This window comes from Prosthecobacter sp., from assembly GCF_044226605.1.
Taxonomy (GTDB): domain Bacteria; phylum Verrucomicrobiota; class Verrucomicrobiia; order Verrucomicrobiales; family Verrucomicrobiaceae; genus Prosthecobacter.
The window spans coordinates 172,674-288,016 of record NZ_JBGAGS010000002.1 but is presented as its reverse complement, the minus strand read 5'-3'; the positions used below and the strand labels follow the sequence as shown (position 1 = coordinate 288,016).

Sequence of the window (115,343 nt, the reverse complement as noted above, 5' to 3'; positions counted from 1 at the left end):
CCGTGCACGGCGGAGTGATTGTGCTGGGTTTCCCGACGGTGTTGATTGGGGAGGTGGGGAGTGGCGGGGCCGTTTCTCAATCCTCTCCTCCGCCCGTCTTGAGCTCTCTACAGGAGCCTGATTCCGATAGCGGTGCTACTGCCGGGTTGTTCCAATTTGTTGAGAACACGATAGAAAAAATTAAAGGAGCATTTGTAACACCTTTTTCAAATCGTTCTAATGGTGCAAACGCAGACAAGACTAATTCTCAGGAGGCCGAAATAGAACGAAAAAACGCAGAGCACCAAAAACGTGCGGACTTCTCTAAATCAACCTCTCCCCAACAAAAGAAAAAAGATAGCTGCGCGTTAATGTCGGTTCGAAGCGTTCTTGCAGAAGCAACTATCGTTGGGCAAAAATGCCTTGTGAAACCGGCAAATCCGCCATCGGAAGACCAGATGGCAGAGATAGGCACAAAAAGCAAAGCGTATGTGGATTGCAATGGAACTACCGATGAATCTAAAATTTTTGAAGCTGTTGGAATCGAAACTATATCGAAATCAAAACCGTCTTTGGATGATATTGCAAAGGCACTTGACGAAGGAAAAGGTGTAGTTGTTGGTTATGACACTCGTAAAGTATGGGGCGGGCAGGCTGCTAAGAGTCCGAAGCCTTTGGGACACGCCGTCCGTGTTACCGGAGTTATCCGCGATCCAAAATCGGGTAAAATCTCAAGCCTGCTCATTAACGATACAGGGGATGGGACGCCCAAGGCAGTCAGTGCTGCAACCTTTGAGGAGGCATTGAAATGGCCTTACTCACGAATGACCGAAACGAAATACCCTCTCCACCCTCCAATATGAAATCCGTTGCAGAGTTGAATGAGATAGTTGAAGGAAATTCCGTTATTCGAGCGAAAGTAGCGGCGGAACTTCTATCGAGCTGGCCAATACCACATAATCACCCAAATATAGGCAAATCGGTGTTAATTTTTTATCATGCCATGAACTTGCCGCCGCCACATGAATATTATGAAATTTATCCCCCTAATTGGTTAGTTGTTCTAGACGCCGAAAGTGGCAAGCCATTTGAGGTAGAGAAGAAAGATCCTAAATATTATGGAATTAACTCGCCACCCAACAAACCTTTTTCTCGATTTAAGTACAGTCATCCTTTTGAAGGTGCTGAACTGGATCAAAAAATAGAATTTTTCAGTTCGAACTATACTAAAATTTTAAATCTTTGGTTCAATAAGGATAGGAACTATCAAAAGAGTATGCTCAAGGATTTTCAACGTGATTTTAATTGGTTCGTGCCATCCCCTACACATCGCTTTTATAGCCACTTAAATCCAGAATTTGCAAAAGTGTGTGGAATCTAAAAAAGTAGCCTACTGCTGTCACGGTTCTATTCTGCCAGTAAGGATTGAATTTTCGTCTCATTATTACGTCAGGTCATCTGATGGATTGCACACAGGTGAGATGCCAGCCGATTTATCGAGTAAACCGTGAGGAGAGCCGGCGTTTGAGTGCCTATGGCATATTAGTCACCCTTGAAATCGTTTTCTATTTCACATGGCCACCTCCTACCAATGCGGTCCGCTTAACCCGCAGAAAAGCTACTCTCTCATGCCCGCCTCCAGCTGCGGCCCAGTTGGAGTCAATGATCAAGGTGATCCTAACATCCGCAGTCGTGTGGGCGACACACCCGGGCCGTTGGGCGTGAATGACTATGCTGATCCATTGATTCAAATGCTGTTTGGACGCAACTTCGCGCTGCCCAACAAGCTGTCGCGGCCCCTCAAATCATCCAATGTCGTGGCCCAGCAGATGTGCCTGCCGGACGGCTCCACAGAAAGGATGACCGAATTTCTTTGGCTCTCGCAAGCGCAGGAATACGCCCTTTGCATCACCACCGTGTTTGAAGGCGGAAAGTCGATGAATTACAAGGCGCTGGCTGGAAATTTTGATGGCCAAGGGACCTCCTTTGGGCTGATTCAATGGAACTTTGGCAGCAACACGCTGGGGCCTCTGCTCAAAAAAATGAAGGATCAGAATGCCACGGCGTTTGCCGGTTGCTTTGGCACGGACGCCGACTACGCCACGCTCAGTGCCGCCCTTGATTCCGGCAGCAAGACTGATCAGATGAAGTGGGCTGCCAACGTGATCAAAAATCATAAGGCAGCTTGGACGGCAGCCTTTAACGCCATCGGCAGCGTCGAGGACTTCAACAAGATCCAGCGGGAAGAAGCGGCTGCGAAGTATCACCCCGCCGTTGTGAGCTGCATCACCAAGCTGCGGGCCGCTGTCCCCTTTCTACTCTCAAGCATCGAGTTCCGGAGCTATGCCGCACTCTTTGATCTCTGCGTTCAGCAGGGAAGCCTCTCCAAAGCTTGGGATGCGGTGAAGGAGAAACTCGAGAAGGACAAACCCACCACGCAATACGACGTCATCCGCATCGCGGTGACTGAACGCGCCAAAACTGCCTCCAAGGCGTGGGTGTCTGACTGCCTTAGCCGCAGGCTCGGCATCCTTTCGGGGGAAGTCTATGAATCCACAGAGAACGAAGTCACGAAAAAGCGCGTGAACGGGCAGTTCGAACTGATCACCACGTATGGCAAACACATCGTCGCAACACTTTAAGTTGCGGGGGAAACGGGGCCAGCGCAATGGACGACATTTTGATGCCCCCCTCATAGGATAACTTCAGCTGCATGGTTTGGGTTCAAGTGCAACTTAACCAATTTGCCGATCAAGAAGAAGCTAATGCCGTGCCCGCCGAGCATGATCGCCTTTGCCAAACTGGAACATGGGCCCGGCCGATGGTGATGACATCGTGGCCAGTGAGATGGGGCGGTCATCGGTTGACAACGAGAAGGCCGAGTTGAAGGAACTTTTGCACTCCTTCGTGAACGAGGGCCCGGGCTTCAAAGCGTTCCTTGTCGAAATCGAGCCTCCCCTCCGCATCCGGCTTCACCGTGCTCGCCATGGCGTGAGCAATACCCTCCACCGTCTTCGTTCCATCCAGCTGCCCCAGCAGCCACAACCCAAACGAGTCTCGAATGTGTATCGTCTGATGACGAAGCGTGGTGATGCCGCCGCCGAATTGCAGCTGATACAGCGCCCAGGCACTGGCGCGGGGGCGCTCGCTGAGGGTGGTGGCGAAGCAGACGGGCTGCAGGTGGGCTTCGACGGCTCCCATTTCGACGAATTCGCGCAGCACGGCGGCAAGTTTGTCCGCCTCTGGCTCGCCACCCAGGGGGCCGGTGAGGGTGGAGAGCAGTTCCTGGAAGTGAACGCGGCGGGGCCACTGGTGGCCGAGCCACGCCAGCGCGAGCTTCGCGACCGGCGTGTTTGTCTCTCCCTTGAGGCCCGCCTCCCCCTCAAAGGACACCAGGCTGTCATCGAGAAGGTCGGCGTCATCCGCGGCAGGCTTGGCGGAGGATGAGAAATAAAGCTCCCGCATGACCTCCAACGGAGCGGCAGAATGAAGCGCAACATCCTTCCGACAAAGCAGGGTCTGCCTGAACCGTCTGCACTTGATGAAATCGAGATACTGATCCTGCCGGATGGGATCGTCTCCCAGGCTGGCCAGCGTCTGGCGCACCTCTCCAGGGTAGCGCGTAGCAAACATGGACGCGTAGTCGGCATCTCCCAGATACTGCAAACCATGCTGCACTGCCAGGTCGGCAAACTCATGCAGGTAGAAGGGCTGGTTCAGGTCCGCGAGGTCGTCGTGGTAGAAGTGGTTCGGCACATAGTTCAGCACGCGCTCCGCCTCCGCGCGCAGCAGGAGTCCATATTCATCATCCACGCCGTGGCTCTGGGCCAGAAACTTCATAAGCGCCCGCGCCTGCTTGACTTTCGCATCGGGGTCAGGCGCGGTTTCCGTGTGGTAGCGCATCATCTCCCGCGCCATCTGGCGGATATGGCAGCCGGGATAGGCATTGTAGCTGATGAAGGCCACGCCAGAGGGAGAGAGCATTTCCTGGCACAGGTCCAGCAGCCGCACCCGCACCTCCTCCGGCACCCAGGAGAAAAAACCATGGGCCACGATGTAATCCCATTGTCCCATGGACTTGGGATCCAGCGCCATCAAATCCAGCGCCTGATACTCCACATTGGGCAGGCCCATGGCCCCCGCGTGGCGGGTTGCCGTCTCAATGCTGCTGGCCGCCAGATCGATCCCCAAAAAAGTGCTGCCAGGCAGCGTGTAGGCCAGTGGAGTGAGATTTCCTCCGTCACCGCAACCAATTTCCAGATAGCGGCACCTCTCAGCCGGCGCAGACTGCAGGCCGCGCAGAAAAGCAATCGTTTGCAGGTGCCCGGGGTGTGTCTGCGGATATGCGTTACACGGGTAAGGGACGTGATCGTAAGAGGTGCCCATGATTAAAAAGATTACTTGCAGCGCCCACGTCTGCTCTACTAGCATCATGTATGGGTGGTATTTTGCCGTCAACACCCCAATAACTCTTTGCTGAACGACTCCAATGGTCCTGACCGAATCCGATGACGCCTTGAGAAAAATCTGTTTCACCCGCCGCTTACGCATTCCGGGCAAGGTTCATCCTAGAAATAGGTCATGCTGCAGGCTCGGCATCCGGCCGCCGTCTTTTCCTCGTTGAGAGTGTCTTCAATGAAGGAAAAATTTAATTCCCTATTTTAACCCTGCAAAAAAAAGCTACTTGTTGGCGCTTGATTCAGCGCATCCCTCCTATCGCAGCTTCCCACCCCCCTCATGAGCACCCCGACTGCAAAATATCGCCACGCAGCCATCGACACCGTTCTGGGACCGGACGCTCTGCTGCTGAAGTCGATGAGCGGGCGCGAGGAGCTGGGCAGACTTTTTGACTACCATCTCGTTCTCCTGGACCCAAACAAAGACGTGGATGGCGACAAACTCGTGGGCACCAACGTCACGGTCCGCCTTCAGACTGACAAGGGAAAGACCCGCTACTTCAATGGCTACATCGCCTCCCTTTCCTTTCTGGGCTATGAGGAAAATGCAGGCGTCTACCATGCGCAAATGGTGCCCTGGATGTGGATGCTCTCACGCAGCAGCGACTGCCGCATCTTTCAGGACAAGCCGGTGAAGGACATTCTCAAGTCCGTCTTCACCGACTTCGGCTTCACCGATTACGAATTCCAGCTCTCCGCCAGCTACAAGCCGAAGGTGTTTTGCGTCCAGTACAACGAGACCGCACTGAACTTCGTCAGCCGCCTCATGGAGCATGAGGGCATCTACTACTGGTGGAAGCACGAAAACGGCAAGCACACTCTGGTGATGACAGATGACATGTCCAAGCACCAGCCGCACCCGGACCTGCCCAAGATCGAATGGCGTCCGCGCGCCGGCGTGCTGGAAGACGGCTACCTCTATGACCTGCGCGTGCAAAAAACGGTGAGCACCGGTGCGTTCGCCATGAACGACTACAATTTCAAAAAGCCCAAGCAAGACCTTCGCTCAAAGCTGGCCAAGGAGAAAAAGCATGCAGCGGCCAAGTTTGAGCACTTCGAATACCCCGGCATCTACCGCGAAAACGGCGACGGCAATGACCTCGCCAAAGTGAGGCTGGAGGAGGCGCAGTCAGGCTACGAAAGCATCGACGCCCTCTGCACCGCGCGGAGCATGGCCTGCGGCAACAAATTTCAGCTCACCCGCGCCGAAAGAAAAGATCAGGAGCGCGGCTACGTCGTCACCTCCACCGTGCTGACCATCAGTGTGGACAGCTACGGCACGGGCGGCGGCAGTGGCGACAAGTTCGAGTGCCACTTCACCGCCATCCCGGACAATCTGGTGTTCCGCCCTGCGCGTATTTCTCCGAAGCCCCTCATCCGCGGCCCGCAGACCGCCCTGGTGGTCGGGCAGGCCGGAGAAGAAATCCACTGCGATGAACACGGCCGCGTAAAGCTTCACTTTTACTGGGACCGCAGGAGCAAGGCCGATGACAAATCCTCCAAGTGGGTGCGCGTCAGCCACCCATCCGCCGGTGGTGGCTATGGCTTCATGAGCCTGCCCCGCGTGGGCCAGGAAGTGGTGGTGGAGTTTCTCAATGGAGATCCCGATCAGCCCCTGGTCACCGGCCGGGTTTACAACGGCGAAAACAAGCCCCCCTACAATCTTCCGGCAGACAAATCCCGCACCGTGTGGAAATCAAACTCCACCAAAGGCGGCGGCGGCTACAATGAACTGCGCTTCGAGGACGCCAAGGGCAAGGAGCAGATCTTCATGCACGGGCAGAAGGACATGGACGTGCGCATCAAGAACGTGCGCAAAGAATACACCGCTGCCAGCCAGCATTTGATCGTCGGCGCGGACCAGCTCGAAAAAGTGGGCAAAGATCTGCACCAGGAAATCGGCGGCGCACACAAAGAAAAAATCGCCAAAGATCATCACCAGGATGTGGGCGGAAATGATTTGAGCAAGATTGCCAATGCCTGGCAGGTCACCGCCGGGCAGGATGTGCGCATCGAGGCCGGGACGGACACCGAAATCAACACCGGCATGGCCACCTCCATCGTCTCCGGCATGAGCGTGGTGGTGGAGTCCATGAACATCACCTTGAAGGGCGCGGGAGGCTTTATCAGCATTGGCCCGTCGGGTGTCACCATTCAGGGCGCCATGGTCCTTATCAATTCAGGCGGAGCCGCCGGTTCCAAGAAGGCCGTGGCCAAAAAACCGCTCGACCCGCCCAAAAAGGCCGCCATGGCGGACGACTCAAAGGCGGGCAAAGTGGAGAAGTCCAAAGGCATGGGCCACGCCTCCAAACCGGAGACCTGGAAAAAACAAACCGTTCATGACCTCGCGGCCATCAGCGGCGCACCTTTCTACTCCAAGTGAAAGTCCGCCTTCCACCCCAACGAAACAGCCAGCCTGTCGCCATGCTCAGCAAAGCCGGAAAGGAGAAACTAAGCGACCTGCTCTTCACAGGAGAGGACGACGAACCGCAGCGCGAAGTGTTTGCCCTGCTGGACGGTGCCATGGTGCGCCAGCTGCCCGATTTCCTGGACGACGAGGAGGTCGAATACGCCCCCCTCATTCCACCGCCAAATGAGGAGCCGGAGGAGATAACCCGCGCCACCTACCTCGCCCATGTGGAGCGGGACTCTCCCACGGTGGACTGGCTTACGGGTCCAGGCTGGGGCGCCAAGTGGGGTATTTGGATCTCCGCCCCTGCAGGCACAGAACTGGAAGATCTTCTCGGTCATCTGCGCGAGCTCGCACAGGTCAGGCTGCCTGACGGCCGCATTGTCTTCTTCCGCTTCTACGATCCCCGTGTCTGGCGCGCCTTCTTTCCCACCTGCGACCTTCCCCAGCACCAGCACTTGTTCAGCCTGCCTGTCTTCTATGGTTGTGAAAACTCGGATGGAACCGCCCTGCTCACGGACAAAATGATCGATGGCACCCCTCATCGGGACGAGCATGCCCTGGAAACCGCACCCGCCGCTGAAGCCTGAATTCCCGTTTAAACTATGATCGAAATCCGCCTCGACCAGGTCCAGGTTTTTCATGAGAAAGTACGCGCCGCTTATGTGAAGCGTGTGCGCGGTTATCTCCGCAAAAAACGTGCTGAATGGGTCACCCATCTGGATGAGGAAGCCCTGGATGCTCTGATCCGCCGCCAGGTGATAGCCGCCGAAAGCTTCGGCATCATTTCGGAAACCGGCGCCGTTCGCTTCATCGAGGTGGGACTCGCACTCGGGGAGGACTTCTACTCATCAGGCAAGCACCCCGCTGCCGAGCGCATTCTCCTCCATGCAGGTCTGGATGCGGACAAAAAGCTCCAGCAGCTCGAAGAGATCGCCGGCAAACAAGCCCCGCCTCCCGGAAAAAAACCTCAGTAACACATGGCTGGGATCCAGACTTTCGAATTCGACCCCGCACGACTGGAAGGCAGTTTTTCAGACATGCAGCCCGTCAGCGATGCGGTGCAGCGCGCCGAATCCGCCACACCCGGCTGCTGCGGCCGCACCCGCGTCACCATCGCCTGCCGTTCGTTTGAGCGCGGCTATTCTCTGGATCTGCCACTGCATGGACGGAAGCCTAACGAGAGCCCCTTCGAACCACCCCATAATTTTCAATCCGTCGTCATGGCGGCTGAAATTCCTCCGCCGATGCTTCAGCTGCTTTCCAGGCATGATGGAGATGGTGTGGCAGAAGTGGTCATCACCGCCAGTGGTCCTGCGCAGTGCCCGCCGGGCACGCCCAGCCACCTGGTTTTGGAAGGCAGCGGCGGCTGCACCCGCGAAGTGCCGCAGAAAGCCTGGACATGGAGCGCTCCTGCCATCCTGGATGCCGCGCAGATAGAATCTCTGGATGAGAACCTCATCTCGCTGCTGCACCCCTTCAAGATGCCCCATCTGCCAGCGCAGCTGTGGAAACTCTCCCTCCCGCGCTGCCCGGCCTCCCAGATCAAGGCCACCATCGCTACCTTTCCAGACGTGCGCTGGCGCGGCGAGTTGAACATCACCACCCGTCCCAATCTTGAGGCAAACTCGGGCTACGAGATGCGTTTTGAAGGGGATCTGGCATGCAGTTATAACGACAGGCGGTGGCTGCTGCAGGATAAATCCCAGGCCAGGGCCCTCAGCAAATGGATCGACGGTCTCGATGTGCTGGCACGTTCCGCCGCCGCGTTCACGGCCCTGCGGCCCGCCGCACGCCACGCCGGCCTCGACAATCCTCGGCTCACCCGCATGGAGGAGTTTCGGTTTGAGCCCTGGCCTCGCCTCAGCATCGCTTTGGAGGCGCAGCTGTTTGAGCAGGAAGGAAATGGCCTCCTCGGCCATGCGCTGGGCATGAGAGTACAGGCCGCCCCCCTCATCGGTGCCAGCGGTGAGATGAGCCTGCTGGGTCCCTGGCTGGAGCAGATGGACAAAAAGCCCATCATCAGGCCCCTTCTCGCAGCACTCGATGTCATCCGGGCCGAAGAAATCGCCCAGGAGCTCGGACTCTGGCTTGTGGCGGACGGCCAGATCAGCCTGCGCGCCGGCGTGGAAGCCCGGCGCCCTCAGATGCGCACTACCACGGTGGGCCGCGCCAGCGGCAGCGTGCGCCTTGGCCTGGAAGCACGTTCCATTCGGGACTACGACAGCTTCGTCATTCACCAGGGCGGCTCTGCGGACACCACCCTCCAGGCGGGCTTTCATGCCACCTGCAAAGCAGCCGCCGAAGCCCCGCTCAACGATCCCCGTGAACACCCTCCCACGGTCGCTTTTGAGTTCAGCGGCCTCAGCATCTCCCGCCTGGAAAAGCGCAGGCCAGGCTGCGTTTTCCGCCATCACAGCAAAGCGCTTCAAGGAGGCGAAAGCGCGGAGAAATCTCCGGAAGGCTGCATGCTGGTGCCTGCTCGCTCCTGGCCTGCGGATGCCACTCTCGAAGCTCCCGCCGAGGTCCCTTGGTGCGACTGATCCTGAACTCGTGGCAGTGAACTGATGCAACTTCTCCTCCATCCCTCCGACCGCCCCATCTTTCGTCTCTGCGGCGCAGCAGCCCAGTGCCATCTGGAGATCCGCATCAATGATGTGACCATCCTGAGAGATATCAGCGGCCAGGCTCATGAGTTTGACCTCGCCATCAACGAATGGTTGTTCCAGGGAGTCAACCACGTGGACATCCTTCTCAGTGCAGGCAAAAAAGACGCCCCCTTCCCCGCCCGTGCCTCTTTCTCAGCCAGACTGCGTCACAAAGCTGCGCGGGATACGGTGCGAAACATCACAGACATTGGCGAGATCACTTGGAAACCTTCCCCTCCTCATGGGCACGAGCATTCAGACCCCGCGCACACGCATGCAGCCGCCGCTATGATCGAGCCCGAGTCTCCCGAGGTTCCACTGCTGGCCCTCCCAGGGCAGGAGGAGAATCTCCAGTGGGTGGTCCAGGCTCCCCGGGAGCAGCCGGACAAAAGCGTCCGCATCTCTTCCGCGCTCGCCCTGCCCCCGCCATGGCCCGTATGCCCTTGGTCACGCGGCTCTGTTCTCGTTGCCCATGATGGCACTCAGCGCGTCATCACCGGAGAGCTTCGCAAGCTTCACCACACGTTAAAGTTTGGCGGCTGGGAGGAGATATTCAAAATCCGCCGGAACGCCGTGCAGGCCGCCTACTATCTTGGCAGCGATGAACTGGACGCGGCACTTGGTTTCCCCCCTCTTTTGAACCAGCCCACCTGGGAGCTGCAGCCTTTGCCAGAAGGCCCACTGGCCTTGGAGCTCGCAGGAAATGGAAAACTCGCCCGCCTGCTTGATCCCGCCACGGGAGAGACACCGGTCATTCTGCTCAATGAATCCGCAGGCCTCTCCGCCACCATCGATGCATGGTGGATGTTTGGCCAGGAGTGGCTGCTGGTGCGCTGACCTCCCGCGCCTCACGGCTCAGGCGCTGAGGTAGATCCGCCGCGGCATGCGTTCCAGATTGCGCAGAGCTCCTCTGCAGCCACCTTCGGCGGCTTTTTCGAAGTGCCGCAGCGCGCGCAGAATGTCGGCATTCGGCACCCCATAGCCGTTGGCCACGCACACCGCCAGATTGTTCAGCGCGTTGAGATCTGGGTTCCCGGCTTCTTCAGACTCCTGCCAGGCTTGCTGAAAGAGTTTGTAGGCACGGTTCAGGTCAGCGGCCACGGATTGGCCCGTGGCATAGCACAGTCCCAGCAATCCTGCGGCCCCGGGAATGCGCGCCTCCGTGGCCGCTTGCAGGTAGTCGCCTGCCTTTTCGATGCGGTGCAGCGTCTCTCCACGCAAAATCAGCTTCGCCAGGTGAAATTTGGCCTCGGCAAGATCGCTGAGCCGGATGGCATCCTCGAAATTTTGCGCCGCTGAATGCAGGTCGGGCTGCAGGCCCGGCGCTCCGTTCAAATACATTTCCCCCAGAAGCACGAAGCCCCTCACATGGCCGAGTTCCGCGGCACGCACAAACTGGCGCCTCGCAGCGTTCGAATCCGTCTTGCGGTAATGTTCTCCCAGCCGGCAGCAGGCGCGCCCGCTGTCATGCTGCGCTGCCTTTTGCAAAATGCCAAGCACATGGGGCTCCGAGTCAATCGGAGGCACAATTTCGATCGCGAGGTTGAGCAATGTCAGCACGTCAGACCGCTGGCTCGCATTCTCACCACCGCCACTGCATTGATCCTCGAGACGGCAAAGCTCCTCGATGGCCGCGAGCCACTGCCCGCCTTCGATCTGCCGTTTGACCTGGCGCATGCGGTCGGCGACGAGGCCCGAACGCACCTTGGTGGATGCCTGAACCGGCGGCGGCACCACATCCATTCGAAATCCCTGGGGCCGCAACGGCCGCAGCAGCGTGTGCCGGTCGGCCTCAGCATCATAATCATGCGGATAATGCTGCGGAGTGAGCAGCAGGCGGCAGAGCTTTTTCCACTCGGCTTCTTTTTCCCCCAGAAATTCCCACCGCGCCCGGCTGACATGAGAGTCGGCTTCCTCCCAGTCCCTGAATTCCGAACGGGATTCACAATACTGCGCAATCAGCATGCCGAGCGCCTGCATGTCCTGCTTTTTGATCTCCGTATACTCGGTCTCTGAGCGATACTGCATGTCCGTCAGCACATGCTGCCAAATCCCGTCGGCACCTTGGTCGATCAGAACGTTCGAGGGCTTGAGGTTGCCATGCGGCTGGTTGAGCTTCTGCTGATGCAGGAAGCACAGCGCCGTCCACACGTTGTTCACCAGATGAAACAGATCGTCCGAATCCCGCGGGCGCACCTTGCCGTCGATAAGCTGCTGCAGACTGTGCTCGTGCCACTCCCGCACACACCACGCCGTGTCTTCGATAAAGCCGGTCCTTTCCACCGGGACGATGTAGCGCCCCTCCGCCTTGCAGGATGCCTCGTCCTGGCGGCTGAATTCTTCCAGCAAAGCCTCCACCGGATTGATGTCATCCTCTTCTTCCACCTCACCGCGCCGTGTTCGGCGCGTGTGCTGCGTTTCGGTGAGCCAGCTTGTGAGATGAGGCATGTGGCCCACCTGGTCGCCCGAGCGAAATTTCACCACGCAGCGCTGGCCGTCATCCCGCTTCACCATCACAGACACGGCGCTGGGCACCGTCGTATGCAGCCGCCTCTCGGCACGCCCCAGCTTGAGCTGACTCACTGCTTCTTCGTATGAGAGATCCATGACCAGGGTGAAGGGCGAAAGGGGTCAATGATGGCGCAGAACCACTCGGAAGCCAAGGTCTGGTGCTTTGAGCGTGCGGGGTGCACTGGCGGGCGGGCCAGCAGAAAAAATCTGCATTTCGCGAACGGCCTTGCCACCGTCTGCTTCGTCCCTGGTCCATTCGCGTTCCACCTTTCCGGCAGATGAATTGGAAGCAGGCAGCTCTTTGATGGAAGGAAGATCAAACCACTCGCGGGCAGGATCTGCGCAGGCGGCAAGTGTCAGCCAGTCACAGAAGGCCGTGGCTTCCAGATAGCTCATGCCGGTGGCAGGGGCATCTGCCGGCAGCGCCGCAAACGCCTCGCCAAGGTCCTTGTCTTCGAGTCTTATCTGCCGCAGCCACGCCTGAACATGGCGTTTGGTGATGAGCACCGCTCCATCGGCCGCCTGCGCATAGAGAGCCTTAACTGCATCGCCAGAAGCCGAGGTGTCTGCCGCGCTGCTTCCGCCCATGAAGGTGCCCGCCAGCGCCCCTAAAATCAAACCCACGGCTATGCACGAAATCAAAACCATGATGACAGGCCGCAACGGCCCCGCCGTATGAACGGACAGTTCCTTGAGCTGCGCCTGGGTCTTCTCGGCTTCGCTCGCTGCCTTGCGCGCCTTTTCTTCCGCCTCAGCTGCGGCTTTCTTTGCTTTTTCCACCTCGGCGGCGGCGGACTGGCGCGCTTTGTTTACCGCCTCCTCCTGCGCTGTCTGCAATGCTTGCTTTGTCTGCTCCGCTTTCTCCTGCGCTTGCTTCACCCGCGCTTCGGCGGTCTTGGCCTGGTTCAGCGCCTCGCTTGTCTTTTTATTTTCAGCCTCCACCTGCCGGCGCAGCGCTTGCAGCCCTTCCTCGCTCTGCCGGTGCGCGTTCTGTGCGGCATCCCTTTCTTTTTGCAGACTTTGCATCTGTTCCTGCGCCTGCTGAAGGCGTGAGATCAGCTGCTGGCGTTCCGTGTCTCCGCTGGATGCCGCTTCGAGATGCGCCTGCTCAAGCACTTCGAGCCGCTCCTGCATCTGCAACTTCTCTTCCTCGAGGTCCTGGATCTTTTCGTCATACTCGCGCAGCTCGGCCTCGCGATGGTTGAGGCTGATGCGGTATTCTTCTATCTGCTGCCGCGCCTCCACCAGCGCAGACTCCTCCACTTTGCCGCTGGCCTTGGTTTCCAGTTCCTCCACGCGGTGGGCCAGGGTGATGATTTTGACATCCTGCTCCTCCACCTGGTTTTTGAGTCCGTCCGCTTCCTTCTGCAGCCTGCTCTGCTCTTCCAGGCTGAGACCGGCCGCGTTTCCTGTGGTCAGCCCCAGCAGCCGCGCAAGTTCCCGGATGCTTGAAGGTCTCTTCGCAGGGTCTTTGTGCAGACATTGCGCCGTGACCTGCTCCCACAGATCCGGGATCGGATTGGCGGACATCACGCTGCGCTGCCGGCGGCGCTCCATCATGCTGGGCGGCACCACGCTTTCGATCTGGTGCTGCACCACCTTGGCATCTCCCTGATAAAAGGCCGGCTTGCCCGTGAGCATTTCGTAGATCGTCATGCCCACCGCATAGATGTCATCCGAAACCGCTCCTTCCTTCCCGGCAAGCTGCTGGGGAGACATGTAGGCCAGCGTTCCGGCCGCCCCGCCCTCGTCTCCGCCACTGCCGCCACTGCCTCCTCCGGACGAACTGCCGCCCACCCGGTGGCGCTGCGTGCGCGTTGTGAAATCCCGCAGTTTTTGCGTGATGCCGAAATCGGTAAGCAGCAGCCTTTCCCGCGTGTGCCTCAGCTTGGTGTCAAACCACCTCTCAAGCAGCAGGTTGGGCGGCTTGATGTCACAGTGCACGATCCCCACTTCCTCATGCGCGTAGCTGAGTGCGTCGCACAGCTGAAGGATCCACGGCTTGATTTGCTCCACGTCAAACAGCGCCGTTCCGCTCATCTGGTACGGCGCGAGTTTTTCGCGCCATTTGTCCAGGCTCTTGCCACGCACATACTGCATTGAGATCCCCCACCGCCCGTCCTGGTCATGGAAGTCAAAAATGCGCACGATGTTCGGGTGCGTGAGTTCCAGCGCCTGGCTTGCCTCATTCAGCACTTCGCTGCGCACCTGCGGCTCATCCAGGATCGACTCGTTCGGCAGCTTCAGCGCCACGATCCGGTCCATCACCTCATCTCGCACAATGTGAATCACTCCGGATCCGCCTCGCCCGATGATGCTGGAGTTCTCCTTGTTCCATGGATACACCAGTCCCCGGAATCGCCGGAAAAAGTACCCCTCTTCGCGGACATCCGCCCCCATGCTCGGGAAGGTGATCCCGTAGTCGTTGGAAAAATGGAAGTAGGAAGAAACCATCGAGGGCCGGTTTTCGCGTTTTACGAGCAGCTGCTCCGTCATTTAATCCGCAGTGATGAGCTTGCCAGTTCTAAATCGTTTTCCTCCAGAACTTCTCCCATAATTTGCCGATGTCTTGATTTCATCACGTAAGGCGCACTTGACGCAAAGCCCATCATTCCCTTATATGCTCGGTTTTTTTCATGCCTGCCACACTCCAGTCTGTCAACGGTCTTCAGGTAGCCTCCCTTAACGGCCCTTTGGATAGCATTTCGGGGGCAGATTTAGTCACCACTATTCGTACTTCTGCGGACAAGAACCTGCCCTTGATCCTGGATTTCGCCATGGTGCCGCAGATGGATGCCCGCGGTCTGAAGCATTTGCTGGAGCTCAACCAGACTTTCCAGCAGTCGCAACGCCGCCTCGTGCTTGCGTCCATGAACGCCGATGTCTGGCGTCTCATGGAGGAGTCCAGCATCACAGACAAATTTGAAGCCTTCCCCTCTCGTGAGGCAGCCATGATCGCCCTCAAGGGCAAACCTGCTGCAGGCGCTCCTCCCGCGGATGATTTCAGCTCCTTCGACATGGAGAGCGGCGTTGTCCCGGAAGTCGAATCTGCCATCTTCGACCGGGTCCCGCCCAGCAGCACCAGCAGTGCTTCTTTTGATTGGTCCGCTCCCGCCTCCGCTGCTCCTACGCCGGCATCCTGGGCCTCCGGCGGAGACAGTGATGGCTGGGAAAAATACAACAAATCCGCCCCATCCGAAGAGCCTGCGGAAAAAACCCCATCTAAGAACAAACTTTACATCGCCATCGCCGCCGGCGTCGTCGTGCTCGCTCTCGGCATCTTCTGGCTGGTCGGCTTCCTCAAAGTTCCCGAAATTCGTGTAAGCGAAACATCGGTTGAAGTTCAAGAGGGTCAGGAGCTTCCAGAAGTCAGCATTTTGGTGGTCGATGGAGAACTGGATTTTGAGAATATTCGTCTCCCCCAAGGAGTTGAGTTCACCGACTCCGAACAGACTCCCTCCGGGCTGCGCTATTTCCTCGTGGGCCTCCCCAAAGCGGGCGGCAGTTACCCCGTCTCTCTGCATGCGTCCCGCGGCAGCCGGAAATCACTCCCGGTGGAAATCAACATCGAGGTGAAAGAGAAGAAGCTTGAATGGCTCTTCACCCAGCCTCCGATGGAGGAAAACACCCCTATCAACAAGTCCCACTACACCAAGGTCGTCAATGGCGCAGCCTCGCTGCAGCTTCGCTGGGTGGGCGAAGCCTTGAACGGCCTCGAAGTACACGAACTCGAAGGCTCGAGAGATGTGTGGCAGATCACCGGCACGCCTGCCAAAGGCGGCACGTTCCAGGCCGAATTCATCGCCGCCACCAAATCAGGCCGCGAAGAGAAAAAGATTTACACCCTTCAGGTCAAAAAGGCCCCTGTTTTGCAACCGCTGCCTCCGCCGGAGCCTCCTCCCGGCCCCGGCCCCGGGCCCGGCCCTGTACCGACGCCGCCCATTCCTGTTCCCGGGCCCACACCGCCTGGGCCGGTTCCTCCACAACCTTTCCCTCCTCCGCCACCCCCGGAGAAAAACGACGGCATGCGCACTTTCCTCATGGAGCGCATTGAAAAAGCCAACAACCATTTCACCGACTCGGACAAGGCGTTGTTGCGCGAAATTGTCGGCCGCCTCAAAGAGGCGCGCCTCGTGAAGACCGTGGAATTTGGTGTCAACAAAACCACCCTTTCCTCTTCCGAGTCCTCCGAGTTGAAACAAATATTGCGCAAGCCGGACATCGCCAAGCTGCTGGATGACAAGGACTGCCAGATTCTGATCGTGGGATATGCCTCCACCACAGGCAGCCATGCCCGGAACGTGAAGCTCAGCCAGCAGCGCGCCCAGGCCGTCAATGCCCTCCTGCAGGGCGAAATCAAGCGCAGCGCCGATCTCTGCGGCGACTACGGCCCCACCGACATCATTTCCAGCAAGGAAGCCGGCAACCGCGTGGTGGAGATCTACATCGGCACCATCGAGATCAGCAAGACGGAGCAGGTTCTGGCAGACATGTTCAAAAAGGACTTCAACCGTCGTCATGGCGGCGAACGCTAATCTTTAGCACTCCAGCTCCGACTCATGGCCATCCGCAGACCGCCTAATCCTCCGCCAACCACGGGTCTCGTTCCTGGCGAGCAACCCGAGGATGTGCACCCGATTCGGCTGGCGCGCATTTTAGCTGAAAAATGGGCGGACCTTCCGGACTCCACCCGGCAGGTCGTGCTCGAGGAACTGGCAGACGGCGGCATCGTGCCAGAGTCCGCCGCTTCAGATGCTCCGAAGGTGAGTTCACAGCCCAGCGGCGCCCCAGCCTCCAAAACCAGCAAATACGTCAAGCTGGATCCAGAGCGGGAGGATGTGGCGGACCTCAAGATGGCCATCATCAGATCGGAATTAAAAATGCCTCCTGCGGCGCAAAACGATCCGCTCGACCTTGTTGAAGTCTTGGGCCTTCTGGCGGCGCTCACCAAGCACGTGGGCTTCCTCGGAGACATGCTCAACACCGTCTGGGATGCCTGGCAGAACCTCCAGGGAGACAAACGTATCCAGCCCTCCTCCAACATTCGGCGCCCCATTCTCGAGCTTTTGCGTGAGAGCCTCACTCGCCCGGAAAGCGCCTCCGCCCTCGCTGCGGCACTGCGCGATCAAACTTCAGCCACCCGGCTGTTCATTGCCATTCTCAGTGGTCTGGGCCAGGGCAGCCAGGCTTTCTCCACCAGCCTCTCACGTTACCTGGATCCAGACACCGTCGTTCAGGAAGTACGCAAATCCCGCGGCGGCCGCCCACCCTCCCCGGAAGACCTCTGGAACCGCTACCGACAGCTCGGCGACTCTCTCACACCGAACGAAATCGAACACCGCCTGCTGCAGCAGGTGGTGGACGCCGCTGAAACTTTCTACCACGCGGCACAGCGTGGCTGATCCCTCCTCTCAAGCTCCCCACCCATCCCTTTTTCTTTTTCTCTTACCATGTCCTTCCAAGTTCACTGGCACGAAGGCCTTTTCCTGCAGCCCCACCACCTTCAGACTTTGCAAAGGTCCATGCTCCTCAATGTTTGGGGGGAACGGCGTTATTCCATGGCCTTTTCCTACGGCGTCATTGAAGCCAGCCTGGCCCAGGATGATCTCGCGGCCCATCGCGTCAAATTCGACAAGCTTCATGTCGCCATGCCGGACGGCCTCCTTTTCCGCTTTCCGGAAGACGCCGCACTTCCTGCTCTGGACATTCGCAATGCCTTCGAAGGCAACGTCACCGGCATCACCGTCGGTCTATCCCTGCCGCTCTGGCATGCCAGCGGTCGCAATACCATCGACTATCAGGACTCCCGCTCCGGCAAACAGGACATGGTGCTCTACAAGGTCGATGAGCAGGAAATCTGTGATGAAAACACCGGCAAAAACCCTCAGCCGGTTCAAGTGCGCAAACTCAACGGCCTGCTGACGATCTCCACCGACGAAGCTTCCAGACAGGATGTCCAGTTTCTCCCCTTGCTGAAGATTGTGCGCCAGGTGGCGGGCGAGTCCGCCGGCCATCCCCGCTCCGATCCTGCTTTCGTCCCCGCCTCCCTGCTGCTGTGCAGCAGCCCGCCCATCTTCCAGCTCGTGCGCGATCTCACCAGCCAGATTTGCGCCACCCGGGAGCAGCTTGCCACCCAGCTCGCCGCTGCTCAGCTTGACCTGCGCCTGTTGCAGGGCGGGCAGTTTGAGCAGCTCAGCCGCCTGCGTTGCTTGTCACGCTCCGCCGCGCTGCTCCCTTCCTTGATCGATGAATACATCGGCGGCTGCGGCGGTCGGGTGCCCCCTTTCGAGGTTTACCTCGCTCTGCGCGATCTCCTCGCGGAACTCTCCTCCCTTTATCCCGCGCGCGGTCTCGACGATCCCCTGCCTTATGATCATGACTCGCCCTGGCCTCCTTTCGCGGATCTTGATCTTAAGATTCGCAGCTTCCTCGGAGCCATCACCAAGGTTCGTCATCGCAAGATCGACTTCCACTTCGACACCCAGAAGCGCTGGTTTGTGGGAGATCTCCGCCCTGACTTCTTTCAAAATGCCACCGGTTACTATCTTGGCATCGAATGCAGCAGCCTCGACCCCACCTCTCTTGGCCGCCTGGTGGAAGATCCCGATCACTTCAAGCTCATGCCTGCCAGCTTTGGCCCGCGCGCCTTGCGCGGCCTGATCCTTCAGGAGGAGCGAGTGGCCCATGCCGACCTGCCTCAAAAGGCCGGCCGCTTCTTCTTCCGCATCAATGCCTTGGACAGCGACCGCATCTGGGACTTCTTCAAACGCGAGCCTGAAGGCATCGTGAAGTTTGAATCGGCGGACTACACCAAATTCCGCATCGCCCTATACGCCACACTTCCCGCCGGGGAAGGCTGACTCTCTTTCCGCAGGCTCCTCCCACTCTGCAGCCATGATCGCCCTCCAGCTTTACGATCCGCTCCTCCAGTATCTCTGCCAGGTAAACCGCCTGGCACGCGGTGGTGCACAGCTTTCCTACGGCGAGGTCCGTTCCAAAGTGACCTCGTTGCTTGCTGCGATCGACAAGCGCGCCGCCGAAGATCCCCACCTCATGGAGCACGTCCGCCAGCTCAAGACGCCGGTGAACTACTTCATTGATGACATCATCAGCCAGAACAAGCACCTCGCCTTCCGCGAGCGCTGGCAGATGGAGCGCCTTGGCTTTGTCAAAGACGGCCTCGCGGGGGACGACGCCTTCTTCTTGAACCACCTCGACATAGAGCTCAAGCAGACCCCTTCCAAAGCGGTCGCCGAGCGTTTGCTGGTTTATTACGTCTGCATTGGCCTTGGCTTCCAGGGGCGTTACTTCAACGAACTGCCACGTCTGCAGGATTACATGCGCCAGATCACACCTTCCATCCGCCCCTGGCTGGCGGAGGACTCCGAAGAGCGCCTCATGCCGCAGACCTATCAATACACCGACGGCCGCGATTTCATCCGCCCGCCCGAGCTCAAAAAATCCCTTCTCCTTGCCGGCGTCTGCGGTCTCCTTCTGGCCGGTCTTCCCCTGTACGTTCTGCTGGCAAACAACCTCGTGGAACAGCTCGAAACCCAGCAGCACCTGCGGGAGATAAACGAGTCCCATCAAGGCGTGCCATGGAGTCAGTCTCGGCTGAAATAACCCCTGAAACCGACCACTCTCATGCCGAAAAAAACTCGGAAACCCAATGTTCCCAAGCCTCAACGGCCGGAAATGGAAGTGTACACCGCAAGCCAGGGCACCAGCTGGCTTTACGATGCTCTGCCTTCCCCATTGACCTCCATCTTCAGCCTGCTGCTAGCAGGCTCCATCTCCGGCATCGCCTATTTTATCGGAGACAAATATCAGGGAGACGGCACCTACTGGGCCGTCGCTGCCATCAGCGTGATGACGGTCATCGGCCTTGTGATCCTGGGCATTCGTGCGCGCAAAGCCAAAAAAGAACAGCAGGCTCAGGGCGAGGGATTCGAAGAGGCCTTGAGCAATTCTGCTTCAGGCTGGGATGACAATCTCTCCGATCCTGCGGAGATCGCCCGGCAGGATGATTTGCGAAAGAAGTTTCTCAGGGGCATCCAGATCTTTCACGAGCATGGCCGGGATCTCTACTCGCTGCCTTGGTACGTGATCGTCGGGGAGCCTGGCTGCGGCAAGACCGAGGCCATCCGCCGCAGTGAACTGCGCTTCCCCGAATCATTGCACGACACTCTCCAGGGTACCGGCGGTACCTACTCCATGGACTGGTGGTTCACCAATCAGGCCATCATCCTCGACACTGCAGGCGCCATGCTCATGCAGCCCGAGGCTTCAGCGCGCTTCGAGAGCTTTCTCAAGCTCCTCCGGGACAACCGCCCCTCATGCCCCATCAATGGGATGATCCTCACCATCCCCACGGACAGTCTCCTCTCCGATCCGCCTCCGGTCGCTGAGCAGAAGGCTCGCGTCATCGCTGCCCAGCTGGCCATGATTCAAAAGGCGCTTGATGTCCGCTTCCCGATCTATCTCATGATCAGCAAGAGCGACCGCATGCCCGGCTTTCGCGAATTTTTTGACATGGAAGGCCAGTCAAAATACGAACGCCAGATGATGGGCTGGGCCAATCCAGCGCCACTCGGGGAGCCGTTTTCTTCGGAGACTATTTTCCAGGCCATCGACACCATTTCGCGCCGGCTTCAGGGCCGTGCCCTCGCGCTGCTTTCAGACCCCGTGCCTCCCAATCCTGACACCCGGCGTGCGGATGAGGTCGATGCTGTCTACGCTTTCCCCCAGTTCATCCGCACCCTGGCTCCGCGCATCAAGCTTTACCTCGACGTCATTTTCCAGACCGGCTTCTGGGCCGCCAAACCTCCCTTCTTCCGCGGCGTGTTTTTCACCACCGCCGTGCGGGAGGGCGCGCAGCTCGACGCAGAGCTCGCAAAGCTCCTCGGTGTCTCGCTCAATCAGCTGCCGCAGGGCATCTTCGAGCGCAAAAAATCCGCCTTCCTGCGCGACTTCTTCCTCGAAAAAATCTTCCCGGAAAAAGGCCTCGTCACCAAGCTGTTTGACGTCGGCGCTCACCTGCGCAAACGCCTCACCACCTTCTACGGCGCCACGATCGCCATCCTGATCCTGGGTCTGGGTTTCGCGTGGTTGGTGAAAAACCGCATTGAGGACAACCTGAAAGAAGACCAGGCCATGTGGGCCTCCGCCAATGGCACCTGGCAGAACGGCACATTCCTTCGTGTGATCGGCCGCAGTTCTCATCACTCGGACAATCTGCCTGACCGCCCCCGCTGGTACCTCGCCAAACGCGAAGTCTCCTCCAGCTCCAGCAAACAGCCGGCCGATCCCCTTGACGAGCTCGCCCTCATTCATGCCCGGGTGCATCAAAAAATCAGTTTCTCCTGGGTGTTCAAGCCTGTCCCCGAATGGAGCGACTTTTTGGAGCGTCGCCAGCTGGCCTATCTCACACTCTTTGAAGGCGCTGTGATGAAGCCGGTGCTAGACGCCGCACGTGAACGCATCCTCTGGGATGTGGCTCCGGGAAACATGACCACCCCCGAAACCCAGCTCCTGCTCTCTGAAGCTTACAAACGTTTGGTGGAGCTGGAAACCTGGCTGGCCTCTGAAAAGGGCCAGGTCACCCAGGACCAGTGGGAGCACTGGTTCCTCGATCTTCTGCTTTACGTGACAGACCCTGCGCCTCCCGGAGGCATCCCGCTCGATTTCCCTGCGGGCGTCACGATTACAGAAGAACCCGGACCTGCCAGGACCGTGCTCGAGCGTCTGGCCAAAGACCTCGCCAAACGCACCGTCGATGTTTACTCTTCCGAAGTGAAGCTGTCGGTCCGCCAGTGGATGCGTGAACCGGATGACCTGGCGGAATCCGCTCTCGCCAAAGGCGCGGATTTCATCTTTGGCAAAACCCGTGCCGAGGCCGCCTCGAACGACCAAAACCGCCAGGAAGCCGCCGAACGCACCAGGAACGCCATCGAAAATCTGAAGCGTGCTGAAAACCATCTGCTGGAAATGGCCGAGAAACAGCCCCAAGGCCCGCGCAGCATTATTGAAAGCGAAGGTATGAACCCGCTCCTCGAGGCCATGACGGAGTATCGTCGTGTCGCTGACGCAGGCAGTTCACAGGGCATGCAGACGCGCCTCGGCATGGATGTTGTGGAAACCATCGCCAAAACCATCACTCAGGCCATGCAGGGTATGCGTGATCCTCCGGACGGCCTGCAGCATGCGGAAAGCCTTGCCAAAAAAATGCGAATAGCCGGCACCCAGGGCGCTGGCGGTGATGAGACAAACCACGAGAGCATCTGGAATGCCGCCAGCAAACGTTTCACGGCTTACCAGACGGCCTTTGCACCTCTCAACAGCCAGGATGTCGGCGTGTCCTTGGGAAACACTCTTGGAAACCTCGCGCAAAAGCTCCAGGAGGTCACCGAATACGTCAACAGCGCCACCGCTTCTCAGGCCCCCAAGCCCGCCAATCCTCCGGACAAGGCGGCCGATCCCGCCGCTGCCATGCAGGAAAAGATCTGTGCTTACCTGCAAAGATTCCGCGGCACCCCTCTCATCTCCGAAGTGTTCCGCGCTTACGAGCAGGAGCTTCGCACCCGCCTGCACCAGACCCTGCGTTTCCCGCTCACCCTCCGCACGGAAAGCTATGAGACCAAGTTTGCTTTCGAGCAGGCCTGCAAGGAGATGGCCAAAGTGGAGAAGGACATGCAGACTCTCCCTCAGTTCAGCTCGCCTCTCTACCAGTGCCTGGATCGCAGTCCTGTCGAAGATCTCTTCAAAAAACTCGAAATCGTCATGGGAATCAAGGCAGCCCTCTCTGGCGGTCTTTCCATCGAGGTCGATGCCGTCGAACCCGCCAAAACGATCAGCAAGCAAACCGAAACCAACGATCCTGCCGCCCCAGCCGGAACTTTTGCACCCGCCGCCCCGAAGACCAGTCTCACAGAATCCATTCAGGAAGGATTCATCAATATCAAAGTCATCGTTGCAGGCAGCAAAAAAGCCGACGGTCCGCCCAACGGAAACTCCAAGGAAGTCCCCTATGACGGCTTCGGCTCAGTCAGCATCACCCTGACTTTTGCACGTCCTCCGCCCGCTTCCAATTCCACTTCCGAATACTCCAGCTCATCCGGCAACTGGCCCCTCCTGCGAGAGATTGCACGCACGGGCAGGAACCGTTTCGCCATCGGAAGTTCCGGCAAGGTTTTCATTCTCAAGTCCACTCCCAGCCTGCCTGTGGGCCAGTGGCCTGACCACAAAGATTTCATGCCCAAGTAGCTTCACCCCAGCGCCGCCATGTCCACCGCAAGCCTGTCCTTTCTTGCAGAACCAGCCCCCGGAACTTCGCTGGCTCTGTTCGGCAAGCATCCCCTGGTTGCAGACCATTTGGAGGACATCAATCTCGCCTCCTCATCGCTGGTGGCATTCAAGCAGGGGCTCTACATCGAAGGCATCGGTGAATGCCTGAGCCGTCAGGTCTGGTTCAAAGATTTGGGTCAGACCGACTCGATTCCCTACGATCACAATCTTCTGTGCCTCGGTCCCACCGGCCTCCTGGTTGCACGACTTGTCCATTCCGAAGACGCCGTTGGCCGGAAACAATACCCCTTGGTCCTCGCCCTGCACACGGGAGAGCTGTCCTTGCTGCACGAAGTCGGGCTCATGGCCGCCGCTTTCGAAACCACTTTGGAAAAGCTGCGCGTCGCTGCGGACCTCACCGCCTTGCGGCAGACTCTCGCCGATGCAGAACGCCAGTTGAGTGAAATCAGGCAGTCCGCCTCTGCCAAGGCCCCGCCCAATTCATCGGCGCGCGAATCTTGGCTGCAGCACCTGCCTCCGGGTGGAGGCAATCGCGAAGGGATTTTCCGCTGCTGTCACGCCCTGCTTCCGGAAGGCGCAGGCGCAGGACGGGCCAGACTGCCCATCCATTCTTCCGTCTCATGGCCGTCCATCACCCTCTGGGCTTCGTTTCTTCGCCAGCTTTGCGGCTCCAAACCATGCATCAGCTTCCTTTGGCGCCGCGGCCGCCCCTTTGCAGACATCTGGCTTTCTCCTCCTGGCGCGCGGGCTCTCGCCTCCATCTTTGCAGATGAGGCGGCCCAGCCTCTCACCACCCAGGTTCCATTCACAGTTCCGGACAATATTCGCCAGCAGGCACAGTCCGCCCTCGAAAGCTGGTTGAGCCAGGAATCCCTGTTCCCCGCCCCTCAGGCTGTCGAAGGCAGACCCAACCTCTTCAACAAGGTGCGCCAGGAAATCATCGATTGGATCAAATGAATCTTTAGGACTTTTAATTTAAACCATCATGGACATCGAACATCTTCTCTCTCCCATTTCCGCCGAACTGCCTTGCGGCCCGGACGCCGACGACTTTGAAGCACACAAGGGCCTCTATGAGGCCTTCAGTCAGTTGAAGGCCAAACTCGAAGGCGAAATGAAAAATGGCGTGCTTCAGCCACCTAAATGGCCGGAAATCCAGGAGGCAGCCCTCACCCTCGCCTCCAGCACCAAGCACCTCCACCTCGGCGCCATCCTGGCCGAAAGCGGCCTCATGAACGAAGGCTTTTCCGGATTTCGTGATGGCCTGCGTCTCATTCACTTCTGGTGCCGCGATTTCTGGCCTCATCTCTACCCTAGGGAAGTTCGCCACACACTCATCGACAGCTTGTCGAGCCCGCGCTTCATCCTCAAGCCCATGCGAGTGCAGATCGCCAGGGCCGAAGGAGGCAGCTTCAGCTTCGAAGACTACGAAAAAGCGGTCGAGGAGAAGCAGTCGCCGGACAATGACGTCGCCAATCACGGCCGTCTGGTTCTTGGTGTCTTCCAGGCCACCCCTCGCGATCAGCACGTCAACAACCTCGCCATCATCGAGGATGCCCTCACCCACGTGCACGCGATCGAAGAAATTTCATACGAGCTGGGTGGCTCGGCTGAAGCCATGAACCTCGTCAAACTTCGTGAGCTGCTCGGGCGCATGATCGATGCTCTCAAACCGCTGTCTGCCGAACCAGAAGCCGTCAGCGCCGAAGGCGAAAGCAACGCTGTTCAAACCGTCGGCGGCACGTCTGCAGCAGCGGGTCCGAGCTTTGGCAGTGCCATCGCCTCCCGTGCACAGGCAGCCCAGCAGTTGGAGCAGATCGCGCAGTTCTTTGAAAAAAGTGAACCCTCCAGTCCGCTTCCCTACTTGCTGCGCCGAGCATCCCGATGCATCGGCAAAAACTTCATGGATCTCCTCGACGAACTCGCTACGACTAAGGAACATGCTACACAGGTGCTTAGTCCAACCATAGAAGTTCAAGATTCTTAAAATCCGCAAACACTCACCTTGACCGCAGGAAATCCACCTGATAAAACTTCCCCCGGTCTTCGATGCTATAACTAATACTCCTTATGCCCAAGCCATCCGAAAGCAGCACCAAGTTTATCGAACGCAACCGAGCCCCCCGCGTCCACATCGAGTACGAACTGGATGTCAATGGCGCTCAAAAGAAGGTCGAGCTGCCTTTCGTCATGGGCGTCATGTCTGATCTCTCCGGCAAGCAGGATCCTGAAAAACCTCTGCCCCCTGTCAAAGATCGCAAGTTCCTCGACTTCGACATGGACAACTTCAACGATCGCATGAAGGCCATCAAGCCACGCGCCGCCTTCAGCGTTCCGAATGTTCTCTCCGAAGACGGCGGCAACCTTTCGGTGGACATCTCTTTCGAAAGCATGAGCGACTTTTCTCCGGAGGCCATCGCAAAGAAGGTTGAGCCGCTGAGAAAACTTCTGGAGGCTCGCACCGAGCTTTCAAACCTCCTGAGCTACATGGATGGCCGCACCCAGGCCGAAGATCTGCTGGAGAAACTTATCCGCGATGAAGGCCTCATGAAGAGTGTCCTTTCCTCCAAAAAGCCCGAGGAGGCCTGATCACTCTTCCCCTCTCGTATTTCATCCATCCACCCGCCGAACCTTTCCCGACCAATGTCCGCGCAGCAGCAAGCCCCAACCGCCACTCAGGAATCAACCGTCGAAATCAGTGAGTTCGACAAGCTTCTGCAGAAAAGCTTCGCCGCCAAAACTGACGAACGCCTCAGCGCGGTCAAGTCGGCCGTGCAAACCCTCGCTGAAAACGCCCTCTCCGGTTCCACACTGATCCGCGACGATGTTTTGACCTACATCCAGGACGTCATCGCACAGATCGACAAAAAGCTGTCCGCACAGCTCAACAAGATCATGCATCATGCCGACTTCACCAAGCTTGAAGGCTCATGGCGCGGTCTTCACCATCTGGTCTTCAATACGGAAACCAGCACTCAGTTGAAAATCAAGGTGATGAACATCTCCAAGAAGGAAGTTCATCGCACGCTCAAGAGCTATCCCGGGGCCAACTGGGACCAGAGCCCCTTGTTCAAGAAGATCTACGAAGAGGAGTTCGGCACCCCGGGCGGCGAGCCATTCGGCGCCATGATTGGTGACTTTGAATTCGATCACAGCGCTCCAGATGTCGAGTGCCTGCGCGATATCTCTAAAATCGCCGCCACCGCCCACTGCCCGTTCATTTCCGCAGCCGGCCCCAGCCTCCTCAACATGGAAAGCTGGCAGCAGCTCGGTGATAAGCGCGACCTGGCCAAAATCTTCGACACCGCTGAATACGCTGCCTGGCGCAGCCTGCGCGACTCCGAAGACTCTCGTTTCATCGGCCTCGCCCTCCCCCGCTTCCTGTCCCGTCTCCCCTACAGCACCAAAAACAACCCGGTGGACGCCTTTGCCTTCGAAGAAGAGGCCAGCAGCTCAAGCCACGAGAATTTCGTCTGGTCCAACGCCGCGTATACAATGGGCACGAACATCACCCGCGCCTTCAAAAAGAGCGGCTGGTGCGCCCAGATCCGTGGTGTCGAAAGCGGCGGCTTGGTTGAAAACCTCCCTGTCCACACCTTCCCGACAGATGACGGCGGCGTGGACATGAAGTGCCCCACCGAAATTGCCATTACCGACCGTCGTGAGCACGAGCTGGCCCGCCTGGGCTTCATGCCGCTCTCCCATTGGAAGAACACCGACTACGCAGCCTTCATCGGCGCCCAGTCTCTGCAAAAGCCTGCCAAGTTCGACGACAAGGACGCCACCGCCAACGCCAATCTCTCGGCTCGTCTTCCCTACCTCTTCGCCTGCTGCCGTTTCGCACACTTCCTCAAGTGCATTGTCCGCGACAAGATCGGCTCATTCAAGGAGCGTGACGACATGGAGCTCTGGCTCAACAGCTGGATCCAGCAGTATGTCACCGATTCGGGCGCCAGCGACGACATCAAGGCGGAAAAGCCCCTGGCCAAGGCACTGGTCGAAGTGCAGGCAAATCCGGAAGACCCTGGCTACTACCGTGCTCAGTTCTACCTGCGTCCGCACTTCCAGCTGGAAGGCGTGAACGTCAGCCTCCGCCTCGTGGCCCGACTGCCTTCCGAACGCAAGAGCTGATCCCGCCTCAAACCTTTCTCGATCAACGCAATCCAAGCCTAATACAACCTAACATCAAACACCACCACCCCTATGTCATTCGACACCTACCTCCAGCTGGAACCCATCAAAGGCGAGTCCACTGACGAAAAGCACAAGAACTGGATCGAAGTTTTCTCCTTCTCCCACGGCCTCGCCCAGCACGGCTCCGGTGCTGTGAGCGGTGGCTCCTCACGTGTCGCCGGCAAGGTGGACGTGCAGGACTTCACCATCACCAAGCGCATGGATCTCAGCACTCCATACCTCAACAAAAACTGCTGCTCGGGCAAGCACCTGGACAAAGCCGTGGTTGAGATCTGCAAGAGCACCGGCCAGAAGGAGGTGTTCATGAAGTACACCTTCGAAAACGTCGTGATCTCTGCGGTGAACGTCGGTGGCGGCCAGGGGCAGGACTTCCCGGTGGAAACTGTTTCCTTTACCTTCGGCAAGGTGAAGTGGGAGTACAACCATCTCGACAACAAGACGGGCGCCAAGGTGGCCAACATGACCGCCACTCACGACCTCGTCACCAACGTCACGACCTAGTCTTCAGCCAGTCTCATCAGGTTTTCGGCGTGCCCTTAAAGGGGGCACGCCTATTTTTTGCCCGCTCATTCCATCCCCATCCACACTCTCCATGACCGCATCTGAGGAAATTCAGGAAAAGCTCAAAGGCGGTGACCTTGCAGGTGCCGTGTCTGCTTGCAAAGCCGCCATCCGCAAAGCTCCCACGGAGGGTGAGCTGCGGTTCATGCTGTTTCAGCTGCTCTGCCTCAAGGCTGATTGGGAGGCCGCCTCCAACCAGCTGGTGGCTTACTCGGAACTCGTCGGCAGGCAGTCCCCCCTCCCCATCGTTTTCAACAACGTCGTGCAGGCTGAAGTTCGCCGGAAATATGTTTTTCAAGGCGAGGAGGCTCCCACCATCTTCGGCGAGCCCTCCGACTGGCTGCCCTACCTCCTTCAGTCGCTGTCCAGCAGTGCCAAAGGCGACTACTCTGCTGCCATCTCCCTGCGCACCGAAGCCCTGAACCGTGCACCTGCCATTTCCGGCACCATCAATGGTCAGCCCTTCTCCTGGCTCATGGATGGAGACAGCCGCATCAGCGTCATCATCGAGGCGATCATCCAGGGCCAGTATTATTGGATCCCCCAAAACCGCCTCAAGAGCATTCAGATGGAGCCTCCTTCCCAGGCCCGCGATGCAGTATGGAGCGCCGCGACTCTCACCTTGGAAAACGATTCCGAAATCTCCGCGTTCATTCCCGTACGTTATCCAGGATCCCAGACCTGGCAGGATGACAGCCTCCGCCTCGCCCGCCAGACTGGCTGGGACGCTCCGGTCGAAAACTACTACATCGGCAGCGGCCAGCGCGTGTGGATGACTGAAAGCGGTGAATTCCCCATCCTGGAAACTCGCGAAATCACCTTCAATCCCGCCACCTAGCCGCTTCTTCCCCCACCATGCCCGAGGAAGCCGAACATCGCCTGCCCTGCCTGTTTGACAGGTTGATCGACGAAGCCCCGTCTCAGCGTGGAGACCCTTCCAATCGCAGAAAGATTCAGCTCCGTGAGTACAAAAACTCCGTCCTGCGGGATTTGCGCTGGCTCCTCAACTCCCCCAAGCACCTGCAGAGCGGGGAGATTTACGATTATGAACTCGTTTCCCAGTCAGTCCTCAATTACGGCACGCGCGATCTCGCCGGCATGACTTCCACCGCTTTGGACGCCCTTCAGATTGAGACCGAGCTGCGCGACGCCATCCTGCTCTTCGAGCCCCGCATCATCGCGGATTCTTTGCACGTGCGGCTCATTCAGAGCACCGGAGACGAAGCCAAGATCTCCTTTGAAATCAATGGTCAGCTCTGGGCGCATCCTCACGCGGAGCGTGTCGTTTTCCGCACCGAGATGGACCTCGAAACCGGCGCCTGCGACATCCTTTCAGCCTCATGAACCGCACTTTTCTTGAACTCTATGAAATCGAGCTGCGCCACATCCGTGAGCATGCCGGGGAGTTCGCCGCTGCCTATCCCAAGATCGCGGCTCGGCTAGCGCTCGACAAGGAATCTCGTGACACCTGTCAGGATCCCTTCGTGGAGCGCTTGCTGGAGGGTTTCGCCTACCTCGCCGCCCGCGTTCAGCTAAAGCTGGAATCCGAGTTCCCTCGTTTCACTCAAGGAATCTTGGAGACGGTCTACCCGGATTACATGGCGCCATGGCCCTCCGCGGCCGTCGTTCGCTTTGAGCCAAACTACAACGACAAGGCCCTGCTGGCAGGCACCACCGTGCCACGTGGCGCTGTCTTGAATTCTCTGCGCGTCAAGGACGAGGCCACCACCTGCACATTCACCACCGCGCATCCTTTGCAGTTGCTCCCTTTCCTGATCAAAGAAGGAAAAGACGGCGCGGAGTACCACACGCGCAATGTCGGAGAACTTCAGCTCTCCCGTTTTTGTCCTGACGCGCGTGCTGCTCTCCGCCTGCGCCTCGTTCTCCAGGGTCCGGATGACAGCCACCTCGGCCAGGTGGAGTGCGACCGCCTCGTCTTTTACATTCACGGAGAAAACCAGCTCCCTTCCTCGGTCTTGGAGAGCTTGTTTTCTCACGCCCAGGGCGTGCTCATCACCACTCCTTCCTCTCCACGTCACAAGGCCGCCACCTGGCTTCCAAAGACTGCCTTGGAACATGTGGGCTTTGCAGAAGACGAAGCCATTCTTCCCTTCAGCCCGCGTTCTTTCGAAGGCCACCGCATCCTGCGGGAGCACTTCCTGCTTCCCCAGCGCAATCACTTTTTTGCCATCAAGGGCACCCGTGCCGCACTGGAAAAACTCTCCGGGCGGGAGCTTGAAGTCATCATCCCGCTGTCCGAGCGACAGGAGGGTTTGGAGGGTTTCGTCACGGGAGATCTCTTTCAGCTCAACTGCACCCCTGTCGTCAATCTTTTCCGCAAACGCCTGGATCGCATTCCCATCCTTCCCGGCCACACCGAATACCAGGCCATCGCGGAGCGCCTCCGCACTTTGGACTTTGAAATCCACACCATCCTGGAGGTCACGGGCTACGGCCGCACATCCACGGACCAGCAGGCCTTCCACCCCTTCTATCTGCAGCCGGCTCACTCCGCCGCACCCGCCGGTTTCTATGCCGTCAACCGCCTGCCACGCACCCTGTCAGAAAACGAGCGCCAGGCGGGCCCCCGCTCCACGTACGTCGGCAGCGAGGTGTTCCTCAGTCTCGTGGACCCTCAGTCGGCTCCTTTTTCGCCCAAGCTTGAACAGCTCGCGGTCACCGCACTCTGCACCAACCGCCACCTCCCGCTTACCATGCCAAGAGGTTTGGTGGACACGGACTTCATCCCGGAGGACAGCATGCCCGTCAAGAGCATCCGCTGTCTCGTCGGTCCTACCTCTCCCCGCCCTTCCTTTGCCGAAGGAAGGCAGGCCTGGCGCGCGATCAGCCTGCTCTCCTTAAACTACCTGTCCCTCGCAGACAATCAGACGGCCACCGGCGTTCTCGCCCTGCGGGAGATGCTTCGCCTCTACGCCTCCGGCAGCACAGCCATTCAGCGCATGCTTGATGGCATCGTTTCGGTGGAGAGCCGCCCCTCTCTCGCCCGCAGTCCCGGCGGTGGTCCCGTCGTCTTTGTGCGTGGCATGGATGTGGATTTGAATCTCGATGAAGACCGCTTCGCCGGCGCTGGCGTCTTTACTCTGGCCAGCGTCCTGGAGCAGTTCCTGGCACGCTATGTGTCCCTGAACAACTTTACCCGCCTCAAACTTAAAACCGTGCAGCGAAAGGAGGTGCTCACATGGCCGCCACGCCTGGGCAGGATCCCAGTCGTCTGATTGAAGAACTCTTCGCGCAGCCCTGGCGCTACGACTTCTTCCAGACCATTCGCATGCTGGAGTGCCTGCATGCGGACTCTCCCCGTGTGGGTCGCTCCCTCATGCTCCGCGACGATGCGGTGCGCTTCGGCCAGCTCCTCAATCTGGGCTTTGCGCCCAGCACACTTGCGTTGCCTCAGAACGAGGCACGCCCGCGCAAGATCACCGTCGAATTCACTGGCCTGACGGGGCCAAACGGCCCCCTCCCCCTCCGCCTCACCGAATTCATCCGCAATCGCCTCCGCGGTATTCAGGATCCGGATGCTCCCCAGTTCGCCAGCGATGCGAGTTCGGAGCCCGGCTCCCTTGCTCCTAAGGACACCACGCTCGCCGAATTCCTGGACCTCTTCCACCACCGCATGATTGCCCTGTTCTACCGGGCATGGGCGGTCGCGCACAAGACCGTCGACTTCGATCGCGCAGAGGACCGCTCCTTTGCCGAATGGACGGCTAGCCTCTGCGGTCTGGGCGTGCCAGAATTTGACGGGCTGGATTCCATTCCCACTTCCGAAAAACTCCCCTTCACCGGCCATCTTGCCTGCCAGACACGCCATGCCGGCGGACTCAAAGGCATCCTCGCTGAAGTTTTCTCCACCACTGCGGAAGTTTATTCCCTCACCGGCCATTGGCTCACCATTCCAGAAGAGCAGCGCTGTCGCATCGGCGAGTCTCCGCAGACCGGCGTTCTCGGCGGCACCTGCGTGGTCGGTGCCAGGATTTGGGATCGCAATCTCAAGATCACCGTCCATCTCGGGCCCATGTCTTTGGCGCAGTTCGAAAGCTTCCTGCCCCAAGGCGCCAATCATCGGCGTTTGCATGACTGGATCGACTTTTACACCCGGCGTCAGTTCTACTGGAATACCGTCATTATTTTAAAAAAGGAAGAGGTTCCCAAAATTTGTCTTGGTCGTAGTGGACGCCTTGGGTACACTTCGTGGCTAGGCAGTCTTCCGTTCCAAAATCATCCTCATGATTATCAAATACGTGGCGGTGGCCTAGTTCCCTCGGAAAACTCCTGAATACCCTTCCCGCTTCCGCTTCACTCCTTATCTCACCCCGATCTTATGGCTGAAATCCGCCCCGCTGACCTCTTTGGACGTTTAAACCGCCTCGGCTACAAGTGCATGGAAAGTGCCGCCACTTTTTGCAAGCTGCGTGGCAATCCCAAGATCGAGCTCATTCATTTCCTGCATCAGGTCTTCAACGAGCAGGACAGCGACCTTCACCGCATCGTTCAGCATTTCGGCTTGGATGCCTCCAAGCTCAGCAGCCACATGCAGCGCAGTCTCGATCTCCTCCCGCGCGGCGCCAGCAGCATCAGCGGCTTTTCACAGTCCTTGCGCGAGGCCTCCGAGCAGGGCTGGGTTTACGCCTCCCTCATGTACAAGCAGGGAAAGGTCCGCACCGGACACATCGTCGTCGGCATGCTGAAGAGCCCTTCTCTCGCCGGTCACTTCCTCGCCCTCAGCGATGAATTCCGCAAAATCAATGCCGACGTCCTCACCGACGAACTCACGAAAATCATCACCGGCTCTCCCGAGGACGGCATGACGGAAAACGTGGGTGCGGGCGCCACGCCTGGCGAGGCCAGCGGCGCTGTTCAGGAAGAGGGCAAAGGCGGCAGCGCCCTCGCTCAATTCGCAGTCGATCTCACTCAGCGCGCCCGCGATGGCGAGATCGACCCCATTCTCGGCCGCGACGAGGAAATCCGCCAGATCGTGGACATCCTCATGCGCCGCCGTCAGAACAATCCCATCCTCACTGGGGAGGCTGGCGTGGGAAAAACCGCTGTCGTCGAAGGTTTCGCCATGCGGATCGCCAGTGGCGATGTCCCGCCAGCCTTGCGCGAGGTCAGGCTTTGCTCGCTCGATCTCGGTCTGCTCCAGGCCGGCGCCAGCATGAAGGGCGAATTCGAAGAGCGTCTCAAAAAAGTCATCGAAGAGGTCCAGGCCTCTCCCAAGCCCATCATCCTCTTCATCGATGAAGCCCACACGCTCATCGGCGCAGGCGGTCAGGCCGGCCAGAACGATGCTGCCAACCTTCTCAAGCCAGCCCTCGCTCGTGGCACCCTTCGCACCATCGCCGCCACCACCTGGGCCGAGTACAAAAAATACTTCGAAAAAGACCCCGCCCTGACCCGCCGCTTCCAGGTCATCAAGGTCGAGGAGCCTGACGAGGAAAAAGCCGTGCGCATGATCCGTGGCCTTGCTCCGGTTTTGGAAAAACATCACAAGGTGCCCGTGCTCGACTCTGCGCTGGAGGCCGCCGCGCGCCTCTCCGGCCGCTACATCCCCTCCCGTCAGCTTCCGGACAAAGCCGTCAGCCTCATCGACACCGCCTGCGCTCGCGTGGCCATCAGCCAGCATGCCACGCCTGCCGAGGTGGAAGACGCCACCCGCCTCATCGAAGTCCTCAAAACCGAAATCGACATCCTCGACAAGGAAGGCGCCATCGGCCTTGATCACGCCAAGCGCAAAGCCGACGTCTCCGAGCGCATCGCCGCGGAGGAAGAGCGCCTCGCAGGCCTCACCACTCGTTGGGAAGCTGAAAAAGAGCTCGTCAAAAAACTCCTCACCGCGCGCGAGTCTGCACAAAAACTCGAAGCCGAAGGCCGGGACGCACTCCTCGCCACCTGCCTCGAAATCGAAAAAGAACTCTCCACCATGCAGGGAGAGACTCCCCTCGTCTTCCCGCATGTGGACGAGCATGCCGTCGCTGCGGTCATTTCGGACTGGACTGGCATCCCTGCGGGTCGCATGGTCAAAAACGAGATCGAGCAGACCCTGAAGCTCGCGGACATCCTCGAACGCCGCGTCATCGGCCAGCGTCACGCCCTCGACACCATCGCGCGCCGTGTGCAGACCAGCCGCGCACGCCTGGACAATCCCAACCGCCCCATCGGCGTCTTCATGCTCGCAGGCCCCTCCGGCACCGGCAAGACCGAGACCGCCCTCACCCTCGCCGAAACACTCTTTGGCGATGAGAGCAGCCTCATCTCCATCAACATGAGCGAGTTTCAGGAATCCCACACCGTCTCCACCCTCAAAGGCGCGCCTCCCGGCTACGTCGGCTACGGCGAAGGCGGCAAGCTCACTGAGGCCGTCCGCCGGCGCCCTTATTCCGTCGTGCTTCTGGACGAAGTCGAAAAAGCCCACCCAGACGTCCATGAGATCTTCTTCCAGGTCTTCGACAAAGGCTGGATGGAAGACGGCGAAGGTCGTTTCATCGACTTCAAAAACACCCTCATCATCCTCACCAGCAATGCCGCCCAGGATGTCGTCACCAGCCTCTGCAAAGATCCCGAGCTCATGCCAGATGCCGAAGCCCTGGAAAAAGCCATGCGCCTGCCTCTGACGAAAGTGTTTCCCGATGCCCTGCTAAACCGCCTCGTCGTCGTTCCCTACTATCCCATCAGCCAGGAAATGCTGCGCGCCATCATCAAGCTCAACCTCCGTAAGGTGGAGAAGCGCGTGAAGGAAAACCACGGCATACCCTTCACCTATGGAGAGGACGTCATCGATCTCATCGTCCAGCGCTGCACCGAGCTCGAGCGCGGCGCACGCCTCGTGGACGCCATCGTCACCAACCAGCTCCTCCCCGAAATCGGCCGCGAGTTCCTCACCCGCATGATGGAAGGCCGCCCCCTCGAAAAAATCGCCGTCATCGCAAAAGACGGCGAGTTTGCCTTCGAGTTTTGATCTTCTCCCGCTCCGCCTGAAACCTTGCTCCGAAGCGCTTCCTCCACAGCACTGCGGCACAAGCCTTCTCAGAAATCCAACCTCTCAGCCCCACCTGCCATGCTGCCCAGTGATTTTCTCTCTAATGCCATCCGCCCGGCGTTAAACAAGATTGGAAATGGTGGCGCGGACGCCGAGGAGCTTCTTCTCGGAACCGCTATCCAGGAAAGCCAGCTAAGGCACCGTCACCAGATTGGCGGCGGCCCCGCGGTGGGATTGTTTCAGATGGAGCCTGCCACCCACAACGACATCTGGTCAAACTACCTCGCCTATCACAAGGCCCTCGCAGCCCAGGTCACCGGGCTCATGACGAGTCCCACCGCGAACAAGATCACCGAGCTCGCCAATAACGACAAATACGCCGCCGCCATGGCACGCGTCCATTATCTCAGGCGCCATGCTCAGATCCCACACGCCGGCGACATCGCCGCCATGGCCGCATGCTGGAAGAGATACTGGAACACTCACCTCGGCAAGGGCACCGAACGCCAGTACGTCGAAAACTGGAATGCCATGATGGGCATCAGCCACGCTCCTCAGCTTCTCGTCAGTCGTGAAAAGTGCTTTTCTCTGTTAAATCAGCTCATCGCCGCCAAGACCAAGTACGGTCTCGGCTCCAAAGCGCATCCCATCAATGCCGAGCCTTCTAAAATCAAAGCCATCGACTGCAGCGGCCTGGTTCGCTACCTCGTTTACAATGCCAGCAAAGACCATTCCTTCCCGGATGGGAGCTGGACTCAGATGGATTACCTCACCAAGAAAAAATTCCGCAAAGTCGACTACAAGCACAAGGCTTCACTCAATGACAGCTGGCTCCGGATTGCTTTCATCAAAAAGTCAGGCAGTCATCCCGGCCACGTCTGGCTCATTCACAACGGCAAGACCATCGAAAGTCATGGTGGGAAAGGCCCTGACCGCAGGCCTTGGAATGCCTCCGTCCTCGTAAAAGGAGTGTGCTGCTGCTTTGATCTTGGCCCCATGTAAGCCCCCATGTTCTCCCTGTTTACCCATCCCCCTTGCTTCAGCAGGACTGCCCTCCAACATGCAGGCGCCACACTATGAAATTCACGCTTCCAGCATCGGTCTGGCAGGTGCTCCTGCTTTTTCTGGCCTCCGCATTCTCCTCTTCCGCCCAGGACCAGTACCGCATCTTCGCCCCCGCCAAGGATGTCGCCATGCTCGTGGACGTCTCCGTATCCGTGAAGAGCGATCGCGACGGACACGAAGACGCCAAAAAAATCATCCAGTCCATCGTCTCCGGCCGCGGCTTCAAAAATCAAAACCTCAATGACAAATGGGTCATCGAGGCCAATCCCGAAATGATCGGCCTCTTCGGCGCTTACCTGGGCCAGCCCCCGGCAGCAGGCACTGCGGAGCTCCGGCCTCTGCTCGCAGACAACAGCAGCTTCCTCACCATGCGCATCGGCACGGTGCAGACCGTCCTCACCAGCGGCACCGCCCGCAAACTCAAAACCACCGCCGAGCTCGACACCCTCATCGAGTCCACCTACCCCAAGACCGGGGAGATGAACGACAAAAGCACCTGCTTCTGGCTCGCCATGGCCCGCGCCGCAGGCACCCTCTCCCAGCAGTCCAGGCTCGGCTACTACCTCTTCGTCGTTTCAGACGAAGAAGACGACCCCGACTATCGCAAGGAGGGCCCCCCCGGTCACACCGCCAGCGACTACAAAGCCTACACCGAGACCCTCGCCAAAACCTACCCCGAAACCGCCATCCGTGGCGAGATCGCCCGTTACTTCGACTTCATCGGCCCCAACGCCAGGAAGGTCGAAATGTACCGCGCGCGCAGCGACTTCAAACAAATCCTCATCGCCAAGTTCTTTCAGTCCCGCGGTCGCAGCAGCAAAAAAGTTTCCCTCGCATGGTACGCCATGGGCGTCGTCCCACAGCGCGTCCGCGTCCCCCGCGTGCCCACCCCTCCCCCCGTCGTGCTTGAGCAGCCCGGCCCGCAGCTCGCCCACTACGAAGCCCCCAGGCTCCAGCCCGCCATCCAATGGCTCGGCGGCATTGCCGAGGTCAATCACAAGCGATTCGACTACCCAGGCCCCCTCCTGGTGTGGCAGGTCAAAAACGCCGAAGCCAGCGGTTTTGACTCCGACGTAAGGCCCGTCGTCCAGGTGGACAATCAAAGCCGCAGGAACCGCAAGATGATCTCCTCCCGCCACGACCAGCAGACCTGGCCCCTCCCCGCGGATCTCGATCCCGGCGACCACGAAATCATTCTCCGTCATGCATCGCTCGACAGCGAATCAAACATCTCCATCCGCCGCAGTTCCTACTTCTGGCTCTACACCCTCGCCATCATCTCCGTCGCCCTCGCCCTCGGAGTCTTCATCCTCTCCTGGCGCACCCTCCGCCAGTCCCGCCCCGCCCGCGCTGCCCTCTGATCCCCGCGCCCCTTCCGGGCTCCGCGTGATCGAGAAGCCCCCTCCCCGCAACGTGCGCCACCGCAAGTGGGCCGCCACTGCTTGTCCACCGTTACAAGGCAAGCGTCGTTCAAGGAGATCACGCCTTCCATTACCAGTCCCTCATGGATTACATTCACCCCAATCCGGTGCGCGACACCATCGCCAGCATCGCCAACCATTTCACCACCACCCCCGGCACCACCCTCAAGCCGGGCGATGAAATCATGATCTCCGCCATGGGCGCCGTTTCCGTCAGTGCCCGGTGATTCCGCCACCATCGCTCCCCGGGCCAGGAGGTGCGACCCCGACAAAAAACGCATGCTCGGACTGCTGACCTCGGCGCATTATTCATCAGGCCTGCGCGCAGGCGCGGAAAGGGAAGCAGAAGGCAACCAAGGATTTATTTGCAACGGAACGCACGGCTCATCACGATCAATTCCACAAGATCACGCATGCCCAATTTGCGCCTTTCGAACTCTGTGAGGATTTGATCCACCTCACTGCGGTCCGTCGCTTCGACTCGACGGCCACACGAATAGCCGAGAAGCTTTTCGGTCAGAGTGCGGACAAATCGCCCCTTTCGTGCAACCAAGATTTCCTTGAGGCCAATGATGTCTCTAAATGCCTCACCGCTCGGCAGTTCACCGGATGAATCAATCAACGGCCCTTGTTTCCTTGCCACCTGATAGTGCGTGCGCCAGATGCCAATGGGATCAAAATTCTCCAAGGCAAAGCCGAGCGGGTCGATTTTTTGATGGCACTCGTTGCAGGCAGCATCCCTGCGGTGCTTGCCCAGGATCTCGCGTATCGCCGTGGCTCCCCGCACGTCGGGATCAATCGCAGGCACGTTGTCCGGTGGCGGTGCAGGCGGGGTGCCTAGAAGGTTATTCAGCAGCCACACCCCTCGCGTAACTGGGGAGGTCTCCACACCATTCGCGGTCACGGTGAGCACGCTCGCATGTCCCAGCAGCCCTCCACGACGGCGGTCGGACAGATTGACGCGGCGGAACTTATGCGCATCAGCAGGCGTGCTCACCGTTCCCAGGCCGTACAGAGTTGCCAACGGCTGATTCACAAAGGTGTGATCGCTATCCAGAAACTGGACGACGCTGCCGTTTTCATTCAGGAGATGGCGCATAAAAAGCTGCGTTTCACGCTTCATCGCAGCTTGCAGGTCCTGAATGTAATACCGCTCATAGGCTGCGCGGTCAGGGGGGGTGTCACCCAGGCTCCGCAGGTTCAGCCAGGAATCAAGAAACCCTTCCACAAAGGCGTCAGACTTGGGGCTGTTGAGCATGCGCCGCGTCTGGCTGAGCAACACATCGCTTTCCAGCAGTTCATCCGAGTCTGCCAGCTTTCTCAGTTCGGCGTCCGGCAGGCTCGCCCATAGGAAGTAGGAAAGTCGTGCGGCCAGAGCATGCGCCGGCAGCTTTTCACCAACCTGGCCGGGCTCCACTAAATAAAGAAACTCCGGCAGGCAGAGCACCGCCTTGAGGCCGTCTTTCAGGGCTTCCTCAGGCGTGCGGCCTGCATGCCGCCGGCTTTCCACCAGTCCCATCAGCCGCTCCACCACCTCCGCTTTCACGGGATGCCGGCACGCCCGGTCAGCGAAATTCTGCAGCACCGCCCGTGTCCGCTCTGGATCAAAGGCAATGGACCGGTCTCCAAGAACGGCCCGCTGGCTCGGCGGCGGCCATGTCTCGTACAGCGGCCCGCGTACCTGCACCTCATGGATGCGGATGTGCGGCATCTGGCCGTATTGCAGCACGATGCGCCGCGCCTCCGGCATGATGGTGTTGCCTCGCTCCTTTTTGGGCCACATGTCCTGATAGCGCGTGACGATCCGCGTGAAGGCATGGCGGCAGGAGGCCATGCCATTGGGGAAAATGAAGCGCGGCGTCTTTCCCGCATCCAGCCACACCTCCATCGTATACCATTCCGGCTCGCCATCATTGATGAACACCTCGGCAAGTTCTGGCTCCAGCGGTTGCGGGTGAAACAGACGCCCCGCAGTCCAGTCACCCGGCACGATGCCCAGTCGAAACGGCTCCTCGGTCACCCGCTTGAAAATATCCGGATCGTAGGGATGTCGCCGGTGCATCGCCTGCGCTTTCACTTTGATCTCGTAGCGGCCGTCATACGGCACCCCCTTTTCAAAGCCGTGGATGGCGGCATACCCTCCCTCATGATTCTCCGTATCCATGACCTCATAGAGGCAGAGGTAGCGAAAGCCGTACTGCCTCTTATGCTCCACATCCAGTTCCTCTTGCTGCTGAAAGTCACCGTTAAAGACCCACTGCTGCTCCGCAGGCCGCTCATTCATGCCCACTGCCTTTTCAATCAGCTGGTCGGCAGCAGCGACGTGCTGCGCCAGCAGATAGCCGGAGTTTTGCAGCACATCCCCCACATTGTCGAACTGCCCGGCCAGCTGGTCGCTCGGAAACTTCGCCGTTGGGTCAAACCCGCTCATGTCCAGAGCCAGGAGGTCAGACACCGTGTTTCGGTACTCCCGTCGGTTCAGCCGTCGCAGCACGGTCCGGCCGCCCGTACTGCGCAGTCTTCCCCTGGCCTCCGTGACCTCCCGCGTCAGCGCCGTCACAACTGCGATGCGCTCGTCAGCGCTTGGCTGCAGTGCCTTCCTCGGCGGCATGTCACCCAGATTGATCTGATCCACGATGTCCTGCAGCGCCAGAACATCCTCCTCGTTGCTCGCCGGGAGCACAATTTGGTCAAGCCGCCGGTCCCCCTTCTTCTTTTCCGCGCCATGGCAGTCCGTACAGTACTGCTTGAGAAAAGCCCGTGGTTCGCTCGCCCATGCTGAATGCAGGCCTCCTAGGGAACATGTCAGCACGATGGCGATGGCTTTCATTCGGCAGGGCATTGGCTGTTGAAAAAGATTCACCTCACGCAAAACCCGTCAGCGTCCCCTTGCTGGTGCCAAACGCCTCCGCCTCCAGGCCGAAACGCTGCAGCAGCGTCACATACAGGTTGCACAGCGGCTGCTTGTTCAGGCCCAGCATGGAGTACCCACGGTGCTCCCCATGCGCAAAACCACCGCCCCCCAGGATGATCGGCAGGTTGTCGTTTGTGTGCGCATTCGCGTTCGCCATGCCGCTGCCAAAGAGAACCATGGCGTGGTCCAGCAGCGTGCCATCACCATCCCGGATCGACTTCATTTTCCCAAGGAAGCGCGCGAACTGCTCCATCTGGTAAGTTTCCAGTTTTACCAGCCCCTCGATATTTTCAGGCACCTGCCCGTGATGTGAGAGCGCATGGTAGTCCCGCTTCACGCCAAATGCTGCCGCTTCAAATCCACCCGCGATCTCCAGCGTGGCCACGCGCGTTGAATCCGTCTGCAGAGCCAGGGCGATCAGGTCATAAAGCACCGGCAGATCGCCGACGAGTCCCTGGTCGTCCGGCTCCGGCATGGTGGGCTTCGGCTTCTCCACTTCCACCCAGCGCTTCCGCAGTTCGATCTGCTTCTCTACCTCCCGCACCGAGGTAAAGTACTCGTCCAGTTTCTCCACATCCTGCTTGCCCATCTGCCGCTCCAGCGATCTGGCATTGTCTCGCACCACATCCAGGATCGAGCCTTGCAGGGCGAAGTGGTCACGCGTCTGCTCCCGCTCCCGGGCACTGTCAGAAATGAACAGCCGCCGAAACAGCTCCTTCGCTCCCGAAATCGGCGGCACCCGGTTCCCCGCCCGCGTCCAGCACATCATGCAGCCGCCCAGCAGCCCTCCTTCAGAGCCCACCGTCAGCGCCGGAAAGCGCGTCGCACCACCCACCGTTTCCGCTGCGTATTGGTCCAGTGTCATGTTGTGCTCCTCCCGGCTCTTCGCATCAATCGTACGAATGCCGCTCAGGAAGGCGCTCACCGCCCAGTGCCCGCCTTTCAGTCCATGATCCAGGCCGGAGAAAAGTGTGAAATCATTCCGATGCTCCGCCAGGGGGCGCAGCAGCGGCGGCAGATCATAGCCGCGTCCCGTCTTCTTCGGCCAGAAGGCCGGCTGATAAAACCCAAAGGCGTTCCCCACGCACACCAGCCGCATCGGTTGGTCACTTTTCACCCCCGCCCGGCTGCCCACACCACGCCGCCCCATGAAAAAACGATCCGCCACGGAGACCAGCACTGGCAGAGCCACCGTAACACCCGCCCCCGTCAAAAAGAGCCGGCGCGATGGCCGCCGCGAGCCAGAACGCCCGATGTTCACCGCCAGTGCACCTGCGCTTTCATCAGTCATTCTCGCGACTGCCGTCGGCTCGCTCCCAGCCAGCGTCCCCGGCATCACCGCAGCGCCCGTTTTCTTCCAGGCCCGGACGGCCTTTCGCCCCAGCCAGCGCCACTCATCCGCACTCACGAACAGCGCATAAAAGGTGATCATCTGCGCACTGAAAAAAATGAGGTCCTTCATCACCAGTGCGATCACCACATGAAAGCCGATCCCGAGCACAAAGCCGATGGGCCTCAGCTTGCGGATGCAGAACAGCACCGGCGCCTCCAGTTCAAACAGCAGGGACATCCACTGCATCACCGTCCAGGACCATGCCGGCAGCACCCGCAGCAGCCATGCCGCCATGTTCGTCCTGTAAACCCCCTGAACCTGGGTGTGCAGCACGTCACTGTATTTCAGCCAGTCTCCTTTGAATGCCTTGCCCACCCCTGCCGCCAGGTACTGCAGCAGCAGCGTGGCTTGTATCACCCGCAGGCCAAGCACTGATCCTACGAAGCGTCCGGCCGATGCATTCCAAATATAGCCGGGCGTCATCAGGAGGATGCCATACACAGCCACATACAGCTTGTTCAGCGTAAAGGCAGACATCGTGTCTGCACCCTGCACATACACGGCGCTGGCAAACAGCCCCAGGAGTGCAAGCCGCCGCCACTTGTTCAAGATCATCAGCAGGCCCGACAAACCAATGACACCCGCCAGCCCCGCCACTCCCGGCCCCGTGAGCAATTCAAAAGGCGCAGGGTAGCCCATGGGGTTCAGCTCGGACGCCGTCAGGTGAAATCCCGCCTCCGTCAGCCATTCCTCCCACGTGCGGAAACATTGCCCCATCCACGCCAGAAATGTCAGCGTAAACAGAATCTCAAACACCCGTAGCGGCAGCACATCCGCGTCTCCCACCAGAAACTCCCCGCAGTCTCTCAGCTTCGCTTTTGCCTTTGCAGTGAGGTAGCCCGTGCCTGCGGCCTCAGAAATGTCCTTGCCGCAGTGGGGGCATCGGACACCGTCGGCATGAGAAGCAGGGCTTTCCTTCCCTTGCTTTTCCTCCGCCGTGCTCGCCAAGTGTTCTTGTTTCATCATTTTTCCAGGTCGGCGGTTTTGAATCCTGTGCCAGGTCGCTCAGTCGTTTTCGGCGTCCGGCTCGCCGGCGCCGTGACAGCCGGCGTTGACGGTGGCATTCTGTCAGCCACCGCCTTCCCTTGCGTGACGGTAAAGCTCGCGTACGGGCGGAAGGGGGCCGATGGCTTGATGTCCACAGGATCGCGCACCCATTCGCCGCTCGGATTCGCCATTTCAGGCCGGTGGGTCGTCCAGATCGTGTTCCCCATTCTCACCCCCGTCACTTCTCCCTCATTGGGGTGCAGTTTGGCATACTCCTTCGCCACCCACTCCGCCAGCCTCTGTCTCACCATCGGCGCCACCTTCACATGCGAATTTGTGTCCATCAACACCCGGTCTACCCTCTGTCGGAAACCGAACGCTCCCATCGGTGACAGCTCCGCCGTGTCGATCGTTTTCCAGTCGGCCGCGCCCTTCGACTGCACCTGGATCAGAGTTTGATGCCACACAGGCACCCGGCGCGTAAACAGGCCCGCGGCCGTATATTGAAAATTCAGCCTGGAATAGACCCTGACAGGCAGCGGGCCAAGCATCGCTCCAGACACAAAAAAGGGTATCAGCCAGACAACCACGAAGAAGCCTAAACAAGCCAGGCGAAGTTTCATAAAGTTAGCTTTTGATAAATCATTCTGTCACACCATCGGTCCTTTCCACGGAGCCCTTCGCACAGAGCCGTTGTTGCCGCACCTCCGGCCATCCCATCCCAATGCGCCACAGTTTGTCTCAGGCCGGGCGCTCAGAATGTTCTGCGCTGTCCGGCCTGCCTCTTCCTGTTTGCGGCGCGCATGCCCCAAGGCCCGTCAATCGTCTTCAAGGCGGGCCCGCGTCGCGATTTCGTGGTTCATTTTTTCATCGAGCCTGGCCAGTTCGCGATGACGATTTTCGCCGAGCAGCTTGACCAGCTCCTGCTCGGCCAGCACACCCTCCACCTCACTTGATAACGTCAATTCCTTGCCGCTGCCCTCACGCCCTTCGGCTTTGAGATATCTCACAAACATGATCCCTTTCTGGCGCTCCCGTTCCTTGATGATCGAGAGCGCTCTGTTCGCTGCGGCTTCGCCGATCCCCCATCTGGAAAACAATGCACGGTAGTTGGGCTCGCGAACGGCGAAGGCAGCCTCGTCTATTTCACGCTGCATTTCATAAGAGGCGGCGTCTGCCAGTTGCCCCTCGATCCGCTTGCGGTTCTCGGCGGTGGCCGCGGCGACTTCTTCAGGAGTACGAGCACTTGTCGTGAAACTCTCGGATCGGATGGCTGAAGAACCTCCATGGCCACCATTTACCGGTGTTCTTGGCCGGACCAAGTAGAAGCATGCTATCGCAACAAGAGGAATGAGCGCAGGCAGATAACGGGTGTTCATAAGATGTTGGCCTTTTATTTTAATCCTAAATGGCATGAATGCACCTAAAGATAGCATGCATTCATGCCGGTTTGATCAGGAAAGACTACTGGGTAGGTTGCTGGGTGGGTTCTTGGAAGGGTTGCTGCGTGGGCTGCTGCGTGGGCTGCTGCGTGGGCTGCTGCGTGGGCTGCTGCGTGGGCTGCTGTGTGGGCTGCTGTGTGGGCTGCTGCGTCGGCTGTGTGGGCTGCTGCGTCGGCTGTGTGGGCTGCTGCGTCGGCTGCTGCGTCGGCTGCTGCGTCGGCTGCTGCGTCGGCTGCTGCGTCGGCTGCTGTGTGGGCTGCTGTGTGGGCTGCTGTGTGGGCTGCTGTGTGGGCTGCTGTGTGGGCTGCTGTGTGGGCTGCTGCGTCGGCTGCTGCGTCGGCTGCCCCTGCGTCGGCTGCTGCGTCGGCTGGCAGGCAGGGTCGGTGTCTTTATTTTGCCAGGTATCCACCCTGGTCTGCTGCGCTGTAACCTCCCCTTGCTTCGCCTGGGCGGCCGTCCGCTTGGCATCTCTCTGTTTCTTTAAATCCTCCACTTTTTTATCTGCGCCAGGCTGGCTGGAGCCAGACCACGCAACGATGTCGTCGGAAAGGCCGGCGATATCCTTGTAGAGTTGAGCTAGCTCAGCCTTGAGCGCCGTGAGCTTCGCCTGCTCCGCCGCCAATTCGGCTTCGGTTCCGCACCAGGCGTAGACCGTTTGCAACTGTCCTCCTGCGAGGGCAAAGGCTAACAGCAATATTTTGAATAGGAATGACGGGTTGTTCTTCATGATGGTCAGTGTGTATGGGTCGGTTAGTGTTTGTATTTCCTGGTTGCTTTTGGGGGGACTTTGAGTTTCCGGCGGAAACAAGACATGCCTCTATGCCACCACACCGGCGGTGGCTGTCAGCACGGGTGGGGCCATCGGTTTTCTGTCGTTCACTGCTCGTTTGGGACACACGCCTCTCCCTGCTCGTGCAGGCATTGGCGCCCCGACTGATTGGCGTTGAATCGGTTTTATTTTCACAGCGGGACGATTCAGCCGAATTTCATCCCTTTTGTCATGACAGGTAAATCCCTGTAGATTCTCACGGTCTTCCCCTACACAATCGCCTCACCAATACCTCAATACTTAAATTACAATAAAAATAATAAATCCCTGCACCTCTAGCCGTGTACAAACATATCGATAAATCCCTCGCCTAATAAAAAAACAATTCCCACCTACCTTGACACCCGCTGTCGTTTCAATCTAAAACGCGGTGATGAACCAATTGGTGCGCAAGCAAGTTATGGTAGTTCACCCCCTTCCTGTCGTACGCCTCGGCTTAAAATTCATGATCGATTTGGGGTCTGAGATGCAGGTATGCGCTGAAGCATCAACTTTAGCCAGGGCACGAACACTGCTGCCCCGCCACCAGCCGGATCTGGTGGTCGTGGACACCGCAATGGAAGATGACCAGGGGTTCGCTTTCCTCAAAGAGGTAAACAGCGGTTGCACCAGGGGCGTGGTCTTCAGCAGGGCAATGAATACACTCTCCGTGCAGCGTGCGTTTCAATGCGGTGCCAGGGCTGTCATCTCCCACCAGGATTCCCAGGAGGCGGTGCTTTCCGCGCTGCTTGCGGTGGTGGAAGGCCGCAAGCACATCGCTCCCTGCGTAACGGCCACGCTGGCCGGCAATTTCACCATGCCCGGAGTCCAGGAGATCAACGACGCGGAACGCCTGTTGTCGGAACGAGAACTGCAGATCTACTACCTTCTAGGCCGGGGGTGTTCGGTGAAGGAAATCGCAGTGAGGCTGAGTATTTCTGCCAAGACTGTGGAATCCAATGAAGCTCGCATGAAGGAGAAACTGAAGTTGAAAAACAACTCCATACTCCGACATGCAGCCACCTTGTTCGTGAGCAGAAAAGATGAGCAGGCTGATTTCCAATCACCGGCGTCGATGCGTGAACATTTCTCAGCGGTCTAAATTCTCTGCTCCATTCGCAGCTTCATCGGGTGTTCAACTGTCACTCCGCGTCGCTGACTCACTAGTGTAGGCGGCAAAAACGGGATCCGCGGATACGAACCGGCCACATGGGTGACAGGTTGAGCGGGGAGTCAGTGTGACCACGGCATCCTCACCGCTGGCATCGAGCATCTAGTCAGAACCGCGTGCCGCTGCGCGACCAGCGACATTGTTCTTTGCCCGCTTCAACGAAGAACAGGCGTCCAGCCCCCTCACTCCCTCACAAAATCCCGCATCTCATACAGCTTCGGATCTCGCACCGGACTTTTGCGTCCGGCCTTGGCGCGCTTGAGCATCTGTGAAAACAGCGCATCACCCGCCTCCCCTTCGTCCATCCCGCCAAACTGTTCCTCCAGCTTCTCGGGGTCTTCCCCAGCCTCCAGCCGCCGCACCATCTCCCTCAGCTCAGGAGGTGTCTTATCACCCATCATGTCCGTCATCTTGCGCATGAAATGGCCCAGCTGCCGCGGATCAGGATTCTCCTCGTCCATTCCTCCCATGTCCCGCTCCATGTCCTCCATGAAGCTTTCCATCTTCGCCTCATCCACCCCCGCAAACGGATCATCCGCCACGTCCTCCTTCGCCCGGCCAATCACCGCAAAGCTCGACACTCGCCGCTCCATCTTCAGCCCCTCTCCATCCGGACACACTGGCAGCTTGTCCCGGTACGCCAGCGAGCGCGCGAGAAAGGAATACAGCTTGTTGTTGTCCGGACAATAGAACTCGTAGATCGGCATGGTTGAGTGGAATCGTGTGCCACACACTATAAACGCCTCCCGCAATTTTCCAGTTTGGTTCACCCTCCGTAAATCTTTACTTGGCAGAGCACCCATTCCCGCCACTCCATGCCCGGTGCCAGCCCTCTTCACGCCTCCAGACCATTTCCGCGAGCTCACCCACGCAGAGATTTTCCCCGACACCACCCGCCCCCTCGAAGTCGATCTCGGCTGCGGTGACGGCACCTTCATCACCGGCATGGCCGCCCATCACCCGGAGCGCGACTTCCTCGGCGTCGAGCGCATGCTCGGCCGCGTGATCAAAACCGGGCGCAAGATCGAGCGTCAGCACCTCACCAACGCCCGTATCATGCGCCTTGAAAGCGCCTACACCGTCGGCTGGCTCCTCCCCACCGCCAGCGTCTCCCGCCTCCACCTCCTCTGCCCCGACCCCTGGCCCAAGAAAGGCCACGTCTCACGCCGCCTCGTCAATCAGGACGAATTCCTCGACGGTCTCCACCGCATCCTCAAACCCGGCGGCGAATTCCTCCTCAAAACCGACGACCAGCCCTACTTCGAAGACGCCCTCGCCAGCTTCGCCACCCGCGAGCACCAGTTTACCCGCCTCGACTGGCCCTCAGACGCCTTCTTCTACCCCACCACCGACTTCGAGCAAGACTGGCTCAACATGGGACGCTCCATTCATCGTGCGAGATGGCAAAAAACAGAACGTTAAGCTCCCACATGCTCCGCCATTCCTTCCTTTTCCTCCTTCTCTGCCTCAGCACTGCTTTCGCTGAAGACACCCGTACCAAGGTCGCCCTTGCCGGAGACTCCACCGTCACCGACACCGCCGGCTGGGGCGCCGCCTTCGCCAAGCTCCTCGGCCCCAAGGCCGAATGCCTCAACTTTGCCCGCGGCGGCCAGAGCACCAAGAGCTTCCGCGACAGCAAAAACTGGCAAAAGGTCCTCGACTCCAAACCCGCCTACGTCCTCATCCAGTTCGGCCACAACGACATGCCCGGTAAAGGCCCCGCCCGCGAAACTGACCCCGAAACCACCTACCGCGAAAACCTCATCCGTTTCATCGACGAAGCCCGCGCCATCGGTGCCAAGCCCATCATCGTCACCTCCCTGACCCGCCGCGTATTCGATAAAGATAAAATTCGCGGAGAGCTTAAGCCCTACGCTGATGCCGCAACTAAGGTGGCCACCGAAAAACAGGTTCCGCTGGTCGACCTTTTCACGCGCAGCGTGGAACTCCACAACAAGCTCGGCATTGCGGAATCCGACACATTCAATCCCCCCGGCAAAGACGCCAAAACCACCGACCGCACCCACCTCAACCCCCACGGCGCCGAGGTGATTGCAGGCATCATCGCCGAAGAACTGCACAAAACCGCCCCTGATCTTGCGAAGCTTTTGAAGTAGGCGCTTGCTTCAAAGACGTATATGATGCGAACGTGAAGTTTGCACGCCATCCATTGAGATTCAGACACCTCGCAGGGGTGTTGGCTCTGGCGTTGGCTGCGCCAGTCCACGCCCAGACCACGGACAAACCCTGGGCAGAGCGCGAGACCAAGCTGGCGAACGAGTATCTCTCGCTTCTGGTGCAGCAGCCGGAATACGGCCGCGTGCTGGATCTCCTGTGGGCTCTTTACGAGAAGCATGACTCCACCAAGCTCCTCGTGGAGAACGTCTCCCAGCAGGCGCAGAAGTCCAAGTTCGCCTCCGTTAAGATTGTGGAGGCGCACCTGATTCGGCGCAGCGGAAACTTGAAGCTGGCAGCGCAACTGTATGACGAACTGCTGAAAGCCGATGACAAAAATCTGATCCTGCTGAGATCGCGTGCGGAAGTGGCGCGTGAACTGGCCGACCCCGCCACAGCTTTTACGCTGATCAAGAAAGCCGCCCAGCTTGTGCCCGCTGACGATCCGCAGGGACCGCAGATGTGGATCGAGCTCGGTGGCATGGCCATGGCAGGCGGGAAGAACGCCGAGGCGGCGAACGCGTATGAGCGTGCTGCATCTCTGAAACCGCAGGACATTGACCTGGCTCGACAGGTGGCGCAGCTGCTTTTGCAGGCAGGATTTCCTGAACGAGCGGCGAGCTTTTTCTCCCGTCTGGCCGATCAAAAAGATCCGCAGCGCAAACTGGACGCGCTGTATGATCTGGCGCGCATTTACGAACACGCGGACCAGTTTGCGAAGGCGGACAAGGCGCTGCTGGATGGACTGGCCCTGCTGCATTTCCGGGACGGGCGTTATCTCGATTTCTTCCGGCGCCGGGTGCGCCTGCATGAACGCTTCGGCACGCTGGAAGATCTGCGCAAGACACTGGTGGACGCCGCCAAGAACACGCCTCCCTCTGAACAAGCGCTGCTGGACGCGGTGCGTTTCTTTGAGCTTACGGTGGAGCCAGACGAGCAGCTGCACTGGCTGCGCGCGCTGGTGCAGGCCGTGCCGCAGGTGGAAGACTACCGCTGGGAGCTGGTGCGTTCCTTGCTAAACCATGAAGGTGCCGACGAAGCTGCAAAGCTGCTGGATGAGCGGCTCAAAAATGACGGCACCGATCTGCCTGCGATTGTGCTGCTGCGCTGCGAGGCTGATTTGCGCAGCGGCGATGCGACCAGCGCGGCGCAGCGCCTGCTGAAGCTGCTGGAGGTGCAAAACTCAGCCGATGTGGAGAAACAGGCGCTGGTTTTTGCCCAGGCGCGGGCGCTTGATGCCGTGATCGAAAAAATTCTCCGGTCACGCGTGGAGCGTGATCCGCAAAAGGCGGAAGCAGTGTTTGATCTGGCGGCATTTTTCCGGGCACGCCGCGATGTGGTGGCGGAGGACAATCTGCTGAGAAGCTTTGCCAGCGGCGCGACGACACAGGAGGAACGGCAAAAACGCCTCAGTGACGCCTCGACCTTTCTTGCAGCAAGCAACAACCTCGACAGCGCGATCATTCTGGCGCGCGAAGCCGTGAGCAAGCCGGGCGCAGGCCGTGATGCATGGCTGCACCTGGCGGAACTGCTGGCAGAACAGGGAGAGAATGACGAAGCGGCGGAATGGATTGAAAAAGCCTGGCATGCCAGCACCACGGACGACGAACGCGTGGACGCGGATGAACGCCTACTCTCCATCCTGCTCGGTGACACAAAGGCTCCCAGCAAGCCTGCTGCAAACGGCGAATTCAAACTGCCCGATGCATTCACCGGGACCAGCTTTGCCAGCGACGAAAACGAAACTGCCAAACGCGAAAAACTTCCGGAACGCGTTTTGGAGTTCGCTCAAAAAGCCATCGACAACGCCAAAAAAGCCGGTCTTAAACCGGGTGAAGCCCAGGCTGCAAGATTTCGAGGCTGCTGGTGGGCGGTGAGAACGCATCAGTTTGAAGATGCGTATTCGCTGTTGAACGCACTGGAGTTTGACCCGGCCACCCACAAGAAAGCTCCCGTCTCCCTGGTGGTGGAGCAGCTGAAACTGGACCTGGCGCAGGAAGATGAAAATTTTGCGCTGATGCAACGGCAGCTGCAACGGCTTTCTGATCTGGATGCCGCAGGACGCATCCGCTACACACTGCGCCTGGCTGAACTGCTGATGGAGTCAGAAAGGCGCGCGGACTCCGAGACGAGCAGTCCTGGGTGGAAAAGCAACTCGCCGCTCTCCCCACCGGGCATGGCCGCGGCAAAACTGCTGGAGCGGGTGTATCGTGAATTTCCGGATTCGGGCCAGCTGCTTTCGGCGCTGTCGCAGATTTATTTTTTGCAGCGCCGTGCCGATGATGCGCTGGCCCTGTGGAAGCAGGCGGTGAAACGGATTGAAGGACCGGCGGCGATCCCACTGCTGGAGAATTATGCCGACATCCTGCTGCGGCAGCACCGCATCACCGACCATGTGGAGGTGCAGGCGCAGATTCTGGAACGAGAAACAGATGTGAAGCGCAAGCGCGAAGTGCTGCGGCGCTGCATCGACAGGCTGACATTTTCAGACGCGAGCGGTGGGGAACTGGCCCCCACAGTGGCACGTGACCGGCTGAAGCTGCTGGAGCGTGCGCTGCTGGAGCGTGTGCAGCGGCATCCGTTTGATGGATTTTATCATGAAGCTCTGGCGCAGGTCTACGAGCGTGGCGGAGATCATGTGAAGGCCTTCGCGAGCATGAAGCAGGCGTACTACACCGCGCCTGACACGCCGTTCTCACTGGATCAGCTGCGCGATGCGGCGCTGAAGGTGGCTGATTTAAAATCAGCGATTTATTTCCAAAAGCAGATCGCGGCGGCAGCTCCTCCGAAAGAGATCGCGTCTGAATCCCGACGCCTGGTGGAACTGCTGGAGCAGACCTTTCAGATCTCAGAAGCAGACCGTGTAAGGCGGCGGCTGGAAAGCCGGTTTGCCCAGGATGCTGGCGCGCTGGAGGAACTGGCGAAGTACTATCAAAGCTCGGGACAGGATGAGGCGGAACGGCGGGTGTATGAGCAGATGACCCAAGTACGCTCATGGGACGGCCGCGCACGGCTTCGGCTGGCTCTGAAGTGCCTGAGATTTGCGGATGAAGCGGAGGCGGAGAAGCAGCTGCAAGCCGTGCTGAACACGCCAGTCACAACGCGCAACTACGCGCTCAGCGGCATTCGTGCACCGCTGCCGCTGACGGATACGCGGCGCACAGGCGGTGGAGTGACGACGGGAGATCTGGCATCTCTGCTGGATTTTGCGCCGGGACTGGACCGCAAGGAGATGGACACGCTGCGTGCGTTCCTTGGCCAGCCGCGGGCTGAATTTGCCGAACTGCCGGACGACGCCGCCCTAGTCCGACTGCGGGCGATCGAAGAGATGGCAAAGCTGCGCCACACGCGCGGCGGCCCGGCACTGGCGCAATGGATCAAACAATGGAGCACAGACGCGAGCGCGACCGAGGTGGAGAAGCTCTGGGCCTTGTATTATGCCGGTGCCGGCGAGGAATTTCGCGCAGTGCTGACAAAGGTCCTGCCAGACATGAGCCAGCTTGAGACGCAGTTTGCCATGCTATGGCTGACGCTGCACAACGGCGGCATGGAAACAGCTGTGAGCTGGGCGGGAGAGAAGGGCTGGTCCTCCGACGTCGTGAGGGCGCGTGCCAGCCTGCTGCAGGCTTGTGTCTCGATGCTGGTGGACGTGAGCAACTTCCGCTTCCTTCCCAGCAACCTCGCCCACCTGGGCAGCTCACGAGTGCTGCGCAACTCTGCCATCGTGGAGCTGACCAGCAAACTGCGGGACAAACAGCGCTATGATGAGGCACTGGCACTCGGCGCCTGCCTGCCGGTCAACTCCCCGGAGATGGAGGTGGACTACTCACTGTTCCTGGCCCGCATCGCGGAGAGCGCGGAGCGCTGGGATCTGGCGCGGCGGTATCTTGATGTTGCCTCGCGCGGGCCGGTAGTCGCGGAGAACTACCGCACCAGCTATGATCCGTTTCTCCTGAGCCTCTCCTTGCTGAGCCGAATGACGAGTTCGGAACAGCAGCGCGAGGATGCCCTGCGCGATGCCTGGCGCAGGCTGCAGCGAACCCGGCCTTCAGCGATGACTGCCATCCGCAAGGCAACGATCGCCGGACTGGCCGGTGCGGACCAAAAGGGAGGAGACACGCTCGGTGAATTCCTTTCCGGACCGTTCATCGCGCAGCGTGACATGGCGGACTCGAAAGGCAGCCTGCTGCCGCAAGGTTCGTCACGGTATGAGGAGCCGCCGCACCTGCGGAGCCTGTGGGAGGAGACGCGGGAAATCCAGGCGCTGATGGTGCAGCAGGGACTCGGCGGGGTGGTGAACGGCGCCAATGCGGCGCTGTCGCAAAAATATGGGGCCACGATGCTGGGGCCACGTTCCGATTCTGAATTCGGCGAATGGCGGATCAATGACCTGCTTGGGAAGCTGCGTGCCCTGGATTATCCGACGAGGCGGCGGCTTATACGCGAGCATCTGGCGGCCGTAGACCTGCGCACCGAGCACTCGGTGGACACACTCGGCAATCTTGGCAGCCGGCTGGAGAGTGCAGGCTTCATACGGGAGGCGATCGACATTTACAGCATGCTGCCAGACCGTGCGCCGTCGAATCCGGACTATGCGCTTTGGATGCTGCGGGTGTGTGAGACCTCCATGGAGATAGAGCCGGGGCTGAGCTTCGCGCTGAAACTGCTGCAGGCTGAACCGCCGCTGAAGCCCCCGCAACCGGGAGACGACACACTGCGAGAAAAGCATGCACTCTTCCTGGCACGAAGCTTCAATGAGGACGAGCTGCGTCGTCAGGGGTTTCGCGAGCAGTTTTCACAGGTGCTGGAACGCCGCCGCCCGCACGAGGTGTCCTACCTGCGTGAACTCGGGCTGCTGCTGGAGCGCATGCAGAATGATCAGGGAGCGCTTTCCGCCTGGGACCGGCTGCATGCGTGCTATGTGGCCAATGATCAGGCAGGCACCGACATCGACATCGAGGCGAGCCTGCACCGCGGCCAGATTCTGCAGCGGCTGGCACAGCCGCAGGCTGCACTGAAAGTTCTGCGCGAAGTCCCGCTGGCAGACCCGCTGGATCCCACGGGACAGGAGCTGCTGAAGCTGCGCTGCCAGATCGCCACAGCGATTGGGAGCTGGGATGACGTGCGTGATCTGATGACGCTTTGCGTCGAACGAAAATCGCTGCCCTGTGTGGTGGCGCTGGCGACAGGGCTGCGTACGCATGACCGCGCCGCCGAGGCTCTGAATCTTCTGACGCAGGCGGACCGCACCATCAAGGGAGACCATGAGCGCTTCACGCTGCGGCTGGAGCAGCTCAAAGTACTGGCCGCGGAGCCTGACTGGGCGCCGGAACGAGGGCGCGCCCAGATTGCAGCCCTGTTCCGCACGACGACGCGGGATCGCGACACACTCAAGGACATGCATGCCTGGCTCAAAGGACTGGCGTCAGGAAAACAAGCCGCGGGCTGGGCCTCGGTGCTTCGTACGGAAGCACGTGCGGGCACCGACCGGCCGCTCGCGGCGCTGGCACTGAGCGCCTTCAGCAGCAGCCTGCCGCAGGAAGCTCATGCGGACTTTATCGCCGCCTGGCAGAAAGTGGAGGAGAAAGACCGCCTGTGCATTGAGCTGGCTGCCGAAGAGATGCTCCAGGCCGGACGTGCCGCCTGGGCCTGGGACGCCTGCGAGACGGTGGCACACATCCCGACCTTCCGCGAGCAGGGTCGCAAGCTGCCGCTGGCCGTGCGGGTGGCGCATGCGCTGCATGATGAAGCGGCGATAAAAGATCTCTTCAGTGAAACGCTGCGGCTGACATTCCCGGGCGGCGCCCAGACTATCGAGTGGGCAAGGGCATTTGAAGACACAGGCCATGCAGAGCTTGCGCACGAGCTGCTGGATGCCGCGCTGGAACGTCTGGAAGACATGGCGGCACTGCAGCCCGAACTTTTTGCAGCGAAAGCACGGTTCTTCATACGGCAGCAGGACTTTGAAGCGGCGGAGGCTTACCTCATGCGAATGAACTGGGCGATGCCGCCAGAGTCGGCAAAACTCATCTTTGAACTCTACCAAAGCTGGGGCAAACTGGGCATGATCGAAATGGAACTGCCGAAGTTTCACCTGCCGGGTGGTGTGAAGCAGGAGATCCTGTTCCTCACCCGCCAGCCGACCGCCCCAACCACGCCCCCGCCATGAACTCATCCGTGCGAATTCTCCTCTTTCTGGGCACCGGCTTGCTGATGTGCCAGTGCTCCAGTACGGAAGGGGAAAAAAAGGAGGTGGACCGGTCAAGCATGAAACTGGAGCAGCGTGCCATGCTCAAGCCGAATGAGAATCAGCGCAGCTCCTTTGAAAAATACATCACGGATCCCAAACTGGCCAAAGGGAGTGCAGGCATGTATTATCAAAAACAGACGCACCACTCGCAGAGTTTCAGCGGCGCTGGCATGTATGCGGGGCAGAAGCAGTTCAAGACGAATCAGAGTCTGTTCAGCAAAAAGGCCACCGGCTTTGACATGACCTATGCGCTGGGAGACAAGCAGGCGGGAGGGACAAAAGGCAGCTTCAAGACAGATGCATCCCAATTTGGCAGCCAGCAGGCGCGTGAAGGCAGGTCATTCTTCAGCGGGTCGGACCAGAGTTTCAAAACAGGGATGGCTCTGCCTCGTTCGAAGGCTGTCGGCAGGGCACCGAAGATCATTGAAAACTACAATGACCGGGGCGAGGGGAAAAAGAGCGCCTATACGGAAGACGAGGTGCGCAAGCTGCTGAACCGGAACTGAAGAATGCGGCCGCAAGCAGGGGCGGCCGAACCTTTTCATACCGTGCTTGCATGCGGCCATGGCCCTGCCTATGCAACTGCATGCGCATCCTCCACACTGCGGACTGGCACCTCGGCGCGCGACTCGTTGAGCGCGAGCGCCTGCATGAGCATGCGGCTTTTTGCGACTGGCTGATCGAGATGCTGAGAACGGAGCAGATAGATGCGCTGCTGCTGAGCGGGGATGTGTTTGATGCGGCGAATCCGCCACAGGATGCTGTGAGCTTGTATTTCGATTTTCTGAAACGGCTGGCGGATCTACGGTCGGTGAAGGCGGTGATCACGGGCGGGAACCATGATTCGGCCTCCCACCTGAACGCACCCCGGGAACTGCTGAAACGATTTGAGGTGCATGTGTTTGGCCATGGGGGCGAGAATGTGGTGGACCTGGGCGGAGCGGTGGTGGCGGCGGTGCCATTTCTGCGGGAGCGGGATTTGCGGCAGGCGGCTGCGGGTGAGGTGATGGCGGAGGTCCAGGCGCAGGTGCGCTCGGCAATCCGAGGGCACTACGCGATGCAACTTCAGGCGTGCCGTGGCGTGGCAGGAGAGCGCCCGGTGATCGCAATGGGGCACCTGACCGTGCTGGGGTCCACCACTTGTGACAGCGAGAGGGACATCCACATCGGCAATCTGGGTGCGGTGGGTGCGGATGTGTTTGCCGGGTTTGATTACACGGCGCTGGGACATCTGCACCGGCCGCAGAAGGTGGCGGGAACGGAAACGGTGAGATACAGCGGCTCGCCGGTGGCGCTGAGTTTTTCGGAAGCGGGGGACAAGAAGAGCGTGGAGGTGATCGATACGCAGGGGATGAAGATTGAGACGATGCCGTTGCCTGCCAAGCGGGTGCTGACGCGTGTGAATGTGAGCCGTTCCACGCTGGCGGCTGATCTTGAAAAGGTGGCTAATGCCTGCTGGGCGGAGGTAACAGTGAAGCTGGACGCGCCGGAGGCTGACCTGGACCGGCAGGTGCGCGAAGCTGCGGGCGGACGCTTTGAAGTACTGAAGGTGCTGGCGGATCTGCCGCAGAGCCAGACCAGTGCCTGGCAGCACAACGGGCCTGCATTGAACGAGCTGCAGCCAAGGGAGGTGTTTGGCGAACTGCTGAAGGAGAGGCAAATCCAGGGCGAAGAATTGCAGTCGGTCTTTGATGAACTGCTGGCGATGAGAGAACAAAAAGTCACTGCCTGATCCCATGCGACTGCTAGCTGTACGACTTCAAAACCTCAACTCGCTAAGCGGCACGCATGAAGTGCGCTTTGATGAAGCGCCGCTAAGTGCCGCCGGGGTCTTCTTAATTACTGGAGCCACGGGTGCGGGGAAGTCGACGCTGCTGGATGCGATGACGCTGGCGCTGTATGGGCGTGCTGCGCGATATGGGAATGAGCGGGCGGATGAGATGATGAGCCGGCATACGATGGAGTGTTTTGCGGAGGTGGACTTCGAGGCAGGCGGTCAAAAGCTCCGTGCGACCTGGCGGCTGGGAAAGACCAAGGGGGGGAATTTGAAGCCTGTGCAGAGGACGCTGGCCGATGCCACCACGCTCAAAATTCTCGCCGACAAAGGCCGCGAAATGGACCCGATGATCGAATCTCTCACCGGTCTCGATTCGCAGCGGTTTCTGCGATCAGTGCTGCTGGCGCAGGGGCAGTTTGCAGCTTTTTTGAAGGCAAAGCCGAACGAGCGCGCAGAGCTGCTGGAAAAGATCACCGGGACAGAGATTTACAGCGATCTTTCGAAACTGACGTATGAAATTCACAAGTCGAAGGATGAGGCCGCGAGGCTGATGAAGGAGAGGCTGGGTGCGGTGGTGGTGCTGGATGAGGAAGGACGCGGGATGCTGGAGGGTGATCTTTCGAAGGCGCGAGAAAGCGCTGAGCGGCTGCAAGGTGAGAGCCTAAACGCCACTCAACAGCTGCACGCGCAGCGCGAGCATGCCGCCATCGTGACTGAAATGGCGGCGCATACCGCGGCGCACGAGGCGCTGACGAACTCGCAGGCGGAACTCAAGGCGCAAGCTGCCAAAGCAAAGGCGGCAGCTGAAGCGGCGAGGGAGCAGCGCACGAAACGCGAGCCGATATGGGAGCAGGCGGCAGGCATGGCGGCACAGAGCGAGCAGTTTGAAAAGCAACTCGGCGAGAGCCGGGCAATGTATCAAACGTGGGCGAAGGAGCAGAAGGACGCGACCGCCCGACGAGAGGCTGCCGAGAAAGCTCTCAGCACGCATGCGATGGCTGCACAGACTCTGGAAGAGTGGCTCAAGCAGCACGCGGGGGATGCGGAGCTGGGCGAGAAATTGAACCAGCTACGGGTGGCGGTGCGTGAGTGGCGTGAAATGTTTGAGGCACTCGCCGAAGGGCGGAAGCGGCATGCGGAGGCGCTGAGTCTGCAACAAAATCTTGCCAAGTCCGAGACAGCAGCGGCGGCTCTGGCGCAACGCGTTGCCGAAGGCGCCGCCCAAACGAAGAAGGATGGTGCCGAGCTGGAGCGCCTGATAAAAGCGCTCGAAGCCCAGAAAGAGGTGACGCGGCATGCCGAGCGGGTGGCAGGTTTTGACGAGCACCGGCATGACTTGAAGGCCGGAGAGGCATGCCCGCTCTGCGGCGCGCTGGAGCACCCGTTTGGCAACGCGGGCGGTCAGTTTGAGTCGCAGCTGCAGGCGGCGCGCAAACTGCTCAGGGGCCTTGAGCAGCAGTGCGAGAAATTTAATCGTGATCTTGCAGTACTGGAACGTGGACTGGCGAAGACCGAAGCGGAGGTGGTGGCGGAGCAGAAGCGAATCGTTGAGATAAAGAAGCGCCTGGGCGAGCTGGAGGCACCGACCGATGAAGTGCTGGCACAGCGGGAGGCCGCGGAGCAGAAGAAGCGTGAGGCGGTGCAGAAGGCTTTTTCAGCAGTGTCCGTGCGCGAGCCTGCCACGCCTGCCGACGCGGAGCGCGAAACCAGTGCGCTGGAGCAGCGTGCGGCGATGTTTGCAAGGAAGCGTGAGGAAGCGCTGCAAAAGCGCGGAGAACGGCAGAAGATCGAGAGCGACATCCAACTGGCACAGCAGGAGCAGGCAGCGAAGACCAAACGGCTGGACGAACTGAAGACTGAAGGAGTGACACTGCGTGCGAAAGCGGATGCGCTGAAGACTCAGTTGAATGAATTGCTGGGAGGCAAAGCGCTGAGCGAAGACCGCCGGCTGCATGAGGAGCATGTGACGGCAGCAGAGAAGCTGTGGCGTGAGGCAGAGGCAAAACTGAATGCGCTGCAAACACAGATGGCGGCGACACTGGGGAAGCTGGAACAACTGGAAACACGCAGGCAAGCTTTTGCGGGACAGAGTGTGTGCGATGCGGCGGCGCTGAACGAAATGGAGGCGCATGCGAGGCAGGTGAACGATGCCTTTGCGGCGAAGCGCACCGAGCTGGGGTCACTGCAGCAGCAGGTGCGCAATGATGATGAGGCGCGCAAGCGACACGAGTCAGGCGGCGCTGCGCTGCAAGAAGCGGAGGCTGAAGCGCTGCGCTGGGGGCGGCTGAAGGAGCTGATCGGCTCGGCAGATGGCGCGAAGTTTTCTCGCTTCGCGCAATCGCTGACGCTGAGGCAGCTCATCGGGCTGGCGAACGAGCATTTTAAAGTGCTGGCGGAGCGCTATCGACTGATGGCCGCGGAGGGGGATGAACTGGACCTGCGCATTGTGGATCTGTATCAGGCGAATGTGGACCGGCCGATGGAGAGTCTGTCAGGTGGTGAGAGCTTTTTGGCGAGCCTGGCGCTAGCGCTGGGATTGAGCGAGCTGGCAAGCCGGCATCATCCGATCGATTCGCTGTTTATTGACGAGGGATTTGGGACGCTGGATACGGAGACGCTGGAGGTGGCGCTGAGTGCGCTGGAGAATCTGAGATCGCGCGGAAAGACGATCGGGCTGATCTCGCATGTGGAGCTGCTGAAGGAGCGGCTGACGACGCAGGTGCGGGTGGTGAGAGGTGCGGGCGGGACGAGCCGGATCGAGGTGGTGGAGTGAGGTAGGGACAGTGATGAAGGGTTGGGGAAGATTGGAGGGGATGGTGGCTTTTGTTTTCGGTGGGTGTGGCGAAAGGGGTGCTGAAGCACCGCACTCCGGGGACGCTGGCGCGCAGTTCGACGCTACTTCTTTTCGTAGACCACTTTGCCGCCGAGCCAGGTTTTGAGGACCTGGGTTTGGACGAGGTCGTCGATGGGGCAAGTGAGTGGATCGCGATCGAGGAGGATGAGGTCGGCGAGTTTGCCGGATTCGAGGCTGCCGGTATTTTTTTCGGCTTTGAGAAGGAAGGCGTTGTTGATGGTGTAGAGGCGGATGGCTTCTTCGCGAGTGAGGGCGTTTTCAATGTGGACGGGCTGGTCGAGTTTGCGGGCTTTTCGGGTGATGGAGGTCCACATGCCGAGCCAGGGGTTGTAGGGATTGATGCTGCGGAAGGAGCCGATTTTCTGCATGTGATCGCTGCCACCGCCGACGATCACTTTTTGATCGAAGCAGGCGCGGAGCGGCTGGAAGCGGGACATGCGCGGCGCCCCGAAGTGGCCCATGAGGGTGCGGCCGTCCATGTGGAGCCAGATGGGCTGGAGATCGATGCAGACGCCGAGCTTGGCGGCTTTGGCGATGGAGTCAGGATGCATGAAGTTGCAGTGCGTGACGCTGCTGCGGGCGGTGCGGACGCTGCCGGGATTTTGCGCATCGACGGCTTCGTAGGTGTCGATGAGGAGTTGAACGGCGGCATCGCCAACGCTGTGCGCGGTGAACTGCAGGCCTGAGGCGGTGACTTTTTCGACGAGCTGTTTGAGGCGGTCGGGTGTGATTTTTTGCACACCGCGGTATTGAGGATCGCTGATGCCGTAGGCTTCGCTGATGCCCCAGGGTTCGATCATCAATGCGCTGCCGGTGAGCATGCCGCCATCAAGATAGACTTTGGTGCCGATGATCTGGAGCATGGGGTCTTCTTTAGTGAGAGGATGCAGGATGACTTCATCGATGGCTTTTTCACAGGCGGGCCAGAGGCCCATCGGAGGAATGCCGGGGGAGGGGCGCATGCGGACGGTGAGATCATTTTTTGCGAGCATCTTTTGGTAGAGCTCGATCTGTTTGAAGCTGGAGTCGCGGTCCGCGACGGTAGTGAGGCCGACGGAGTTGTAGTCGTGGAAGAGTTCGAGAGTGCGGCGGTAGGTGTCCTCGGCGGTGGGAGATTTCGTGGAGGTGGGCGCCTTGACGTTGTGGCTGAGGCTGCGGAGGAGGCCTGTGGGTTCGCCATTGGCATCGACCTCCATCACGCCTGCGCTGCCGTTGGGAACTTTGTAGTCGCGGGAGTAGCCGCCGAGCTTGAGCGCGAGACTGTTGAGCATGGAGTCGGGGCCTGTGGAGAAGACGACGGGATTGGCGGGCGCGATGCGGTCGAGTTCGGCACGCGTGGGGTAGCGTTTTTCTTCCAAACGTGTGATGAAGATCTGGCGAACGCTGATCAGTTCGCCGGGCTGGGAGGCTTTGACGCGGGTGCTGAGATAGGCGAGCACATCGGCGATGGTTTCCATGGTGGGGATCTCGTGATCAAACTCGATCATGGCCGCGCCGGGATGGACGTGGGAGTCCATGAGGCCGGGGAGGATGGTTTTGCCAGCGAGATCAAGAAGCTGCGTGGACTCGTCTTTCAGTGCGAGGATTTCAGCGTTGGCTCCGACGGCGGTGATGCGACCCTCTGCATTGATGGCGAGGGCTTCGGCAATACGGAAATCTTTGTCTGCGGTGACGACCTTGCCGTGGTGGAGGATGAGAGAAGGTGCGGCGTGAAGGGCGGTTCCGAGGAGAAGGGCCAGGAGAGAGAGTTTCATTGGCATTCTAACGTCGTGAAAAGCCAGTTTGTGCTTCTCTGCACTGAAGGATCGTGCTTGGTTCGAGTCATTGCATGGCGATCTCAAACATTGAAAACAAGGACGGCCAAATCTGGGTCTATGATGAAAACAGCGAATGCGTGGGCCGCATGCCGAACACTCGTGTGGAAGTGGCGGGGTTTACCTCGGACTTTTTTGTGACGGTGGAGGGCGGGTGGATCCGGACCTATGACCAAGAATGTGAGCGGCTGGGAAGCATGAGCGCGATCGGGGTGACTGTACGCAGTGTGTCGGGCGGTAACTTCACGGTTTCGGACAGGGGCGATGTGAGGACGCTGGACCGGAGGTGCATGGAGGCGAGGAAGAGGGGGTGAGGGAGGATGACGGAGGGCTGGGTGTTTGCGGCGATACGGCATCGGAGTGCCGCGCTCTCAGGGAGCTATATACCAGTTGATGGCATTCCTTGTTCCGCAGGAACAAGACTACTTTTTTAGACCCACATGGCCTGGAGGCGTTTGGCACTGACGGGCTGGGCTGTGCCAAGCTCTTGGGCGAAGACTTGGACGCGGTATTCTTCGAGCATCCAGCGGAAGGTTCCGTGCTGGGATTTGGGAATGTGGGAATGCCAGCCTTCGAAGTCGGCGATGAAGTTGTATTTTTCGATGTCCTTGGCGGGATTGGCGAGGCAGCGTTCGTTGCGGATCTGGATGGCTTTTAAATAGCGCGGGAGATGCTGAAGCTGCTCGTGTGTGGTGGTGGCGAGGAGATCGGCGGGGATGAGGCGAGCGACGTCCTGTTCCAGGCCGGGGTAGCGTTTGGGCAGAGCGAGGAGCTTGGTGCGGAGGTCGTGGATCTGCGTGAAGAGGGTCTTCACTTTATGGGTGACGGCGGGCAGGTCACGGCGGACGGTTTCGCAGAGTTTGAAGAAGCGCGCTTCGGTGAGCGGGAAGGTGGGCTGCAGGCGCAGCATGTGGGCAAGGATGTGCTCGTGGGCCTGCTGAGCGAGATTGGATGCAGGAGCGGCTGCGGGTGCATTGAGCGAATTGAGGGCGGCCTGGAAGCTAGCGAGCTGTTGCGGCTTGATGGCGGGGCCGCTGATGCTGCGGAGTTCTTTGGGGAGCCAGACGAGGTCTTTGCTGAGGGTGTTTTCAGCGAGCTTGCGCACAGCGGCGGGTGTCCCACGGGCGGCTTCGGCGGAGGTGCGGAAGAGACGGACGTCAATCTCGCTGTCACGCAGGACGAGGCCGAGGTAGCCGAGGATGGGGGTGCCGTTGAGTTCTTCGACGACGATGGTTTCGGGAAGATCGCCGAAGGACCAGGATTTGAGGGCGAAGCGTTCGACGCGAGGCAGGAGCTTGTCCCAGGCGTCTGAGCGCGGGTCCTGCTTCTGCATGGTGGTGCGGATGGAGTCGAGGTCGCGGCTGGCGGCGATGACGGTGTTCTTTTTGGGATCGAGAACTTCAACGCGTGGCTGCAAATGCGCGGGAAGACTTTGCGGCGGCCAGTCCTCGGCGCGGACGTGGATGCGGTAGTGGCGCGTGATGAAATCGGCAAGGGCGACGAGGAAGTCATCGCGGCCAGGATCGAAGGAGCCAGCGATTTCGCGGGCCTTGGGATCGATGGGCATCAACTGACGGCGAATGACTTTGGGAAGCGCGCGCAGCATGACGTTGGCGAGTTCTTCGCGAATGCCGGGGACCATCCACTGGATCTGGCCGCTGGTGAGATGTCCTGCGAGCTGTGCGGGGACGCGGACGGTGACGCCGTCGGTTTCTGCGCCGGGCTGGTAATTGTAGGTGACGGGCAGCGCCGTGTTGGCGAGCGCGACCTGATCGGGGAACATCTGGAGGTCGGCCTCGAAGTCTTCGCCGGCGGTGAGGTCGTTCTCGGTGGCGCAGAGGAAGTCGGGCTTCTCTTCAATGTGCTCTTTGACGAAGCGGTTGAGGTCGTGAATGGACGAGACGTTTTTAATGCGGGCGTCGTAGAACCGGAAGAGTCGCTCCTCGATGGCGTAAACGCGATTGCTACGCACGCGGGTGAGCATGGTCTCGATCTTCTGGCGCAGCTTGTTGTTGTGAGCGTAGAAGCGCAGGGTGATGGGCACCTCCTGGCTGTCGATGAGAGCGGCGCGGATGAACATCTGCGTGGCTGCGACGGCATCGACCTTGAGGAAGTCGATGTGCTGGCGCTTCACCTCGAGGCCGTGAATAAGCACGCGCTGGGTGACGAGGACGCGACCGGCTTTGAGATTCCAATGAGGCTCGCTGTATTTGAACTGGCAGAGATGAGCACCGAGTTCGGCGATCCAGTTGGGATCAATCTTGGCGAGCGTGCGGGCGAAGAGCTGCGAGGTGTGAACGATTTCTCCGGCGACAATCCAGAGTGGCTGGCGGCCTTTGTCCTGCCCCTGGCCGGGCTTGCCCTTGCCGTTTTTTTCGCGGCGTTCGTAGAGATTGGAACCGGGGAAGACGGAGACTTCACGATTGCCGGCGGCCTTGTAGAGGTTGCGCTCCTCCTTCATGGCGATGTGACCAAGCTGGGCGGCAAGGATGCTGCGGTGGATGGCGTCGTCAGTGGCTGGCGGGGTGGGCTGGCGCAAATCGTCGCTGAAGGAGTCGCAGAGCTGCTTCCACACGTCGCGCCACTCCTGCATGCGGGTGAATGAGAGGAAGCTGCCTTTGCAGAACTTTCTCAGGGCGTTGCGTGAGTTGCCGGTTGGCTCAGGGGAGGCGTTCCAGATTTTGAGGAGGGTGAGGAAGTCGGAGTTGGGTGCGGCGAAGGCTTTGTGGGCGGCGTTGGCGAGTTCGCGTTTTTCTTCCGGGCGCTCGCGTGGATCGGGGATGCTGAGACCGGCGGCGATGATGAGAAGCTCGGGAAGGGCCTTCTCGATGCGAGCCTGGAGAAGCATGCGGCCGAGAGTGGGATCGAGTGGAAGGCGGGCGAGTTCGCGGCCGAGTGGAGTTAGCTCGTGAACTTCGGTAAGAGAGCCGAGTTCGTGGAGGAGATCGTAACCGGCACGGATGGCGGCGCTGACGGGAGGATTGATGAAGGGGAAGTCCTCGATCTCGCCAAGCTTGAAGGCCTTCATGCGGAGGATGACTTCAGCGAGGTTTGCCCGCTGGATCTCCGGCATGGTGAAGCGGTCGCGCTTTTCAAAATCCTCCTGTGAGTAGAGGCGGATGCAGATGCCGTCCTGCACGCGCCCGGCGCGGCCCGCGCGCTGATTGGCGCTGCTCTGGGAGACGGCCTCGACGGGCAGGCGCTTGGTGCGGGTGCGTGGATTGTAGCGGCTGATGCGGGCGAGGCCGGTATCCACCACGTAGCGGATGCGCGGGATGGTGATGGAGGTTTCGGCCACGTTGGTGGCAATGACGACGCGGCGTTTGCGACCGGGCTGGAAGATGCGCTGCTGCTCGGCGGAGGCCATGCGACCAAAGAGGGCGAGGACTTCGAAGCCTGCGCCGAGGCGGCCATCGAGGAGATCGCGAGTATCGCGGATGTCGCGCTCGGTGGGCATGAAGACAAGGACATCGCCGTCGTCGGTTTCAATGAGGGCATTTTCCACGGCGGCGACGGCGCCGTCGATGAAGCCGTAGTCGTCTTCACCGCCGAGGAGGGGGGCGTAGCGGATATCGACAGGGTAGAGGCGGCCAGAGACTTCGATGATGGGAGCACCGCCAAAGGCAGCGGAGAAGGCCTCGGTGTCGATGGTGGCGGAGGTGACGAGGAGCTTGAGGTCTGGGCGTTTTTTGAGGAGGCCGACGAGGTAGCCGAGGAGGAAGTCGATGTTCAGGGAGCGCTCGTGCGCTTCATCGAGAATGAGGACGGAGTAGGCCCGGAGCATGGGGTCGCTCTGGATCTCGGCAAGGAGGATGCCGTCTGTCATGAACTTGATGCGGGTGTCGCGGCTGGTGTCGTCGCTGAAGCGCATCTTGCAGCCGACTTCCCTGCCCCATGGCACGTTCAACTCTTCGGCGACGCGCTTGGACACACTCATGGCAGCGACGCGACGCGGCTGAGTGCAGCCGATTTGGCCGCGCACATCGTGCAAGGCCTCCAGGCACATTTTGGGAAGCTGCGTGGTTTTGCCGGAGCCGGTCTCACCCGCGAGAATGACGACCTGATTTTGACGGATGGCCGCGACGATTTCCTCACGGCGGGCCGTGATGGGGAGGTCTGCGGGATAACTGATCTGCGGCATGGGGGAGGCGACTTTAGGCAGAAACCGAAAATCGCGAACTACGATTGGACCGGCTCTCAAAAATCTTGCCACCTTGCCCGGCGGCGGAGCGGCCCCACTGGCTGCGTTGGTCGCTTGCCTGTTATTTTCAAATAGCAGGCGGCGCTCCCGCCTTGCCACTGAGGCCGCTGCGCTCGCCGGATCAAAATGGCAATCTTTTTGAGAACCGGTCTATCGTTTTGCCATCATCGTTTCCACCGCTGCCACGGCCGTCTGCATGCGCTGCTCCCAAGAGCCGCTGATTTTTACATAGGGGCGATTTGTGGCGATGAGCGCCTGCTCGCAGCGCTCCAGGAACTTGGCGCCGTCATTGGGAAGATAACGCACCACATCGGGCACCCAGGGGACATCGACATCTGTGAGGAGATAGAGGTCGGCGCGGCGTGATTCCGCCAGTGCGGTGACTGCGGGATCTGTTTGGCCAAACATGAACTCAGACCACACGCGGGTGGCGAGGGGATCGGTGTCGGTAAAAAGAAGGCGGTTGGCGTGGGGTGCGAGTGCGTCCTCACTTGCTGCCTGACCGCGCGCGATGTCGGGGAGGTCTGCGGGGTCGAGTTTGCCGTCACGCCATTCGAGCAAGGTGCGGGCGTATTCGGGCACGGCGAGGGTTTGAAAATGCGTGGCGAGATTTTGTGTCAGCGTGGATTTGCCGGTCGATTCGGGGCCGAAGATGCAGACGCGTTTGGCATACCAAGCACGCACCGGCGGGGGAATGAGGTCCCAGTGTTTGTAGGGATCTGCACGCACAGCAGTGCCGCTGACAGGGCGAATGCTGCGGTCTGGGTTTACGGGAATGAAACGACCGCCGAGGACTTCGGCGAGTTTTTGGCCGTAGGGTTCGGAAGCAAAGATCACTTCGGGACGGCAGGGCAGGATGCGCTGCAATGCGGTCTGCCACAGATGCCAGAAGTCGGGGTGCTCGGAAGGATCCTGTGGCAGTTCTTCATCGAGATGCACCACGTTTACGCCGGGGAAAAGCTGGCGCATCCATTCAAAGCGCAGGTGGCCGGGGATGGGTTCACGCTGGAGCGTGCCGACGACGATGGTGAGCTCTTTGACAAAGTGCCGGGCGAAGTCGCCGAGATAGACATGGCCGAAGTGAGGCGGGAGGAACTTGCCGAGCAGCATGCCGGTCTGTGCAGGGTGTGTCATGGCGTGGCGAAGAGTTCTGCATGGCGCAAACATCTGCGCAAGTAATCGGTGGTGATGTTTGGAAACTCGATGCCGCTGCCGACGATGGCCTGCGTGGTGTTGCGCATGTCAAAGCGGACACCGGTGCTTTTGAAAAGATTGAGCGAGCGGTGTGAACTGTGGCCTGCCAGCGTGGAGACAGCGTTTGATGGCTGGCTGGTATGAAGCGCGGCGAATTCAGCCTGCGTCACCGGTTTTGGACTGGCAATGTGAAAGATGCCCTCGGCATTGCGGTGGATGAGATGGGCCATGACGCGTGCTGCGTAATCGACTGGCGTGAGGTCACACTCCTGCATGGCATTCGCAGGAAGGTGAACGAGTCCTGGCAGGGCGAGTGTGAGCCAGTCGAGGGCTGGTCCCCGCCCTGTTTCTGTGTTTAGCGATAAAAGGCCAAGGCGGTGAACTGCTGTGCGCAGTCCACGATCACGGGCCTGCAGCACGAGCTGCTCGGCGACCCATTTCGTCTGAGCGTATCCACCATGTACCTGCGTGATGTCCCGGCGCAGGTCGTCTTCGCGGCAGCATGATTCCGGCGGGTCGGCATCGACGAAGACCGAGAGTGTGGATGCATAGTGCAGGGTCTTGGCGCGGCCTGTGGCGCAAAAGCGGAGAACGTTCAGCGTGCCGGTAACCTGAGTGGGCTCTAGCTCGGCATAGGGGGCAAACAAGCGCACATCTGCCGCAAGATGAATGACTGTGTCCACCTCGGAAGCGCGCTGCTGCCACTGTGCTTCATCCCAGCCGAAGCGCTCCAGGCGCACATCCCCGCGCAGAGTGCCACCGCGAGACATGGCGAGCACACGTCCGCTCAGCCTGGGCAGTAAAGCGGTGCCGAGGAAGCCTGTGGCGCCTATGATCAAAATGCACTGAGGAGGTGATGCAGCGGCGGATTGGAAGGCGAGGTCCACGCGGAACCTACCCTGCAAGGCTTCGCGTGACATCGCTTCGGTGGCGTTTTCATGGATCAGGCGAGTAACGCCGGCGACGGAGCGGCCACGATGGATTGCATCTGCTGGCAGCGGGACGCCACGCTCAGCCGCGAGCGCCATGAGTGAGACGACGGCGAGTGAATCACCGCCGAGGTCGGTGAAGAAATCTTCGTGCAGACCGATCTCAGCAAGCTGCAGGCTTTGGGCAAAAAGCTGGCGCACGAGCTCTTCATCTGAGGAGAAAGCGGTGGCGGCCTTGGGTCCTGTCGTCTCAAACAAGGCAGACTGTATGGCCGCGGCATCTGGCTTGCCGTTGGCAAGGCTCGGCATGGAGTCAGTGACCAGCCAGGCGGAAGGAATCATCCAGCCGGGAAGTGTGGGTTCGAGCAGCGCACGGAGTGTGGCGGTGTCTTCGGTTGATTCGACACAAGCGGCGAGCAGCATGCGTGGGCCGCGACTCCAGGGCAAAACATGAGCACGCCTGACGCGGCCGGTTTCCAGCAGCACGCGCTCGACTTCCTCCGGGCAGATGAGGCGGCCGTTGAGCTTGAACTGGCGATCCACGCGACCGAGGAATTCGTAGCCGCCGTTGTCGTGCCTGACGACGAGATCGCCGGTGCGATAGGCTTTGCCGCCATCGACAAAACGATGGGCGGAGAATTCCGGCAGCCACGGATAGCCGAGCGCCACCGGGGCACCGGAGATGCGAAGCTCTCCGGGTGTGCCTGAGGGCAGTTCGCGCCCTGAGTCATCACAGACGGTGTAGGCGATGCCGGGAATGGGATGGCCAATCCATGGGCGGTCCCAGTGCGCATCGCAGACGATCATGCTGGTGCATATCGTGGCCTCGGTGGGGCCATAGACATTGATGAGGCGTGTGCGGGAGGCCCATTTTCGGATCACGGAAGCTGCGCAGACCTCGCCGCCGATGATGATGGTTTGCAGAACGGCATTATCATCGAGGTAGGGCAGCAGTGCAGGCGGCAGATCGACGTGGGTGATGCGCATGCGCTGGATCGAGGTCAGATCATGGGGCTTCTGTTGGTCAAAGCACAGAGCAGCGCCAGCGAGCAACGCGGTGCCTATGTCTGAAAGAGAGGCATCAAAGCTGGTGCCATGCATCCAGAGGCAGCGACTTTGTGGTATGATCTGAAACAGCTCGATCTGCGCCGCCAGCACGTTGGTGAGTCCGGCGTGAGAGACGAGCACGCCTTTGGGCTGACCGGTTGAACCGGAGGTGTAGATCAAGTAGGCCGGGGCATTGAGACTGGTGGGAGGAATGGTTTCGCGGATGGGCGCCGCGATAACCGGATCTTTCTCATGCAACACAAAGACTGGAGCTGCCTCTTGCATCATTTGCTGAAGGCGCAGTGCGGGCGTGTGTACATCCAGCGGCAGAGCCACCGCCTCGCACAACCAGACAGCAATGATGCCAGCCACGAAATCGGGCGATCGTGGCAGAAGAATGGCCACCGTGGAGCCTGGCGTCACGCTGTGCTGCTCCATGTGTGCCCGCAGCTCCAGTGCGCGCCGCCAGAGCTGCGCGTAGGTGAGGACTGTGCCTTGTGCGGTTTCGATGGCGATGTTTTCAGCATGAGCCTCGACCACGCGGGCCAGATTCCAGACGAAGGAACGCGTGGCGTCAGGGCTGCACATAGTCAGGGAGAGTGCTGCCACGCGAGCGGTTGTCCGCATTCGGTGCTCCACGGCCAGCGGCGGCATCATCCAGATGCACGATGCGGAAGTCCAGGCTGTAACGCGTGCGCTCCAAGTCGTGCGGGAGGGTTTTGTGATAATGCGCCCCGGAAAAAATGAGGTGCTCCCCGGCACGGCAGGAGAAGCCTTCGGCATGAGCTGGCATCGTTTTTTCCAGCGATCCGGGATACTTTGCGGTGATGCCGGAGTCGCGCTTCTGCCAGCCGATTTTCAGTGCGGGGCCGTCCTTGATCCAGTCGGAATAGTCAAAGATCTCGGAGTCATTGGCCACGGGCTGGCTGAGTTGATCGGGATAAAAGACGAAGGTTTCCTCTGGCTGCAGATCATGCAGGGGCACCCACCACACGATCATGCTCTGAGAGTGAGCATACCAGGTATCGCGATGCGGATAATACACGGGCGCAGCGAGGGGATTGCGATGGCCGCCGGGCTGGACCACACGAAGGCGGATGGGATCAAAGGCCACGCGAGCGGGGTCCAGGCCGCATTCCGCCACTACATCGCGCACGCGCTGATGGAACTCGGCCTCGAGATAGACGATGCGGCGCAGCGCGCCGATGCGCGAGAACATTTCCTCCGCACTCAGATGCAGGTGAGCCGTGCGGATGTCCTCCAGTCCGAGATGCTCCTGCATGAGATCGATCACGCGGGAAACGAGGGACTGCGAGGCGGCGTCCGCTGGCTTGAGAAACACCGCGCCATCAAAGACCTGCTGACGCATGGCGAGATTGTCCGCCGGGAGGGATGTTTTGAAGAAGGGACTGTTCATAGAGGTTTGCGGGCTATGACGATGCAACGGGGGCTGTTGAGCGTGAGGGGCGAGGCGTCCACATCGCCGAAAAATGTCACGTCGGTGAAGCCAGCACCTTCGAAGAGGCGACGCAGCGCAGCGGGATCGTACAGGCGAACTGCACTGTGATGAACGATGCGGCGGCCATCTTGAAGGAAGTAGGTCCACTGCTTGCGGATGACATTGGCGGAGAGGTCGAGGGTGCTTTCTCGAATGAGGGTGACCTCGCCGTTGCGAGTGATGACATGCGGCAGGAAATGGCGATAGAGGCCGGGCACGTTCATGAAATCGAGCGCGTAAAAACCGCCTGCGCGCAGCGACTCCCAGGCACGACGCAGCATGAGCTGATTGGTGTCATCTGATTCGGCATAGCCGAAGCTCGTCCACCAATTGAACACGGCATCGCATGGCGGGTCAGCTTTGAAAACAAAGGCGTCCGCGACTTCGAATGAAGGCGCATTTTGTATGGTGCCTTCGCGATTGCGGGCGCGCTCGATGTAAATTGGAATGAGGTCCATGCCGCGCATGGCATAGCCGCGACGAGCGAACTCCCAGGTGAGGCGGCCAGAGCCGCAGCATTGATCCAGCACTGAGGCACCGGGCTGGAGATGGAGCTGCTGGATGAGGAAGTGGGCGGATTTTTCGATCTCTGCCGCGCTGGTTTGCTCCAGCAGCATGTTGGCGAGGTTTTCATCGTAGAATGTCTCCCACCAAGGCGGGGTTGTGGTCGTGTTCATGTCATGTGGTAAGTTTGATGGAGCAAGGTCGCGGTGAGGAGTTGCATGAGCACGGGATCGAGCCGGGTGCGCTCTGGCTCTGGGAGAGTTTCGAGGTGCGCGCTCCAGTCGAGAACGGCGCGATGATCCAGCAACGGCAGGTTTCGGCAGGCGGTGCTGTGCAGGGTGTCCTGAACGAAGTCCCTCGTCTGCGGATCATGCGAAAGCGGTGGAGCGAGGAAGGGATGTTTTGGGCGGAGACGCACGGCCTCTGGCACCAAGCCGCGCAGGGCCTCGCGCAGCATGATCTTGGAGCTGTCTGCGCTGAGCAGCGCCTGCGCGGGAATGCGTGCGGCGAGTTCAAACAAAACATGATCGAGAAAAGGCAGACGTGCTTCGATGGAGTGGCCCATCTCCGTGCCATCGCCAAGCGTGCGCAGGATGTACTGAGCGAGAGACATGCGCGCCCAGAGCCAGGCGCTCTGCCGTGCGGGCAGGGCCTGGGTTTGGTCCATCTCTGCGAGGGTGCCGTCGAGGATGTGCTGGGAGTCGAACGGCTCACGCGTGAGGGCAGCGAAGTGCCTGCCGGTGGCGAGCTTGGCGCGAAGGAAGGTGGGCAGCGCAGGGAGCCAGGAAGGACTGCGCCAGTGCTCTTCGGCTTCGCCTTCGGCGGGGAGCATGACGCCACGTTGCAATGCGAAGGCGGCAGCGGTGCCGGTATGGTCCTGCTGCAAATGGGAGTAGCCGAGGAAGGCTTCGTCCGCGCCTTCGCCTGCGAGCACGACTTTGAAGCCAGCCGCATGAATGGCACGCGCGAGCAATTGCTTGCCGACGAGCTGGCCATTGATGGCGAGGCCTTCGGATTGATGCACCGCAGCAGGCAGATGCGTGACGAGGTCCTGGCGCGACACGGCGACCTCGTGGATGCGGAACTGCGGCAGGGCATCTGCGCGCACCTGCGGGCCTTCATCGTAGCCCGGAGCATCGAAGCGAACGCAGAAGCAGTCCACCGGACCGCGCTGGGCGGTCAGCGCCGCGACTGCTGTGGAATCCAGGCCACCGCTGAGGGCACAGGCCACGGGCACATCGCTGCGGAGGCGGAGATGGACGGCTTCTTCAAAGGCTGCACGCACGTCCGCGGGTGTGATGGTGGCATCCGGCTCGAAGGAAGGCTGCCAGTAGCAGCTTTCGCGTGCGCCGTTTTCATGGAGCACGAGCAGGTGGGCGGGTGGGATCTGGCGAACACTGGCGAAGAGGGTTTCACGTGGTCGCAGGTACTGATGCGCCAGAGAATGCAGCAGGGCGGACTCGTCCCAGCGGGGTGCGACTCCCGCCGCGAGCAGGGCTTTGACTTCGGAGGCGAACAACCACTCGCCTCCTTGCTGAATGAAATGCAGGGGCTTGATGCCAAAGCGATCGCGTGCGGCGATGAGACGGCGGTTTGGCTCGTCCCAGAGGAGGAAGGCAAACTCGCCGCGCAGATGGCGCAGGCAGTCCAGGCCATGCTCCTCGTAGAGATGCACGAGCAGTTCGCTGTCGCTGTGAGTGGCAAAGACGTGACCGCGCGATTCCAGACCGGAGCGCAGGCGCTCGAAGTCGTAGAATTCGCCATTCACCACGGCGTGGATGGTACCGGACTCGTTGCTGAGCGGCTGGCGGCCATCCGCGAGTCCCATGACCGCCAGGCGCACGGAGCCGAGGCCAATGGCAGCGTCATCTGAGAGCCAGATCCCCGAGCCGTCAGGGCCGCGATGTTTCATGGCGCTCAGGGCAGCCTGCAGGCGCGGCCGAAGCGTGTCTGGCTGCGAATGGTAAATGGCCGCGATGCCGCACATAAATTTCAGCCGTTGGGTTTGAAGTAGATTTTCAATGCTTCATCGGCACAGGCTGCGGCAAAGGCTTGCGCGTGATCGTCCAGCGACCATTCGCTGCCGACAAAGCCAGCGAGCTTGTGGGCACACCTGCCGAGATAGCCCATGGCGCGGTCAAAGGCGGCGTAGTGGACGCATTGGATGCGCAGGCGCCGGGTGATACAAAGCAGCTGGGGCAGGAACAGCGCGGCAGGCGTGCGGCTTTTCAAGACAAGCAGGCCGCCGGGCCGCAGCATGCGCAAGGTGACCTCCGCATTGGCGGAGCAGAGATCTGTCTCCACGACGGCATCGAATTCGCTTTCGTGGCCTGCTTGTGATGAAACCAGTTCGGCGGAATAGCCATGGTCTTCCAGAATGAAGTGCGTCAGCTTTGCGATGCGGCCCACTCCCGTGACGGCGATCTTTCCTCTGGGTGGAAGCCCTGCATCCAGAATCGCCATGGTGGCGGCGAGAGGTTCGGCATAGGCTCCGACGGCATCGCTGATTTCATCTGGCAACGCGTAAACTTGGGATTCGTGCATGACGATCCATTGAGCGAAGGCGCCGTCCTGGTGAATGCCTAAAAAGCCGGCATGCGCGCAGTCATGCGGACGCAGCGCGCTGCACTCTGGACAGATGCCGCAGGAGAGCAGCGGGTTGACCACAACGCGGTCGCCCGTTTTGAAGCGCGAGACGGCGGCCCCCACAACCTCGACCACGCCGGTGAACTCGTGGCCCAGCACACGACCGTCTGCGACGAGAATGAGTCCCTGGGCGGCATAGACATCCGTGCGGCAGATCGCGGCGCGAGATACTTTGATCAACACTTCTTCATCGGCCGCCACTTCAGGCACGGGCTTTTCCAGGCAGCTCACGCCTGCTGCATTCCTGACCAGCGCCTTCATCCACCCGCGAGGACGTGAGGCTGGAGTGGGGGAGGCATGCGACGGTTTCGACATATATAGTGTATAAAACACACGAACTAAGAATTAGCAAGGATGAATTCCGAATGACGAATGCGCGGGCGATGTATTATCGGGAATGGAATCCATTCGCACGAAAGCCTCCAATCAAGGGATCTGCGCCGTCACCGGTAAATCGCAGCCGGCTTCCAAGCTGCTGGTGCTGCGGGAATTGCGGCCCAATATTGCCAGCACGCTGCGCGACCGGCACCCCGAACTGGCGGATGATTCGCGAGTAAGCCCTGATGCCGTAAACGCCGCGCGGCTGGAGTATATGCGCAATCTGCTGGAGACGCAGGTGGGAGACCTGACGAAGCTGGACGAGGAGGTGGTGGAGAGCCTGCACAAACACGAGGTGCTGAGCGAGCGCCCGCTTTCTGAGATCGAGGAGGATCAGAAGCTCACTTTTGGCGAGCGGCTGGCAGACAAGATTGCAGCCTTTGGCGGGAGCTGGAGTTTCATCATCTCCTTCTGTCTTTTCTTGGCGCTGTGGATTGCCGTCAATGCCGGGGTGCTGCTGAAGCAGCCGTTTGACCCCTACCCTTTCATCTTGCTGAACCTGATGCTGTCGTTTCTGGCATCACTGCAGGCACCGGTGATCATGATGAGTCAGAACCGACAGGAAGCACGCGACCGCCTGCACGCGGAAGGCGACTACAAGATCAATCTGAAGGCTGAGTTGGAGATCCGCCACCTGCACGAAAAGATGGACTACCTGCTGCACCAGCACGCCACGAAGCTGATGGAGGTGCAGCAGATCCAGCTGGATTTGCTCAAGGAACTGGCACACGGACGCCACAAGCCTCACACCTGAATCACGTGGAGCGTGGCAGGGGTCCCTGCGGCTTGAGTTTGATCCGTTGAGCCGGCAGGCGGGCACCGGCTTTGATCCACTCACTCAGAATCCGGACGTCTTTAGCGGAGATGGCATGACCGCTTGGCGGCATGGCTCCTGGGATTTCATCGGGGAATGTTACGACTTGGAAGAATCGGCTGGCCTGAGGTTTCCCAGGCACGATCCAGTGGGAGCCGATGAGCTTCGAAAGAGCCTGTGTGTCGTTGATCGGTGGCATGGACGAGAGGCGGTTGTCGCCGTGACAATGAACGCACTGATGCTCCAGAACGGTGAGCACAGGCCCCCAAGCGTCGGAATCGGGGCTTACGGGCACCGATTTATCGCTCCAAGTTTGCTGGGTGCACGAGGCTACCAGGGCGAGACAGGCAGAGATCAAAAGCCGCTTCATGCCTTAGCATGCCAGCACGCGATGAACTTAACATTGCAATGCTTGCGCAAAGATTGCGCCTTACTCTTCGCCTTTGAAGTATTCGACCTCCTGCATCTCGAAGGATTTTTTCTGCGGTTTGACCATCCATTTGCCGGAGTCGGGGTAGTGGATAACGTCCGCCTGAGGCTGGTCGGCGATGACGATGAAGGTCAGGTCTTCGGAACCGGTGTTGATGAGTTGATGCGCCTCGCCGGGTGGAAAAAGGAGGTAGTCGCCGGCTTTGACGGCCTCCTTGCCCTTCGGGGAACGCGCTTGGCCGCTACCACTGAGGATGTAGTAAGCCTCCCACTGCGCGGCATGAGCGTGGAAAGGAAAGTTGATCTTTCCCGGCGCAAGGCGCTGAATTTCAACGTCAAAGGGATGACCGCCGCCCCAAGTGCCAATGTCTTTCTGGCCGCCTGCGGCAATGGAAAGCGAGCGCCGGGCCAGGCTGTATTTGCCTTTCGGGGAGGTCTGCTGAGTCCAGGGGAGGTCTTCGGCGTGGGTGCGGGTCATGGGGCAGGTTGTAGCATGTGGAGGGCGGTTTGGCGTGATTTGGAGCAAAGAATCTTCGGGGAAACCGGCATCCCCGCTTGCCAAAGGGGCGTACCCCATCCAGTTAGAATCATTCTAATTCTAAAGTCACCATGCCGCCCACCCCAAACCGCACTCCCTCCAAACCTTCCGGTCTGGACTGCCGTCTTGCCGTGCTGGGTTCGGACGTGCGCCTGACGCCCCACCGGCGCGAGGTTTTCGAAGTGCTCGCCTCCTCGACGGATCACCCGACGGCCTACGACATTCTGGACCGGGTGAAGAGCCGCAGCCCGGGGATGTCCCTGGCAACGGTGTATAACTGCCTGGAGCACCTGACCACCGCAGGCCTGATCAAGCTCGTTCACCTGGAGCGCGGCCAGTCGCGCTACTGCGCGAACCTGCATGAGCATGTGCACTTCCACTGCGAGAAGTGCGGCAAGGTAATCGACGCTCATCCGGCGGCTGATTTTGATCCCGCCAAGTTTTGGAACCTACCCGCAGGAACGAAGGTTGCCCGCACGGACCTGGCCATTCACGGCACCTGTTCGGCCTGCGCTACGAAATCATAAAACACCCATTTCTACACCCCATGTCCCTCGAAATTAAAGCCCTCCACGCCCAGATCCCCGGCCGCGAAATCCTCAAAGGCCTGAACCTCACGATCAATCCCGGTGAAGTCCATGCCATCATGGGACCGAACGGCTCCGGCAAGAGCACGCTGAGCAAGGTGCTGTGTGGCCACGAAGACTACCAGGTAACCAGCGGCGAAGTCCTTCTGGACGGCGAAAACATCCTCGACATGGCGGTGGATGCCCGCAGCCGCGCCGGCCTTTTCCTCGCGTTCCAATATCCACATGAAATCCCGGGCGTGAGCAATGCGAACTTTCTGCGTGCCGCGCTGAAGGCCCGTCTGCCGAAGGGCGAGGACATTGATGCGATCAAGTTCTACAAACAGCTCTACGCACGCATGGACCAACTGGAAATGGACCGCAGCTTCACCAGCCGCAGCGTGAATGAAGGCTTCTCCGGTGGTGAGAAGAAGCGCAATGAGATCCTGCAGCTCATGATGCTGGAGCCGAAGTATGCGATCCTGGATGAGACGGACTCCGGCCTGGACATCGACGCGCTCAAGATCGTGTCCCGTGGTGTGAACGCCATGCGCAGCGAGAACCGCGGCTTCCTCGTCATCACCCATTACCAGCGCCTGCTGAACTACATCCAGCCAGACATCGTACACGTCCTCATTGACGGTCAGATCGTCCACACCGGTGGCAAGGAGCTCGCCCTCAAGCTTGAGGAGAAAGGCTACGACTGGGTGAAGGAGGAGCTGCTGGCGGCTGCGTAACCGCACTCAAACCCAAAAACTTTAACCCTATGGTCACTGCCCCAGACACCACTCTCGAAGCACACGCTTCCGAGATTCCCGACATCTCCGACATCAAGGTCGACAGCGTCGGCGACTTTACATTTCCTGAACGCAACAAATATGATTCGGGCTTTGGCATCACGGAGAAAACCGTGGATTACATCGCCGATGTGAAAAACGATCCTGAGTGGATTCGTGAGTTCCGGCAGAAGGCGCTCAAAGTTTTCCAGGAGAAGCCCATGCCCACTCATTGGGCGACGAAAGATCTGGAAAACATCAAGTTTGATGAGTTCCGCTACTACCTCAGCGACGGGCAAAAGCCGAAGCGCTCCTGGGATGATGTGCCCGAGGATGTGAAGAAGACCTTTGACCGCCTGGGCATTCCTGAGCAGGAGCGCAAGTTCCTCGCGGGCGTGGAGGCGCAGTATGACTCCGAGGCTGCGTATTCGAACATCAAGGCGGCTGTGGAAGAACAAGGCGTCATCTTTGTGAACAGCACGGAAGGCCTGCACAAATACCCGGAGATCTTCAAGAAGTGGTTCGGCAAGGTCATCCCGACGGGAGACAACAAGTTCTCCGCGCTGAACAGCGCGGTGTTCTCAGGTGGCTCCTTCATTTATGTGCCGCCGGGCGTGAAGGTGAGCCATCCGCTGCAAGCGTATTTCCGCATCAACAGCGAGCAGTTTGGCCAATTTGAGCGCACGCTCATCATCGCCGACGAAGGCTCCGAAGTGATGTACATGGAAGGCTGCACGGCGCCGAAGTTTGAAACGGCCACGCTGCACAGCGCGGTGGTGGAACTCGTGGCCATGAAGGGCGCGAAGATCCAGTATGTGACGGTGCAGAACTGGAGCAGCAACGTTTTCAACCTCGTGACCAAGCGCGGCATCGCGCACGAAGACGCCGAAGTTCGGTGGATCGACTGCAACATTGGCAGTCGTCTGACGATGAAATACCCGGGCGTCATCATGAAAGGCAAGCGTGCTCGTGGCGAGGTGATCAGCATCGCACTGGCAAACAGCGGGCAGCACCAGGACACGGGCGCGAAGATGATCCACGCGGCGGACGAAACAACGAGCAACGTCATTTCGAAATCCATCTCCATCGGGCAGGGGCGCAGCACCTACCGCGGGCTGGTTCACATCCCGAAGCACCTGAAGGGCTGCAAGAACAACACCGAGTGCGATGCGCTGCTGATCAACAGCAACAGCCACACCGACACCTATCCGGCGATCAGCGTGCGAGGCAATCAGCATTCCACGCAGCACGAGGCCAGCGTAAGCCAGGTGAGTGCGGACCAGATTTTCTACCTCATGCAACGCGGCCTGACCGAGGCCGAGGCGATGAGCCTTTCGGTGAACGGCTTCATCAACGACCTCGTGAAGGAATTCCCAATGGAATACAGTGTGGAATTGAAGCGCCTGATCGACCTCGAAATGGAAGGCAGCGTCGGCTGATCAAACCCGCTGCGTTTCAACACCCCCGCCTGCCATGTCCGCCACTCTCGCACCCGTCTCCAAAAACACTTCCGTCCCAGTGCCTCAAGAACCCGAAATCTCCTCTCCTTCCGGCCTCGAAATCACCGTACCTGTACGCGATGAACAATCCGCACCGGGGTGGTTTCTGGCCCGCGCTGAAGCAGCGTGGACCGAATTTCAGAAGCTGCCGATGCCCGGCCTGAAGGATGAGAACTGGCGCTACTCGAACTCGAAGAAGATTGAACTGGCAGACCACACACCGGCTGCTGCGCCAACGGATGCCAACACCGCCGCGGCTCTGGAGGCCACGCAGGGGCTGAAGGAACGTGCTGCGCGTTTCGTTTTCGTGAACGATGTGCTGGTGGAATCCGAGACGAGCCATCTGCCCCCGGGCGTCGTCTGCGTGACGTTTGCCGAAGCGCTGCGCGATCATGGCGAGGTGCTGAAGCGGCACTTCATGCAGCGTGAGATGACGCTTGGTTCCGCGAAGTTTGCGGCGCTGCATCTGGCGCATGTGAAGGCGGGCACGGTGATCCTTGTGCCGAAGAATGTAGCCGTCGAAAAGCCGGTGGAAATTTTCCACTGGGTGGTGGGCGATCATGCAGCCATCTTTCCGCATACGCTGATTGTCACGGGTGACAACGCCGAGGTGAGCGTGGTGGATCATTACCGGAGCCTCGATGGCGAAGGCGGACTGAGCATCGCCATCGCCGACCTTGTAGGCGGACGCGGCAGCAAGATCACCTACGCGGCCTGCCAGGAGCTGGCGGATGATGCGCAGGCGCTGCACCTTTCCAGCATCGTTGCCGGACGTGATGCCGCGGTGAAGAGCTTTCAGGTGCAACTGGGTGCGAGCTTCAGCCGCAGCGAGAGCGTTAGCGATCTCATCGGCGAAGGCTCACGGAGCGACATGCTGAGCGTGTCTCTGCCGATTGGTGAGCAGATCGTGGATCAGCGCACGCTGCAGAACCACAAGGCCCCGCACGCGAGCAGCGACCTGCTGTACAAGAACGCGCTGTATGGCAAGTCCCGCAGCATCTTCAGCGGTCTCATCACAGTGGATGAAGGCGCGCACTACACGGATGCGTACCAGACCTGCCGCAATCTGCTTAACAGCAACGAAGCCGAGGCGACGAGCCTGCCGGGGCTGGAGATCAGCGCGGACCAGGTGAAGTGCAGCCATGGCGCGACGAGCGGACCGATCAGCGATGAAGAGCTCTTTTACCTCAAGGCGCGCGGAATCAGCGACAGCGAAAGCCGCAAGCTGATCATTGAAGGCTTCCTGGCCGGGGTGATCGAGCGTTTTGGCAATGGCGAACTGCTGGACACCCTCGTCGCCCGCATCGACGAGAAGCTTGAACGGGCGGAGTAACGGGCGGTTGCGGAGTGCTGCGGGTTCGGAGACCCGCGCGCCCGAGGCTGCATGTGAAGCTTTAGACGTACACCCGTGGCACGCGGGTGTTGATGTTGGTCAGCACTTCGTAAGGAATGGTGCCGGCGGCATCTGCCACATCCTGGGCGGTGATCGTTTCGCCGCAATCGCTGCCAATGAGGGTGACAACATCGCCGTTGTAGGCAGTGCCCCATTCGAGGTTCACCATGAACTGGTCCATGCAAACGCGTCCAACAATGGGGTGGCGCTGGCCACGAATGAGGACGGAACCGCGATTTGAAAGAGCGCGGAAATAGCCGTCCCCATAGCCCACCGGCACGGTGACAACACGCACAGGATGATCACTCTTCCAAGTGCTGCCATAGCTCACGGCACTGCCAGGCTGCACGACTTTAAAGTACACGACCTGCGATTTCCAGCTCAGGGCCGGCACCACGGGGACGGTACGCAGCGTCTCCTTGGAGGGATAGATGCCATAGAGCATGATGCCGGCACGAACGAGATCAAGATGGCTTTCAGGGAGCTGGAGAATGCCACCAGAATTGGCGATGTGACGCAAAGGGGGCTGAAGTCCGTGCCTGGGATAGAATTCAATCACTTCGAGGAAGCGGGAGAGCTGTTCGCGAGCGCCTGCAAGGTCCGTAGAATCAGAGTTGGCAAAGTGCGAGTAGATGCCAGCGACTTCCACGTGGGTGAAGGTCAGGCTGGCCTCCAGCAGCTTTTCGGCGCTGTACCAGTGCACCCCGATGCGCTCCATGCCGGTATCGATCTTCAGGTGCACGCGCGCTTTTTTTTTCACAGCAGCAGCCGCTTCATCAATCTGCCGCAGTTTGTCGATGGACGACGCCGCCATCATAAGGTCGTTCGCGATGAACTGCGGTATCTGGCGGGTGGCCACGCCACCGAAGACCAGGATGGGCACGGAGATGCCCGCCTGGCGCAGCGTCACGGCCTCCTCCAGCAGAGCCACCCCAAAGCACGGAGCTCCGTGAGCCATGAGGCGGGACGCCACTTCCACAAGACCGTGCCCGTACGCGTTTGCCTTCACCACCGGCATCACCTGCGCCACGCCTACGTGGGCACGGATGGCGTCATAGTTCTGAACGATGGCGCCGAGGTTGATTTCGGCATGGGCGGGTCGGATGGCGTCGGTCGGGTTCAAGTCTCGAACATTCGACTAACCCAGGATCGCTTTCAACTTTGCTGATATATCCACGAATGCCTCATCACTCAGCGCCGGGGTGGCGGCAGCAGCCAGCGGCAGACCCTCTTCGGGAAGGGTGATCCAGGAGCGGCAGCCGCCATAGCTTTTGGCGTACGGGAAGTGCCAGTTCTGCGGCAGCTTGTAAGCACGGACGAGGGCGACATGCAGGCAGGTTTCATCGTCGTAAACGAAGCGTTCCTTAACCACTTCTTCGTTCCAGATGTGGAGCGGGGCGAGGGCGGCGACTTTGTCCCAGTCGGTGACCTTCCAAACCTGCTCCAGAGTGGCGCAGCCGTCGATATCGACGCTCGTCCGCTGCTCTTCGGGCGGAAAGTCGCGCTGGGTGTTCTCAGGAACCCAGCCCAGCTTTTCGGCCTGATTGTGGAACCAGGTGGGAAAGAGGAAGAACTGGCGGTGCTTCCACTCGAAGCCGCCACGGCCCTCATGGATGCCGCCTTTGCGCAAAATGATGCTGAGGCGGCCCTGCACGAGGGCATCGCAAACGAAGGACCATTCTTTGAATCCGGTGGGGGTGGGGAGGTTGGGCATGGCTGCGGATACAACGCCGCCATGTCCCCCGCAAGTGCTGGCAGAGTGCGGAAAGTGCGGCATTCTGTGTCACGTTTGATTTTACACATGGGTCCTTCTTTCAATACCACGGGTGCCTGCACCCGCATCAGCCGTCGCCAGCTTCTCTCCGCCGGCGGACTGGGTATGTTTGGGCTGACGATGCCGCGCTTTCTGCGGGGTGCTGAGAATGCGGGCATGGAAAAGCTGGTGGCACGGGCGAAATCAGTGATCTTCTGCTTCCAGTGGGGAGGGCCGAGCCACTTGGAGACCTTTGACATGAAGCCGGATGCACCCGAGGGCATCCGTGGTTTTCACAAGCCGATCAAGTCCAACGCGGATGGCATCTGGGTTTCCGAAAAGCTGCCGAAAACGGCGAAGGTGATGGACAAGGTCACACTGGTCCGCTCGGTGCATCACACGATGAAGAACCACAACAGCGCAGGCTACTACGCGCTGAGCGGGCATGCGCCGCCGAGCGATGACCAGCGGCTGAAAGATTCACCCGATTTGTTTCCCGCCTACTCGTCCGTTGTGGACAGGATAGCGCCTCTGAAGGGGGAAATCCCCACCTCGGCCACGTTTCCGTACATTGTGAGTGACGGCTCGGTGACTCCGGGGCAACGGGCGAGCTTTTTGGGCAAGGAACACGATCCGTTCCTCGTGTTGCGGGATCCGAGTGCGCCGGGATTTGCACTGCCGGAGCTGAGCCTGCCAAGCGGGGTGAGCTTTGAGCGGTTGAGCGCACGGCGTGAACTGCAAAAAATGGTGGATGCCCAGACGCGGCTGCTGGACTACTCCGCCGAGGCGCGCGGCATCGAAAGCTACTATGACAAGGCATTGTCCATGCTGCACAGCGAGAAGCTGCGCGCGGCCTTTGATCTGACGAAGGAGCCGGACAAGGTGCGTGATGGCTATGGACGCTCACCCTATGGGCAGAGCCTGCTGCTGGCGCGGCGGCTGGTGGAGGCGGGGGTGAAGTTTGTGACCGTGAATTTTGCGCAGAGCATCGGTGGCCAGAGCACGACCGAAGGCGGGTGGGATACGCATGGCTTCAATGACACGCGGATGTTTCCGATCATTGAGAAATATCACCTGCCCATCACCGAGCAGACGCTGCCGACTTTCCTGACGGATCTGGACGAGCGCGGCCTGCTGGATGAAACGCTCGTGGTCTGGGTGGGTGAATTTGGCCGCACGCCGAAGATCAACAAGAACATCTCCCGCGACCACTGGCCTCAGTGCTACACGGCGCTTCTGGCGGGCGGCGGTGTGAAGCGTGGCTACGTACACGGTGCGTCCGACAAAAACGGCGAACACCCAGCTGACAAACCAGTGAAGCCGGACGATCTCGCAGCCACGATGTATCACCTGCTGGGCATCCAGCCCGACACGGAGGTGCGCGACGTGGTCAACCGCCCCGTGCCGATAAGCTATGGCAAAGTCATCCAGGAGATCATCGCATGAAATCACTGCTCGCCTCCATCTGCGTGCTGGCCTGCGCCAGCCTTTCAGCCAAGGACCTTGGCATGAACCCGTTTTTCAAGCACTACATCGGCACGTGGAAAGCCGCGGGTGAACTGAAGGGCGACAACAATGTTTTGGACATCAAGGAGGAATGGACCGGCGCCGCCGAAGGCGAAAATTCCTTTGTGGTCAAAGGCACGCGCACGATCAACGGCGAGGCGCAGCCGTTTCAATGGACGATCACTTACAACGAAGGCGCGGACAGCTACGAAGCCATTCTGTCCGGGGAGGAAAGCTCGCAAACGATCCACTTTGAAGGCCATGTGTCGGAGGTTAATCTCACGTTTGAACTCAAGGCTGTGACAGGCAATGGCGACAGCAGCATCACCATTCAAGAATCCTTTGGTGATGAAGCCAAAGAGGTGATCGAAAGCAAGGTGACCTTCACTGGCGACACCGGACAGACCACCCTGCAGGGAGTCATCAAACACGAAAAACAGAAACAACCGTAGTGAACGTCACAAACTGGGACCAGGCCTATCAGGAAAATTTCACACCGTGGGACAAAGGCCAGCCGGCCCCGCCGCTGGTGGAATGGGTGGCCCGGCATGCGCTCACGGGCCGCGTGCTGGTGCCCGGCTGCGGTGTGGGCCATGATGTGGCTCATCTCGTTTCCCGCGACATTGATGCCTACGGTCTCGACATAGCACCAACGGCCGTGGCGCGGGCGAAAGAACACTACCCGCAGCTGGCAGAGCGATTTGAGTGCGCGGATTTGTTCAACTTTAAGTGCCAGTATGACGCCATCGTGGAGCATACCTGCCTGTGTGCGCTGCCTCCGGAATGGCGGGGAAAGTACCGGGACGCGGTGGCTTCCTTGCTGAAACCCGGCGGATTGCTGGTGGGTGTGTTCTTCATCAATCCCGAAATGGACCCCGGTGAAACGGGACCTCCTTTTGGCATTTCAGAAGATGACCTCACGACGCTCTTCGCCGAAGACTTTGAAGTGATCGAAAATTATCTGCCGGGGGCGGCCTACCCGGGTCGCGAAGGCCGCGAGCGCCTGCGCGTGCTACGGCTCACGGGTGGTCCTGAATCTGCCCGGCGCTGAACTCCCGCGGGACGAGCTGCTTCACAGTTCCCGCGATGATGTTTTCAATGCCCGGAGCAAAGCGAGTGGGGCGACCATAATAGATCATGGCTCCGCCCCCTTCATAACCACCCTCCTCCCAGATGCGGTTTGAGGGGATGTAGCAGGGCACATCGTTGGTGTAGCTGTTCACCCAGGTGCGGGCAGAATCGAACTCGTTTTTGAAGCGCAGACTGTAGTCCACCACGACTTCGCCAGGCAAATTGATGGTGAGAAGACCGCTGCCATAACTCCAGACCTGAATCTCATAGGGTAGAGCAGGAGAGATTTTCTCCCCGCGCTCCAGAATGGCGAGGTGCTTTCTGGCGTGGTAGGCCGTCCATTTGTTTGGATCGCTGGCGCGGACCTGCCATTCTTGCTTCGTCGGCAGTTTGTCGAAGGGTAGCATGACCTCCTGGCGCGCGCAGTTGAGTGGTCCGCTGAGGGGGAGCATGGGCCCATTGATCACCCGCACGACTTCTTTGGCAATGCTGACCCCATGGTCGATGGCGAAGCGATTTTCCGTGCGAGGGTAGGGATTCTGATCCGCGCCACAGCCAATGGCGATCAGGCAGATGGAATCTGGAAAGCGTAGTTCCAGCTCTTCATGTGCCAGACCCGCCCAGTCTCCGTGGATCTCATTGATGCCGAGCGTGGTGCAATGACATGCATAACTGGCGTGAGTGGCGATGAGTTTTTTCCCATTGGCCGATCTGATGCAAAGCACCGGGAGGGCACGGTCCGAAGGCCCGCTAAAATTTTGGGCATTTTGAAACCCCTTTTCCGTTTTCAGCCGGCGATTGAAGGCAAAATAGACCTTTCCGGAGTTCCACTCCACCCTCGCCGGCTCCATCTTGTCCAAGGCCTGAAGAATAATCCCGACGACATGGACGGTGAGCTCCTCAGTGTAACGTTCAATGTGTTTCGCATGCTCCTCCGGCAGATCTTCACCAAAGAGAAAGGGGAGAACGCCTTTGAGCATGGGAGCGCAATGCGTGTGTGTGGAATGCAATGCGAAACGCTCGGCAGGAAGCCCCCTTCCCCGGGCGGCCAGACGTTTAAGGATTTCGGCCCGGACTTCCGCAGGCACGCCGCAGTTGTCCACGCTGACCATGACCGCGGGTTCATCGTCCTGCCATTGCAGCGCCAGAGCATTGGCATGGAGGCGCTGCGCCACTTTTTGAGTTTCAGAAGTGCGGCTGCCATAGCCGCTCAACCGCACCGGATAGTCCGGCGTGATGTCCACATCCGCCGCGCCTGCTTTCCAAGAACCAGTGGTTTGCGCAGGCAAAGACGCCTGGATGAGCAAGAATATCGGGAGGATGATTCGTCGCATTTACCCGATTATGGGCAAATGCGACAATCCCTGACAAGCATAATTCTGATGGGCGCGGACGCTTTAGGCGTTAGCGTTTGCCCAATCAATGGCAGCGCGGCAGATTTCCCAGAAGCTTCCGGGCTCCATGCTGGCTCCGCCAACGAGTGCACCATCCACATCCTTCTGGCTGATCAGCTCGGCCATGTTGCCCGGCTTTACGCTGCCGCCGTACTGAATGCGAATCTTGGCCGCAACGTCTTCGCCGAACAGTTCGCCCAAAACCTGGCGGGTGAAGGCGTGAGCTTCCTGAGCCTGCTCAGGGCTGGCGGTGCGTCCGGTGCCGATGGCCCAGACAGGCTCGTAAGCGATGACACAGTCGGTGATGCGGCGGGGCCCGACCTCGGCGAGGGATTCGCGGAGCTGGCTGCCAAGAACGTCTTCGATCTGGCCATTGTCACGCTCGGCGAGAGTTTCGCCAATGCAGAGAATCGGGTGGAGGCGGGCTTCCAGGGCGGCCAGCACCTTGGCATTCACGATGGCGTTGGTTTCACCGTAGATGCTGCGGCGTTCGCTGTGGCCGAGGATGACGTGCTTGCAGCCGCACTCCTTGATCATGCGAGCACTGATCTCTCCGGTGAATGCACCGGCGGTGTGCTGGCTCATGTTCTGCGCGGCCAGTTCCACGCTCTGCTCACGGGCAGCGACGAGGGTGTTGTTGGCGCGCTCCAAGCTGACCGCCGGCGGAGCCACGACGATCTGCACCGGAATTTTGTCCGGAACAAGGCGGGCGAAGGACCGAAGGAAATCGTCCGACTCCTGAGGAGTCATGTGCATTTTCCAATTGGCGGCGATGATGGGTTTGCGGAAGTGGACGAAGGGCATGGGGAAGAGAAGAAGTTAACAGTAGTTTACAGTGGTTGACGATTGTTGACGGTGGTTTGGGGAACAATTGTCAACCATCGTCAACAACCGTAAACCACCGTCAACGTTAGGTCATTTGTCTTTCAGGCAGGCCACGCCGGGGAGGACTTTGCCTTCGAGGAGTTCGAGGGAGGCGCCGCCGCCGGTGGAGATGAAGGTCATCTTGTCGCCAAGCTTGGCTTTTTTCACGGCCTTCACGCTGTCGCCGCCGCCGATGATGGTCTTGGCGCTGGAGTTGGCGGCCACGGCTTCGGCCACGTCGAAGGTGCCCTTGGAGCTTTCCTTGATTTCAAAGACGCCCATGGGGCCATTCCAGATGACGGTTTTCGCTTTGGCGATCTCTTCGGAGAAGAGCTTCACAGACTCAGGACCGATGTCCACGCCTTCCCAGCCGTCCGGGATGCTTTCGCCTGCGGCGGTGAACTTGGTGTTGCCGAGTTTCTTGGCGTCGAAATCAAAAGCGTCCGTGATCATGGCGTCCACGGGGATAAGGATCTTCACGCCGCGCTCCTTGGCCTTGTCGAGGGCTGCCTGGGCGATCGGCTCCCACTCGGGCTTGTAGAGGCTTTTGCCAATGGAGATGCCTTCGACGATCTTGCGGAAGGTATAGGCCATGCCACCACCGATGATGATGGTGTCTGCCTTCTCAAGCAGGCGGTTGATGACGCCAATCTTGTCATTCACCTTGGCTCCGCCGAGGATCACCACGAAGGGTCGCTCGGGGTTTTCGAGTTCGTCGTGCAGCCAGGTCAGCTCTTTCTCCATGAGGAGGCCGGAAACGGCAGGCAGGTAGTCGGCAATGCCGGCGGTGGAACTGTGGGCGCGATGAGCGGAGCCAAAAGCATCATTCACAAAGATCTCTGCCAGATCGGCCATGCCCTTGGCGAGTTCAGGATCGTTCTTTTCTTCACCAGCATGGAAGCGGGTGTTTTCGAGCAGAAGCACGTCGCCATTGCCGAGGGCAAGCGCTTTGGATTTCGCCTCTTCTCCGACGCAATCGCTGGCAAAGGCGACTGGCCTGCCAATCAGGGCGCTCAACGCGGGGGCCACCGGGGCGAGGCTCTGTTTGGGGTCGGGCTTGCCCTTCGGGCGTCCCAGATGGCTGGCGAGAATGATTTTGGCGCCTTTTCCGATCAGAAACTTGAGGGTTGGAAGCGTTTCCTGGATGCGGGTGGCATCGGTGATGACCATCTGCCCGTCCTTTTCTTCCAGCGGCACATTGAAATCGACGCGCACAAAAACGCGTTTTCCGGCAAGGTCGAGGTCACGAATGGTCTGCTTGGGCATGGTATTTTTTGATGGGGGTAAAACAGGCCGCGAGGCGGCGGGGGGCCGGATTCCTAGCACAGAGCGTGCTCGTTGCGCATGCAATTTTTTGCGACAGAGCCGCAAAGAGTAGGCGCACCACCTATCGTTCGTTCAAATCAAGCCGGTGGATTTCAAGGGGGAGTTCCTGCTCCAGGAACTCGATCAGACTTTTCACCCGCTGCGGCAGGTGCTCGTGGGCGGCGTGGGCGATCTGCAGATCGATGGGGGCCAGATGCCAGTCGGGGAGCAGTTGCAGGAGCCGCCCTGCCTTGATGTCCCGAGCCGCCATCCACTCCGGCAGGATGGTAAATCCAGCGCCCTCGATCGCGGCCTCTCGCAACGCGGTGACCGTGTCCAGAAGCATGGCGGGAAGGAGTTTGAGGTTTTTGATCTGCCTGGCGCGCTCCAGATCAACGCGGTCCCGTGAATAAAAATGGGGCTGCAAAATCCCGAGCCAGGGCAGAAGCTTCAGGTCATCCGGCCGTACGGGCGAGGGGTGGCTTGTCAAAAGAGACGGAGCTGCGACGAGCCGCCGGTTGAGCTGGGCGATCTTGCGGATCGTCACCCGCCGGTCCGTAGGCGCGCCCACCATGATGCCACAGTCGAAGCCTTCCTTGATGAACTTGGTGGGGCGATTGATGAGGTGCAGTTCCGTGGTGACGTCCGGGTGAAGTTTTTTGAACCTTGAGAGCACCCGCGAGACGATCCACTGCCCCACATCAACCACGGAAACCATGCGCAGGTGTCCGCGCAGGGCGCGGCGTTCCGTGCGCAGCCGGCTGCCCATGCGGTCTGCCAGCGTGAGCAGCTCCCGGGCGTCTGCCAGCACGATGATCCCTGCCGCAGTCAGGCTCATGGCGTGCGTGTCCCGGCGCAGGAGTGGCGCGCCGATCTGCACCTCCAGAGCCGCCAGGTGCCGGCTGAGCGTGGGTTGAGACATGCCCAGAACTTTGGCGGCACGAGAGATGCTGCCAGAGTCTGCAATCTGCACAAATTCACGGATTTGCTGGAGATCATTCAGATTGGTCATGCAGTTATGGTATAACCGATATGTTCACAATGTCCTATTTTAGATGCAGACATGTTCGTAACTCTGACCATGCAACGCGCACTGCTTTTCCCAATTTTCCTCATATCAACGTGGAGGCATGCCGCGATGGGACTGCTGGTCCTTACTTCCATGACCGCCTGCAAACGTGAATCCGGAGCGCCGGGAGCGGGGCCTCAGAGTTCGATTCCGGAAGTGACAGCGGCCAAGCCGATCGCCAAACGGCTCAAAGACTGGGATGAATTTACCGGCCGGCTGACCTCACGGGAGCGCGTTGACATTCACGCTCGGGTTTCCGGATATGTGACGGAAGTCAGTTTCAAGGAAGGCACGGAGGTGAAAGCAGGCGATCTGCTGTTCACGATCGATCCAAGGCCCTATCAAGCGATCGTGGAGAGGGCGGAGGCGATGCTGGCGCAGGCAAGGACGACCGCAGAACTGGCGGGAGTCGAGGCCAAGAACGCCACCGCATTGCGCCAGGGGCAGGCCATTTCGGCAGAAGAGTCGGAGCGCCGCCTCAAAAGCGCTGCGGGGGAGCAGGCCGGGGTACGAGGAGCGGAGGCTGCGCTGCGTGCGGCCAAGCTCGACCTGGAATTTACCCAGATCCGCGCACCGATCAGCGGGCGCATCAGCGATGCTCGCGTGACCGAGGGCAACCTCGTCAGCGGGGGTACGCAAAACGCCACCCTGCTGACCACGATCGTGGCGCTGGACCCCATTTACTGCGAGATCGAGGCGGATGAACGCTCCGTGCTGAAGTACCGCGAGATGCATAAGTCGGGCGAGAGGGTGAGCGCCATGTTTGAACGCATTCCCGCAGAGATGGCGCTGATCAACCAGGAGGGCTGGCCGCACCATGGAGAAGTCGATTTCGTGGACAATCAGATCAATCCCGCCACGGGCACGATCCGCGCCCGTGCCGTGTTTCCGAATGCCGACCACCTGATGGCGCCCGGGTTCTTTGCGAAAGTGAGGATCCCCGGCAGCGGGGAATACGACGGACTGCTGATTCGTGATTCCGCCGTGGGAGACGACCAGGGCAGCAGCTTTGTGTGGGTGCTTGATGAGAAGGACAAGGCAGTTTACCGCCCCATCGTTCTCGGGCCACTGCTGGATGGCATGCGGGTGGTGCGCAGCGGACTGAAAGCGGAGGACCGGGTGGTGGTGCTCGGCCTCATGAGCGTGCGCAACGGCGTACAAGTGAAGCCCACGATGACGGACATGCAGCCCGCAGCGCCCACCAAGTAACACCCCAATGAATTTCGCGCGCTTTTTTGTGAACCGGCCCATTTTTGCGGCTGTTCTGAGCATCGTCATCACCATGCTGGGCTGCCTGGCCTATGTGGCGCTGCCGATCGCTCAATACCCTGAAGTCATTCCCCCTACCGTAGTGGTTTCGGCCACTTACCCCGGCGCGGACGCACGCACCCTGGCGGAGACCGTTTCCACCCCTCTGGAGCAGGAAATCAACGGGGTGGAGAACATGCTTTATTTGTCTTCATCGTCCACGAGCGACGGTCGTGCGCAGATCACCGTGACTTTCCGTCTCAACACGGATCTGGATGAAGCGCAGGTGCTGGTGCAGAACCGTGTGAACAGCGCCGTGTCCCGCCTGCCGGAAGAGGTGCGCCGCCTGGGAGTCAATGTGAACAAGCGCTCGCCTGACCTCACGCTCTCGGCTCAGTTCTACAGTCCCGACGGCTCGCGTGACGTCTCCTATCTCAGCAACTATTGCACGCTGCAGATTCAAAACGAACTGGCACGTATTCCTGGGGTGGCGGAGGCATCGGCACTGGGGGGCCTGGATTACTCGATGCGAGTCTGGCTGGACCCAGAAAAGATCGCAGGCCTGGGACTGACCGCAGGGGACATCGTGCGTGCGATTCGGGAGCAAAACGTGCAGGTGGCGGCCGGATCGCTAGGCCAGCCGCCGGCAGCGGAAGGTTCAGAGTTTCAATACACCCTCACGGCACCGGGGCGGCTGAAGAAAGCTGCCGAATTTGGCGACATCGTGCTGAAAACCGGGAAGCAGGGAGACGTGGTGCGCCTGGCCAATGTGGCCCGCATCGAGCTCGGTTCGCGTGACTACTCCAGCCGCACCTACATGGACGGGTACAATGCGGTGTCTCTCCGTGTCTTCCAGCTCCCTGGCAGCAACGCCATCGCCACCGCTGACGCCGTTTACGCTCGTCTCAACCAGCTCAAGGAGCGCTTTCCGCCGGGTGTGGATTACAAGATCAACTACGATACCACCAAGTTTGTGCGCTCCTCGATCAAGTCGGTGCTGCACACGCTGATGGAGGCGATCCTTCTGGTCGTTTTCGTGGTCATCATTTTCCTGCAAAGCTGGCGGGCATCCATCATTCCGCTTCTGGCGGTTCCCGTGTCGCTCATCGGCACACTGGCCGTGATGCAATGGCTGGGCTTTTCGCTCAACAATCTCTCCCTGTTCGGCCTGGTGCTGGCCATCGGCATCGTGGTGGATGACGCCATCGTCGTGGTCGAAAACGTGGAGCGCAACATTGCCAAAGGGCTGTCTCCACATGAGGCCTCCATTCAAGCCATGAACGAGGTGAGCGGCGCTGTCATCGCAGTGGCGCTGGTGCTGTGCGCAGTGTTTGTTCCGACGGCGTTCATCAGCGGCATCACCGGGCAGTTCTACCGGCAGTTTGCACTCACGATCGCGGTTTCCACCGTGATCTCAGCCTTCAATTCTCTTACGCTCAGTCCGGCGTTATGTGCCATTCTGCTGCAGCCGCATGGGGTGCAGCCAGACCGGTTCACGCGTGTTTTGAACTTCCTGTTTGGCTGGTTTTTCCGCGGTTTCAACCGCGTGTTCCAGTTTGGTTCGGATCTCTACGCCGGACTGGTGGGCAAGCTCATTCGCCTGGCCGTGCTGGTGCTGATCGGATACGGTGCCTTGATCGGTCTTGCAGGAAAGCTGTTCCGAGATGTGCCAGGCGGGTTCATTCCCGCCCAGGACATGGGTTATGCCATTGTTCTGGTGCAGCTGCCGGATGCCGCAGCCTTTGAACGAACGGACGCGGTGGTTCGCAAGATGGACGCCATGGCGCGGGAGATTCCCGGCATCGCCCACACTTTTGCCATCTCCGGCTACTCCTCGGTCCTTCAGGCCAATCAGCCGAACGTCGGCGCAGCGTTCCTGGTTTTCGATGATTTCGCCAATCGCACGGCCCCCGAACTTAAAGGTGACGCCCTGCTGGCTGTGATCCGCAAAAAATTTTCCACCATCCAGGAGGGACGGGTGCTGGTGCTGCCTCCGCCGCCTTTGCGCGGTCTGGGCAATGCCGGCGGCTTCAAAATCCAGGTGCAGGATCTCAACAACGCAGGCCTGCCAGCTCTGGAAGCGGCGACTCAAAAACTGCTGGCCGCCGCGCAGCAGGAGCCGGGGCTGATCTCGCTCATCACTGGCTTCCGCGCCAGAAGTCCGCAGTTTAAACTGGAGATCAACCGTGCCCAGGCCAAGACCATGGGCGTTTCTCTGGCAGATCTGAACGAAGCTCTGCAGGTGTATCTGGGGTCCGTTTACGTGAACGACTTCAACCTCTTTGGACGCACCTACCAGGTGACCGCACAGGCTGAGCCCGCATTCCGCAAAGACCCGGCAGACATTGCCCGCATTAAAATCCGCAATCACAACGGTGACATGGTGCCCCTGGGCGCACTCGTCAAAGTCGTCAAGACCGGCGGAGCGGACCGTGTGCAGAGGTACAACCTCTACTATTCCGCCGACATTAATGGAAACACGCTTCCCGGCGTGAGTTCTGGTCAGATGATCGAAAAGATCGAGCGGCTGGCCAAGGATAACCTGCCCGCTGGTTTTGCCATTGAATGGACCGACCTCACCTACCAGCAAATTCTGGCAGGCGACACGCTGATTTACATTTTCCCGCTGTGTGTCGTCTTTGTGTTTCTGGTGCTGGCCGCGCAGTATGAGAGCTGGAGCATGCCCATGGCGATCATTCTGATCGTGCCCATGTGTCTGCTGTCTGCCATCGGCGGCGTGTGGTTGCGGGCGCAGGACAACAACATCTTCACGCAGATCGGCCTGGTGGTGCTGGTGGGCCTGGCGGCCAAAAACGCCATTCTCATCGTGGAATTTGCCAAACAGCTGCAGGATCAAGGAATGGACCGCGTGCTTGCTGCTGTGGAGGCCTGCCGCCTGCGGTTGCGCCCCATCCTGATGACCAGTTTCGCTTTCATTCTCGGGGTGCTGCCGCTGGTGCTGGCCACCGGCGCGGGTGCGGAAATGCGCCAGGCGCTGGGCACGGCGGTGTTTTTCGGCATGATCGGTGTCACCCTGTTTGGCCTGCTGTTCACTCCGGTATTTTATGTCATTCTCCGAGCCTTTGTTGAACGTCGTGAACGCCGGCGTCAGACTGCCGCCCATTCCACCACGCTTCATGAAGCCCATTAAATCTTTTCTGCTCCTCCTTTGCCTGGTTTCCAGCTGCAATGTGGGGCCACGCTTCATCAAGCCGCAGCCCAAAATGCCAGCCGAGTTCGCATCCAAGGGAGGCGCGGCACGTGCCGAGGCCGTGGATGCCGCTTGGTGGCGCAAGCTTAATGACAGCACGCTGAACGAACTGGTGGCGCGCGCAGCCGCCCAAAACCGGGATCTGGCCGCCGCACGTTCACGGCTGCTGGAAGCGCGTGCTTTGTGGCGCGAATCCAACTTCAACTACGCGCCGACCGTGACCTTCGGCACCACCTACGAAAACACACGCAACGGCGCGACCTCGTTTTCTGGTCTGCGCACTCGTGACTTCGAGCTGTACCGGACGGGTTTCGACGCCGACTGGGAGCTCGATTTCTTCGGGCGCATCCGCAATTCTGTCAAAGCTGCCAAGGCGAACTCAGGTGCCATGGATGCCAACCTGCACGACCTGTTGATCTCGCTGGAGTCGGAGATTGCAATCAACTATCTGGAACTGCGTGGCGCGCAGGCGCAGCTGGCCGTGGCAAACGAAAACGCGGGCAATCAGTCCGATGCTCTGCACATCGCCGAGGCCTCGCTCAAGGGAGGACGCGGCACGCAGCTCGATGTCGCGAGAGCCAATGCCCTTTGGAACGCCACCCTGGCGCAAATTCCCTCGCATCAGGAAAACATTGCCAAGTCGATTCATCGGATCGCGGTGCTGTGCGGGCAGAACCCCTCTGAGCTGCGCAGCCGCCTGCAAATGAGCAAAAAGCAGCCGGCTGTTCCCTCCCAGGTGGGCATCGTGAAGCCGGAAGAACTGCTGCGCCGCCGGCCTGACATTCGCGCCGCAGAGGACATCCTGGCAGCCGAAACAGCGCGCGTGGGTGTGGCCGTCGCCGATTTGTTTCCGCGGGTCAGCTTCAGCGGCCGCATCAACCTGGAAGCGGCCACGCCGTCCTACATCGCAGGCAAGCCGGGGGCAGATGCTTTCAGCTTCGGGCCACGTATTACCTGGGCTGCGTTTAATCTGGGCAGAGTCCGCCAGCAGATCGCCGCTGCGGGCAAACGGGCTGACACCGCTCTTGCGCGCTATGAGCAGACAGTGCTGCTGGCGTTGGAGGAAACAGAAAACGCCCTCACCTCTTATGACCGGGAACGAGTGAGGCTGCATCACCTCGAAGCCTCTGCTGCTTCAGCACGCGAGGCGGCGACTCTGGCCCGCAAGCGCTATCAGGATGGCATCGCCGACTTCCTCACTGTTCTGGATGCGGAGCGCGTGGCTCTCAATGCACAGAACGACATTGTGCTGAGCAGGACGCGCGTTGCGACGGCCTGGGTGAGGATTTACAAGGCGATGGGCGGCGGCTGGAATGGTTGATCCCACCTCCTGCTGATCCGGACGACAGCCGCAAAGTCTCGCGGCTTTTGCCCTAAGCAATCAGGGGCCGACGAGAACAATGGGACCTTCACTCTTGGGAACGCCCCCTTTTTTCTCAACGCTGATGGCGAATTTTGCTTCGCCGACCACATTTTCGACCGGCCTGAAGGTGGTCTTGGCGGAGCCTTTGGCATCTACAGTGACCACTCCGGCGCTGACCGGGTCGGGCTTGGTTGGATCGACGACCCAGAGCTGATAATCCTTGTCGGACTCAACCTTCGGCATTTTGTCGAGCATCACGACGCCCTGGCTGCGTTTCTGGTCCCATACCACCAGCATTTCGGTGCGGCGGTACTCCCAAACCTTGCTTTGCAGGGTGGCGATTTGAAGCTGCGACTCGGACTCCTGCTTCTTCAACTGCGCCACTTCGGCGGCAAGTTTGGCAGATTCCGCCCTGGTCTCTGTCTCGCGTTTGCGCAGTGAATCAATCTCGTTGGAAAGCGCCAGTTTTTGCGCTTCAAATTCATCGCGGCGCTTTTTGAGCTCTTCTTCCAAGGTGCGAGCCTTGGCTTTGCCATCATCCACCACCGGAGTGACCGGGGCGTTTACCGGGGCCATGGCGCGCGATGCAGCCTCAAGCTGCTGGATCATGCCCGCCCGTTGCTGCCACAGCCAGACCGAAGCCACGGCAAAGGCCGCAGCCAGCGCCCAGCCCGTGCTGCCGATGACAAAGCCGCGGGAGACACCAGCGCCTTTCACCCCTGTGGCACGCATCTTGGCGCGGATGCGTTTCTTCATGTTTGACGGAGGCTCCACCGGCTTCACCAAATAGCCAAGCGAAGCAGTCGTTTGATCCATGTCCGCGCAAAGTGCGCGCACATCTTTGTCGCGCGCAATCGCACCATCCAGAGCACGCTTTTCGTCGTTCTCCAGCATGCCGAGCGAATTCATGGCGGCCAGTTCTTCAAATCGCTCTTCGTCCATCATGCGCCTCCTTTCAAAAGATCGCGCAGACGCAGGAGCCCGCGGCGAATGTTGGTCTTCACTGTGCCAAGAGGAATTCCGAGCGACTCGGAAATCACATGATGAGTCAGTCCTTTCAAAAAGGCGAATTCGATCAGCTGGCGCTGTTCGTTGGGCAGTTCGTTCAAAGCTTCGCGAACGACCATGCCGCGCTCGGCCGCCTCCACTTCTTCAGCTGTGCTGGCATGAACGGAAGCAGCGAGAGTCGTGTGCTCCAAGGTGGCGCTGTCCACCAGCCGGTTGCGACGGCCCAGCATGCGCATGCGGTCGATTGCCCTGTGACGGAACAGCATCACCGCCCAGGTGAATGCCTTGCTGCGCTCCGGGTCAAAAGACGAAGCACGCTCCCACAGCTGCACAAAACCATCCTGCAAAACATCTTCAGCCTCACGCTCGTCATGCAGCATCTGGCGTAGAAGACCGAAGATTCGAGGGGCGATCCGATCATAGAGATGCTCGAACGCACGCGCGTCTCCGCGTCCAGCACGCTGGAGCAGATCTTCTTCGTTAAGTTCAGGCTGGCTCATGAAAGTTTCGGAAGCAGGAGACGCCAAAAAAGCGCCAATGCGCGGATTCCATGGCAGAGCTATTGCGGTCACACAAGTTTTTGCGTCAGCAAACAGCGCCTGGATTCAAAAAAAGTCATTTTACGTCCACCAGACAGCAGGTTCGGGTGAAAAGCAGAGCCGACTCGATCCGCTCCATTTCAAGACCGGAAAGCCGCGCCAGCGCCTGACGATAAAGCAGCAGCTGCGGACGATAGCCCGCGACTTTTTCGGCCAGGGATTCCGCATCAGGAACCTCATCCGTCTTAAAATCAATCAGTCGCACCGAGTCATGCCGGACCACCACACGATCAAAAATGCCGCTGATCCAGCTTCCCTCATGGATCAGGTCAAAGGGCCGCTCGCGCCATGCCTGGGCATCTGCCGACGGCTTGGAAAAGGCATGCAGCGCCGCCGGGGAATTCAAGACGCCGCGCACCATCGCCAGCGCCTGTTCTTCAATCTTCTCTCCCCGCAGCAAACCGGAGCTCTGCCAGCGTGATTCGAGTTCAGAAAAGCTTGATGTGGAATTCCACCACTCGACCTGGGCCAGCAATTCATGGACCAGATTGCCCAGTCTGCGCCCCGGTTCGCGGCCAGCGCTGAACAACATGCTGCCCTTGACCTTGAAATCTTCCTCGCCGGAGGGCGTCACACGTCTGGCCAGTGGCTGAAACTCCCGCAGCAGCTCTCCCAGCGGGTGAGACAGCCCGGGAAAAGCGGTGGGCTGGGACGGCGATCCTTTGGCCGGCACAAACCACCCGGCATCCCCAATCTGCCACTCCGTTAAATAAGCCGCGCATTCTTCCACTGCGCCCGCCGCACCGAGCATCCGCCGCAAAAAAAGCGCTTCTTTCACGGACGATTCCTGCGATTTCGGAGGCGGCTGCGCAATCATGTACAATCCGCGTTTGGCCCGCGTCATCGCGACGTATAGGCGGCAGAGAGACTCGAAAGCCGAGTGCTGCCTGGAGGTCTCCAGTTCTTCTTTTAACGAGTCGTGCAAAGGCGCAAAGATGCGCGGCGGCTCCTGCAGCACCCACGAGATGCCCTGTGCACTACGGTTTACAATCAATGAACGCCGCCGCACGTGATCCATCGCATCCCCGTTCAAATCCGGAAGGATGACCACGTCAAATTCCAGCCCCTTTGCCTTGTGCACGGTCATCACCTGCACTGCACTGGCAGCGCCGCGCACTTGCATGGGCATGTCACGGGCGAATTTCAGGAAGGCATCGATGTCCCGGGAGCCGGCGGCATCAAACTCTGCGGCCATTTCACCGAACTGGCGAAGCCGCAGTTCGTGAAACGCATCCATCTTTGGCAGCAACGCACGGAGATGCCGTGTCCACACCTCCGTAAACCCGACCATGCCATGCTCGAACACGGATTCGCGGACGTGGTGGCAGGTCAGCTGCCATCCCTCATCCGCAGATTCGATTCGCTGCCACAATGGCGTCATCTTCAGATGCTCCAGCGCCAGCGTGTCACCAGGATGTGCGGCAAGCTGAAGCAGCGCGAGCAAGGCCAGCGTCACCGCATTGTCGGTGGCTGGAAAAAGCTGAGATTCGCACACGACCTCCATGCCCGTCGAGGCCCGCAGTTCCTCGGCGATGGCATTGGCGCTCTTGTTGCCGCGCACCAGCACCGCACAGGTCAGTCCGCGCTCCAAAGGCCGGATCTCATTCAAGAGAGCGGTGACCACAGGGGTGGTCGAGGGATTGCGAACACCATCCTCGACAGGAACGCTCAGGAGCGCCGTGTAACCGCTGAGCCGCAGATGGCGCGCTTCCGCTTCGTGACTCTGGAAAGCAAATCCCTTCGTGCAGCCAGGGAGCAAAGCTTCGATGCCCGCCTTGTTGCCAAACACGGCATTCACCGCATCCAGCACGGCAGGGGCACTGCGGAAGGACTTGCTCAGCGTCTCAGGAGCCAGGCCGTCTGCTCCATGATGGGGCCATTCCCGCAGCACATCCTCAAAAAGGCCCGGCTCCGCCTGACGCCAGAGATAAATGGACTGCTTGGGATCTCCCACAGCATAGAAACTGCGCCTGCCGGAATCATCCTGGAGCACTTCATCCACCAGTCCGCGCACCACATTCCACTGCACACGGCTGGTGTCCTGGAACTCATCGAACAGCCAGTGATCATATCGCCCGTCGAGCCGGAACCAGAGGTCGGCGCTTTCGTCATCCGCCCACTCTTCGCCTTCGGCCGTCGCCGTTGCCAGCAGACGCTGCACGTCGGCAAAGGACAGGCGGCCACGTGAGCGCACACGGCGGGAATACTCAGCTTCATACAGCTCCATGAGAGCCGCCATCCCCTGTGTGCGCTGCGACCGGCATCTCAGCTCATTGTTCACGATCGCCTCTGCCACACGAACCCATGCTCGGGCAGCAGGGCCTGAGACAGGGTTTTTACCTCCCCCCCAGGTCACCATGGCGTTTCCCGAGCGCAGCTCACGCCAGGACGCCGCCGATTTTTTCAGGAAGTCCTCCACCCGGTCCTCCGGCTTTTTGCCGGGCTCCAGCCGCGGAGCTTCCAGGAGCAGTTCCTCCATGAAGCTGGCGCTTTTGGGCCTTGCAGGAACAAAATGATCTTTGAGATCCTCCAAGGCAGAAGCGAGGTCATTGGACTCGTCGAAGTCAAGATCGGACGCAGTGCCCCAGCGAGAGGCGTCTCCGCTGTCAAGCCAGGTCGCGTGATGATCGTTGATCCAGGATTCAAGGCTTTCCACAGCGCTTCGCTCCTCGATGCCGAACGTCGCCTGCTTAAAACCTTCGAGCAGTGCACGCCCCGCCGCGTCATCGCGGGCGGAATGAATGCGTTCCAACAGCGCATCCAGCGCTTCCTGCCGGGCATGGGCGGCCTCGTTTTCAGCCATGACACTGGCCCCGAGCGGCAGCCCCAGCTCCAGAGGAAAGCAGGCAGTGATGTTGGCGAAAAAGCTGTCCATGGTTCCCAGCCGCAGGCGGTGAAGGCGCTGGGTGACCCTGCGCAGCAGCACCACAAACTCCGGCCAATCCGCCGGGAGTGGCGCCATGCCTTCAAAATAAATCCCCGGGGGCTCGCTCTCCTGGGAGAGCGCGGACAGGCGCTGCAGGATGCGCTGGAAAAACTCCCCCGCTGCCTTGCGGGTAAAGGTCATGGCCGCGATGCCTTCCGGAGACTGCCCGAGAGCAAGAAGATGCAGATGCCGGCGCACCAGTTGGTACGTTTTGCCGGAACCGGCGGAGGCGGAGACGAGGATGTGGCGGAGGCGGTTCAAGCGTGGTGGCGATGCAAACTCACACGGCGCATCATGTCCGGCAAGTCTCACCTTTCCGCCCAGCGCCGCACCCACGGCACCGCCAGCACCACGGCGATGATCATTCCTGCACCAAAGTAGAATCCTCCACTCATGAACTCGGAACGCCCAAAAACGAAGGCTGCCAGCAGGATGCCGTACACCGGCTCCATGTTATAGACCACATTCACCGTGAACACACTGACTCTGCGCAGTGCGTCCATAAAGCCTGCGTAGGCGGCGACCGTGCAGACGAGGGCGAGCACCCCGAGCCAAAGCGCGGAAACGGCGTCCGGCACTACCGGCAGGAAGCCTGATTCAAGAAAAGGCCGCGCCAGGAGAGCGGCCAGGCAGGCTCCCGTCATTTGGTAACAGCCCATGACACTCCAGTGTATGTCCTTGGCTACCAGCTGTTTACTCAAAGTAGCGAAGAACGCCGCCAGCACGGCAGCGCCAATGGCCACAGAAAAGCCAAGCCAGTAGCGAAACTCCACCTGATAGATAAGCCAGACGGCTCCCACCATGACTGCGCCGACGAGCAGCTCCGCGGGGCGCCACCGCCGGGAGCCATCGATCAACGGCTCAATTAGCGAGGCCCAGAGCATGCCCGTAGGCATGGCCGCCAGACACACCGATGCCGTGGCCAGCCGGGCCGACCAAAAGAACAAGACCCAATGAAGCCCCAGAATCGCTCCCACGGCGAGCATCGCCAGAACCCGGCGCCAGGCAAGCCCAAGGGGACGCTTTATGCCGCAGGCCAGCAATCCGAAACAGAAGGCCGCCACCGCCGTGCGCCACAGCACCACATCCACCGGCGGCAGGCGAATGAGCTTGCCTAAAATCGCCGTAAGCCCCCAGGCCAGCACGACGAGATGAAGCTGGAGGTAGTTGCGCAGGTTGGAGCGGGGCATGGATTGCGACAAAAATGTTTCACTGGCTGGCAGACAGGGGGCCCTGAAAGTCCGGACAAATCCGGCCCTAAGCCGAGCGAAATCTGGCCAGATGGGCTTTTATCTATCACCCCGGCCGCAAAAAACGGCAAGAAACCCCTCAGAACTTACGCCTTGACGTGGAGAGTTGAGGACGCAGTACTGCTGGCTTGTCGTGCGCCGGTCTGGGCGCGCCGTGGTCCCTTGCCTTTTTTAGTGTGTTTAATCTGCCTTTGCCTATGAATTACGGATCTTCCCTCGTGTCTCGCCTGATGCTTATTCCTGCAGTGGCTCTTGCCGTTCTGGTCGCTGCTCCGCAACTTGCCCGAGCTCAAGTTGGGTTGCCAGTGTCGTCCGCCACGAAAAAAATCGTGAAGGAAGTGGAGATCGTCATCAAGGGCGGAGTGAAACTGGATGAGAACCGCGTTCGCAGCCAGATGTCCACGCGAGTCGGCCAGCCCTTCACTGACGAATCCATGGAGCGTGACATGCGTTCGCTCTACGGCACAGGTGCCATCGAGAGCATCAACAGCCATACCGTGGACGTGGCAGGCGGAGTCAAGGTGGTGGTCGAGATCGTCGGACGCGGCGGGATCGCTGAAATCCAGTTCATTGGCAACACCGCCATCGACAAAGATAAATTGAAAAAGGAGATCGCGGTCAAAGTGGGCGACCCGCTGGACGAAAGCAAGCTGGCCGCAGCGCAGCAAAAAATCATCGATCTGTATGAGAAAAAGGGCTACGCCGACGCGAGCGGAAGTTATGAGATCATGCCGTCCGCCCGTGAGGGATATTCCACGGTGATCTTTAAAATCGACGAAGGCGCCCGCGGCATCATCCGTGACATTCTCTTCGAAGGCAACACGGCCATCAAGTCACGCGTGCTGCGTGGCAAGCTCAAATCCCAGGAGCACCACCTGTGGAACCTGTGGGGAAAAAAAGGCAAGCTGAACCACAACGATGTGCAGGAAGACATCAAAATCATTGAGATGGCTTTCAAGGACAAGGGCTTCGTCTATGCCAAAGTGACCGAGCGACGGGTCGTGCCAGTGTCCGCCAACAAGATCGACCTCGTGTATGTGATCAGCGAAGGTGCAAAATATGATGTGTCGGCCGTCAAAATTACCGGTAACACCATCTTCACCAAGGAAGCCCTGGAAGCAGGGGTCAAGGCGGAACCTGGATTCCCCTACATGGGCAGCCACATCGAGGCTGATAAGAAAATGATCCACGACTACTACGGCTCCCGTGGCTATGCAGATGCGCAGGTGGAGGCCCACATCACTGAAACGGGCGCAGGACAGGTCGCCGTGGCCTACACCATCGTCGAAGGCACCAAGTCCTACATCAACAAGGTCAACATTTCCGGGAACTCCTTCACGAAGGACGAAGTCATCCGCCGCGAACTTCCTTTCGCTCCCGGTGAAGAACTGAATACGGTGAAGATTGAAGCCGGTAAGAACCGCCTGCAAAACCTGAACTATTTCAGCGCGGTGGACACCCAAAACACCCCCACGACGGCGCCGGGTTACAAGGACGTGAACGTCACGGTCACCGAACAAAGCACAGGTACTGTGAACTTCGGCGCCGGTTTCAGCTCCATCGACAGCATTACGGCCTTCATTCAGGTCACACAGACGAACTTTGACATCAGCGACTGGAAGGATTTCCGCGGTGGCGGCCAGCGTTTCAACACCAACATCCGTGCAGGCGCGCTGCGCCGTGACGTGACCATCAGCTGGACCGAGCCTTGGTTCATGGGCCGTGAGCTTGCATTCACGGTCGAAGGTTTCTTCCATAACCTCTACTATCTCTCCAATTTCTTCAACCAGACCAACGTCGGCGCATCTGCGGGCATTCGTAAGAGGCTGGGCGAGCACTCCTATTTTGAAACCACCTACACGCTGCAGCAGATCAAGATCGGCAGCATTGCCAGTGGCGCTTCCCCTCTCATCGCTCAGGAAGCCGGGTCCTACATTCAAAGCAAGATTGACATGAACTTTGTGAACGACACGCGCGACAGTGTGTTCATCACCCGCAGTGGTCACAAGCTGGAGGCAGGAGCACTGCTGTCAGGCCTGGGAGGCAATGTTCCTGTTGTCGGTGCAAACATCGGCGGCCAGCAGTATTTCAACCTGCCGGGAGACACCATCCTGAGCTTTGAAGGAATGTTCCGCATTGTGAACAGCTGGGACAGCAAAAGGGTGCCAATCTTCGAGCGCCAGTTCCTTGGCGGTGCCAACAATCTGCGCGGGTTTGCGTATCGTCATGCAGGTCCCAAGGATGCCACGGGGGAACCTATCGGTGGCCTGACCTCGTTCTATGCTTCCACCGAATTCTCCGTTCCCGTGCACATCACCTCCAACGTGGACAAATCACCGCGTGTGGTGTTTTTCGGAGACATCGGCTCCATCGCCGGCGCCACCGGTGCCACCTCGGGAAATGGCATGATCTTCTCGGATGCAGGTATCGGTCTGCGACTTTTCCTTCCTGTTGGCCCCATCCGTGTTGACTACGCGGTGCCCATCGACAAGGACAACAGGTCAGGCAGTGGCCGCGTTCAGTTCAACATGGGCTACAAGTTCTAAAAGCCTGCGACGGACATTTTGTTTGTCTGCCCCTCCAATCCCTTTAAACTCCCACACTTATGATTCGCCGAGCGTTCTTCGCACTTCTTCTTGCCACCTGCTCCCTCCATGCAGCCGATCTTAAAATCGGCGTGATCGACATGTCCAAGGTCTTTCAGGAGTTTCACAAAACCAAATCCGCCGCGGAAAAGTACAAGGGCAATTACGAAAAGGCCGCCCAGGAAATGCAGGAACGCTCGAACCTGTACAAGAACCTGACGACTGAAGCCCAGAAGCTCCAGAAGATCGCATCGGACCCCATCATCACCCCTGAACAGCGTGCAAAATACGGCGCGGAGCTGAATGAAAAGCTCAAGGAGATCCGCTCCATGGAAATGGAAATGCAGGAGTTCGCCGAGCGCCGCCAGGCACAGCTCAAGCAGGAGGACATGCAGATTCGCAAAGGACTCTATGAAGAGATCCTTCTCGTCGTTCGTGACCGTTCCAAGGTCGATGGATATGACATGGTGTTCGACAAGACTGGCGTCAGCCTTTCCACCGTGCCGATCATCTTGCATGTGAGGGAGGGTTTCGCGACGGACCTCACAGATCAACTTATCGTTGAATTGAACAAGAATGCACCGCCTCCCGGAGCAGAGCCCAAGAAGGAAGAGGCCGCGGCTCCAGCCAAAACCGAAGCTCCCAAAAAGTAAGCCATAGCTGGCGAAGTTTCGAGGCACGCCGCAGGCACTTGCGGCGTGCCTTTTTTGTTTTACGATCAAACCGCGTCTTTGCCATGAGCAATTCCATCACCTTGCAGAAACTTGCTGAACTCGTCGGAGGAACACTTGCCGAGGGCACCCCGGAATCTGTGATCACCGGGCTGAATTCGCTCATGGAGGCCATGGAGGGGGAGGTGACCTTTTTGGGGAATGCACGTTACCTGCCCTCGCTGAAAACCACCCGTGCCACCGCCGCTTTGGTGCCGGAAGACCTTGCTACTGAAGAAGCACGGGAAGGAATCGCCCTCATCCGCGTCAAAAATCCCACGCTCGCCTTTTCCCACGCCATTCGTCACTTTGGTCCTCCAGCCGTGGAATTTGTTCCCGGCGTGCATGCGACGGCTACGGTCGCCGCAGATGTGGTTTACGACGCCAATAAAGTCTGCATTGGTCCCCATGCCGTCATTGAGGGCGGCGTGGAACTGGGTGAAGGCTGCACGATTCACGCCGGGGCCTACATTGGGCGTGGGGTGAAGGTGGGAGCCGGCTGCGTCATCCACGCCAACGCCGTGGTCAAGGAGTTCTGCGTGCTGGGCAAGCGTGTGATTCTGCACAGCGGCTCCGTGATCGGCAGCGATGGATTCGGATATGAGATGGTCCAGGGCCGGCACCAAAAAATTGACCAGGTCGGAATCGTGCAGATCGATGATGATGTCGAAATCGGCTCCTGCACCACCATCGACCGCGCCCGTTTCGGCCGCACCTGGATTGGTGAAGGCTGCAAAATCGACAACTTGGTGCAGATCGGCCACAACTGCACACTCGGAAAGCACTGCATCATTGTTTCCCAGACCGGCATCTCAGGCAGCACCCGTCTGGGCAATTACGTGACCATGGGGGGGCAGGTTGGCGTGGCAGGGCATTTGGAAATTGGCGACAAAACCATGTTCCTGGCGAAATCGGGCATCACCAAAAACATTCCCGAACCCGGAGCCTACACCGGTTATCCGGCCCGTCCGCTCATGGAGGGGCGCAAGATGCTGAGCCTTCCGGCCAAAATTCCCGATCTGCTGGAACGTGTACGTACCTTGGAGAAAAAGCTCGCAGCCCTTGAAGCAGGAACGGTCCAGGCGTGATTCACGCTCGTAACTTTGCCTGACAGCGGAGCGGACGTTGCCAACGCCCGGCCTTCAAGCTATCTTCACCTCCCCATGACCGCCGCCTCCATCCTCCCCCTTCCTGTGATGCCCGACAGCCACGGCCACTTTGGCCAGTACGGCGGCATGTTTGTGCCTGAAACACTCATGGCAGCTCTGAGTGAGCTGACGGACCAATATGAGAAGGCAAAGGACGATCCTGCATTCCAGAAGGAGCTCGACCGGCTGCTGCACGAATATGTTGGCCGCCCTACGCCGCTTTATTTTGCGGAGCGCTGGACCGAAAAACTTGGCGGCGCAAAGATTTACCTCAAGCGCGAAGACCTGCTGCATACCGGCGCGCACAAGATCAACAACGCCCTCGGCCAGATTTTGCTGGCGCAGCGCCTGGGAAAAAAGCGCATCATCGCTGAGACGGGCGCCGGACAGCATGGTGTCGCCACGGCCACCGTTTGCGCGCGCTTTGGTTGCGAATGTGTCATTTACATGGGCAAGGTCGACATGGAGCGGCAGGCGTTAAACGTCGCGCGCATGCGTTTCCTCGGTGCCAAGGTGGTTGCCGTCACCGCAGGGCAGGCCACGCTCAAGGAAGCTGTCAATGAAGCCATGCGCGACTGGGTCACCAATGTGCAAACCACGCACTACATCCTTGGTTCGGCGCTGGGCTCCCACCCCTTCCCCATGATGGTGCGAGATTTTCACCGTGTCATTGGCGTCGAAGCACGCCGCCAGATTTTGGAGCGTGAGGAGCGCCTGCCAGATCTTCTGGTTGCTTGTGTGGGTGGCGGCAGCAACAGCATCGGACTTTTCCATCCGTTCCTGGATGACAAAGACGTGCGCATGACCGGCGTCGAGGCCGGTGGCGACGGCATTATCCCAGAACGCCATGCCGCACGTTTTCAGGGCGGCCGCCTGGGCGTTCTCCAGGGCACCAAAACCTGGCTTCTGGCCAATGCTGACGGCCAGATTGAACTGACCCACAGTGTCAGCGCCGGCCTGGACTACGCCGCCATTGGACCTGAACATGCCTGGCTGCACGATCAGGGTCGGGTCACCTACAATTACGCAACCGACGAGGAGGCGCTGGCCGCCTTCCAGGAGCTAAGCCGGATCGAAGGCATCATTCCCGCCCTCGAAAGCAGTCACGCCATTGCTGAAGTTCACAAAGTGGCGCCCAAGATGCGCAAAGATCAAATCATCCTGGCAAACCTTTCCGGTCGCGGTGACAAGGACGTGGCCCAGGCAGCGCGCATGATTTTTGGCGAGGAATTGAAGTTTTGACCGCGAGTCATGAAAACGTGGTGCATCGCCCTGACTTTGCTGGCCATTGCCTGCAGAGGCGATGCTTCGGCGGAGCCTAAAACCGTCCACGTTTTCGTAGCCCTGGCTGACAATGCGAGCCAGGGCATCGCACCGGTGCCGGCGAAGATTGGCAACGGTGATGATGCTGAGGCCAATTTGTACTGGGGAGCTTCGGAAGGTTTCAAATCCATCTTTGCCCGAAGCAAATCCTGGAAGCTGGAAAAGACCGAGACCAACCCAGCTCCGGAAATTTTGGAACGCCGCAGCTACCGGCATGCCAGCCAGAACTGTGTGCTTGTGGCAGAAGCGTGGCGCGGGAAAAACATCCACCAGTGCCTCGAAGCCTTCTTCGAAAGCCTCGGGAAGCGTAGCAGTGACCTCACCGCTTTCATCGGCCACAACGGGCTCATGGACGCGCCCGTGGCAGTGTCTTCGCCTGACGCCTTGTCCAGACCTGCTGATGCGATCGTCCTGTGCTGCATCAGCGGCACGTATTTCAAAACACACCTTGCCACATTGCAGGCACGTCCGGTCCTCACCACAGAGCAGCTCATGTATCCTGGCTCGTTTCTCCTGCGGGATGCCCTCGAAGTCTGGCTGCGGAAAGGATCGCTTACGGAAATCCGCATGGCTGCCGCCAAAGCTTATGCGGCGAACCAAAACATTTCCGTCAAAGCCGCGGCGGGAGTGTTTTCCAGGCTTGAGTGATGGAGCCGGCACCTTCCAAACCTTCGGGCACGCGCGGCCGCATGAAAAGCCGTGCCATCGCCGCATGCCTTTTCGTGGCGCTCATCGCAGGCGGCATCTGGATGGTGCTGGATTCCAACAGTCCACTGGACAAGCCCAGTGCCATTGCCCGCGCCTGCGCATTGGGCCAACCTGAACCCGCTGCCTGTTCCCAACAGTGCGGTTCAGGTGGAAACCAAGGCCAGCATTTTCAGCCGCGAGTTCCCCCTTCTTTTCACCGCAAAAAGAAAAGATGGCATGACCTGGCTTGATGCTTCCCGGGCACTCGGAACCCTAACCGTGACTCCACCAGCGTTCTCGACCTGCATCACCCTTTCGCCTGGCGGCGGAGACCAGTTCGCCGAAATTGCAATCTACGAGGGAGGCACTAAAGTCGGTGCCCACGTTTACTGGAGTTGAATCGAACCATGTCCGTCCCCGTCATCGCCGAAGACATGCAAAAGCTGAAATCGCTGCTGCATGAATCACTGGCCCCGCACCTGCCGCCAGCGCAGAAGGACATGCGCATTCTCAATCTGGCCTGCGGACGCTGCGATGAAGCGGAGACACTCATCCAAGTGGGGGCAGACCTCACTCAGGGAGGAGATGTGGAGATGGTCGGCGCGGACATCCGCATCCGTGAAATCCGTCAGGCCCGTGAAACGCACGCGCATCTGCCGACGCAGTTTCTGATCGAGGACGCCACCAAGATCGACCAGCACAAAGAACTGGGGGACGATTTCAACATGGTCTTTCTGCGCCACCAGAACTTCTGGCACGGCCAGGAGCTGTGGAAAAAGATTTTTGACCAGGGCATCGCCAAACTGCGGCCCGACGGCATGCTCGTCATCACCAGCTACTTTGATGTGGAGCACCGGCTGGCGCTGAGGGCGCTGGAGTCCCTGGGAATGGAAGTCATCAGCAACAAGCGCAACAAGGAAAGCCGGGCGCTGAAGGATGCACCGGGAAAATCCGTAGACCGCTGGGTGGCAGTTTTGCGACAGCGCCGGGCCTGAGACTGCCAGACAGGCTGCCAAGGCCATTTACAAGGGCCCCGTAAGGCGGTAAACTCTCCGTCCTTTCCCCCCAATATTCATGAACCGTCTCTTCCCCATCTTCACCCTCGTAGCGGCGTTTGCCCTGACCGCTCCGGTGTCGCATGCCCAGTCCATCGATGCCAGCAGCGAAGTTGCGGACCTTTACTTCCGCGGCTTTGTCCTCAACAACGAGGCGGCCAAACTCGAAGCTGCGGGCGACTTCGCCCTTGCGCAGGCCAAGTTCAAACAAGCCGGCGAGATCATGGACAGCATCGCCCGCAACTACCCAACCTGGCAGGCAGAAGTGCGCGCCTCACGTCAGCAGAAAATTCAGGATGCACTCGTCCGTCTTCAGACACGGTCTGCGCAATCGCAGACGACCGCAGTTGCGCCGGCACCGGTAGTTGCAGCGGTCCCGTCGGCATTGCCCGCGGCTGGCATTCCCACTCCTGGCGTTCTGGCACAGGCAGCAGCAGCTCCGTCCCCCACGGCTGGCGCCCTGCCAGGCATCAATGATCTCCTCAAACAATGGGAGGACATGTACAAGCAGCGCATCGCTGAACTGGAGACGAAATCCAGCCAGCAGCAGGTGGATCTTGGCAAATGGCAAAACTGGTTCCAGTGGGCATCTGGAGAAATCACCAATGTGCGTACGCAAAATGAAGTGCTTGGCAAAAAATCAGCCGCCATGGAACAGACGCTCCTCGCCATGGGCAAAGATGTGGAAGAAGGCCGCGCCTCCCAGGCCCAGATGGCCAAACTGATGGAGGAAAAGACGGCGGTGGAACTGGAGATGCGCAAAAACGCCCAGCGCCTGATGGCTGCGGATGCCGCCGCGAAGGAAGCTTCTGAGAAACTTGCTGAAGCCTCCTCCCGCATTGCCACCATCGAGCAGGAGCGCGACAAGATCCTCAAAGAGCGCGAACAGATTGTGAAGGACCGCGACGAGGCTGTGAAACAGCGTGAAGTGGCCGTGAAGGAACGTGATGCCGCCAGCGCCAAAAGCCTTGGTCAGCTGGCCGAGATCGAAGACCTCAAAAAGAAGAACACCAGCGCTGAAATGAAACGCCTCATCGCCGAGAATGAGCGCTTGAAAAAGGAAGTCGCCGAGGCGCAGAAGCAGGTGGAAACCCTGAAGGCAGATGTGGGCCGCAAGGACAAGGAAATCGCGGATCTGCGCGGTCAGCTGACGGGATTGCAGGGGCAGCTGGCCGATCTGCGCAAAGAAAGCGCCTCCTACCAGACCCAGGTGGCTGATCTGACGAAGCAGCTCAAGGAGGTGCAGCAGGGCGGCATGGAGGGCAAGATCGCAGCCACTCCAGAACTCACCCAGGAGAACGAAATGCTGCGCGGCATCATTTTGCGCCAGCTCCGCACCCAGCACCGCCAGCAGGCGGCCAAGGACCTCATGATTGCAGAGCTGCAGAAGATGGAAAATGCCTCAACCGATCTCGTCAAACAGGTCGAAGAGATGAAGAACGCACGGATGATTCTGACTCCGGAAGAAGAAAAGCTTTTCTCCGATCCCGTCGCGCGCGAGCTGCTGGGAAACAAGGGCGTGCAGGCCACTCTCATCGCCAACGCCTCACCTGAAAGCGACAAGAAGGCGGCGGCCCCGCCGCCCACATCGGTCGAAAAACTTATCGGCGAGGCCAACGAAGCCTACATGAACAAGGATTTTGACAAGGCAGGCAAGATTTACCAGGACGCCCTGCGTGCCGAGCCAAAGAACGTCACGGCCCTCATCGGACTGGGCATCACACGCCAGCGTGAAAACAAACATGCGGATGCCGAAGTGTCCTTGCAAAAAGCTCTGGCTTATGACCCATCCAACGAACCCGCAGCGTTCGCACTCGGGGTGACCTACTTCAAACAGGAGCGCTGGAAGGATGCGATGACCTATTTTGAGAAGAGCCTGGCCAAACGGCCTGACAATGCCAGTGGCAGACATTACCTCGGCATCATCGCCACCAAGCTGAATTTGATTGAGCGTGCCGAACGCGAATTCAAGACGGCGCTGGCGATTGATCCCGCCTATGGCGAAGCTCACTTCAACCTGTCCGTTCTTTACATCACGTGGGATCCGCCCCAGTGGGACAAGGCGCGCACGGAATATGACGAAGCCATAAAAAAGGGTGTCCGGCCGGACAAGAATCTCGAAAAACTGCTCGAAGGCGGCAAGGTTTCACAGCGTTGAGGAGAATCGACGGAAACAGCTGTTCCGTCGTTCCCTCTGCATGAAAACCTTGCTTGCCGTCCTGTTTGGAGTCTCCAGTCTGCCTGCACAAAACCTCGTTGATATCGGCGGGAAGGATGATGGTCCGGTTATCGAACTGCGCTACACGACTGCAGACAATTATTTCAAGAAGGCGTATTATCCTAGGACTGCTCGGGCCCTTTTGCGCCTCGAGACAGCGGCAAAGCTGGCCCTCGTGCAGGCCGAACTGAAGTCTCAGGGGTTGAGCTTGAAAATATGGGACGCCTACCGGCCCTTGTCCGTGCAACGGGCGATGTGGAAGGCGCTGCCCGATGAACGCTTCGTGGCTGATCCCGCCAAAGGCGGCCGGCATAACCGCGGTGCGGCTGTGGACGCAACGCTCGTCGACTCACGCGGTGTGGAGTTGAAGATGCCGACCGCTCATGATGATTTTTCAGAGAAAGCGGGTGCTCATTTCAAATTCGTGTCCCCCGAAGTATTCAAGAACCGGGAAAAGCTGCAGCAGGTGATGACCAAGCATGGATTCACCCTCTTTGACAGTGAGTGGTGGCATTTTGATGATGCCGACTGGACGCGCTACGACGCACTGGACATTCCATTCGGCCCTGATCAGGAGCGAAAACTCCTTCTGCTCGACTCACGCGTGGTGGAGAAGGTGTCCAACGCAAGACTTGCCCTCGGCAAACCGCAAAAGCATCCTGACAACCCTTTGTTTCAAGCCGACAAACCGTGGGAAAACTCTCTCAACAATCTGTACCCAAATGTCGTCTGGGATGAGGAAGCACGACTCTTCAAGCTATGGTACAAGTGTGTCCTGGCGGACAAGGAAGTGATCGCGAAAATGGACCGGCCCAGCACAGTGCATGACGTTGGCTGGTATCTATTGTACGCCACGTCCAAGGATGGCGTGCACTGGGACAAGCCGGAACTCGGAATTCACCTCTTTGCCGGCAGCCGCGCCAACAACATTGTGGCACGCGACTGCCCCAACGTAGGAGTGTTCAAAGACCTGCATGAGGCTGATCCGGCACAGCGCTACAAAATGGTCAGCGATGTCGGCCTGGGCAAACCGCAGGTTCGCTTTTCTCCTGATGGCATTCACTGGGGGGAGGCCATGGCCGCCCAGGGCTTCGGCCCCCAAAACGGCGACACGCACAACAATGCCTTTTGGGATGAAAAAAGCCGCAAATACCTTTGGTTTACCAAGCTCTATCTCGGCGAACGGCTTGTAGTGCGCTTTGAAAGCGATGACTTCATCCACTGGAAGAACAACGGTCTTGTGCTGCGCTCGAGCCTCGCCGAAGGGCGCGCCAGCCAGACATACTGCATGCCGGTGTTTCGATATGGCAGCATTTATTTGAGTTATGTGATGATGTATCACGTGGGAAACGGGCGCACGGTCGACTGTGAGCTGGCATGGAGCCACGATGGACTGAAGTGGCAGCGTGTCTCTCCGGGAACCCCCTTCATCCCACGCGGTGCAAGCGGCAGCTATGACAGCGAATGCATTTACGCGATGGCTGGGCCGCCCATATTAAAAGATAGCAAGCTCATGATCTTCTACGGAGGAGACGATTTTCCGCACACAGGATGGAAGCGTCATTGCCTGCCCTGCCTGGCTACTTTGAGACCTGATGGCTTTGCCGGCTATACTCCCGCGGACAGCGGCCTCCCCGCTCAAGTGCAGACAACTCAGTTGAGGCTGACAGCCGACCCGGTGAGCATTTCTGCTGATGTGAATCCAGGCGGCAGCCTGCGGGTTTCAGCCATCGACGAACAAGAGAGCGTGCTTGATGTGGCCGAGGTCATTTCGACGTCAGGCACGGACATGAGACTGAAATGGAAGAAGGGGCAGAAGACCGCAACGACAGTACGCTTCAGGATTGAAATGGAAAATGCAACGCTCTACGCCATCAACGGCTGTGATTTAGTGCATGAGGAGCCGAAGCAGGCTGATAATCCCCTGAAAAAGGTGGCACGGGAGATCCATCCCGCAGCCATGCGGACTCTTTCGTTCGATGCAGATACCCGGGGCTGGAAGGGCGTGGACAAGATCGAACATCACTCCACAGGAGGAGCGAAGGGTGGGTACATCCACATCTCCCGTAAGGGCAGGGCGCTGCCCATTGCCCTGTCCCCCAGCACGGCCAAAGAATCCCCACTGGCTGGCGACTGGACGAAAATCATCGGCGGCGATGGCGCTGAGATCACCTGCCAGGTTCGCGCCGTAAAAACCGGCGGAAGAGTGATGGTTGAACTTTTCGCAAACGACGTGGCGCAATGGCAGTTTGAAACCCAAGCCGCATTTGATGAAAGGTGGAGCCAGGCAGAGGCAAAGCTTCGCTATGACTGGAGTGACGACGAGGCAATGGCCGCAGGGTGGAAGCGTACTACCAGCAGCTTCTCCTGGGCTGAGACGATCCAGCACATCGGCAAAGTCGTGATCGTCCCGAGCGCCAGAGGCGCTCAGGAAAGTTTTGACCTGGATGAGCTAAGCGTTCGCGGTGTCACCCGCTGAAATCAAAGCCGAATTTCTTCGCCCGTGGTCGCATTGGCCAGAGTGATCTGTTCCCGATGGTAAGCGGGATCGCTGCGGAAGGTGAGCCGCGCATGATATTTGCGCTCGAGATCGACCAGCAGTTCGCCGTCTTCCGTCTTGAGACGGTTCAGCACTTCTGGATGGACGATGACGATGAGGCTTTTTTGATCCTCCTTGGCACGGCCCAAAACAGAAATCAGACGGCGCTGGAGTTCGACGCTCATGGTCAGCGGCGTTTTGACCTGGCCATGGCCCTTGCAATATGGGCAGGGTTCATAGAGCGTGGTGCCAAGGCTCTCATTGAGGCGCTGGCGCGTCATCTCCATGAGGCCAAACTGGGAGATCTGCAGCACCTGGGTCTTGGCTTTGTCACGCTTCAGATGTTCGAGCATGAGCTTGTACACGGCCTGCTGGTCACGGCGGTGCTTCATGTCAATGAAGTCCACCACGATGAGTCCGCCCATGTTGCGCAGGCGAAGCTGGCGCGCGACTTCCGCGGCAGCTTCGAGATTGGTTTCGAGCAGAAGCTTGTCCACGTCCTTGTGGCCTTTGTTGCGGCCAGTGTTGACGTCGATTGAGACGAGTGCCTCGGTCTGGTCGATGACAATGTAGCCGCCGCAGGGCATCCACACCTGGCGGTAGAAGGCGTTGTCGATCTGCTTCTGGATGCCGTAGTGCTCAAAGATGGCGGTCTGGCCCTGGTAGTAGTTGATCCGGCGCTTGGCACGGCCGGAAATGTGCGCGGCCATGCGCTGCATGCGCTCCACGGTGGGGGCGTCATCGCAGGCGACTTCGTCGATGTCTTCAGTGAGAAAATCACGCACGGTACGTTCCACCAGGTCGGGCTCCTGAAAGCAGCAGACCGGGGCGTTCTGGCCATCACGCTTGGCAACGATCTGGTCCCACTCATCGAGCAGGATGTTGAGATCCCGCACGATGTGGCGCGCACGCTTGCCTGAGGCTTCCGTGCGCAGGATGATGCCCATGCCTTCCGGCAGGCTGATTTTTTCGATGATCTTGCGGAGGCGCGAGCGCTCCTTCGGATCTTCAATTTTGCGAGAAATGCCGCAGGTGTCGTTCAGCGGCATCAGTACCAGGAGACGGCCGGCGAGGGAAATATTCGTGGTGACGCGCGGGCCTTTGTTGCCCACGGGCCCCTTGGTGACCTGCACCATGATTTCAGAACCGATGGGGTACAGGCTGGGGATGTCCTTGGCCTCGATGCGCTTCTTCTTTTTGCTGCCTCCGCGATTGATTTCTTCCAGTCCGGCATCCAGCGCGGCGGGGATGGCATCCCAGAAGTGCAGGAACGCGTTCTTGTCGAAGCCGATGTCAATGAACATGGCCTTCAGCCCCTGCTCAATATTGCGGATGCGGCCCTTGAACACACTGCCGATGAGGCTCTGGGTGCCGACACGCTCGATGTTGTATTCTTCCACGACGCCCTTGTCGAGGAGGGCCACACGGTTCTCCAGTTTCTCGCAGTTGATGACGAGACGCACGCCGCTTTTGATGTCGCGTTTGCCGGTGAGCAGTTCTTTGATTCTTTGAACGAAGGTCAATGCCATGATGGTTGGTTACTCTCTAAAATGACGCAGTTCCTCAGCGGAAGATTCTGCGGAAAAATCCGCCGCCGCTTGGAGCGCCGTCAGATGGTTTGCTTTCCTGGGAACGCCCCCGGTCGAAGATACCGACCCTGCGCACTGGCACGGCCTGAGGCACATTCTGAACTGAGCTGTTTCCGGCCGATCCCGCTGAGTCGGCCTTGGGTTTGATATTGGGTGTGGTGCGCACGTGCGGCGCGTCATTGGTGACTGGTTCTGCTGAAGACGATCCACCGCCACCGACGTCACCATCCTCATCCGCACCGAGGCCCTCGGGCACGGCAGCGAGTTCGTAAGTGACGGAAGTAATCGGATGGAAATGACCGTCGGCAGGCGGCAGGGCTTCGACGACAGGCTGATAGCCCTTGTCCAGGGCGAGGCATTGCTCAAGAACTCGGCGCGCCACGGGCGCGGCACAACTGCCACCGGATTTGCCATTCTGCACAAGCACGGTCACGGCAAACTTCGGCTCTTTGTAAGGCGCAAAGCAAATGAACCAGGTGTGGTTGTCGTCATGCTTCACGCGCTTCTCGTCGAGGCGCCAGTTTTGCGCGGTGCCGGTCTTGCCCGCGACTTCCACGCCAGTGATGCGCGCGCCTTTGCCAGTGCCCGAAGGATCATTGACGACCTTCCACATTCCCTTGCGGATTACCTCGATCTCCTCCGGCTTCACACTGGCGGACATGTCGCCACGCAGGCTGGGGGGATTTTCCAGCACAGCATGGTCATGATCCATGACGCGCTTGAGCAAGTGGGGACTCCACGACTTGCCGCCATTGGCCACGGTGGCACTGACGGACGCCATCTGAAGCGGAGAGGCGAGCACGTAACCCTGCCCGATGGAGGTGTTGGCGGTAGCACCGTCACTCCAGCGCTCCTGAGGGTGATTGGCACGCAGCCAGTCCGGATTGGGCAGGATGCCAGGGTTTTCATCTTCAAGCTCGATGCCGGTGCGCACGCCCAGCCCAAGAATTTTGCCCACTTTGGTGATGTTGCTGATGCCCGCCGCATTGCCGTAGCGGTAGAAGAAGCAATTGCAGGAGTACTTGATGGCATCGCTAAGACCGAGCGTGCCGTGAGAACCGCCGCTCTGACGCTGGATCCAGCACTGCATGGCCTTGTTGCCGTAGGTGACGCTGCCGCTGCAGTTGAAGTGGCTCATCTGGATGCCCGCGAGGCAGCCGGCGAAAGAGATCGGAATTTTAAAGGTGGAACCGGGAGCATGCCCCTGCACCGCGCGGTTGAGCAATGGAACGGTCTTGTTGTCCCTCAGCGCATCCCAGTCCGACTGCTGAATGCTGGGAATAAACTGGTTCGGATCGTAGGAGGGCACAGACACCATGGCCAGCACCTCTCCGGAACTTGGCTCGATGACGACGACGGCACCGCGACCGACCTTGGCATC

The 115,343-nt window shown here is 59.5% G+C and carries 84 protein-coding genes and 1 pseudogene (2 of these 85 cut by a window edge); 54 read left to right on the top strand and 31 right to left on the bottom strand.

What is annotated here, in order from left to right; genetic code table 11:
- From ACILSO_RS03305 to ACILSO_RS03295, 3 genes and pseudogenes are all read left to right on the top strand, one after another.
- Positions 1 to 50, top strand: a pseudogene (locus ACILSO_RS03305) (PAAR domain-containing protein) (its annotated part extends 247 nt beyond the left edge of the window); the annotation flags it as partial.
- 788 nt (positions 51 to 838) lie between these two features.
- The gene (locus ACILSO_RS03300; protein ID WP_395735941.1) at positions 839 to 1,360 is read left to right on the top strand and encodes a hypothetical protein; all 522 of its coding nucleotides are present in this window, start codon (positions 839 to 841) and stop codon (positions 1,358 to 1,360) included.
- A gap of 193 nt (positions 1,361 to 1,553) precedes the next feature.
- Positions 1,554 to 2,621 carry a hypothetical protein gene (locus ACILSO_RS03295; protein WP_395735940.1) on the top strand — a complete coding sequence of 356 codons (1,068 nt, stop codon included), beginning with the start codon at positions 1,554 to 1,556 and terminating at the stop codon, positions 2,619 to 2,621.
- Positions 2,622 to 2,835: 214 nt separating this feature from the next.
- Here the strand turns inward: ACILSO_RS03295 and ACILSO_RS03290 are convergent, their stop codons facing one another.
- Positions 2,836 to 4,365 carry a methyltransferase regulatory domain-containing protein gene (locus ACILSO_RS03290; RefSeq protein ID WP_395735939.1) on the bottom strand — a complete coding sequence of 510 codons (1,530 nt, stop codon included), beginning with the start codon at positions 4,363 to 4,365 and terminating at the stop codon, positions 2,836 to 2,838.
- Positions 4,366 to 4,716: 351 nt separating this feature from the next.
- On the opposite strand from ACILSO_RS03290, the gene ACILSO_RS03285 reads away from it, so the two are divergent.
- Genes ACILSO_RS03285 through ACILSO_RS03265 form a run of 5 tightly spaced genes read left to right on the top strand, consistent with a single transcriptional unit; the run spans position 4,717 to position 10,331 of the window.
- A complete protein-coding gene (locus ACILSO_RS03285) occupies positions 4,717 to 6,819 on the top strand; it encodes a type VI secretion system Vgr family protein (RefSeq protein WP_395735938.1) in 2,103 nt (700 codons plus the stop codon).
- A gap of 41 nt (positions 6,820 to 6,860) precedes the next feature.
- Positions 6,861 to 7,436, top strand: coding sequence for a DUF4123 domain-containing protein (locus tag ACILSO_RS03280; protein ID WP_395735937.1), 576 nt, complete (start codon positions 6,861 to 6,863; stop codon positions 7,434 to 7,436).
- 15 nt (positions 7,437 to 7,451) lie between these two features.
- Positions 7,452 to 7,823, top strand: coding sequence for a hypothetical protein (locus tag ACILSO_RS03275; protein ID WP_395735936.1), 372 nt, complete (start codon positions 7,452 to 7,454; stop codon positions 7,821 to 7,823).
- Between the two features lie 3 nt (positions 7,824 to 7,826).
- Complete coding sequence (locus ACILSO_RS03270) at positions 7,827 to 9,389, top strand: hypothetical protein (RefSeq protein ID WP_395735935.1); 1,563 nt, start codon at positions 7,827 to 7,829, stop codon at positions 9,387 to 9,389.
- 24 nt (positions 9,390 to 9,413) lie between these two features.
- Positions 9,414 to 10,331 carry a hypothetical protein gene (locus ACILSO_RS03265; protein ID WP_395735934.1) on the top strand — a complete coding sequence of 306 codons (918 nt, stop codon included), beginning with the start codon at positions 9,414 to 9,416 and terminating at the stop codon, positions 10,329 to 10,331.
- A gap of 18 nt (positions 10,332 to 10,349) precedes the next feature.
- Here ACILSO_RS03265 and ACILSO_RS03260 read toward each other — a convergent pair whose 3' ends face one another.
- Entirely contained in the window at positions 10,350 to 12,101 is a 1,752-nt protein-coding gene (locus tag ACILSO_RS03260) for a Sel1-like repeat-containing protein kinase family protein (RefSeq protein ID WP_395735933.1), read from the bottom strand.
- Positions 12,102 to 12,125: 24 nt separating this feature from the next.
- Positions 12,126 to 14,501, bottom strand: coding sequence for a protein kinase domain-containing protein (locus ACILSO_RS03255; RefSeq protein ID WP_395735932.1), 2,376 nt, complete (start codon positions 14,499 to 14,501; stop codon positions 12,126 to 12,128).
- Positions 14,502 to 14,641: 140 nt separating this feature from the next.
- Between ACILSO_RS03255 and ACILSO_RS03250 the strand changes: the two genes are divergently transcribed.
- The 18 genes from ACILSO_RS03250 to ACILSO_RS03165 all read left to right on the top strand — a co-directional run bounded on the left by ACILSO_RS03250 (position 14,642) and on the right by ACILSO_RS03165 (position 37,771).
- Complete coding sequence (locus tag ACILSO_RS03250) at positions 14,642 to 16,540, top strand: STAS domain-containing protein (RefSeq protein WP_395735931.1); 1,899 nt, start codon at positions 14,642 to 14,644, stop codon at positions 16,538 to 16,540.
- Positions 16,541 to 16,564: 24 nt separating this feature from the next.
- A complete protein-coding gene (locus ACILSO_RS03245) occupies positions 16,565 to 17,407 on the top strand; it encodes a hypothetical protein (protein ID WP_395735930.1) in 843 nt (280 codons plus the stop codon).
- A gap of 48 nt (positions 17,408 to 17,455) precedes the next feature.
- Complete coding sequence (gene tssK, locus ACILSO_RS03240) at positions 17,456 to 18,865, top strand: type VI secretion system baseplate subunit TssK (RefSeq protein ID WP_395735929.1); 1,410 nt, start codon at positions 17,456 to 17,458, stop codon at positions 18,863 to 18,865.
- Positions 18,866 to 18,899: 34 nt separating this feature from the next.
- Positions 18,900 to 19,628, top strand: a complete 729-nt coding sequence (locus tag ACILSO_RS03235) for a DotU family type IV/VI secretion system protein (protein WP_395735928.1) — start codon at positions 18,900 to 18,902, stop codon at positions 19,626 to 19,628.
- A gap of 21 nt (positions 19,629 to 19,649) precedes the next feature.
- Complete coding sequence (locus ACILSO_RS03230; RefSeq protein ID WP_395735927.1) at positions 19,650 to 23,267, top strand: type VI secretion protein IcmF/TssM N-terminal domain-containing protein; 3,618 nt, start codon at positions 19,650 to 19,652, stop codon at positions 23,265 to 23,267.
- 18 nt (positions 23,268 to 23,285) lie between these two features.
- Entirely contained in the window at positions 23,286 to 24,266 is a 981-nt protein-coding gene (locus ACILSO_RS03225; protein ID WP_395735926.1) for a hypothetical protein, read from the top strand.
- A gap of 28 nt (positions 24,267 to 24,294) precedes the next feature.
- Positions 24,295 to 25,296, top strand: coding sequence for a type VI secretion system protein TssA (gene tssA, locus ACILSO_RS03220; RefSeq protein ID WP_395735925.1), 1,002 nt, complete (start codon positions 24,295 to 24,297; stop codon positions 25,294 to 25,296).
- Positions 25,297 to 25,379: 83 nt separating this feature from the next.
- Positions 25,380 to 25,898: a type VI secretion system contractile sheath small subunit gene (gene tssB / locus ACILSO_RS03215; protein WP_395735924.1), complete on the top strand. Its 519-nt coding sequence runs from the start codon at positions 25,380 to 25,382 to the stop codon at positions 25,896 to 25,898.
- 54 nt (positions 25,899 to 25,952) lie between these two features.
- Positions 25,953 to 27,440, top strand: coding sequence for a type VI secretion system contractile sheath large subunit (tssC, locus tag ACILSO_RS03210; RefSeq protein WP_395735923.1), 1,488 nt, complete (start codon positions 25,953 to 25,955; stop codon positions 27,438 to 27,440).
- 72 nt (positions 27,441 to 27,512) lie between these two features.
- A complete protein-coding gene (locus ACILSO_RS03205; protein WP_395735922.1) occupies positions 27,513 to 28,004 on the top strand; it encodes an Hcp family type VI secretion system effector in 492 nt (163 codons plus the stop codon).
- A 91-nt stretch (positions 28,005 to 28,095) separates the two neighbouring features.
- On the top strand, positions 28,096 to 28,902 hold the full coding sequence (locus ACILSO_RS03200) for a type VI secretion system accessory protein TagJ (RefSeq protein ID WP_395735921.1): 807 nt from the start codon (positions 28,096 to 28,098) through the stop codon (positions 28,900 to 28,902).
- A 17-nt stretch (positions 28,903 to 28,919) separates the two neighbouring features.
- Positions 28,920 to 29,408, top strand: a complete 489-nt coding sequence (tssE, locus tag ACILSO_RS03195; RefSeq protein WP_395735920.1) for a type VI secretion system baseplate subunit TssE — start codon at positions 28,920 to 28,922, stop codon at positions 29,406 to 29,408.
- The gene (gene tssF / locus ACILSO_RS03190; RefSeq protein ID WP_395735919.1) at positions 29,405 to 31,300 is read left to right on the top strand and encodes a type VI secretion system baseplate subunit TssF; all 1,896 of its coding nucleotides are present in this window, start codon (positions 29,405 to 29,407) and stop codon (positions 31,298 to 31,300) included. The genes tssE and tssF overlap by 4 nt, the downstream gene beginning before the upstream one ends.
- The gene (tssG, locus tag ACILSO_RS03185; RefSeq protein ID WP_395735918.1) at positions 31,264 to 32,358 is read left to right on the top strand and encodes a type VI secretion system baseplate subunit TssG; all 1,095 of its coding nucleotides are present in this window, start codon (positions 31,264 to 31,266) and stop codon (positions 32,356 to 32,358) included. Before tssF ends, tssG begins: the two co-directional genes overlap by 37 nt.
- A gap of 45 nt (positions 32,359 to 32,403) precedes the next feature.
- Positions 32,404 to 35,037: a type VI secretion system ATPase TssH gene (gene tssH, locus ACILSO_RS03180; RefSeq protein ID WP_395735917.1), complete on the top strand. Its 2,634-nt coding sequence runs from the start codon at positions 32,404 to 32,406 to the stop codon at positions 35,035 to 35,037.
- A gap of 99 nt (positions 35,038 to 35,136) precedes the next feature.
- A complete protein-coding gene (locus tag ACILSO_RS03175; protein WP_395735916.1) occupies positions 35,137 to 36,060 on the top strand; it encodes a hypothetical protein in 924 nt (307 codons plus the stop codon).
- Between the two features lie 74 nt (positions 36,061 to 36,134).
- The gene (locus tag ACILSO_RS03170; protein WP_395735915.1) at positions 36,135 to 37,484 is read left to right on the top strand and encodes a hypothetical protein; all 1,350 of its coding nucleotides are present in this window, start codon (positions 36,135 to 36,137) and stop codon (positions 37,482 to 37,484) included.
- Positions 37,485 to 37,627: 143 nt separating this feature from the next.
- Positions 37,628 to 37,771, top strand: coding sequence for a hypothetical protein (locus ACILSO_RS03165; protein WP_395735914.1), 144 nt, complete (start codon positions 37,628 to 37,630; stop codon positions 37,769 to 37,771).
- A gap of 134 nt (positions 37,772 to 37,905) precedes the next feature.
- Here ACILSO_RS03165 and ACILSO_RS03160 read toward each other — a convergent pair whose 3' ends face one another.
- The 5 genes from ACILSO_RS03160 to ACILSO_RS03140 all read right to left on the bottom strand — a co-directional run bounded on the left by ACILSO_RS03160 (position 37,906) and on the right by ACILSO_RS03140 (position 45,007).
- Positions 37,906 to 40,374, bottom strand: coding sequence for a DUF1592 domain-containing protein (locus tag ACILSO_RS03160; protein ID WP_395735913.1), 2,469 nt, complete (start codon positions 40,372 to 40,374; stop codon positions 37,906 to 37,908).
- Positions 40,375 to 40,408: 34 nt separating this feature from the next.
- The gene (locus ACILSO_RS03155; protein WP_395735912.1) at positions 40,409 to 42,817 is read right to left on the bottom strand and encodes a DUF1552 domain-containing protein; all 2,409 of its coding nucleotides are present in this window, start codon (positions 42,815 to 42,817) and stop codon (positions 40,409 to 40,411) included.
- The gene (locus ACILSO_RS03150) at positions 42,814 to 43,461 is read right to left on the bottom strand and encodes a hypothetical protein (RefSeq protein WP_395735911.1); all 648 of its coding nucleotides are present in this window, start codon (positions 43,459 to 43,461) and stop codon (positions 42,814 to 42,816) included. Before ACILSO_RS03150 ends, ACILSO_RS03155 begins: the two co-directional genes overlap by 4 nt.
- Positions 43,462 to 43,656: 195 nt before the next feature.
- Complete coding sequence (locus ACILSO_RS03145; protein ID WP_395735910.1) at positions 43,657 to 44,217, bottom strand: hypothetical protein; 561 nt, start codon at positions 44,215 to 44,217, stop codon at positions 43,657 to 43,659.
- A gap of 85 nt (positions 44,218 to 44,302) precedes the next feature.
- Positions 44,303 to 45,007 carry a hypothetical protein gene (locus ACILSO_RS03140; RefSeq protein ID WP_395735909.1) on the bottom strand — a complete coding sequence of 235 codons (705 nt, stop codon included), beginning with the start codon at positions 45,005 to 45,007 and terminating at the stop codon, positions 44,303 to 44,305.
- Positions 45,008 to 45,482: 475 nt separating this feature from the next.
- On the opposite strand from ACILSO_RS03140, the gene ACILSO_RS03135 reads away from it, so the two are divergent.
- Positions 45,483 to 46,190 (top strand): LuxR C-terminal-related transcriptional regulator, encoded by a 708-nt coding sequence (locus tag ACILSO_RS03135; protein WP_395735908.1) that lies wholly within the window; start codon positions 45,483 to 45,485, stop codon positions 46,188 to 46,190.
- Between the two features lie 251 nt (positions 46,191 to 46,441).
- On the opposite strand, the gene ACILSO_RS03130 is transcribed toward ACILSO_RS03135, so the two are convergent.
- A complete protein-coding gene (locus ACILSO_RS03130) occupies positions 46,442 to 46,966 on the bottom strand; it encodes a cytochrome C (RefSeq protein ID WP_395735907.1) in 525 nt (174 codons plus the stop codon).
- Positions 46,967 to 47,081: 115 nt separating this feature from the next.
- Here ACILSO_RS03130 and trmB point away from each other — a divergent pair, with 115 nt between their 5' ends.
- From trmB to ACILSO_RS03100, 6 genes are all read left to right on the top strand, one after another.
- The gene (gene trmB / locus ACILSO_RS03125; RefSeq protein WP_395735906.1) at positions 47,082 to 47,681 is read left to right on the top strand and encodes a tRNA (guanosine(46)-N7)-methyltransferase TrmB; all 600 of its coding nucleotides are present in this window, start codon (positions 47,082 to 47,084) and stop codon (positions 47,679 to 47,681) included.
- A gap of 8 nt (positions 47,682 to 47,689) precedes the next feature.
- On the top strand, positions 47,690 to 48,376 hold the full coding sequence (locus ACILSO_RS03120) for a rhamnogalacturonan acetylesterase (RefSeq protein WP_395735905.1): 687 nt from the start codon (positions 47,690 to 47,692) through the stop codon (positions 48,374 to 48,376).
- 92 nt (positions 48,377 to 48,468) lie between these two features.
- Positions 48,469 to 54,603: a tetratricopeptide repeat protein gene (locus ACILSO_RS03115; RefSeq protein ID WP_395735904.1), complete on the top strand. Its 6,135-nt coding sequence runs from the start codon at positions 48,469 to 48,471 to the stop codon at positions 54,601 to 54,603.
- On the top strand, positions 54,600 to 55,190 hold the full coding sequence (locus tag ACILSO_RS03110) for a hypothetical protein (protein ID WP_395735903.1): 591 nt from the start codon (positions 54,600 to 54,602) through the stop codon (positions 55,188 to 55,190). The genes ACILSO_RS03115 and ACILSO_RS03110 overlap by 4 nt, the downstream gene beginning before the upstream one ends.
- Before the next feature lie 80 nt (positions 55,191 to 55,270).
- Positions 55,271 to 56,416, top strand: a complete 1,146-nt coding sequence (locus ACILSO_RS03105) for an exonuclease SbcCD subunit D C-terminal domain-containing protein (protein ID WP_395735902.1) — start codon at positions 55,271 to 55,273, stop codon at positions 56,414 to 56,416.
- A 4-nt stretch (positions 56,417 to 56,420) separates the two neighbouring features.
- On the top strand, positions 56,421 to 59,234 hold the full coding sequence (locus ACILSO_RS03100) for an AAA family ATPase (RefSeq protein WP_395735901.1): 2,814 nt from the start codon (positions 56,421 to 56,423) through the stop codon (positions 59,232 to 59,234).
- A gap of 122 nt (positions 59,235 to 59,356) precedes the next feature.
- Here ACILSO_RS03100 and ACILSO_RS03095 read toward each other — a convergent pair whose 3' ends face one another.
- A complete protein-coding gene (locus ACILSO_RS03095) occupies positions 59,357 to 61,069 on the bottom strand; it encodes an amidohydrolase (protein WP_395735900.1) in 1,713 nt (570 codons plus the stop codon).
- Positions 61,070 to 61,143: 74 nt separating this feature from the next.
- Between ACILSO_RS03095 and ACILSO_RS03090 the strand changes: the two genes are divergently transcribed.
- Complete coding sequence (locus ACILSO_RS03090) at positions 61,144 to 61,443, top strand: hypothetical protein (RefSeq protein WP_395735899.1); 300 nt, start codon at positions 61,144 to 61,146, stop codon at positions 61,441 to 61,443.
- Between the two features lie 116 nt (positions 61,444 to 61,559).
- Here ACILSO_RS03090 and hrpA read toward each other — a convergent pair whose 3' ends face one another.
- From hrpA to ACILSO_RS03055, 7 genes are all read right to left on the bottom strand, one after another.
- Positions 61,560 to 65,270 (bottom strand): ATP-dependent RNA helicase HrpA, encoded by a 3,711-nt coding sequence (hrpA, locus tag ACILSO_RS03085; RefSeq protein WP_395735898.1) that lies wholly within the window; start codon positions 65,268 to 65,270, stop codon positions 61,560 to 61,562.
- Between the two features lie 210 nt (positions 65,271 to 65,480).
- Positions 65,481 to 66,464, bottom strand: a complete 984-nt coding sequence (locus tag ACILSO_RS03080; protein ID WP_395735897.1) for an AAA family ATPase — start codon at positions 66,462 to 66,464, stop codon at positions 65,481 to 65,483.
- A complete protein-coding gene (locus tag ACILSO_RS03075; protein WP_395735896.1) occupies positions 66,461 to 69,088 on the bottom strand; it encodes an AMP-binding protein in 2,628 nt (875 codons plus the stop codon). The genes ACILSO_RS03080 and ACILSO_RS03075 overlap by 4 nt, the downstream gene beginning before the upstream one ends.
- Positions 69,075 to 69,917 carry a hypothetical protein gene (locus ACILSO_RS03070; protein ID WP_395735895.1) on the bottom strand — a complete coding sequence of 281 codons (843 nt, stop codon included), beginning with the start codon at positions 69,915 to 69,917 and terminating at the stop codon, positions 69,075 to 69,077. The genes ACILSO_RS03075 and ACILSO_RS03070 overlap by 14 nt, the downstream gene beginning before the upstream one ends.
- Entirely contained in the window at positions 69,914 to 70,675 is a 762-nt protein-coding gene (locus tag ACILSO_RS03065; RefSeq protein WP_395735894.1) for a class I SAM-dependent methyltransferase, read from the bottom strand. Before ACILSO_RS03065 ends, ACILSO_RS03070 begins: the two co-directional genes overlap by 4 nt.
- Positions 70,672 to 72,489, bottom strand: coding sequence for an asparagine synthase (glutamine-hydrolyzing) (asnB, locus tag ACILSO_RS03060; protein WP_395735893.1), 1,818 nt, complete (start codon positions 72,487 to 72,489; stop codon positions 70,672 to 70,674). The genes ACILSO_RS03065 and asnB overlap by 4 nt, the downstream gene beginning before the upstream one ends.
- 5 nt (positions 72,490 to 72,494) lie before the next feature.
- A complete protein-coding gene (locus tag ACILSO_RS03055; RefSeq protein WP_395735892.1) occupies positions 72,495 to 73,463 on the bottom strand; it encodes an alcohol dehydrogenase catalytic domain-containing protein in 969 nt (322 codons plus the stop codon).
- Between the two features lie 82 nt (positions 73,464 to 73,545).
- Here ACILSO_RS03055 and ACILSO_RS03050 point away from each other — a divergent pair, with 82 nt between their 5' ends.
- Entirely contained in the window at positions 73,546 to 74,280 is a 735-nt protein-coding gene (locus tag ACILSO_RS03050; RefSeq protein WP_395735891.1) for a DUF1003 domain-containing protein, read from the top strand.
- Between the two features lies 1 nt (position 74,281).
- Here the strand turns inward: ACILSO_RS03050 and ACILSO_RS03045 are convergent, their stop codons facing one another.
- Together ACILSO_RS03045 and ACILSO_RS03040 are read right to left on the bottom strand one after the other, a co-directional pair.
- Positions 74,282 to 74,539 carry a hypothetical protein gene (locus ACILSO_RS03045; protein ID WP_395735890.1) on the bottom strand — a complete coding sequence of 86 codons (258 nt, stop codon included), beginning with the start codon at positions 74,537 to 74,539 and terminating at the stop codon, positions 74,282 to 74,284.
- Positions 74,540 to 74,770: 231 nt separating this feature from the next.
- Positions 74,771 to 75,247 carry a cupin domain-containing protein gene (locus tag ACILSO_RS03040; protein ID WP_395735889.1) on the bottom strand — a complete coding sequence of 159 codons (477 nt, stop codon included), beginning with the start codon at positions 75,245 to 75,247 and terminating at the stop codon, positions 74,771 to 74,773.
- A 131-nt stretch (positions 75,248 to 75,378) separates the two neighbouring features.
- On the opposite strand from ACILSO_RS03040, the gene ACILSO_RS03035 reads away from it, so the two are divergent.
- Genes ACILSO_RS03035 through sufD form a run of 4 tightly spaced genes read left to right on the top strand, consistent with a single transcriptional unit; the run spans position 75,379 to position 79,481 of the window.
- Entirely contained in the window at positions 75,379 to 75,834 is a 456-nt protein-coding gene (locus ACILSO_RS03035; protein WP_395735888.1) for a Fur family transcriptional regulator, read from the top strand.
- A 20-nt stretch (positions 75,835 to 75,854) separates the two neighbouring features.
- Positions 75,855 to 76,610: a Fe-S cluster assembly ATPase SufC gene (gene sufC, locus ACILSO_RS03030; protein ID WP_395735887.1), complete on the top strand. Its 756-nt coding sequence runs from the start codon at positions 75,855 to 75,857 to the stop codon at positions 76,608 to 76,610.
- A gap of 29 nt (positions 76,611 to 76,639) precedes the next feature.
- On the top strand, positions 76,640 to 78,088 hold the full coding sequence (gene sufB / locus ACILSO_RS03025) for a Fe-S cluster assembly protein SufB (RefSeq protein WP_395735886.1): 1,449 nt from the start codon (positions 76,640 to 76,642) through the stop codon (positions 78,086 to 78,088).
- 34 nt (positions 78,089 to 78,122) lie between these two features.
- The gene (gene sufD, locus ACILSO_RS03020; protein ID WP_395735885.1) at positions 78,123 to 79,481 is read left to right on the top strand and encodes a Fe-S cluster assembly protein SufD; all 1,359 of its coding nucleotides are present in this window, start codon (positions 78,123 to 78,125) and stop codon (positions 79,479 to 79,481) included.
- 61 nt (positions 79,482 to 79,542) lie between these two features.
- Here sufD and alr read toward each other — a convergent pair whose 3' ends face one another.
- Complete coding sequence (alr, locus tag ACILSO_RS03015; RefSeq protein WP_395735884.1) at positions 79,543 to 80,664, bottom strand: alanine racemase; 1,122 nt, start codon at positions 80,662 to 80,664, stop codon at positions 79,543 to 79,545.
- A gap of 15 nt (positions 80,665 to 80,679) precedes the next feature.
- On the bottom strand, positions 80,680 to 81,255 hold the full coding sequence (locus ACILSO_RS03010; protein WP_395735883.1) for a DUF1802 family protein: 576 nt from the start codon (positions 81,253 to 81,255) through the stop codon (positions 80,680 to 80,682).
- 87 nt (positions 81,256 to 81,342) lie between these two features.
- Here ACILSO_RS03010 and ACILSO_RS03005 point away from each other — a divergent pair, with 87 nt between their 5' ends.
- The 3 genes from ACILSO_RS03005 to ACILSO_RS02995 are packed head-to-tail and all read left to right on the top strand — an operon-like array spanning position 81,343 to position 83,851.
- A complete protein-coding gene (locus ACILSO_RS03005) occupies positions 81,343 to 82,740 on the top strand; it encodes a DUF1501 domain-containing protein (protein ID WP_395735882.1) in 1,398 nt (465 codons plus the stop codon).
- On the top strand, positions 82,737 to 83,252 hold the full coding sequence (locus tag ACILSO_RS03000; RefSeq protein ID WP_395735881.1) for a hypothetical protein: 516 nt from the start codon (positions 82,737 to 82,739) through the stop codon (positions 83,250 to 83,252). The genes ACILSO_RS03005 and ACILSO_RS03000 overlap by 4 nt, the downstream gene beginning before the upstream one ends.
- Complete coding sequence (locus tag ACILSO_RS02995) at positions 83,252 to 83,851, top strand: methyltransferase (protein WP_395735880.1); 600 nt, start codon at positions 83,252 to 83,254, stop codon at positions 83,849 to 83,851. The genes ACILSO_RS03000 and ACILSO_RS02995 overlap by 1 nt, the downstream gene beginning before the upstream one ends.
- On the opposite strand, the gene ACILSO_RS02990 is transcribed toward ACILSO_RS02995, so the two are convergent.
- From ACILSO_RS02990 to ACILSO_RS02975, 4 genes are all read right to left on the bottom strand, one after another.
- Entirely contained in the window at positions 83,820 to 85,205 is a 1,386-nt protein-coding gene (locus ACILSO_RS02990) for a neutral/alkaline non-lysosomal ceramidase N-terminal domain-containing protein (RefSeq protein WP_395735879.1), read from the bottom strand. The two genes, ACILSO_RS02995 and ACILSO_RS02990, sit on opposite strands and share 32 nt — an antisense overlap.
- A gap of 63 nt (positions 85,206 to 85,268) precedes the next feature.
- On the bottom strand, positions 85,269 to 86,069 hold the full coding sequence (gene tpiA, locus ACILSO_RS02985; protein ID WP_395735878.1) for a triose-phosphate isomerase: 801 nt from the start codon (positions 86,067 to 86,069) through the stop codon (positions 85,269 to 85,271).
- 111 nt (positions 86,070 to 86,180) lie between these two features.
- On the bottom strand, positions 86,181 to 87,395 hold the full coding sequence (locus ACILSO_RS02980; protein WP_395735877.1) for a phosphoglycerate kinase: 1,215 nt from the start codon (positions 87,393 to 87,395) through the stop codon (positions 86,181 to 86,183).
- Between the two features lie 121 nt (positions 87,396 to 87,516).
- Positions 87,517 to 88,446, bottom strand: coding sequence for a LysR family transcriptional regulator (locus ACILSO_RS02975; protein WP_395735876.1), 930 nt, complete (start codon positions 88,444 to 88,446; stop codon positions 87,517 to 87,519).
- 150 nt (positions 88,447 to 88,596) lie between these two features.
- Between ACILSO_RS02975 and ACILSO_RS02970 the strand changes: the two genes are divergently transcribed.
- Genes ACILSO_RS02970 through ACILSO_RS02960 form a run of 3 tightly spaced genes read left to right on the top strand, consistent with a single transcriptional unit; the run spans position 88,597 to position 94,283 of the window.
- The gene (locus ACILSO_RS02970; protein ID WP_395735875.1) at positions 88,597 to 89,712 is read left to right on the top strand and encodes an efflux RND transporter periplasmic adaptor subunit; all 1,116 of its coding nucleotides are present in this window, start codon (positions 88,597 to 88,599) and stop codon (positions 89,710 to 89,712) included.
- Between the two features lie 7 nt (positions 89,713 to 89,719).
- The gene (locus ACILSO_RS02965) at positions 89,720 to 92,902 is read left to right on the top strand and encodes an efflux RND transporter permease subunit (protein WP_395735874.1); all 3,183 of its coding nucleotides are present in this window, start codon (positions 89,720 to 89,722) and stop codon (positions 92,900 to 92,902) included.
- A complete protein-coding gene (locus ACILSO_RS02960) occupies positions 92,889 to 94,283 on the top strand; it encodes an efflux transporter outer membrane subunit (protein ID WP_395735873.1) in 1,395 nt (464 codons plus the stop codon). The genes ACILSO_RS02965 and ACILSO_RS02960 overlap by 14 nt, the downstream gene beginning before the upstream one ends.
- A 60-nt stretch (positions 94,284 to 94,343) precedes the next feature.
- On the opposite strand, the gene ACILSO_RS02955 is transcribed toward ACILSO_RS02960, so the two are convergent.
- The 4 genes from ACILSO_RS02955 to ACILSO_RS02940 all read right to left on the bottom strand — a co-directional run bounded on the left by ACILSO_RS02955 (position 94,344) and on the right by ACILSO_RS02940 (position 100,048).
- On the bottom strand, positions 94,344 to 95,270 hold the full coding sequence (locus ACILSO_RS02955) for an anti-sigma factor domain-containing protein (protein ID WP_395735872.1): 927 nt from the start codon (positions 95,268 to 95,270) through the stop codon (positions 94,344 to 94,346).
- On the bottom strand, positions 95,267 to 95,833 hold the full coding sequence (locus ACILSO_RS02950; protein ID WP_395735871.1) for a sigma-70 family RNA polymerase sigma factor: 567 nt from the start codon (positions 95,831 to 95,833) through the stop codon (positions 95,267 to 95,269). Before ACILSO_RS02950 ends, ACILSO_RS02955 begins: the two co-directional genes overlap by 4 nt.
- A 115-nt stretch (positions 95,834 to 95,948) precedes the next feature.
- Positions 95,949 to 99,119 (bottom strand): UvrD-helicase domain-containing protein, encoded by a 3,171-nt coding sequence (locus ACILSO_RS02945; protein ID WP_395735870.1) that lies wholly within the window; start codon positions 99,117 to 99,119, stop codon positions 95,949 to 95,951.
- A gap of 47 nt (positions 99,120 to 99,166) precedes the next feature.
- Positions 99,167 to 100,048, bottom strand: a complete 882-nt coding sequence (locus ACILSO_RS02940) for a DMT family transporter (RefSeq protein WP_395735869.1) — start codon at positions 100,046 to 100,048, stop codon at positions 99,167 to 99,169.
- A gap of 365 nt (positions 100,049 to 100,413) precedes the next feature.
- On the opposite strand from ACILSO_RS02940, the gene bamA reads away from it, so the two are divergent.
- The 9 genes from bamA to ACILSO_RS02895 all read left to right on the top strand — a co-directional run bounded on the left by bamA (position 100,414) and on the right by ACILSO_RS02895 (position 112,313).
- Complete coding sequence (gene bamA, locus ACILSO_RS02935; RefSeq protein ID WP_395735868.1) at positions 100,414 to 102,654, top strand: outer membrane protein assembly factor BamA; 2,241 nt, start codon at positions 100,414 to 100,416, stop codon at positions 102,652 to 102,654.
- Between the two features lie 59 nt (positions 102,655 to 102,713).
- On the top strand, positions 102,714 to 103,346 hold the full coding sequence (locus ACILSO_RS02930; RefSeq protein WP_395735867.1) for an OmpH family outer membrane protein: 633 nt from the start codon (positions 102,714 to 102,716) through the stop codon (positions 103,344 to 103,346).
- A gap of 83 nt (positions 103,347 to 103,429) precedes the next feature.
- On the top strand, positions 103,430 to 104,491 hold the full coding sequence (gene lpxD, locus ACILSO_RS02925) for a UDP-3-O-(3-hydroxymyristoyl)glucosamine N-acyltransferase (RefSeq protein ID WP_395735866.1): 1,062 nt from the start codon (positions 103,430 to 103,432) through the stop codon (positions 104,489 to 104,491).
- Between the two features lie 75 nt (positions 104,492 to 104,566).
- The gene (gene trpB / locus ACILSO_RS02920; protein WP_395735865.1) at positions 104,567 to 105,793 is read left to right on the top strand and encodes a tryptophan synthase subunit beta; all 1,227 of its coding nucleotides are present in this window, start codon (positions 104,567 to 104,569) and stop codon (positions 105,791 to 105,793) included.
- 9 nt (positions 105,794 to 105,802) lie between these two features.
- Entirely contained in the window at positions 105,803 to 106,522 is a 720-nt protein-coding gene (locus ACILSO_RS02915; protein WP_395735864.1) for a hypothetical protein, read from the top strand.
- A 41-nt stretch (positions 106,523 to 106,563) separates the two neighbouring features.
- Positions 106,564 to 106,812 carry a hypothetical protein gene (locus ACILSO_RS02910; protein ID WP_395735863.1) on the top strand — a complete coding sequence of 83 codons (249 nt, stop codon included), beginning with the start codon at positions 106,564 to 106,566 and terminating at the stop codon, positions 106,810 to 106,812.
- Between the two features lie 156 nt (positions 106,813 to 106,968).
- Positions 106,969 to 107,556 carry a methyltransferase domain-containing protein gene (locus ACILSO_RS02905; protein ID WP_395735862.1) on the top strand — a complete coding sequence of 196 codons (588 nt, stop codon included), beginning with the start codon at positions 106,969 to 106,971 and terminating at the stop codon, positions 107,554 to 107,556.
- Between the two features lie 79 nt (positions 107,557 to 107,635).
- On the top strand, positions 107,636 to 109,774 hold the full coding sequence (locus ACILSO_RS02900; protein WP_395735861.1) for a tetratricopeptide repeat protein: 2,139 nt from the start codon (positions 107,636 to 107,638) through the stop codon (positions 109,772 to 109,774).
- Positions 109,775 to 109,814: 40 nt separating this feature from the next.
- Positions 109,815 to 112,313, top strand: coding sequence for a M15 family metallopeptidase (locus ACILSO_RS02895; protein ID WP_395735860.1), 2,499 nt, complete (start codon positions 109,815 to 109,817; stop codon positions 112,311 to 112,313).
- A gap of 2 nt (positions 112,314 to 112,315) precedes the next feature.
- Here ACILSO_RS02895 and ACILSO_RS02890 read toward each other — a convergent pair whose 3' ends face one another.
- Entirely contained in the window at positions 112,316 to 113,902 is a 1,587-nt protein-coding gene (locus tag ACILSO_RS02890; protein ID WP_395735859.1) for a ribonuclease E/G, read from the bottom strand.
- Between the two features lie 34 nt (positions 113,903 to 113,936).
- A protein-coding gene (gene mrdA / locus ACILSO_RS02885) for a penicillin-binding protein 2 (RefSeq protein WP_395735858.1) crosses the window boundary here: on the bottom strand, positions 113,937 to 115,343 show its 3' portion. It continues 849 nt past the right edge of the window; the window shows 1,407 of its 2,256 coding nt (coding positions 850-2,256); its start codon lies off the right edge, out of view; the stop codon is at positions 113,937 to 113,939.

Bases quoted from the DNA above. Each gene is read 5' to 3' on its own strand.
- ACILSO_RS03300 (WP_395735941.1), top strand. From the start codon at position 839: ATGAAATCCGTTGCAGAGTTGAATGAGATAGTTGAAGGAAATTCCGTT.
- ACILSO_RS03295 (WP_395735940.1), top strand. From the start codon at position 1,554: ATGGCCACCTCCTACCAATGCGGTCCGCTTAACCCGCAGAAAAGCTAC.
- ACILSO_RS03290 (WP_395735939.1), bottom strand. From the start codon at position 4,365: ATGGGCACCTCTTACGATCACGTCCCTTACCCGTGTAACGCATATCCG.
- ACILSO_RS03285 (WP_395735938.1), top strand. From the start codon at position 4,717: ATGAGCACCCCGACTGCAAAATATCGCCACGCAGCCATCGACACCGTT.
- ACILSO_RS03280 (WP_395735937.1), top strand. From the start codon at position 6,861: ATGCTCAGCAAAGCCGGAAAGGAGAAACTAAGCGACCTGCTCTTCACA.
- ACILSO_RS03275 (WP_395735936.1), top strand. From the start codon at position 7,452: ATGATCGAAATCCGCCTCGACCAGGTCCAGGTTTTTCATGAGAAAGTA.
- ACILSO_RS03270 (WP_395735935.1), top strand. From the start codon at position 7,827: ATGGCTGGGATCCAGACTTTCGAATTCGACCCCGCACGACTGGAAGGC.
- ACILSO_RS03265 (WP_395735934.1), top strand. From the start codon at position 9,414: ATGCAACTTCTCCTCCATCCCTCCGACCGCCCCATCTTTCGTCTCTGC.
- ACILSO_RS03260 (WP_395735933.1), bottom strand. From the start codon at position 12,101: ATGGATCTCTCATACGAAGAAGCAGTGAGTCAGCTCAAGCTGGGGCGT.
- ACILSO_RS03255 (WP_395735932.1), bottom strand. From the start codon at position 14,501: ATGACGGAGCAGCTGCTCGTAAAACGCGAAAACCGGCCCTCGATGGTT.
- ACILSO_RS03250 (WP_395735931.1), top strand. From the start codon at position 14,642: ATGCCTGCCACACTCCAGTCTGTCAACGGTCTTCAGGTAGCCTCCCTT.
- ACILSO_RS03245 (WP_395735930.1), top strand. From the start codon at position 16,565: ATGGCCATCCGCAGACCGCCTAATCCTCCGCCAACCACGGGTCTCGTT.
- tssK (WP_395735929.1), top strand. From the start codon at position 17,456: ATGTCCTTCCAAGTTCACTGGCACGAAGGCCTTTTCCTGCAGCCCCAC.
- ACILSO_RS03235 (WP_395735928.1), top strand. From the start codon at position 18,900: ATGATCGCCCTCCAGCTTTACGATCCGCTCCTCCAGTATCTCTGCCAG.
- ACILSO_RS03230 (WP_395735927.1), top strand. From the start codon at position 19,650: ATGCCGAAAAAAACTCGGAAACCCAATGTTCCCAAGCCTCAACGGCCG.
- ACILSO_RS03225 (WP_395735926.1), top strand. From the start codon at position 23,286: ATGTCCACCGCAAGCCTGTCCTTTCTTGCAGAACCAGCCCCCGGAACT.
- tssA (WP_395735925.1), top strand. From the start codon at position 24,295: ATGGACATCGAACATCTTCTCTCTCCCATTTCCGCCGAACTGCCTTGC.
- tssB (WP_395735924.1), top strand. From the start codon at position 25,380: ATGCCCAAGCCATCCGAAAGCAGCACCAAGTTTATCGAACGCAACCGA.
- tssC (WP_395735923.1), top strand. From the start codon at position 25,953: ATGTCCGCGCAGCAGCAAGCCCCAACCGCCACTCAGGAATCAACCGTC.
- ACILSO_RS03205 (WP_395735922.1), top strand. From the start codon at position 27,513: ATGTCATTCGACACCTACCTCCAGCTGGAACCCATCAAAGGCGAGTCC.
- ACILSO_RS03200 (WP_395735921.1), top strand. From the start codon at position 28,096: ATGACCGCATCTGAGGAAATTCAGGAAAAGCTCAAAGGCGGTGACCTT.
- tssE (WP_395735920.1), top strand. From the start codon at position 28,920: ATGCCCGAGGAAGCCGAACATCGCCTGCCCTGCCTGTTTGACAGGTTG.
- tssF (WP_395735919.1), top strand. From the start codon at position 29,405: ATGAACCGCACTTTTCTTGAACTCTATGAAATCGAGCTGCGCCACATC.
- tssG (WP_395735918.1), top strand. From the start codon at position 31,264: ATGGCCGCCACGCCTGGGCAGGATCCCAGTCGTCTGATTGAAGAACTC.
- tssH (WP_395735917.1), top strand. From the start codon at position 32,404: ATGGCTGAAATCCGCCCCGCTGACCTCTTTGGACGTTTAAACCGCCTC.
- ACILSO_RS03175 (WP_395735916.1), top strand. From the start codon at position 35,137: ATGCTGCCCAGTGATTTTCTCTCTAATGCCATCCGCCCGGCGTTAAAC.
- ACILSO_RS03170 (WP_395735915.1), top strand. From the start codon at position 36,135: ATGAAATTCACGCTTCCAGCATCGGTCTGGCAGGTGCTCCTGCTTTTT.
- ACILSO_RS03165 (WP_395735914.1), top strand. From the start codon at position 37,628: ATGGATTACATTCACCCCAATCCGGTGCGCGACACCATCGCCAGCATC.
- ACILSO_RS03160 (WP_395735913.1), bottom strand. From the start codon at position 40,374: ATGAAAGCCATCGCCATCGTGCTGACATGTTCCCTAGGAGGCCTGCAT.
- ACILSO_RS03155 (WP_395735912.1), bottom strand. From the start codon at position 42,817: ATGATGAAACAAGAACACTTGGCGAGCACGGCGGAGGAAAAGCAAGGG.
- ACILSO_RS03150 (WP_395735911.1), bottom strand. From the start codon at position 43,461: ATGAAACTTCGCCTGGCTTGTTTAGGCTTCTTCGTGGTTGTCTGGCTG.
- ACILSO_RS03145 (WP_395735910.1), bottom strand. From the start codon at position 44,217: ATGAACACCCGTTATCTGCCTGCGCTCATTCCTCTTGTTGCGATAGCA.
- ACILSO_RS03140 (WP_395735909.1), bottom strand. From the start codon at position 45,007: ATGAAGAACAACCCGTCATTCCTATTCAAAATATTGCTGTTAGCCTTT.
- ACILSO_RS03135 (WP_395735908.1), top strand. From the start codon at position 45,483: ATGAACCAATTGGTGCGCAAGCAAGTTATGGTAGTTCACCCCCTTCCT.
- ACILSO_RS03130 (WP_395735907.1), bottom strand. From the start codon at position 46,966: ATGCCGATCTACGAGTTCTATTGTCCGGACAACAACAAGCTGTATTCC.
- ACILSO_RS03120 (WP_395735905.1), top strand. From the start codon at position 47,690: ATGCTCCGCCATTCCTTCCTTTTCCTCCTTCTCTGCCTCAGCACTGCT.
- ACILSO_RS03110 (WP_395735903.1), top strand. From the start codon at position 54,600: ATGAACTCATCCGTGCGAATTCTCCTCTTTCTGGGCACCGGCTTGCTG.
- ACILSO_RS03105 (WP_395735902.1), top strand. From the start codon at position 55,271: ATGCGCATCCTCCACACTGCGGACTGGCACCTCGGCGCGCGACTCGTT.
- ACILSO_RS03100 (WP_395735901.1), top strand. From the start codon at position 56,421: ATGCGACTGCTAGCTGTACGACTTCAAAACCTCAACTCGCTAAGCGGC.
- ACILSO_RS03095 (WP_395735900.1), bottom strand. From the start codon at position 61,069: ATGAAACTCTCTCTCCTGGCCCTTCTCCTCGGAACCGCCCTTCACGCC.
- ACILSO_RS03090 (WP_395735899.1), top strand. From the start codon at position 61,144: ATGGCGATCTCAAACATTGAAAACAAGGACGGCCAAATCTGGGTCTAT.
- hrpA (WP_395735898.1), bottom strand. From the start codon at position 65,270: ATGCCGCAGATCAGTTATCCCGCAGACCTCCCCATCACGGCCCGCCGT.
- ACILSO_RS03080 (WP_395735897.1), bottom strand. From the start codon at position 66,464: ATGACACACCCTGCACAGACCGGCATGCTGCTCGGCAAGTTCCTCCCG.
- ACILSO_RS03075 (WP_395735896.1), bottom strand. From the start codon at position 69,088: ATGTGCAGCCCTGACGCCACGCGTTCCTTCGTCTGGAATCTGGCCCGC.
- ACILSO_RS03070 (WP_395735895.1), bottom strand. From the start codon at position 69,917: ATGAACAGTCCCTTCTTCAAAACATCCCTCCCGGCGGACAATCTCGCC.
- ACILSO_RS03065 (WP_395735894.1), bottom strand. From the start codon at position 70,675: ATGAACACGACCACAACCCCGCCTTGGTGGGAGACATTCTACGATGAA.
- asnB (WP_395735893.1), bottom strand. From the start codon at position 72,489: ATGTGCGGCATCGCGGCCATTTACCATTCGCAGCCAGACACGCTTCGG.
- ACILSO_RS03055 (WP_395735892.1), bottom strand. From the start codon at position 73,463: ATGTCGAAACCGTCGCATGCCTCCCCCACTCCAGCCTCACGTCCTCGC.
- ACILSO_RS03050 (WP_395735891.1), top strand. From the start codon at position 73,546: ATGGAATCCATTCGCACGAAAGCCTCCAATCAAGGGATCTGCGCCGTC.
- ACILSO_RS03045 (WP_395735890.1), bottom strand. From the start codon at position 74,539: ATGCCACCGATCAACGACACACAGGCTCTTTCGAAGCTCATCGGCTCC.
- ACILSO_RS03040 (WP_395735889.1), bottom strand. From the start codon at position 75,247: ATGACCCGCACCCACGCCGAAGACCTCCCCTGGACTCAGCAGACCTCC.
- ACILSO_RS03035 (WP_395735888.1), top strand. From the start codon at position 75,379: ATGCCGCCCACCCCAAACCGCACTCCCTCCAAACCTTCCGGTCTGGAC.
- sufC (WP_395735887.1), top strand. From the start codon at position 75,855: ATGTCCCTCGAAATTAAAGCCCTCCACGCCCAGATCCCCGGCCGCGAA.
- sufB (WP_395735886.1), top strand. From the start codon at position 76,640: ATGGTCACTGCCCCAGACACCACTCTCGAAGCACACGCTTCCGAGATT.
- sufD (WP_395735885.1), top strand. From the start codon at position 78,123: ATGTCCGCCACTCTCGCACCCGTCTCCAAAAACACTTCCGTCCCAGTG.
- ACILSO_RS03010 (WP_395735883.1), bottom strand. From the start codon at position 81,255: ATGCCCAACCTCCCCACCCCCACCGGATTCAAAGAATGGTCCTTCGTT.
- ACILSO_RS03005 (WP_395735882.1), top strand. From the start codon at position 81,343: ATGGGTCCTTCTTTCAATACCACGGGTGCCTGCACCCGCATCAGCCGT.
- ACILSO_RS03000 (WP_395735881.1), top strand. From the start codon at position 82,737: ATGAAATCACTGCTCGCCTCCATCTGCGTGCTGGCCTGCGCCAGCCTT.
- ACILSO_RS02990 (WP_395735879.1), bottom strand. From the start codon at position 85,205: ATGCGACGAATCATCCTCCCGATATTCTTGCTCATCCAGGCGTCTTTG.
- tpiA (WP_395735878.1), bottom strand. From the start codon at position 86,069: ATGCCCTTCGTCCACTTCCGCAAACCCATCATCGCCGCCAATTGGAAA.
- ACILSO_RS02980 (WP_395735877.1), bottom strand. From the start codon at position 87,395: ATGCCCAAGCAGACCATTCGTGACCTCGACCTTGCCGGAAAACGCGTT.
- ACILSO_RS02975 (WP_395735876.1), bottom strand. From the start codon at position 88,446: ATGACCAATCTGAATGATCTCCAGCAAATCCGTGAATTTGTGCAGATT.
- ACILSO_RS02970 (WP_395735875.1), top strand. From the start codon at position 88,597: ATGACCGCCTGCAAACGTGAATCCGGAGCGCCGGGAGCGGGGCCTCAG.
- ACILSO_RS02965 (WP_395735874.1), top strand. From the start codon at position 89,720: ATGAATTTCGCGCGCTTTTTTGTGAACCGGCCCATTTTTGCGGCTGTT.
- ACILSO_RS02960 (WP_395735873.1), top strand. From the start codon at position 92,889: ATGAAGCCCATTAAATCTTTTCTGCTCCTCCTTTGCCTGGTTTCCAGC.
- ACILSO_RS02955 (WP_395735872.1), bottom strand. From the start codon at position 95,270: ATGATGGACGAAGAGCGATTTGAAGAACTGGCCGCCATGAATTCGCTC.
- ACILSO_RS02950 (WP_395735871.1), bottom strand. From the start codon at position 95,833: ATGAGCCAGCCTGAACTTAACGAAGAAGATCTGCTCCAGCGTGCTGGA.
- ACILSO_RS02940 (WP_395735869.1), bottom strand. From the start codon at position 100,048: ATGCCCCGCTCCAACCTGCGCAACTACCTCCAGCTTCATCTCGTCGTG.
- ACILSO_RS02930 (WP_395735867.1), top strand. From the start codon at position 102,714: ATGATTCGCCGAGCGTTCTTCGCACTTCTTCTTGCCACCTGCTCCCTC.
- lpxD (WP_395735866.1), top strand. From the start codon at position 103,430: ATGAGCAATTCCATCACCTTGCAGAAACTTGCTGAACTCGTCGGAGGA.
- trpB (WP_395735865.1), top strand. From the start codon at position 104,567: ATGACCGCCGCCTCCATCCTCCCCCTTCCTGTGATGCCCGACAGCCAC.
- ACILSO_RS02915 (WP_395735864.1), top strand. From the start codon at position 105,803: ATGAAAACGTGGTGCATCGCCCTGACTTTGCTGGCCATTGCCTGCAGA.
- ACILSO_RS02910 (WP_395735863.1), top strand. From the start codon at position 106,564: ATGAAAAGCCGTGCCATCGCCGCATGCCTTTTCGTGGCGCTCATCGCA.
- ACILSO_RS02905 (WP_395735862.1), top strand. From the start codon at position 106,969: ATGTCCGTCCCCGTCATCGCCGAAGACATGCAAAAGCTGAAATCGCTG.
- ACILSO_RS02900 (WP_395735861.1), top strand. From the start codon at position 107,636: ATGAACCGTCTCTTCCCCATCTTCACCCTCGTAGCGGCGTTTGCCCTG.
- ACILSO_RS02895 (WP_395735860.1), top strand. From the start codon at position 109,815: ATGAAAACCTTGCTTGCCGTCCTGTTTGGAGTCTCCAGTCTGCCTGCA.
- ACILSO_RS02890 (WP_395735859.1), bottom strand. From the start codon at position 113,902: ATGGCATTGACCTTCGTTCAAAGAATCAAAGAACTGCTCACCGGCAAA.